The 115343-nt window shown below is 61.6% G+C and carries 90 protein-coding genes and 2 pseudogenes (1 of these 92 running past the window's edge); 39 read left to right on the forward strand and 53 right to left on the reverse strand.

The window, feature by feature from the left end; genetic code table 11:
* Positions 1-89: 89 nt before the first annotated feature.
* From ACQRBV_RS03445 to ACQRBV_RS03470, 6 genes and pseudogenes are all read right to left on the reverse strand, one after another.
* A complete protein-coding gene (locus ACQRBV_RS03445) occupies positions 90-1487 on the reverse strand; it encodes a sigma-54-dependent transcriptional regulator (protein WP_060754438.1) in 1398 nt (465 codons plus the stop codon).
* Entirely contained in the window at positions 1477-3255 is a 1779-nt protein-coding gene (locus ACQRBV_RS03450; RefSeq protein ID WP_090366493.1) for a sensor histidine kinase, read from the reverse strand. The genes ACQRBV_RS03445 and ACQRBV_RS03450 overlap by 11 nt, the downstream gene beginning before the upstream one ends.
* Positions 3255-3386: pseudogene (locus tag ACQRBV_RS03455) on the reverse strand (GNAT family N-acetyltransferase); the annotation flags it as partial. The gene ACQRBV_RS03450 and the pseudogene ACQRBV_RS03455, both read right to left, overlap by 1 nt.
* 111 nt (positions 3387-3497) lie before the next feature.
* A complete protein-coding gene (locus tag ACQRBV_RS03460; protein WP_090366494.1) occupies positions 3498-4364 on the reverse strand; it encodes an alpha/beta hydrolase in 867 nt (288 codons plus the stop codon).
* Positions 4361-5755: an aspartate aminotransferase family protein gene (locus ACQRBV_RS03465; RefSeq protein ID WP_411985540.1), complete on the reverse strand. Its 1395-nt coding sequence runs from the start codon at positions 5753-5755 to the stop codon at positions 4361-4363. Before ACQRBV_RS03465 ends, ACQRBV_RS03460 begins: the two co-directional genes overlap by 4 nt.
* Positions 5748-6446: an MtnX-like HAD-IB family phosphatase gene (locus ACQRBV_RS03470; protein ID WP_411985539.1), complete on the reverse strand. Its 699-nt coding sequence runs from the start codon at positions 6444-6446 to the stop codon at positions 5748-5750. The genes ACQRBV_RS03465 and ACQRBV_RS03470 overlap by 8 nt, the downstream gene beginning before the upstream one ends.
* A 226-nt stretch (positions 6447-6672) precedes the next feature.
* On the opposite strand from ACQRBV_RS03470, the gene ACQRBV_RS03475 reads away from it, so the two are divergent.
* Positions 6673-7443 (forward strand): MipA/OmpV family protein, encoded by a 771-nt coding sequence (locus ACQRBV_RS03475; protein WP_411985538.1) that lies wholly within the window; start codon positions 6673-6675, stop codon positions 7441-7443.
* Positions 7444-7446: 3 nt separating this feature from the next.
* Here the strand turns inward: ACQRBV_RS03475 and ACQRBV_RS03480 are convergent, their stop codons facing one another.
* Entirely contained in the window at positions 7447-8100 is a 654-nt protein-coding gene (locus tag ACQRBV_RS03480) for a DsbA family oxidoreductase (RefSeq protein WP_411985537.1), read from the reverse strand.
* Between the two features lie 67 nt (positions 8101-8167).
* A complete protein-coding gene (locus ACQRBV_RS03485) occupies positions 8168-9187 on the reverse strand; it encodes an alpha/beta fold hydrolase (RefSeq protein WP_090366498.1) in 1020 nt (339 codons plus the stop codon).
* Between the two features lie 199 nt (positions 9188-9386).
* On the opposite strand from ACQRBV_RS03485, the gene ACQRBV_RS03490 reads away from it, so the two are divergent.
* Together ACQRBV_RS03490 and metR are read left to right on the forward strand one after the other, a co-directional pair.
* A complete protein-coding gene (locus tag ACQRBV_RS03490) occupies positions 9387-14993 on the forward strand; it encodes a dermonecrotic toxin domain-containing protein (protein WP_411985536.1) in 5607 nt (1868 codons plus the stop codon).
* 91 nt (positions 14994-15084) lie between these two features.
* Positions 15085-16002: a transcriptional regulator MetR gene (metR, locus tag ACQRBV_RS03495; protein ID WP_411985535.1), complete on the forward strand. Its 918-nt coding sequence runs from the start codon at positions 15085-15087 to the stop codon at positions 16000-16002.
* 26 nt (positions 16003-16028) lie between these two features.
* On the opposite strand, the gene ACQRBV_RS03500 is transcribed toward metR, so the two are convergent.
* Genes ACQRBV_RS03500 through ACQRBV_RS03510 form a run of 3 tightly spaced genes read right to left on the reverse strand, consistent with a single transcriptional unit; the run spans position 16029 to position 18252 of the window.
* On the reverse strand, positions 16029-16535 hold the full coding sequence (locus ACQRBV_RS03500; RefSeq protein WP_060754447.1) for a GNAT family N-acetyltransferase: 507 nt from the start codon (positions 16533-16535) through the stop codon (positions 16029-16031).
* Positions 16532-16942 (reverse strand): NUDIX hydrolase, encoded by a 411-nt coding sequence (locus ACQRBV_RS03505; protein WP_060754448.1) that lies wholly within the window; start codon positions 16940-16942, stop codon positions 16532-16534. Before ACQRBV_RS03505 ends, ACQRBV_RS03500 begins: the two co-directional genes overlap by 4 nt.
* Positions 16942-18252: an HD domain-containing phosphohydrolase gene (locus tag ACQRBV_RS03510; protein WP_060754449.1), complete on the reverse strand. Its 1311-nt coding sequence runs from the start codon at positions 18250-18252 to the stop codon at positions 16942-16944. The genes ACQRBV_RS03505 and ACQRBV_RS03510 overlap by 1 nt, the downstream gene beginning before the upstream one ends.
* A gap of 253 nt (positions 18253-18505) precedes the next feature.
* Between ACQRBV_RS03510 and ACQRBV_RS03515 the strand changes: the two genes are divergently transcribed.
* The 8 genes and pseudogenes from ACQRBV_RS03515 (at position 18506) to ACQRBV_RS03550 (ending at position 34265) form a co-directional block, all read left to right on the forward strand.
* On the forward strand, positions 18506-20380 hold the full coding sequence (locus tag ACQRBV_RS03515; protein ID WP_411985534.1) for a putative bifunctional diguanylate cyclase/phosphodiesterase: 1875 nt from the start codon (positions 18506-18508) through the stop codon (positions 20378-20380).
* A gap of 57 nt (positions 20381-20437) precedes the next feature.
* Positions 20438-21364, forward strand: coding sequence for a cytochrome-c peroxidase (locus ACQRBV_RS03520; protein WP_411985542.1), 927 nt, complete (start codon positions 20438-20440; stop codon positions 21362-21364).
* Positions 21361-23175 (forward strand): DAHL domain-containing protein, encoded by a 1815-nt coding sequence (locus tag ACQRBV_RS03525; RefSeq protein WP_104995629.1) that lies wholly within the window; start codon positions 21361-21363, stop codon positions 23173-23175. Before ACQRBV_RS03520 ends, ACQRBV_RS03525 begins: the two co-directional genes overlap by 4 nt.
* Positions 23172-24551 carry an ATP-binding protein gene (locus ACQRBV_RS03530; RefSeq protein WP_090366506.1) on the forward strand — a complete coding sequence of 460 codons (1380 nt, stop codon included), beginning with the start codon at positions 23172-23174 and terminating at the stop codon, positions 24549-24551. The genes ACQRBV_RS03525 and ACQRBV_RS03530 overlap by 4 nt, the downstream gene beginning before the upstream one ends.
* A 54-nt stretch (positions 24552-24605) precedes the next feature.
* Positions 24606-24792: pseudogene (locus ACQRBV_RS03535) on the forward strand (hypothetical protein); the annotation flags it as partial.
* The gene (locus tag ACQRBV_RS03540; protein WP_198760405.1) at positions 24789-26408 is read left to right on the forward strand and encodes an FMN-binding glutamate synthase family protein; all 1620 of its coding nucleotides are present in this window, start codon (positions 24789-24791) and stop codon (positions 26406-26408) included. The pseudogene ACQRBV_RS03535 and the gene ACQRBV_RS03540, both read left to right, overlap by 4 nt.
* 165 nt (positions 26409-26573) lie before the next feature.
* Positions 26574-27704, forward strand: a complete 1131-nt coding sequence (locus ACQRBV_RS03545) for an OpgC family protein (protein WP_090366509.1) — start codon at positions 26574-26576, stop codon at positions 27702-27704.
* 108 nt (positions 27705-27812) lie between these two features.
* The gene (locus tag ACQRBV_RS03550) at positions 27813-34265 is read left to right on the forward strand and encodes an NEL-type E3 ubiquitin ligase domain-containing protein (RefSeq protein ID WP_411985533.1); all 6453 of its coding nucleotides are present in this window, start codon (positions 27813-27815) and stop codon (positions 34263-34265) included.
* A 29-nt stretch (positions 34266-34294) separates the two neighbouring features.
* On the opposite strand, the gene ACQRBV_RS03555 is transcribed toward ACQRBV_RS03550, so the two are convergent.
* Complete coding sequence (locus tag ACQRBV_RS03555) at positions 34295-35713, reverse strand: amino acid permease (RefSeq protein WP_411985532.1); 1419 nt, start codon at positions 35711-35713, stop codon at positions 34295-34297.
* A gap of 383 nt (positions 35714-36096) precedes the next feature.
* Between ACQRBV_RS03555 and ACQRBV_RS03560 the strand changes: the two genes are divergently transcribed.
* Positions 36097-39276, forward strand: a complete 3180-nt coding sequence (locus tag ACQRBV_RS03560) for a transglycosylase domain-containing protein (RefSeq protein WP_411985531.1) — start codon at positions 36097-36099, stop codon at positions 39274-39276.
* On the opposite strand, the gene ACQRBV_RS03565 is transcribed toward ACQRBV_RS03560, so the two are convergent.
* The 5 genes from ACQRBV_RS03565 to ACQRBV_RS03585 form a co-directional block, all read right to left on the reverse strand.
* Positions 39234-40454 carry a hypothetical protein gene (locus ACQRBV_RS03565; protein WP_411985530.1) on the reverse strand — a complete coding sequence of 407 codons (1221 nt, stop codon included), beginning with the start codon at positions 40452-40454 and terminating at the stop codon, positions 39234-39236. The genes ACQRBV_RS03560 and ACQRBV_RS03565 overlap by 43 nt on opposite strands.
* A 10-nt stretch (positions 40455-40464) precedes the next feature.
* On the reverse strand, positions 40465-40953 hold the full coding sequence (locus tag ACQRBV_RS03570) for a CS1 type fimbrial major subunit (protein ID WP_411985529.1): 489 nt from the start codon (positions 40951-40953) through the stop codon (positions 40465-40467).
* A 19-nt stretch (positions 40954-40972) separates the two neighbouring features.
* Positions 40973-41713: a molecular chaperone gene (locus tag ACQRBV_RS03575; RefSeq protein WP_411985528.1), complete on the reverse strand. Its 741-nt coding sequence runs from the start codon at positions 41711-41713 to the stop codon at positions 40973-40975.
* Positions 41714-41740: 27 nt separating this feature from the next.
* Positions 41741-44263, reverse strand: a complete 2523-nt coding sequence (locus ACQRBV_RS03580) for a TcfC E-set like domain-containing protein (RefSeq protein WP_411985527.1) — start codon at positions 44261-44263, stop codon at positions 41741-41743.
* Positions 44264-44382: 119 nt separating this feature from the next.
* The gene (locus ACQRBV_RS03585; protein WP_411985526.1) at positions 44383-44883 is read right to left on the reverse strand and encodes a CS1 type fimbrial major subunit; all 501 of its coding nucleotides are present in this window, start codon (positions 44881-44883) and stop codon (positions 44383-44385) included.
* A 452-nt stretch (positions 44884-45335) separates the two neighbouring features.
* On the opposite strand from ACQRBV_RS03585, the gene ACQRBV_RS03590 reads away from it, so the two are divergent.
* A complete protein-coding gene (locus ACQRBV_RS03590) occupies positions 45336-45878 on the forward strand; it encodes a PadR family transcriptional regulator (protein WP_060754463.1) in 543 nt (180 codons plus the stop codon).
* Positions 45875-46642 (forward strand): siderophore-interacting protein, encoded by a 768-nt coding sequence (locus ACQRBV_RS03595; RefSeq protein ID WP_161548192.1) that lies wholly within the window; start codon positions 45875-45877, stop codon positions 46640-46642. Before ACQRBV_RS03590 ends, ACQRBV_RS03595 begins: the two co-directional genes overlap by 4 nt.
* Position 46643: 1 nt before the next feature.
* Here ACQRBV_RS03595 and ACQRBV_RS03600 read toward each other — a convergent pair whose 3' ends face one another.
* Positions 46644-47267: a Pr6Pr family membrane protein gene (locus tag ACQRBV_RS03600; RefSeq protein WP_411985525.1), complete on the reverse strand. Its 624-nt coding sequence runs from the start codon at positions 47265-47267 to the stop codon at positions 46644-46646.
* Positions 47268-47271: 4 nt separating this feature from the next.
* Positions 47272-47505, reverse strand: coding sequence for a VF530 family DNA-binding protein (locus tag ACQRBV_RS03605; protein WP_060754466.1), 234 nt, complete (start codon positions 47503-47505; stop codon positions 47272-47274).
* Positions 47506-47719: 214 nt separating this feature from the next.
* On the opposite strand from ACQRBV_RS03605, the gene ACQRBV_RS03610 reads away from it, so the two are divergent.
* Positions 47720-49738 carry a TonB-dependent receptor gene (locus tag ACQRBV_RS03610; protein WP_411985524.1) on the forward strand — a complete coding sequence of 673 codons (2019 nt, stop codon included), beginning with the start codon at positions 47720-47722 and terminating at the stop codon, positions 49736-49738.
* Between the two features lie 438 nt (positions 49739-50176).
* Complete coding sequence (locus ACQRBV_RS03615) at positions 50177-52594, forward strand: glucose/quinate/shikimate family membrane-bound PQQ-dependent dehydrogenase (RefSeq protein WP_411985523.1); 2418 nt, start codon at positions 50177-50179, stop codon at positions 52592-52594.
* Positions 52595-52672: 78 nt separating this feature from the next.
* Here ACQRBV_RS03615 and ACQRBV_RS03620 read toward each other — a convergent pair whose 3' ends face one another.
* The 9 genes from ACQRBV_RS03620 to ACQRBV_RS03660 form a co-directional block, all read right to left on the reverse strand.
* A complete protein-coding gene (locus ACQRBV_RS03620; protein ID WP_411985522.1) occupies positions 52673-55027 on the reverse strand; it encodes a putative bifunctional diguanylate cyclase/phosphodiesterase in 2355 nt (784 codons plus the stop codon).
* A 207-nt stretch (positions 55028-55234) separates the two neighbouring features.
* On the reverse strand, positions 55235-56410 hold the full coding sequence (locus ACQRBV_RS03625) for an ABC transporter substrate-binding protein (RefSeq protein WP_060754470.1): 1176 nt from the start codon (positions 56408-56410) through the stop codon (positions 55235-55237).
* Positions 56407-57381: a CobW family GTP-binding protein gene (locus ACQRBV_RS03630; RefSeq protein ID WP_104995613.1), complete on the reverse strand. Its 975-nt coding sequence runs from the start codon at positions 57379-57381 to the stop codon at positions 56407-56409. The genes ACQRBV_RS03625 and ACQRBV_RS03630 overlap by 4 nt, the downstream gene beginning before the upstream one ends.
* Positions 57378-57674, reverse strand: coding sequence for a hypothetical protein (locus tag ACQRBV_RS03635; RefSeq protein WP_060754472.1), 297 nt, complete (start codon positions 57672-57674; stop codon positions 57378-57380). Before ACQRBV_RS03635 ends, ACQRBV_RS03630 begins: the two co-directional genes overlap by 4 nt.
* A 13-nt stretch (positions 57675-57687) precedes the next feature.
* Positions 57688-58437: an SDR family NAD(P)-dependent oxidoreductase gene (locus tag ACQRBV_RS03640; protein WP_411985521.1), complete on the reverse strand. Its 750-nt coding sequence runs from the start codon at positions 58435-58437 to the stop codon at positions 57688-57690.
* A gap of 43 nt (positions 58438-58480) precedes the next feature.
* Positions 58481-59242: an SDR family NAD(P)-dependent oxidoreductase gene (locus ACQRBV_RS03645; RefSeq protein WP_411985520.1), complete on the reverse strand. Its 762-nt coding sequence runs from the start codon at positions 59240-59242 to the stop codon at positions 58481-58483.
* A gap of 10 nt (positions 59243-59252) precedes the next feature.
* Positions 59253-60593 carry an MFS transporter gene (locus tag ACQRBV_RS03650; RefSeq protein ID WP_411985519.1) on the reverse strand — a complete coding sequence of 447 codons (1341 nt, stop codon included), beginning with the start codon at positions 60591-60593 and terminating at the stop codon, positions 59253-59255.
* 43 nt (positions 60594-60636) lie between these two features.
* Positions 60637-61515, reverse strand: a complete 879-nt coding sequence (locus ACQRBV_RS03655; protein WP_010212857.1) for a polysaccharide deacetylase family protein — start codon at positions 61513-61515, stop codon at positions 60637-60639.
* Positions 61516-61526: 11 nt separating this feature from the next.
* Positions 61527-62858 carry an amidase gene (locus ACQRBV_RS03660; RefSeq protein ID WP_411985518.1) on the reverse strand — a complete coding sequence of 444 codons (1332 nt, stop codon included), beginning with the start codon at positions 62856-62858 and terminating at the stop codon, positions 61527-61529.
* A gap of 337 nt (positions 62859-63195) precedes the next feature.
* Here ACQRBV_RS03660 and ACQRBV_RS03665 point away from each other — a divergent pair, with 337 nt between their 5' ends.
* The 6 genes from ACQRBV_RS03665 (at position 63196) to cmoB (ending at position 69885) form a co-directional block, all read left to right on the forward strand.
* Entirely contained in the window at positions 63196-64185 is a 990-nt protein-coding gene (locus tag ACQRBV_RS03665) for a GntR family transcriptional regulator (RefSeq protein ID WP_411985517.1), read from the forward strand.
* Positions 64186-64303: 118 nt separating this feature from the next.
* Positions 64304-66724, forward strand: a complete 2421-nt coding sequence (gene lon, locus ACQRBV_RS03670; protein ID WP_090366551.1) for an endopeptidase La — start codon at positions 64304-64306, stop codon at positions 66722-66724.
* Between the two features lie 380 nt (positions 66725-67104).
* Complete coding sequence (locus ACQRBV_RS03675; protein ID WP_090366553.1) at positions 67105-67494, forward strand: protease inhibitor I42 family protein; 390 nt, start codon at positions 67105-67107, stop codon at positions 67492-67494.
* A 1-nt stretch (position 67495) separates the two neighbouring features.
* Complete coding sequence (locus ACQRBV_RS03680; RefSeq protein ID WP_411985516.1) at positions 67496-68152, forward strand: lysoplasmalogenase; 657 nt, start codon at positions 67496-67498, stop codon at positions 68150-68152.
* 36 nt (positions 68153-68188) lie between these two features.
* Positions 68189-68932, forward strand: a complete 744-nt coding sequence (gene cmoA / locus ACQRBV_RS03685) for a carboxy-S-adenosyl-L-methionine synthase CmoA (protein WP_244697634.1) — start codon at positions 68189-68191, stop codon at positions 68930-68932.
* Positions 68929-69885, forward strand: a complete 957-nt coding sequence (gene cmoB / locus ACQRBV_RS03690; protein ID WP_060754483.1) for a tRNA 5-methoxyuridine(34)/uridine 5-oxyacetic acid(34) synthase CmoB — start codon at positions 68929-68931, stop codon at positions 69883-69885. Before cmoA ends, cmoB begins: the two co-directional genes overlap by 4 nt.
* A gap of 145 nt (positions 69886-70030) precedes the next feature.
* On the opposite strand, the gene tadA is transcribed toward cmoB, so the two are convergent.
* The 10 genes from tadA to lptF all read right to left on the reverse strand — a co-directional run bounded on the left by tadA (position 70031) and on the right by lptF (position 80430).
* Positions 70031-70528: a tRNA adenosine(34) deaminase TadA gene (gene tadA, locus ACQRBV_RS03695; RefSeq protein ID WP_411985515.1), complete on the reverse strand. Its 498-nt coding sequence runs from the start codon at positions 70526-70528 to the stop codon at positions 70031-70033.
* Positions 70528-71904, reverse strand: a complete 1377-nt coding sequence (locus tag ACQRBV_RS03700) for a multicopper oxidase family protein (RefSeq protein WP_411985514.1) — start codon at positions 71902-71904, stop codon at positions 70528-70530. Before ACQRBV_RS03700 ends, tadA begins: the two co-directional genes overlap by 1 nt.
* 116 nt (positions 71905-72020) lie before the next feature.
* A complete protein-coding gene (pdxJ, locus tag ACQRBV_RS03705) occupies positions 72021-72764 on the reverse strand; it encodes a pyridoxine 5'-phosphate synthase (protein WP_060754485.1) in 744 nt (247 codons plus the stop codon).
* 51 nt (positions 72765-72815) lie between these two features.
* Positions 72816-73499, reverse strand: coding sequence for a DNA repair protein RecO (gene recO, locus ACQRBV_RS03710; RefSeq protein WP_411985513.1), 684 nt, complete (start codon positions 73497-73499; stop codon positions 72816-72818).
* A 192-nt stretch (positions 73500-73691) separates the two neighbouring features.
* Positions 73692-74594, reverse strand: a complete 903-nt coding sequence (gene era / locus ACQRBV_RS03715) for a GTPase Era (RefSeq protein WP_411985512.1) — start codon at positions 74592-74594, stop codon at positions 73692-73694.
* Positions 74587-75276: a ribonuclease III gene (gene rnc, locus ACQRBV_RS03720; RefSeq protein ID WP_033902449.1), complete on the reverse strand. Its 690-nt coding sequence runs from the start codon at positions 75274-75276 to the stop codon at positions 74587-74589. The genes era and rnc overlap by 8 nt, the downstream gene beginning before the upstream one ends.
* A gap of 152 nt (positions 75277-75428) precedes the next feature.
* The gene (lepB, locus tag ACQRBV_RS03725) at positions 75429-76283 is read right to left on the reverse strand and encodes a signal peptidase I (protein ID WP_060754982.1); all 855 of its coding nucleotides are present in this window, start codon (positions 76281-76283) and stop codon (positions 75429-75431) included.
* A gap of 5 nt (positions 76284-76288) precedes the next feature.
* On the reverse strand, positions 76289-78088 hold the full coding sequence (gene lepA / locus ACQRBV_RS03730; RefSeq protein ID WP_090366560.1) for a translation elongation factor 4: 1800 nt from the start codon (positions 78086-78088) through the stop codon (positions 76289-76291).
* 151 nt (positions 78089-78239) lie between these two features.
* On the reverse strand, positions 78240-79319 hold the full coding sequence (gene lptG, locus ACQRBV_RS03735; RefSeq protein WP_411985511.1) for an LPS export ABC transporter permease LptG: 1080 nt from the start codon (positions 79317-79319) through the stop codon (positions 78240-78242).
* Positions 79312-80430, reverse strand: coding sequence for an LPS export ABC transporter permease LptF (gene lptF / locus ACQRBV_RS03740; RefSeq protein ID WP_090366562.1), 1119 nt, complete (start codon positions 80428-80430; stop codon positions 79312-79314). The genes lptG and lptF overlap by 8 nt, the downstream gene beginning before the upstream one ends.
* Positions 80431-80713: 283 nt before the next feature.
* Here lptF and ACQRBV_RS03745 point away from each other — a divergent pair, with 283 nt between their 5' ends.
* The 5 genes from ACQRBV_RS03745 (at position 80714) to rlmF (ending at position 87439) form a co-directional block, all read left to right on the forward strand.
* Positions 80714-82204 carry a leucyl aminopeptidase gene (locus ACQRBV_RS03745; protein WP_060754986.1) on the forward strand — a complete coding sequence of 497 codons (1491 nt, stop codon included), beginning with the start codon at positions 80714-80716 and terminating at the stop codon, positions 82202-82204.
* A 159-nt stretch (positions 82205-82363) separates the two neighbouring features.
* Positions 82364-82792 carry a DNA polymerase III subunit chi gene (locus ACQRBV_RS03750; RefSeq protein ID WP_060754987.1) on the forward strand — a complete coding sequence of 143 codons (429 nt, stop codon included), beginning with the start codon at positions 82364-82366 and terminating at the stop codon, positions 82790-82792.
* Between the two features lie 7 nt (positions 82793-82799).
* Positions 82800-83183 (forward strand): hypothetical protein, encoded by a 384-nt coding sequence (locus tag ACQRBV_RS03755; RefSeq protein ID WP_060754988.1) that lies wholly within the window; start codon positions 82800-82802, stop codon positions 83181-83183.
* Positions 83184-83395: 212 nt separating this feature from the next.
* A complete protein-coding gene (locus ACQRBV_RS03760) occupies positions 83396-86242 on the forward strand; it encodes a valine--tRNA ligase (protein ID WP_060754989.1) in 2847 nt (948 codons plus the stop codon).
* 177 nt (positions 86243-86419) lie between these two features.
* The gene (gene rlmF, locus ACQRBV_RS03765) at positions 86420-87439 is read left to right on the forward strand and encodes a 23S rRNA (adenine(1618)-N(6))-methyltransferase RlmF (RefSeq protein ID WP_161548206.1); all 1020 of its coding nucleotides are present in this window, start codon (positions 86420-86422) and stop codon (positions 87437-87439) included.
* A gap of 201 nt (positions 87440-87640) precedes the next feature.
* Here the strand turns inward: rlmF and ACQRBV_RS03770 are convergent, their stop codons facing one another.
* The gene (locus ACQRBV_RS03770) at positions 87641-87922 is read right to left on the reverse strand and encodes an HU family DNA-binding protein (protein WP_003188840.1); all 282 of its coding nucleotides are present in this window, start codon (positions 87920-87922) and stop codon (positions 87641-87643) included.
* Positions 87923-88320: 398 nt separating this feature from the next.
* Here ACQRBV_RS03770 and yejK point away from each other — a divergent pair, with 398 nt between their 5' ends.
* Together yejK and ACQRBV_RS03780 are read left to right on the forward strand one after the other, a co-directional pair.
* Positions 88321-89325: a nucleoid-associated protein YejK gene (gene yejK, locus ACQRBV_RS03775; protein WP_090366571.1), complete on the forward strand. Its 1005-nt coding sequence runs from the start codon at positions 88321-88323 to the stop codon at positions 89323-89325.
* Positions 89325-89675, forward strand: a complete 351-nt coding sequence (locus ACQRBV_RS03780; RefSeq protein ID WP_411985510.1) for a glutaredoxin family protein — start codon at positions 89325-89327, stop codon at positions 89673-89675. The genes yejK and ACQRBV_RS03780 overlap by 1 nt, the downstream gene beginning before the upstream one ends.
* 151 nt (positions 89676-89826) lie before the next feature.
* On the opposite strand, the gene ACQRBV_RS03785 is transcribed toward ACQRBV_RS03780, so the two are convergent.
* On the reverse strand, positions 89827-90804 hold the full coding sequence (locus ACQRBV_RS03785; protein WP_411985509.1) for a FecR family protein: 978 nt from the start codon (positions 90802-90804) through the stop codon (positions 89827-89829).
* Positions 90801-91379: an RNA polymerase sigma factor gene (locus ACQRBV_RS03790; protein ID WP_161548208.1), complete on the reverse strand. Its 579-nt coding sequence runs from the start codon at positions 91377-91379 to the stop codon at positions 90801-90803. Before ACQRBV_RS03790 ends, ACQRBV_RS03785 begins: the two co-directional genes overlap by 4 nt.
* A gap of 289 nt (positions 91380-91668) precedes the next feature.
* Here ACQRBV_RS03790 and ACQRBV_RS03795 point away from each other — a divergent pair, with 289 nt between their 5' ends.
* The 3 genes from ACQRBV_RS03795 to fecA all read left to right on the forward strand — a co-directional run bounded on the left by ACQRBV_RS03795 (position 91669) and on the right by fecA (position 95523).
* A complete protein-coding gene (locus ACQRBV_RS03795) occupies positions 91669-92157 on the forward strand; it encodes a sigma-70 family RNA polymerase sigma factor (protein WP_161548209.1) in 489 nt (162 codons plus the stop codon).
* Positions 92154-93095, forward strand: a complete 942-nt coding sequence (locus ACQRBV_RS03800; protein WP_090366578.1) for a FecR domain-containing protein — start codon at positions 92154-92156, stop codon at positions 93093-93095. The genes ACQRBV_RS03795 and ACQRBV_RS03800 overlap by 4 nt, the downstream gene beginning before the upstream one ends.
* 91 nt (positions 93096-93186) lie before the next feature.
* Positions 93187-95523: a TonB-dependent Fe(3+) dicitrate receptor FecA gene (fecA, locus tag ACQRBV_RS03805; protein ID WP_411985508.1), complete on the forward strand. Its 2337-nt coding sequence runs from the start codon at positions 93187-93189 to the stop codon at positions 95521-95523.
* Here fecA and ACQRBV_RS03810 read toward each other — a convergent pair.
* Positions 95520-96392 (reverse strand): LysR family transcriptional regulator, encoded by an 873-nt coding sequence (locus tag ACQRBV_RS03810; RefSeq protein WP_060754998.1) that lies wholly within the window; start codon positions 96390-96392, stop codon positions 95520-95522. The two genes, fecA and ACQRBV_RS03810, sit on opposite strands and share 4 nt — an antisense overlap.
* A gap of 104 nt (positions 96393-96496) precedes the next feature.
* Here ACQRBV_RS03810 and ACQRBV_RS03815 point away from each other — a divergent pair, with 104 nt between their 5' ends.
* Entirely contained in the window at positions 96497-98005 is a 1509-nt protein-coding gene (locus ACQRBV_RS03815) for an MFS transporter (protein ID WP_090366581.1), read from the forward strand.
* Positions 98006-98056: 51 nt separating this feature from the next.
* Here the strand turns inward: ACQRBV_RS03815 and ACQRBV_RS03820 are convergent, their stop codons facing one another.
* Entirely contained in the window at positions 98057-98467 is a 411-nt protein-coding gene (locus ACQRBV_RS03820; protein ID WP_060755000.1) for an HPF/RaiA family ribosome-associated protein, read from the reverse strand.
* A 212-nt stretch (positions 98468-98679) separates the two neighbouring features.
* A complete protein-coding gene (locus tag ACQRBV_RS03825; protein WP_060755001.1) occupies positions 98680-99627 on the reverse strand; it encodes a LysR substrate-binding domain-containing protein in 948 nt (315 codons plus the stop codon).
* A gap of 136 nt (positions 99628-99763) precedes the next feature.
* Here ACQRBV_RS03825 and ACQRBV_RS03830 point away from each other — a divergent pair, with 136 nt between their 5' ends.
* The 3 genes from ACQRBV_RS03830 (at position 99764) to ACQRBV_RS03840 (ending at position 103106) form a co-directional block, all read left to right on the forward strand.
* On the forward strand, positions 99764-101140 hold the full coding sequence (locus tag ACQRBV_RS03830) for an L-serine ammonia-lyase (RefSeq protein WP_411985507.1): 1377 nt from the start codon (positions 99764-99766) through the stop codon (positions 101138-101140).
* Positions 101141-101201: 61 nt separating this feature from the next.
* Positions 101202-102488, forward strand: a complete 1287-nt coding sequence (locus ACQRBV_RS03835; RefSeq protein WP_090366585.1) for a serine/threonine transporter — start codon at positions 101202-101204, stop codon at positions 102486-102488.
* 300 nt (positions 102489-102788) lie between these two features.
* Positions 102789-103106: a DUF3509 domain-containing protein gene (locus ACQRBV_RS03840; protein WP_090366587.1), complete on the forward strand. Its 318-nt coding sequence runs from the start codon at positions 102789-102791 to the stop codon at positions 103104-103106.
* Here the strand turns inward: ACQRBV_RS03840 and ACQRBV_RS03845 are convergent.
* Positions 103103-103591 carry a phosphate-starvation-inducible protein PsiE gene (locus tag ACQRBV_RS03845; protein WP_060755005.1) on the reverse strand — a complete coding sequence of 163 codons (489 nt, stop codon included), beginning with the start codon at positions 103589-103591 and terminating at the stop codon, positions 103103-103105. The two genes, ACQRBV_RS03840 and ACQRBV_RS03845, sit on opposite strands and share 4 nt — an antisense overlap.
* A 247-nt stretch (positions 103592-103838) precedes the next feature.
* Between ACQRBV_RS03845 and ACQRBV_RS03850 the strand changes: the two genes are divergently transcribed.
* Positions 103839-104099 carry a YebG family protein gene (locus ACQRBV_RS03850; RefSeq protein ID WP_161548215.1) on the forward strand — a complete coding sequence of 87 codons (261 nt, stop codon included), beginning with the start codon at positions 103839-103841 and terminating at the stop codon, positions 104097-104099.
* Between the two features lie 55 nt (positions 104100-104154).
* Here ACQRBV_RS03850 and ACQRBV_RS03855 read toward each other — a convergent pair whose 3' ends face one another.
* Positions 104155-105174, reverse strand: a complete 1020-nt coding sequence (locus ACQRBV_RS03855) for a Leu/Phe/Val dehydrogenase (protein ID WP_060753834.1) — start codon at positions 105172-105174, stop codon at positions 104155-104157.
* A 187-nt stretch (positions 105175-105361) separates the two neighbouring features.
* Between ACQRBV_RS03855 and ACQRBV_RS03860 the strand changes: the two genes are divergently transcribed.
* The gene (locus tag ACQRBV_RS03860; protein WP_411985506.1) at positions 105362-106165 is read left to right on the forward strand and encodes a SirB1 family protein; all 804 of its coding nucleotides are present in this window, start codon (positions 105362-105364) and stop codon (positions 106163-106165) included.
* On the opposite strand, the gene ACQRBV_RS03865 is transcribed toward ACQRBV_RS03860, so the two are convergent.
* The 4 genes from ACQRBV_RS03865 to hmgA form a co-directional block, all read right to left on the reverse strand.
* The gene (locus ACQRBV_RS03865; RefSeq protein WP_198760459.1) at positions 106162-107529 is read right to left on the reverse strand and encodes an MFS transporter; all 1368 of its coding nucleotides are present in this window, start codon (positions 107527-107529) and stop codon (positions 106162-106164) included. The two genes, ACQRBV_RS03860 and ACQRBV_RS03865, sit on opposite strands and share 4 nt — an antisense overlap.
* A 75-nt stretch (positions 107530-107604) precedes the next feature.
* Positions 107605-108249: a maleylacetoacetate isomerase gene (gene maiA, locus ACQRBV_RS03870; protein WP_244384255.1), complete on the reverse strand. Its 645-nt coding sequence runs from the start codon at positions 108247-108249 to the stop codon at positions 107605-107607.
* A gap of 12 nt (positions 108250-108261) precedes the next feature.
* Positions 108262-109548, reverse strand: coding sequence for a fumarylacetoacetase (gene fahA, locus ACQRBV_RS03875; protein WP_411985505.1), 1287 nt, complete (start codon positions 109546-109548; stop codon positions 108262-108264).
* Between the two features lie 3 nt (positions 109549-109551).
* Complete coding sequence (hmgA, locus tag ACQRBV_RS03880) at positions 109552-110835, reverse strand: homogentisate 1,2-dioxygenase (RefSeq protein ID WP_060753839.1); 1284 nt, start codon at positions 110833-110835, stop codon at positions 109552-109554.
* Positions 110836-110954: 119 nt separating this feature from the next.
* On the opposite strand from hmgA, the gene ACQRBV_RS03885 reads away from it, so the two are divergent.
* Positions 110955-111734 carry an IclR family transcriptional regulator gene (locus tag ACQRBV_RS03885; protein ID WP_090366600.1) on the forward strand — a complete coding sequence of 260 codons (780 nt, stop codon included), beginning with the start codon at positions 110955-110957 and terminating at the stop codon, positions 111732-111734.
* A 1-nt stretch (position 111735) separates the two neighbouring features.
* On the opposite strand, the gene dacB is transcribed toward ACQRBV_RS03885, so the two are convergent.
* The 3 genes in view from dacB to ACQRBV_RS03900 are tightly spaced (at most 54 nt apart) and all read right to left on the reverse strand, a layout consistent with a single transcriptional unit that may run on beyond the window.
* Positions 111736-113193: a D-alanyl-D-alanine carboxypeptidase/D-alanyl-D-alanine endopeptidase gene (dacB, locus tag ACQRBV_RS03890; RefSeq protein ID WP_411985504.1), complete on the reverse strand. Its 1458-nt coding sequence runs from the start codon at positions 113191-113193 to the stop codon at positions 111736-111738.
* Positions 113194-113247: 54 nt separating this feature from the next.
* Entirely contained in the window at positions 113248-114288 is a 1041-nt protein-coding gene (locus ACQRBV_RS03895; RefSeq protein ID WP_411985503.1) for a YncE family protein, read from the reverse strand.
* On the reverse strand, positions 114288-115343 hold the 3' end of the coding sequence (locus ACQRBV_RS03900) for a TonB-dependent siderophore receptor (RefSeq protein ID WP_411985502.1). 1359 nt of this gene lie beyond the right edge of the window; the window shows 1056 of its 2415 coding nt (coding positions 1360-2415); the start codon falls outside the window, past its right edge — the gene reads right to left on this strand; its stop codon occupies positions 114288-114290. Before ACQRBV_RS03900 ends, ACQRBV_RS03895 begins: the two co-directional genes overlap by 1 nt.

Genomic DNA, 115343 nt, shown 5'->3' on the forward strand with positions numbered 1-115343 from the left:
ACCCTCATCGGGAGCAAGCCCCCTCCCACAAGTTATTCATCGTTCTATCGCTTAACTGACTGGCAAGCCCGCTCACTACAGGTCTGCTTTCAGCGGATGATCTTTTCCACCTGGATGCCCAGTTTTTTCAGGCGATACCAGAAGCTTCTTTCAGAAATCCCGATCTTCGCCGCCGCCGCTGCCTGCACCCCGTTGCTCTCTTGCAATGCCGCCAGGATGTAGGCTTTCTCCACCTCCGCCAGCGCCGCATCCAGGTCCTGAGGCACACCCAGGCCCTCGCTGAGCACCGCCGTCACGCCACCCTCGGTGGGCTTGGAGGCGAACAGGTAAGCCGGCAAGTCGATATCTTCAATCACCGGTTTGGCCGCCACGATGGTCGCGCGCTCCACGCAGTTTTGCAGTTCACGGATATTGCCCGGCCAGTTGTAGGCCGCCATGGCCTGCAATGCCTCCGGGCTGAAGCCGGTGATGCGTTTGCCGGCGGTGGCGCTCAGGGTCTCGGCGAAGTGCCGGGCCAGGGGCACGATGTCTTCGGCACGGTCACGCAGGGGCGGCAGCGGAATCGGGAACACGTTGAGGCGGTAGTAAAGGTCTTCGCGGAATTCTTTGTTGGCCACCGCATCCAGCAGGTTTTTGTTGGTCGCGGCGATCACTCGTACGTCGACCTTGCGCTCGCGTGGATCACCCACCGGCTCGATCACCCGCTCCTGCAATGCACGCAGGATCTTGGCCTGCAGGGCCAGGGGCATATCGCCGACTTCGTCCAGGAACAACGTGCCTTTGTCGGCCTGCTGGAAGCGCCCGACCCGGTCACTGACCGCGCCGGTGAAAGCGCCCTTGCGATGGCCGAACATCTCGCTTTCCAGCAAGCCTTCGGGGATCGCCGCGCAGTTGACCGCCACGAACGGTTTGTCGGCCCGGCTGCCATGCTTGTGAATGGCGCGAGCGACCATTTCCTTGCCGGTGCCGCTTTCGCCGGTCAGCAGGATGGTTGCATTGCTGTCGCGTACCGAGTCGATCGCGTGCAGCACCTGGCGAAAGGCCGGGCTTTCGCCCACCAGGCTGTCGAATTGGGCATGGTGATCCAGCTCGGCACGCAGCCGCGCGTTATCGCGCAGGATGTCGCGAAACTGCAAAGCCTTGGCCACGGTGATGTCCAGCTCGTCGATGTCGAAGGGCTTGGCGATGTAGTCATAGGCGCCATTGCGCATCGACTGCACGGCATTTTTCACCGTGCTGTAGGCCGTCATCACGATCACCGGCAGGTCCGGAAAACGCACCTTGATCTCGGCCAGCAATGCCGGCCCGTCCATGCCCGGCATGCGCCAGTCACTGATCACCAGGTCAATGTCTTCCTGCTCCAGCACTTTGAGCGCATGCAGGCCGTTGCTCGCGGTGAACACCTGGATGCCATTCTGGCTCAAGGCAGACGACAACAAATCACACAGCTTCGGCTCGTCGTCGACTACCAATACGTTATGCGTCATGACCTTCCTCATCGTCGCCATCGTCTTCACCCTGTGCCGGAATGTACAGGCTGAAGGTGGCGCCGGCATCTTTCTCACTGGCGCATTCAATGCTGCCGTCGTGACTTTCCATGATCGAATAGACTTTAGCCAGCCCCAGGCCCGTGCCGGAAGCCTTGGTGGTGACGAATGGCGTGAAGATACGCTCCATCATATCCGCCGGAATGCCCGGGCCGGTGTCGGCAATGCTGATCACCGTGTAGCCGTTCGTGCTGGCGATACCCAGCGTCAGGCGCCCGCCTTCAGGCATTTCGTCGACGGCATTGAGAATCAGGTTGAGGCACGCCTGCTTGATCTGCTTGGCATCCGCATAAAGCGTCGCGCCGGGGGCCTGGTCGATAATTTGTGCATCGATATTGTGGGTGGCCAATTCGGGGCCGCAGAAACCGAGGATTTCTTCGACCACCGGGCGTGCCGCCTGCAACACACGCAACGGTGGGTTGGGTTTGGCGAAGTCGAGAAACTCGGTGATCAGTTCATTGATGCGGCTGACTTCGCTGATCACGTATTCCAGATGGCGCTTGTCGGTCTCCGCCAAGTCCGCACGGCGGTGCAACAGCTGGGTGGCGGTCTTGATGATACCCAGCGGGTTGCGGATTTCGTGAGCCAGGCCCATGGCGACTTCGCCCAGGGCGTGCAACCGGTCTCGACGGCGCAGTTGCGCTTCCAGGTGGTGCAGCTCGCCCAGGCGTTCGGTCATGTGGTTGAAGGTGCTGCTCAACTGCGCCAATTCGTCGCCGCCACTGACCAGCACCCGGTGCTCATAATTGCCGGAGATCACCGCGTTTACCCCCAGGGACAAGTCCCGCAGCGGCTTGGTCAGGCGCCGTGACACCAGCACCCCGGCGCCGAGGGACAGCGCCGAGCTGAGCAGGAAAATCAGCAAGAACAGGTTGCTCTGGTTCACCAGCCCCACCAGGCTGGTGTGGCGCAGCAGCCCACTGAAGATCACGCCTTGCAGGTCGCCGGCGTCGTTGAAGATCGGCCAGTACAAACCACTGTAATTGTTGGTGAACTGTTCGCTCGGTTGTTTGGTGGCGCGCATGGCCGTTTCGACATTCTTCGGGATGCGCGACGGGTGATTATCAAAACGCTGGGTCGAGAATATCTCGGAAAAACCCGAAGGGTTGGCCAGGTACAGGCGCAGGTCGAGGGAGTGGACATCCGCCACACTGGTGAGGAAGCTGCTATCCAGATAGGTAGCGACCAGGAGCAGGTAGTCCTCCCCATCCTGCGTGGTTTCGAACGTGGAGACCACCATGCCCGTCGTCACGCCGGCCACCTGCACCGTCTGCAAGACGGCATTGCTGGTCAGGTTGATCTGCTTGACCACATCGTCAGCCGCCGTGGTGAACACCACCTTGTGATCGCTGGCGCGGATCAGCGCAACTACGTCGATATCAGTGGCGTTGGCAATGTCGGCGGTCAGCCGGTCGTGCTTGGCGGCTTGCTTGCTTGACGGCGGGCTGGTGTAGCGCAGGAACAGCTTGGCCATGCGCGCGTTGTCATGAAGGATGTTGCCGACCTCGTCCTTGACGATCTTGGTCGACTCTTGCAGCCAGATGCGCACGTTGCTGTCGAAGATCTGTGACAGTGTGGTTGCCGCCAGTTCGGCCGCAATCATGGTCGGAATAACGCTGACCAACCAAAACGCCAGCACCAGCTTGCGCTGGACGCTCCAGCGCGAGATGGCAAAGGGGCGGGCTTTCGGGCGGGTCTTGGTGATCATCAGGTTTCGCTTATCACAGCAGCCATGGCAGGGTCGGAACGATCCGGTCGAAGAAACATTTTCGCGAAATTGAACAGCCCGTTCACCCGCCGATTACGCTGGCGCAAGAACAGGCTGTTGTACTCAAGCTCGCTCGTTTACCCAGACACAGACCGCGCGTTCTTCAAGCCGTTCCAGACACTGCGCTGGATGGCTCGAACGCCCAAGCTGGCTTGGGCGATGATCACGTCGAGTGCTCAGGTTCATGCCCGCTGTCGGTAATCCACGGGCGCTTGGACAGCGGCGGCATGTTGCTCGACAAACTCGGCACTCAACTCGATCACCCGGCGGTATTGCAGGTCGACGGTGATCATGTGATAGCAGTTGTCCAGCAGGATCTTGGTCACGGGACCACCCAGATGGCGCTCCACGTAATCGGCGTTCCAGCGGCTGGTGATGTCGTCCTCGATGGAGTGCAGCACCAACGCCGGGACCTTGATCTCAGGCATGCGTTTCTTGACCACGGCGTTCATGCGGTGCAACTCGCGCACCGTGATGCCCTCCATGGTCAGCAAACCGGCTTCGCTGCTCTCCCCCTCCTTCATCTGCCGTTCGACGATCGAGCGCAGGCGCTCGTTCTTGATGCCATACGGCGGCTTCTCTTCAAAGCGGCAGACGTGCACGCCGAATGGAATCTTCATTAACAACGGCGTCAGGAACGCCAATTTGTTAATGCTCCAGCCGTCGTACTTCAAGGTGGTGGAATACATCAGCAACCCGGCCACTTGTCCTGGGTGCTCGGCGGCCACATACATCGACATCACCGCGCCCATGGACAAGCCACCGACAAACACCTGCTCGTGGCGCTGCTTGACCTGCGCAAAGGTCTTGCGCACGCCTTCATACCAGTCCAGCCAGCCGGTCGCCTGCAAGTCGCTGTTATCGCCGCAGTGCCCAGCCAGGGTGGGCACGTACACCGTGCAGTTGCCCACCTTGGCCAGCCCCTTGGCGACTTGGCGCAGTTCCGTCGGGGTGCCGGTCAGGCCGTGGATCAACAGAATCCCGACCGGACCTTCACCCAACACGAAGCCGGCGTCACCTTCACCGAGGTCGACTCCGATGTTGTTCACCGCTTGGTCGCTCGCGCCAGCAGTTGCTCCAGGAGTTTCAGGCCCAGGTCGATTTCCGGGTAGCTGATTTCCAGGGACGGTGCCAGGGTGATCACGTTTTTGTAGTAGCCGCCCACGTCGAGAATCAAGCCCAGTTTCTGGCCGTCAACGATCATGTCGCCCTTCATGCCTTCTTCGACCATGTAGTCCAGGGTCGCCTTGTCTGGCGTGAAGCCGTCCGCTGCGCAGATTTCGCAGCGCAGGGCCAGGCCCAGGCCATCGACGTCGCCGATGATCGGGAAACGTTTCTGCAGGTCTTGCAGACCTTCCAGGAAGTATTTGCCCTTGGCCATGACCATGGCGCCGTAGTCGACTTCGCTGGTCATCTTGAACATTTCCAGACCTACCGCCGTACCCAGTGGGTTGGAGGCGAAGGTGGAGTGGGTCGAACCTGGTGGGAAGATCTTCGGGTTGATCAATTCTTCACGAGCCCAGATGCCGCCCAGCGGGTTCAGGCCGTTGGTCAGCGCCTTACCGAAGACGATCACGTCCGGCTGCACGTCGAAGTGCTCGATCGACCACAGTTTGCCGGTACGGTAGAAGCCCATCTGGATTTCATCGGACACCATCAGGATGCCGTGCTGATCCAGGACTTGCTTGAGTTCGCGGTAGAAGTTCATTGGCGGGATCACGTAGCCGCCGGTGCCCTGGATCGGCTCGACGTAGAACGCTGCGTATTCGCTGGAACCGACTTTAGGGTCCCAAACGCCGTTGTATTCGGTCTCGAACAGACGGGCGAATTGCTGCACGCAGTGGCTGCCGTATTCTTCCTTGGTCATGCCTTTAGGGCCGCGGAAGTGGTACGGGAACGGGATGAACTGCGCACGCTCGCCGAAGTGGCCGTAGCGGCGACGGTAGCGGTAGCTCGAAGTGATCGACGACGCGCCGAGGGTACGACCGTGGTAGCCGCCTTCGAAGGCGAACATCAGGCTCTTGCCGTTGCTGGCGTTACGCACGACTTTCAGGGAGTCTTCGATGGACTGCGAACCGCCGACGTTGAAGTGCACGCGACCGTCGAGGCCGAATTTCTTCTTGGCGTCGACTGCGATCATTTCCGACAGTTCGATCTTGCCTTTGTGCAGGTACTGGCTGGCGATTTGCGGCAGGGTATCGATCTGCTGTTTCAGCGCGTTATTCAGGCGTGGGTTGGCGTAGCCGAAGTTTACGGCCGAGTACCACATTTGCAGGTCGAGATACGCCTGGTCTTCGGTATCCCACACGTAGGAGCCTTCGCAACGGCTGAAAATGCGCGGTGGCTCGATGTAGTGAACGGTGTCGCCGTAAGAGCAATACTTGGCTTCTTTATCCAGAAGAACCTGGTCTTCGGCGGTAGCGATACGGATATCAGACATGGTGGAAGAGTTCCTGATTTTCAGCGGTAAAGGTGGTGGCGTTGGCGGCGATGCCCATCGGCAGTTTGGCCAGCAGCGCAGGCAGTTCGGCAAAAGTGTCGAAGCGCACGTGAGGGATATGGTTGGCTTCGCAGTATTTGGCCAGGCTGCCTTTGGCGAAGACGAAGTCGGCGGTGGAAGCCACACACATGTCGGACTTGCCGTCGCCGATCACCAGCACGCGTTTGTTGCGTGGGGTGGATTTGCACTTGCAGTTGCCGGCCGCGGCACGGCAGGCATCGCTGGAATACGGGAAGTCGATGCGCCAGCTGTTCTGATCGACCTGGCGCAGACGGTTGGCGAGGATCGGCAGCAGGGTCACGTAGTTGCGCGACAAAATGCGCGCGATGCCCTGTTCGATGCCATCGCTGACCACCTCGATGGTGGCGCCCAGGCCCATGACGTAATCGACGAAGTCCGGGAAGTCCGGATCGATTTCGACGCTGTCAAAATACGCCAGCAGTTCTGCCGGGGTCGCTTTGATCAGCGCCAGTTGGCGGCTCAGGCATTCGCGGGAACCGATATGTCCATCCAGCCATTCCTGCTCGATGGTTTCCCACTCGGGGCCGGCGAAGCGTTGGAGGACGTTGTCGATGACATCGGTGGGGGTGATGGTCCCGTCGAAGTCACACACGATATGCCACTGGATCATTGCGTTTACCTTGATGGAGCGCGCTGTATGCGCTTGCCCAAGAGGTATAGCAGAGAGCGTGCCAACTGGCTGAACGCCAGCGGGGCTGGGCTTTTGGCCAAGATGTGTGGTGATATGTGTCGAGCAAGCTACAATTTTTGTAGCTTGCTACAAACAAGATGAGTGCTTGCGCGCAGGGCTACCTTCGCGCGTGAATGCGCGCCAGTTCAGGTAAGGAATCCGCTCCATGCTCAAAGTCACTTGCGCGGTACTCACAGGTCTGTTCGGTCTGCTGGACGTTTCCAGCGCCGCCTGGGCCGCCGGTCTCACCGGCCAGGTGGGTGCCGGCTTCAGCTATCAGCCCCGCGACCCCACAGCCAGCAGCTACGAAGTCAAACCGGTCCCCGAACTCGACCTGGACTGGGGCAACGTGAGCCTGGCGACAGACGACGGCCTGACCTGGAGCGTACTCAATACCAACGGTTTTACCGCCGGCCCCTACATCAATTACCTGCCGGGCCGGACCGCCAACGGCTCACTGCGCGGCTTGCGTGATGTGCCGGACATGGCCGAAGTCGGCGGGTTCGTACAATACGCCCCGGCCGATTTCTGGCGCGTCTACACCCAGGTCGGCCAGGCCGTCGGCGGCGCACACAGTCGAACCGGCATGCTGGGCAAACTCGGCGGTGAACTGGGTTACCCGATGGGCGGCGACATCATCGGCAGCACGGGCCTGATGGCCTACTTTGCCGACGCCCGCCAGACCCAGGCGTTCTTTGGCGTCGACGCCAATGAATCCGCCGCCTCAGGTATCCGGGCCTACAACGCCAGCGCCGGCTTCCAGAACCTGACGCTGACCCAGAGTTTCGAGTTCCCGCTGACCTCCCATTGGTCGTGGCTGACCAGCGCCAGCTGGACGCGCCTGGTCGGTTCGGCGGCCAACAGCAGCATCGTCAAGAAAACCGGCGACGTGAACCAGGGCCAGGTGCAGACGGCGATCAGCTACAAGTTTGACTGAAGCTCAGCCTTTGGCTTCGCTGATAATCTGACGAATCGCGCCCACAAAGGCTTCCGCCGGCTGGCCGCCGCTGACCGCGTACTGGTCGTTGAACACGATGGTCGGCACCGAGCTCACGCCACGGGACACCCACAGTTCTTCCTGCTCGCGCACTTCGGCGGCGTACTCGTCGCTAGCCAGGATCTGGGCCGCACGCTGGATGTCCAGGCCGACGCTCTCGGCGATGATCGCCAGGGTCGCGTGGTCGGATGGGTCCTGGCCATCGCTGAAATACGCCTTGAACAGCGCTTCCTTGAGGTTGTACTGCAAGCCTTCGAGCCCCGCCCAATGCAGCAGGCGGTGGGCGTCGAAGGTGTTGTAGATACGGCTCTGGCCGTCGGTGCGGAAAGCGAAGCCCAGGGCAGCGCCCATGTCGCGGATGCGTTCGCGGTTGGCCTGGGACTGCTCGGCGGAGGAGCCATATTTCTCGGTGATGTGCTCAACGATGTTTTGCCCGCCGGCGGGCATGTTCGGGTTGAGTTCGAATGGCTGGAAATGAATCTCGGCCTGTACCTCGCTACCCAGTTGGTCGAGGGCTTCGGTCAAGCCGCGCAGACCAATGATGCACCAGGGGCAAGACACGTCGCTGACGAAATCGATTTTCAGGGGAGTACTCATGGCAGGCAACCTCGCAGGCGTTTTTGTCGGCACTGACGCGCCGTAAAGGTTGCACCATACACCAAGTTCACAGCACCTTCGAAGACTCACCCAGGTCAATCTGCGCCCAATGCGCAACGTCTTCGCGATGGGCTTGCAGGTAGGGCAGCACCGCCGTCAGCAACGGTGCCTTGAACGCTTCCTGGAATCGATGGGCCATGCCCGGAATCAGTTTCAGTTGGCTGCCCTGGATATGCGCGGCCAGGTGCACGCCGTGCATCACCGGCAACAAGGGATCGGCGGTGCCATGCACCACCAGTGTCGGGACCCGCAGCTGGTTGAGCAACGGCACGCGGCTGGGCTCGGCGAGGATTGCCATGATCTGGCGCTTCACACCCTCGGGGTTGAAGGCACGGTCATAGGACAGTGCCGCCTGATGCAGTAATACCTGACGATCATCTTTCACCTGCGGGCTGCCCAGGGCCGCGAGCAGGTCCGCCTGCTGCTCCAGCGCCACCTCGCGATTGGGCGCGCTGCGCCGCGACAACAATTGCACCAGCGCCGCACTCGGCGCCGGCAGGCCCTCGGCGCCGGAGCTGGTCATCACCAACGTCAGGCTTTCCACCCGCTGCGGCGCCATCGCCGCCAGGTGCTGGGCGATCATGCCGCCCATGCTCACGCCCAGCACGTGGAATTGCCGGATCTGCAAGGCATCCATCAAACCCAGCGCATCATCGGCCATATCCGTCAGCGTGTAAGGCGTCGCTACCGGCAGGCCGAGCTTGTAGCGCAGCACTTCGAAGGTCAGGTTGGCGCTGGCCGGGGCCTGGCGCCAGGTGGACAGGCCGACGTCACGGTTGTCGTAGCGAATCACCCGGAACCCCTGCTCACACAGGGCCACCACCACTTCATCCGGCCAATGGATCAACTGCCCGCCCAGCCCCATCACCAGCAGCAACGCAGGATCCGACGCCCGCCCGATACTTTGGTAGGCGATGCTGACTGTTTCCAGGTCGACCGTTTGGGTCGGGACATTGACATCACATCGAGAAGCCGCAAAAGACGGCAGGCCGAACAAGAGAGCGGCCAGTAGAAAAAACACGCGCATGAAAAACACCGAAACGCAGAACCCCAGTAGAGCGCGAGTCTGATGAAGTTTGTTCAAGCGCGCTGCCACACTTCCATGACAGTTTGATGAAGAGTGCCCAGCGGTCAGGTCTACACATGTAGCGCCAACTCGCCGGGGCAGGTGCGTTCAATGGGCGGATGCCGGAAGCCATCGGCCTTTTGCCCAAGGAACCCCCATTATGCCCGACCTGTCTGCGCCAGCACTCGCTGACCTGCCACTGCCGACTTTTACCCCTTCACATACGACCCTGGCGTTGAACCAGGACGAGAACCTGCTGCTGCGCGCCGAACAACGCTTGCGTGATTGCCGCAGGGACATGCTCGAACTGATGAGCCACGCGCCGACACTGCGAGCGACCATCCATGAGACGCTCCAGCAACACCTGGGCCTGGACGGCGCCCAGGTAGGGCTGCAAATCCCATCCGAGGGCGAGCACGCGGCCGGCCGCTGTTCCCTGACCGACGCTTGCGCGTTTCTCCTCAAGTACCCGGCCACTGACACCGCGACACTGAGTGACGTGCAGGTATTACACCTGCCCGCCAACCATCCACTGGCCAAGCTGACGACGCCGCAACTGCTGGAGCAGGTCCGCCGCCTGGATATCCGCGCCGCCCTCACCCAGGCCTGGAACCGCTATTGGGCGGGCCGGGCACCGCAGACCCCGGTCAGCCGACGCCAACGTGCTGCACAGTTGTATCGCGAGCATTTCGAGGCGACGGGCTTGTGGCTCAAGGCTCAGGACATTGAGCGGGCGACCCCGCTCACACCGCTGTTCGTACTGCTTGAGTCGTCGGACGACACGCCGTCAGTGAACGAGCAGAAAATATTCACCGAACAGCTGATGCTCAAACATTCCGACGCCAGCCTGCGTGCACTGCCCGGCGCCTGGGTGGTCACACTGGATGGGGAACAACCCGTCAGCCAGCTTTTATATGTGCCGTTTCACCAACCGGCCTGGCAGGTCTTCAGCCAACGTGCGGGGATGGAGCGTTGGCTGCTGGAGCACCAGCGCGAACTGTTCGGTACTGAAGCCCCCCTGGCGACCCTCCACTACCGGCTCCAGACACAGCCCTTGGCCAACGGCATCGAGCAATGGCTGGCCTGGCTGGTCGACGCGCAATGGCAGAGCCTGGGCAGCGCGCCGCAGCACCCGGTTTTCCGCGATGGAGCCCCCCTGGCGCTGTTGCACAGTGACGAACTGGACTTGCTGCGACGCACCCGCCCGCTGTTCTCGGCGGCAGCGCCCAGGCAAGTGCCGTCGGCCGAAGAAATCGAGCTGGATTCACCGCCACCCTTTGGTTGGCTGGGCGCCGACCTTGACCCCAGCCACCGCCGGGCGATGATCCGGCAACAACGCCTGGCCCTGGAAACCCTGCAAGGCGATGAACCTCGCATGAACGCCTTCAAGCAAGCCCTCGCCGAACTCACTGCCCAGCAATTCGCGGCAGACGCCGCCGCTGTGGCGATGCTGGAAAGGCGGCCGTTGGATACCACGACCCTCAACACTCAGTACACAGCGCTATATGCCGCCAGGCGCGAAGGCTTGAGAGCCGAGGCCAGGCTGCAACGCAGCCTCGAGCAAATCAACCCACACGAACTGACCCGCCTGGAAACGGTGCTCGACCAGCCGCTGCGCGCCGCGCGCAACGAGGACGCGTGCGTGGCCGCGCTATGGCTGTCGATCACCCGCCAGAACAACGCCACGACCACCGTCACCACCACCGAACTCAAAGGCCCGCTGGTCTTCACCTGTGCGCTTGCGCTGACCGACCCACCTGACACTCTTCATAGCCTGTTGCTGTACTGGCCCGGCACCGGCGGCGGCTTGCAGCGGTTCGACTCGTGCCAGGCCCTGGCCGCATCGGTATTACGCCTGATGCCCGAGGAACAGGCGCTTTCCATGCAGCTCAAGGAGCTGACCGTCGACCCGCTCGACTACAGCCTCAACCTGCAACACGTCGCGTTCGAGGAGCAGGCCGCGCAGATACGTTCGGATCATCCGGCACCACCCCACGGCCGCCGACGTGCGGCTGAACTGGAAAAACTGCACCTGCAGACACTTCACAGCCTGCGCGTGCCGCTGCACGAAGCCCGGGACCTGGCCTGCTTGCAGGTGCTCGAACAAGACAACAGCGCCCATCTGGCCGAACAACTCCCCGATTGGCTGCGCAGCCTTACCGCGCAACAACGTGCAAGCCTCAAACCGTTGATGCAGGCTTACCTGCCGGCGATCGAACAGGCACAACAATTATTCGACCAGTCCCTGCCCGCGCGTGGCGACTTTGTGCGGCGACACATCGATGCGCGCCTGCGCAAGGACTTCGCCCTTGAGCAAGGGTTTTCCATCGCCGTGGAACTGCCGGACTCTGTCCAACAGCAGCGCGACATCATCCCCGGCGGCAATATCGGCGGCACACCGACACGCCTGGTGGATGTTCCCAGTCGCGCACGCAGCAGCCTGACCCTGGAACAGCTGGCATTGAGCAACATTGACAGCACGTTGAGCCTGCGCCTGGGTTTTATGCGCGCAATCGTGACCAGCGACGCCGCCGAGGAAGTCCGTGCCTTGCAGGCCGGACTCAGCGCCGACTACCTGAGCAAGATGGTGCGGGACCTCAACCTGGCGAAGAAATATGAAGACCATATCTACGCCACGTTCAGAGGGCACCCGGATGAATCGACCTTTGAACAGCAGTACCGCCGTGAAGTGCTGATCAAACCCTGGCGCCTGCTGTTGCAGCTGCAAGGGCGCTACGCCGTGCTGCAAAACCAGCTGACGGAAACGGACCTGCAACTGCTCGACATCGCCATCGATGCCGACACCGCCACGGCCTGGGACTCAGGGTCACGGCGCATCCGCCTGCTGCCGGCCCACCTCGCGACGGGAGGGCGTGATACCCGTGACGAGCAGCCGATCACCTTGTCGGGCATCACCTTCATTCACGACGCAGCGAGCGGCTTGACCTTGTTGTACCTGCCCGACGCACCTGACGAACGTTTTTTCCGTCGCTACGACAGCCTGGATCAGGCGCGCAAGGGCCTGTTCGATCTGTGCCGGCTGGACAAGATGGTGCAGTACGTCGCCGGCCGTGCGATCAAGGGCGATGTCCGCGCGCATATCCAGCGGATCGACCAGGCCCAGCAAAAACACTTTACGGCCATGATCGGCGCGGGCGAACGTTGGCCGGTCACCACCTCACTGTCGGCGCATCTATTGGATGCGCACATGGGGCGGCTGATCGAGGCCAATCGCAATGATGCCCGCTCCAACGAAGACCTTGCGCTGGAACGCTATGCGCTGCAAAGCGGGTACCTGTTCAACGGGGTCAAGATCGCCTTGGGGTTCGTGCCTTTCGTGGGTACGGCGGTGTCGCTGGTGGATGGTGTCACCCAACTGGCCGGTGCCGTCGACGCGTTCCGCCAAGGGGAAACGCATGCCGGCATTGAACAGCTGGCGTCAGTGTTCGAATGCCTGTTGTTCGCGGCCATGGATATTGTGCCGATGGCCGCCGTGCCGTCGGTACGGGCCGATGCGGCGCGCCGGTTGATGCGCTTGCGACAATCGGCCCATGCCGGCGTCAGCAGCGGCGCCTGGCGCTCCCTGGCATCGCAAAGCCGGGCAAGCATCCTGACGCGGTTCGACGGTTATGCGTATGAAAAACCGCTTTCACTGGCGGGCCTGCAACCGGGCAAACAGGGCATTTATCGCCAGGTCTATCGCCACCCCGCAGGTGACTTCATCCTCAACCACGGCCAGATCTTCCAGGTGGAGTTCGACAAGGCTTATCAAACCCTGCGACTGAGTGGCACGCGTAAAAAGTCCTATAAGCAGCCCATCAGGCTGGACGAAAACGGCCAATGGGATACCCATGGCGCGCTCTACGGCACCTTGGTGGATGGCGGGCTGCCGGGGGGCGGCAATGTGCTGGGCGCCGTGGCCGACCGCCTCGACCCGCTGTGGCCGGCGATGATTCGCCAATGGCTGCCACGCTGGTGGACCGACCATGCCTTGCGCCAGCAGCGCAGGCTGATATCGCGGATCGGCACGGCGCTGCAGTCGATAAACGCCAGCGGCGCAGAGGTCAATCGGTTGCTGCCGCGCTACCACGCGGATGACCTGTCTGTGATCCCGGAGCTTGAACGCGCCATGGACAATCTCACGGCGCAGGCTCAGAAAATGGATGAAGAGTTGGTGTCCATCTCACGCTACCTGCGAGGGAACCGCAGCCAGATGTTGAGGAAGGCCCGCGGCGATGTGGCCGATGATGTATGCCTGTGCACACAACTGCAGGTGAGGGTGTCCCTGCAACAAGTCCTGAAATACTCCGACGAAGCCGCCGCCCTCAACACTCGTCTTCAGGCCATGCCCTTTGACCAGGTGACCGGCAGGCAAACCCTCCGGGAACAGATCCGCAACCTGGATATCCAGGCATTTGACTGCTACCAGCGAACCGACGCAGCGGTTGAACTGATGAACCGATGGCTGCCCCTGGGCCCCGGAATCAATCGAAAAACCCTGGTCACGACTGCCGAGGTCATCAACCGCCGTTATTCCGAACTTGAACGCGCACGCTTCAAGACCGAGGCCCTGACCGAGCTCATCGCGCATCGCAAACCCGGGCACGACATCGCCTGGCATTACCTGCAGGGGCCGCTGAATAACGCCGAGAACGCCTTGATACAGGCGCTGTACCTGCAACGTCATCTGCTCGAGGCAAGCCCCAACCCCAGCCAGCGCAACCGCATCTTGCAGCACTGCATCAGCACCTACGACACCTATCAGCGCCAGTTGAACAGTTGGACGGCCGGTGTACCGCAGCTGTTTGATGACACCTATGTCGCGCAGATGCACCAACAGCTCAGCGCCCTGCGCGCACGCGCCGAAAAAGCCCTGACCACCGTCACGCCCAAAACCACGGGCGCACCCGGCAAACGCGTGTTCGAGACCGACGACAACCTGCTGCTGATTGGTGACGCCGATAAAACCTCAGCCCCGCAAAAACCGCGCTACACCCTCACGGGTAAACGGGGCGAGGAGCATGTCTGGGAACAAGGCAGCGACGGCAAATTCCGCCGCGTCGATGCAGCGAGCCCGACGGCATGGCAACCCACCCCCCGTGACCTGAACGCCTTGACCCAGGACGCCAAGAATCGTTTGCAGAACCTTGCCGCCCACCAGGCCCGAGTCGACGGCTACAGACGCCAGAAAATGCTCCCGGCGGACCTTGAGTTCATGATGACCAGCGAGGCAGATACCCTCGAGCTGCAAGCCCGTCACCTCGCAGAGTTGGCGGGAGATGCGGCATTGGTCCGGCAACTGCGCCAGAAGGCCACCGACCTGCGCGAGCAAGGCCGGCGGCTGCGGATCAACCAGTCCATCGCCAGCCAGACACCGACCGAGGGCTACCTGGACTATCTGCTCAGTCAGCAGTTGGATGACAAACCGATTGTCGACATCCGCAAGACCGGCGCCCTGGAGGACCTGGGACGGCGCCAGGATGGCCGGCCGGATTTCATGCAGGAATTTGAAATCCGCGATATACGCCAGGCCACGCCCAAGCCGCTGTGGTACGCGCACTTTCACTACGAGTCGGCAACGCCCAAGCAACTCGATGTCTTTGTCAAAGGCCACCTCAAATTGCCTGCTCAGCGTCGCCTCGGGCTGAAATGGCAACAGACTCAAGCCCGCGACGGGGCAACGGGCGACGTGGCGATCTGGCGGGGAGACATTAATAAACCACTGGCAAGGCAGCATTTCCAGACGGCGTGGGATGGATTGCTCTAGTCGCCGCCGCGCACCGACTTGTCCGCAACGGGAACATGAGACAAACTCAACTTAATTAATGTGTTGGCAAGTTTTACTCATGGAGGCCCTGGTGCTGGAAATTCGTCACCTCAAGACCCTGCACGCTTTGCGCGAAGCCGACAGCCTGGTGGAAGCCGCCGAGCGCCTGCACCTGACGCAATCGGCACTGTCCCACCAGTTCAAGGAACTGGAAGAACGCCTGGGCATGCCACTGTTCGTGCGCAAGACCAAGCCGCTGCGTTTCACCAGCGCCGGCCTGCGCCTGCTGCAATTGGCCGACGCCACCCTGCCCTTGCTGCGCGGTGCCGAGCGCGATATCGCACGGTTGGCCGGCGGCACCGCCGGGCGTCTGCACATGGCGATCGAGTGCCATAGCTGCTTCCAGTGGCTGATGCCGACCACCGACCAGTTCCGCGACGCCTGGCCGGAAGTCGAGCTGGACCTGGCCTCGGGTTTCGCCTTCGCCCCGCTGCCGGCCCTGGCCCGTGGCGATCTGGACCTGGTGGTGACCTCAGACCCGCTGGAACTGCCGGGCATCACTTATGTACCACTGTTCACCTACGAAGCCATGCTGGCGGTCGCCAACCAGCATGCGTTGGCGAACAAGTCCTATATCGTGCCGCAAGACCTGCTCAGCGAAACCCTGATCACCTACCCGGTGGAGCGTGACCGTCTGGATATCTTCACGCGTTTCCTGGAACCGGCCGACGTCGAACCGGCCCAGGTGCGCACCTCGGAATTGACGGTGATGATGATGCAGTTGGTGGCCAGCGGCCGTGGCGTCTGCGGCATGCCTCATTGGGCGCTGCATGAGTACAGCTCGCGGGGTTACGTGAAGGCCAAGCGCCTGGGCGAGAAAGGTTTGTTTGCGACGCTGTATGCCGGGATTCGCGCCGACATGCTGGATGCGCCGTATATGCGCGACTTCTTGCTGACGGCCAAGGACACATCGTTTTCGACGCTGGATGGGGTCAGCGCCGTTCGATAAACGACGCGGAGCAGCACCGTGGCTGATCACTGACCTTTCAATTCACGCCACATGTGGATTTTGTCGAAATACTCGATGCCCACCCGCACCGCCAACGGCTCCAGGCCGTATTGGATAAACCCGCACCGCTGGTACAACGCCAAGGCTGCATCGTTGCCGGCGGTGACGGTCAGTTGAATCACTTTGAGGCCGGGCTGGCGGCGTGCGTCATCGAGCGCCGCTTCCACCAATTGACGGCCAAGCCCCTGCTGCTGATGCGCCGCGCTCACGTACATACCGAACAGGGTCACTTTGTGCCGAGCCTTCTCGCGGGGTTCAAAGGCCAGGCCGACAATCCCGGCCAGCTCATCACCGTCGAACCCACCCAGCAACCGATCCAGCGGGCTGGAAAGGCGCTTTTCCCACCAGCTCGACGGCATCGCTGCACGCTCGGCCACGCTGGAGGTGAACGCCTGTGGATAGGCGCCGTAGGCCTCCAGCATCAACTCGCGATACGCGGTGGCGTCGCCGGCCACCAGCGGGCGAATCTTCATGCCGTCAGCGACTGGCGATAGAACGGCAGGATCAGGTCACGCGTCAACGGCGCCAAGTGCAGGCCGCCGTCGCCCATGGGGTCGATCCAGCGCACCTCCTCGATTTCCGCCGCGGGCACCACCGCCACGTCGATGTGTACCTGGAACAACTCGGCGTGCACGGTAAAACCGGGCTCATTGGCGGCCGGGGCCGAGAAGTGGCCGAGGTAAAGGGCCTGGCTGGGGTCGATGTGCAAGTTGAGTTCTTCATGCAGCTCGCGCGCCAGGGCCTGGGCCGGTTGTTCCCCGGCGTCGATCTTGCCGCCCGGTTGCATGAATGCCTGGGTGCCGCGCTTACGCACCAGCAAGGTCTGGCCGTCGCGGCCGATCAGGAGGGCGGCGGCAATACGAATGGTTGAAAGGCTCATTAAAGAATGGGGGTCTCTTCGGGTAGTTTGATAAATACGCTGTATTTGGCGCCTTCCATCGCTTCGAACGCGATCAGCTTTTCCACCAGCGGCAGGTTCAACACCTTGCCGGCGTTGAGCAGCAGCATGCCGTTATCGGCATTGAGGTTGCGCGCCAGGACCATGCCGGCTTCCAGGTCTCGGGTGGAAAGGACTTTGACGCTGGGGTCGCCCAGGGTCACATCGCTCAAAAAAGTGGCGCAGGCTTTGACGAAGTCTTCGACCAGTGCCGGATCGTACAGGCGCCCGGCATACTTGCGGATATACAGCAGCGCTTCGTCGCTGTTCAGATACCGCTCAAGGATCAAGCCCTTTTGCAGTTCGATGAAGTCCACCGCCAGCTTCAACAGGCGTGAGCCGAACGGAATCGCCTCCTCCTTGAGATGGTCGGGAAAACCCGTACCGTCCCAGCGTTCCTGGTGATGCCGAATGAGCCGCGCCGCATCCTTCATCGGCTCCAGGGTCATCAACAGCGACTCGCTTTGCGTCGGGTACGCGCGATACAACTCACGGTCGGTGCTGTGCAGCCTGTCCGACGGCGCAACCATCATGCCGTCGGTCCAGCTCAGCTTGCCGATGTTGTACAACGCGGCGGCCATCGTCAGGTCGCGGGTACTGGCTTCATCCATCGACTGGGCGGCGCAATACACCCGAATCAGCTCGATCAAGGCGCGGTTGGTCTGCTTGTCCTTGGGCAGGCGCAAGTTGGCCAGCAGCGAGAACACCTCAGTGCCCGTCACGTAGCTGCGCTTGAGCTCTTCGTAGGCCAGGTCAAGCATGTCGGCGGTCTGTTGCAACTCGGAGGTGCGCGCCGCCACGCGTTTTTCCAGTGTGCTGTTAAGCACCTTGAGCTGTTCATTCTGCTGCTGGGTCAAGCGCTCCAGGCGCTGGTGCTCAAGGCACTGATTGAGGACCAACTGCAATTCGTCGTCATTCCAGGGCTTGCTGATGTAGCGGTGAATCTGGCCCTCGTTGATCGCCTTGATGATGGTTGCCACATCGGCATAACCCGTCAACAAAATGCGGCTGGTGGCGGGATACAAACGATGCACTTCGGCCAGGAGCTGCGCGCCGTCCATTCCGGGCATGCGCGCATCGCTCATCACCAGGTCGACGTGCCGCCCGGCCAGAATCTCCAGCGCCTGGGCACCACCGCCGGCCAGCAGTATTTCGTAGGGCTGAGTACGCAACAGGCGGCGCAAACTGTTGAGGATCGATTCTTCGTCGTCGACCAGCAAAACGACGGATTTCGTAGCGAGCTGTTCATCCATGGTGACTCTGCCTTCAAATAAAACAAAGTTGAGCTAAATTGAACCCTCGTGTCATACCTTGCGCCTTCGCTTGTAGGCAAGGTGGACTCACGCTGCAGGTCATCGCGCGGCAAACGCGTTAATTTGACGCCAACTGGCCGTCGATATCAAGCGAGCTCGACTATGCTGTCAGAGCAACTCGCCCCCCACTCAGAGGTGAAGCCAAGGAAGGAGCCGTTATGCAATCGAGCCTTTTGCCTGTGCGGAGCGCGCCATGAACATCGACCCGGGACGGGCCAACCGTCGCATCCTGATCGTCGATGACACCGCCTCGATCCACGAGGACTTTCGCAAGATCCTCTGCGCCGAAGCAGAGGGCGAAAAGTCCCTGGACAGCCTCGAAGCAACGCTTTTCGGCACCTCCGCGCCCGTGCGCCAGGCGTTTGTGCTGGACTCGGCCTATCAGGGCCAGGAAGCCCTTGAGCTGGTGAACAGAGCCCTGGCACAGCAATCCCCCTACGCCATGGCGTTTATCGATATGCGCATGCCTCCGGGCTGGGATGGCTTGCAAACCATCGAACAGCTATGGAACGTCGATCCCAAGCTGCAAATCGCACTGTGTACTGCCTATTCCGATTATTCCTTCGAGGCCATCGAAGCGCGGCTGAAGTACAACGACCAATTGCTGATCCTGAAAAAACCCTTTGATCACCTGGAAATCCGCCAGATGGCCAGTGCCCTCACCTGGAAATGGCAACTGGCCCAGGATGTCGCCCTGAAGATGATCGACCTGGAGCGCACCATCGAGGAACGGGTGCAGGAATTGCTCAAGGTCTCGCGCCTGTTGCAATACGACACGCTCACCGACCTGCCCAACAGCACATTGCTGGGGGACCGTCTGTCCCAGGCGATTGCCCTGGGCCGACGGCACGAGACCCAGCTGGCGGTGGTCTTTATCGGCCTGGACCGTTTCAAACGCGTCAACAATGCCTGGGGCTACCCGGTGGGCGATGAAGTGCTGCAACAGGTCAGCCAAAGCCTGCTGGAGGCCGTGCGGGAATCGGACTCGGTGTTCCGTTATGGTTCTGACCAGTTCGTGGTCCTGCTCAACGATGTCCAGAATCTCCAGCAAACCCAGCATATCGCGCAAAAATTTCTCAATGCCATCAGCGTGACCCGCCATGTGGCCGGGCATGACCTGAGCGTCACCGCCAGCCTGGGCATCAGCACTTACCCCAATGACAGCGGCTCGGCGGTGGAGTTGATCAAGCACGCTGAAACCGCCATGCACAACAGCAAGGAACTGGGGCCGAACGACTTCCGTTTTTACACTGAAGATATGAACCTGCGCGCGCAACGCCAACAGGGCCTGGAAAGCGCGATCCGCCAGGCATTGGAGCGTGATGAATTTGTATTGCATTACCAACCGAAGCTGGATTTGAAGTCCGGGCACATCGTTGGCGCCGAAGCATTGATCCGCTGGTTCCAGCCACGCTCCGGCTGGGTCAGCCCCGCCGAATTCATTCCGGTGGCCGAAGACTGCGGGCTGATCGTGCCCCTGACGAAATGGGTACTGCGTCGCGCCTGCGAGCAGGCTCAAGCCTGGAACGCCCTGGGCCTGAACCCGCTGAGTATCTCGGTGAATATCTCCTCGATCGACTTCCGCCAGCGCGACTTCGTTGAGAACCTGGCCGCCATTCTCAAGCAGACCGGGCTGCCCCCGGCCCAGCTGGAACTGGAGATCACGGAAAGTGTGTTGATGCAGAGCGTCGACACCACCGTCATCACGTTGAACCGGATCAAAGCCATGGGTGTCCGTCTGGCCCTGGACGACTTCGGCACGGGCTATTCCAGCCTCAGCTACCTGCGGCGCTTCCCCATCGATGTGTTGAAAATCGACCAGTCATTCATTCGCGGCCTGATTGTGAACAATCAGGATGCGCAGTTGATCAGCGCGATCATCGGCATGGGTAAAAGCCTGGATTTGAACATTATCGCCGAAGGGGTAGAGTCCCTCGAACAGCTGAAATTCCTCCAAGCCGAGCGATGCGAGGAAGGCCAGGGTTTCCTGTTCAGCAAGGCAGTGCCTGCGCAGGACTTCATCTTGTTGCTGCAGGCGGGCAAAGCCAGCCTGATGCCCGATCATTAGTCGTTTGCAAGGAGTGCGCGATTGAAAGCAGTGTCAACCTGCGGGCTTGTCCTGGCGATGTGGCTGGGCCTAGGCGCGCCGCTGATGGCCGCGCCGCTGGACGAAGCGCTCAAACCGCTGCCGCCGGTGCCCACCCTGGATCCGGCCAAAGTCGAGCTGGGCCGCCAACTGTTCAATGAGCCACGCCTGTCGGTGAATAACACATTGTCCTGCGCCAGCTGCCATCGCCTGGAAACCGGAGGGGCCGACAACAAGGCATTCTCCCTGGGCTTCGATGGCAAGCCGCTCGGTATCAACACGCCGACCGTGTTCAACGCCAGCCTGAACTTCAAACAGTTCTGGAATGGCCGGGTAGACACCCTGGAAGCCCAAGCCGAACACGTGGTCATCAACCCGATGGAAATGGGCAGCGACTGGAAAACCGTGGTGCAGAACCTGGCCGCCATGCCCCTCTACGCGTCTGCATTTTCCAAGGCCTACCCGGATGGCATCACCGCCGCCAACGTGCAAGACGCCCTGGCGACTTATGAACGTACGCTGCTCACCCCCAACTCACGGTTCGATCAATACCTGCAGGGCAACACCGAGATTTTGACGATCCAGGAAAAGTATGGTTACCAGCGCTTCAAGGATTACGGCTGCATCGCCTGTCACCAGGGCGTGAACATCGGCGGCAATATGTTCCAGAAGTTCGGCGTGATGGGCGATTACTTCAAGGCCCGCGGCAACCCGCTCGAATCGGACCTGGGCCGTTACCTGGTGACCCAGGATGAAGAAGACCGTCACGTGTTCAAGGTGCCCAGCCTGCGCAATGTCGCGGTCACTGCGCCGTACTTCCACGACGGCTCGGCCAAGACCCTGGAGGACGCGGTGGATGTCATGTTCAAGTACCAACTGGGGCGCACCCCTTCCCAGGACGACAAAGACCTGATCATCCAGTTTCTCAAGACCCTGACCGGCCAATGGGAGGGTAAGCCACTATGACCCTGTCTCGCAGCCATACCAGCACCCTGCTGCTCACCCTGATGACCTTGGTTCTGGCCTCGATCCTGGTGTTTCTGTACCTCAAGTCAACCCGCGACCAGACCGCCACTTACACCCAGTCCCGGGACCTGATCCGGCAACTGCAGCAACTCAATGCCCAGTGGGACAGTGAGGTGCTCAAGGCCAGGATCTCCATTACCCGTAACTACGACCCGCTGGTCTCGCCTTTGCTGGAAATGACCCGGATATGGGCCGATCTGAAAAACCGAGAGTCTTACCACGACAGTGCCGACCTGGCTGGCTGGCAAGCCAGCCAGCAAGCCTACGAAGCCGCCCTCCAGGAAAAAGCCCGGCTGGTGGACCAGTTCAAATCCCACAACGCGGTGCTGCGCAATTCCCTCGCGTTCCTGCCGACCGCCGAAGACGACATCCAGGCCCAATTCAACCGCGTTGAAGATGAAAGCAAGCTGCATGTACAAAGCGTGGCCACCGACACCTACGACCTGCTGCTCAGCAGCCTGGAGTTCGCCCAGGTCACCAGCGATGAGCGGGCGGCGGATATTCTGGTGGGCCTGGGCAAACTGGCGATCAACAAGGAAACCCTGCCCAGTGAGTTTCGGGCGCCAGTCGACATCCTGAGTAATCATATTGAGTTGATCCTGCGCGAGCAGCCGCTGGTCAATGGCCTGCTTGAGCGCATTGCCGCGGTCCCGGTGGCCGAAAGCCTGGAGAACCTGAGCACCCATCTCGACCAGGACCAGCAGGCGTCCGATTGGGTGGACCATCAGTACCATCGCTACCTGCTGATCTTCTCGACCCTGCTGGTGGTGATGCTGCTCTACTTGGCGGTGCGCCTGTTACGCAGTTTCGCCGAGGTCAACCGGGTCAACCGCGCCTTGCAGGCGGCCAACGAAACCTTGGAGCAACGCGTGGAACGGCGCACCCAACAGCTCAAGGATGCCCAGAGCGAGTTGATGGACAGCGCCCGCCAGGCCGGCATGGCCGAGATCGCCACCAACGTGCTGCACAACGTCGGCAACGTGCTCAACAGCGTGAATATCTCCGCCGACCTGGTCGCACGCAAACTGCGCAGCAGCAAAGCCCAGGGCTTGGGCAAAGCCATGCAGTTGATCAATGAGCACCCGCACGACCTGGGCACCTTCCTGAGCGAAGACGAAAAAGGCAAGTTGCTGCCCAACTACTTGAACCAACTGGTGGACGCCATTGCCGTTGAACAGCAAGGCATGGCTGAAGAACTGGCGCAACTGAGCAAAAGTGTCGATCACATCAAGGACATCGTTTCCACGCAGCAATCCTATGCCGGTGTCGCAACCCCGCTGGAGCCGGTCCAGATCAGTACCTTGATGGAAGATGCCTTGCGCATGAACGCCGGCGCACTGAGCCGTCACCACGTCACGGTGGTCAAGGAGTTCGCGCCGGTACCGGAGGTGATGGGCGACAAACACCGGCTGCTGCTGATCATGGTCAACCTGATCAGCAACGCCAAGTACGCCATGTCCAACCTCAGCGACCGGCCACGGCAGATGACCCTCGCGGTCCGGACGCAGGGTGACGACATGCTGGAGATCAGTGTAAAAGATGAAGGCGAAGGTATACCGGCCGAAAACATGACGCGCATCTTCACCCACGGTTTCACGACCCGTAAGGAAGGCCATGGTTTCGGCCTGCACAGTTGCGCGCTGGCCGCCGTTGAGATGAACGGCCAACTCAGTGCCCACAGCGATGGGCCAGGCCAAGGCGCGGTCTTTACCCTGAAAATCCCTCTTACTCCTGCCGGAAGCCCCGCATGAACCAGCCTCCCAACCGGCGCATCCTGTTGATTGATGACACGCCGTCGATTCACGAAGACTTCCGTAAAATCCTGATGCCGCAGGATGACTCCAACCAGGCGCTGGATGACATGGAATCAGCGTTGTTTGGCGACACGAGTAAACCCAAGACGCAGGCATTCGAGCTGCATTCGGCCTATGGCGGCGAAGAGGGCCTGGCGCTGCTGACAACGGCCATGGCCGAACAACGGCCCTACGCATTGGCCTTCGTCGACATGCGCATGCCCCAGGGCTGGGACGGGGCAAAGACCATCGAAGAACTCTGGAAAGTCGCTCCCGACCTGCAAGTGGTGGTCTGCACGGCCTATTCGGATTACTCCTGGGACACGCTGCTGGAGCGCCTGCACGCCCATGACCGCTTGCTGATCCTGAAAAAGCCCTTCGACAATATCGAAGTCCAGCAGATGGCCAATACCCTGGCCAACAAATGGGACATGGCCCGACGCGCCTCGCTGCAAACCGCCCATCTGGAACAGTTGGTGGAGCAACGCACCCAGGCGCTGCAAGTGGAAATCGCCGAGCGCAAGCTCCTCGAAAGCCAGCTGGTGCAGTCCGAGAAACTCGCGTCGCTGGGGCAACTCGCAGCCGGTGTGGCGCATGAGATCAACAACCCGGTGGGCTTTATCTCCTCCAACCTCAGCACGCTCGACAGCTATTTCAACCAGCTGCAACAGATGCTGGACGCCTACCACCATGCCGAAAGCCAGCTGGCGCCGGGGGAAACACTGGATCGGCTCAAGGCTTTACGCACCGAACTGGAGCTGGATTTTCTCAAGGAAGATGTCCCCATCCTCATCCGTGAATCCAAGGATGGCATTGGCCGCGTGGTACAGATCGTCAAAGACCTGAAAAACTTTTCCCGGGTGGATAACGACCAGACCTGGCAATTCGCCAACCTGCAGCACGGCATCGACTCCACGCTGAACATCGTCGCCAGCGAACTCAAATACAAGGCCGATGTGGTCAAGCATTACGCGCCCTTGCCGGAGATCGAATGCCTGGCCTCGCAACTCAACCAAGTGGTGATGAACCTGGTCATCAACGCGGCGCAGGCTATGGGGCCGGAGCGCGGCACGATCACCATCAGCAATGGGGTGGAAGGCGAAAACGTGTGGCTGGAAGTGGCGGACAACGGCTGTGGAATAGCCCCGGAAACCGTGCAGAAGATTTTCGATCCGTTCTTCACCACCAAGCCGGTGGGCGAAGGCACCGGGTTGGGACTGTCACTGTCCTATGGCATCGTCAAGAAACACCGGGGCGATATTTCCGTCAGCAGCGAAGTGGGCAAGGGGACGAAGTTTCGCGTGGTACTGCCGATCCGGCAGACGGCGGCATAGGACGCGCCACGATGACGGTGCTTCTCCTGGCTGAGGGGCATCAGGGCCTGCTATTTGATGCCCAGCGGTTGCTCCAGCAACGAGATCGCTCGTAAGCTTCAAGGCTCTGTAAACCGTGAAAGTCCATAAGAAATACCCGTACAGCACGCAGGGGAGACGATCCCAGTCGCAGCTGTCGTCGATTTTTCTTCAGGCGCAAAACGCCTGGCCGATGAGTCCGAACCCAAGGAACCCCGTATGAGCCTGTCGTTACTAAGCCGTTACGCCTTCTTTGCCGTGTGCGTCATTTTCACCCTCGCCAGCCTCCCCTTTATCGAACACGAATGGTTGTGGCCGATTACCGTGGTCACCGGCCTATTGAGCCTGATCGGTATTTTCGACCTGCTGCAAAGCCCCCACGCCGTGCGCCGCAACTACCCGATCCTGGGCAATATTCGTTATCTGGTGGAAACCATCCGCCCGGAAATACGCCAGTACCTGCTGGAGTCCGACAGCGACGCCCTGCCCTTCTCCCGGGCCCAGCGTTCGCTGGTGTACTCGCGCGCCAAGAATGAAACCGCCGACAAACCCTTCGGCACGCTGATCGATGTGTACCAGTCGGGCTTTGAATTCATCGGCCACTCCATGCGCCCGGCTCCGCTGAGCGACCCCAGCACCTTCCGCGTGATGGTCGGCGGCCCTCAGTGCACGCAGCCTTACTCGGCGTCGGTGTTCAATATCTCGGCGATGAGTTTCGGCTCCCTGAGCGCCAACGCGATCCGTGCCCTCAACCAGGGCGCCAAGCTCGGCAATTTTGCCCATGACACCGGTGAAGGCAGCATCAGCCCCTATCACCGTGAGAATGGCGGCGACCTGACCTGGGAACTGGGCAGCGGCTACTTCGGCTGCCGCACCAGCGACGGCCGCTTCGACCCGGAACGCTTCGCCGTGCAGGCGCAGAACCCGCAAGTGCGCATGATCGAAATCAAGATGAGCCAGGGCGCCAAGCCCGGCCATGGTGGAATCCTGCCCAAGCACAAGGTGACCAAGGAAATTGCCGAGACACGCGGCATCATGATGGGCGAGGACTGCGTCTCCCCGTCACGCCACAGCGCATTCTCCACGCCCATCGAAATGATGCACTTCATCGCCCAACTGCGTGAGCTCTCCGGTGGCAAACCCGTGGGCTTCAAGTTCTGCCTCGGCCACCCGTGGGAATTCATGGGCATTGCCAAGGCCATGCTGGAAACCGGCATTCTCCCGGACTTCATCGTGGTCGACGGCAAGGAAGGCGGCACCGGCGCCGCGCCCGTGGAATTCACCGACCATATCGGCGTGCCGCTGCGTGAAGGCCTGTTGTTCGTGCATAACACCCTGGTGGGCCTGAACCTGCGCGACAAGATCAAGCTCGGTGCCAGCGGCAAGATCGTCAGCGCATTCGACATCGCCAGCGTGCTGGCCATCGGCGCCGATTGGGCCAACTCGGCGCGAGGCTTCATGTTCGCGATTGGCTGCATCCAGTCGCAAAGCTGCCACACCAACAAATGCCCGACCGGCGTCGCCACCCAGGATCCGCTGCGCCAACGGGCACTGGTGGTGCCGGACAAGGCCCAGCGCGTATTCAACTTCCACCGCAGCACGCTCAAGGCACTGGCGGAAATGCTCGCGGCGGCGGGTCTCGAACACCCGTCGCAACTGTCGGCCAAACACCTGGTGCGACGCATGTCAGCGACGGAGATCAAGCTGTTCTCACAGCTGCATGTATTTCTCAAGCCTGGTGAGCTGCTGACGGGTGAAGTGAACGGCGAGTTCTATTCACGTATGTGGCAGATGGCGCGGGCGGATAGTTTTGAGCCCAATGAAGTCGAGGCTGCGTGATATCCCCAAGGCCTGCCCGACATCGGGCAGGCTTTACATTCAGTAATAACCAGCCTTTGCAATCACTTACAAATACCGCCACCCTGCGCCCGCCCGACGTGCGGCGTACGACAACACGCGCGCTCGCCTGTCTTCATTAAACCTATTGTTCAAGAGCCAGCCGCCATGCTGAACGGACGCGACCCGCGCATCGATTTTTTTCGGGGCCTGGCGTTGATCTTCATTTTCTGGGATCACGTCCCCCACAACCCACTCGGCCAGATCACCTTGCGCAACATCGGTTTCAGCGATGCGGCGGAGGTGTTTGTGTTCCTCGCCGGCTACGCCGCCGTATTGGCCTACGGCAAGATCCTGCAACGTGATGGCTATTGGTTCGCCTCGCTGAAAATCCTGCGCCGAGCCTGGGTGCTGTACGTGGTGCATATTTTCTTGTTGGCCATGCTGATGGGCATCGTGTTCTTCGCCAACAGCCATGTGGAGACCCGCGACCTGGTCCAGGAGATGGGCCTGACGCACTTCATCACCCATCCGCAACAGGCACTGACCGACGAGCTGCTGCTGCGTTTCAAGCCCAACCTGATGGACCCGTTGCCGCTCTACATCGTGCTGCTGGCCGGCCTGCCGCTGGTATTGCCGTTGATGCTGCGCCGGACTTGGGCCGTAGTGGCGCTGTCCGCCACGGTGTACCTGCTGGCGCCCTGGATGGGCTGGAACCTGCGGGCGATTGCCGATGGCGTGTGGTATTTCAACCCGGTGACCTGGCAGTTCCTGTTTGTACTGGGCGGCGCGGCGGCGATCTACAGCCAGAGGCTTGAGCCCACTCAACCGCGACCGTTGTTGCAGCAACCCGTGTTTGTGCTGGCGGCGCTCTACGTGCTATTGGCCGGGGTTCTGACGTTGTCCTGGCGCTGGCCTCAGGTGCACGACGCCTGGGTGCCCGCTGCCCTCAGCGACCTGATCTACCCCATCAGCAAGACCGACCTGTCACCCGTGCGCCTGGTGCATTTCCTGGCCCTGGCCTACGTGACCGCCAAGTTGCTCCCGACCACCGGCTGGACGCGCAACTGGCCGGCCGAACAGGTGTGCCGCATGGGCCGTTACTCGCTCGAAGTGTTTTGCCTCGGTGTGTTGCTCGCGCCGTTGGCAGACATGCTTAACGCACTCATGGGCGACACCCTGCTCATGCAATTACTCACCGCCATCACCGGCATGCTGCTGATGGGAGGCTTGGCCGCCTGGATGGAGTTCAACAAACGCCTGGACCAGCGGCCGTTCGTCCACACGCTCGCACGGTAGCCGCGCCAATCGCCCCGTGCCGTTCACGCAAGCTATATAGGTAGCGCCAGCGAACGGTACGGGGATGCTTCCATTTGCCCTCCACTTAACAGTGAAAGGAAATGGTCGATGCCTACCCATCCACCGCTCAATGAATTGTCGGGCGAGCTGCAAACCAGCGAATCCTGGGCTCGCCAAGAGACCCTGGAAATGCTCCGCGAAACCTTCGCACGCTCCATGAGCAGCCTGAGCCATGAGCAACAACGCGACTACGTCAAGCTGCAACGCGAAGCCCACAAGGCCCTGCTGGCCGTGGACGCGCAAAACGCCAAGCTGATCAGCGACTTCAAGGCCAGCGGCTTGGCCCAATTGCGCAGCCGCATCGGCGGCCAGGACCCCGAAAAGGCCTACCTGCACACCCGCTACCTGGAAGAGTTGCAAGCCCCCCTGCCCTGGGAACCGCGCACCAGTGCCATGAACGATGGGCGAGGCGCACGCCGTTTTCGCCGGGCCTACGATACGTGGAAATACCGTGCCCACCATTCCAGCCTGTCGTTGTGGGATGCGGCCTGTCTCAACTTCGACTTCACCACCAGTCATTCGCCCAAGGCGGGGCAAACCTTTGTCGATGCATCGTCGCTCAGTGGCGTGGACGACCCGGATCTGACCGTCGAAAAATTCATCCAGATCAGCCGCGACCTCGACCTCGGCGGCCAACTGCAAACCACCCTTAACGACGCCCTGCGCAAAGGCGGAAAACTTCAGACTCTGCTGCTGGCCAGTGCGCGTGCCAGCCTGGCGTTCGAAGCCCTGGAGGCGTATCGCAACCGGGCCAGTACCGGCGTGACCCGTGAGCTCTACGATAAGCTTAGCCAGGCCATCGACGGCAGCGGCCCCGCGCTTGAATTCGAGACGTTCAGCGTCCGCACCGGCAAAACCATTGCACTGCCCTTGCTGATGATCCGAGTAGCCAGCCTGGGCGTCGTCTCCTACTTTCCGTTCCGCCCCGACGGTGCCTTGCGCTATCACGTGGACGCCAACAGCGCCAACCAGACATTTGTGCAGCAACTCAAAGACAGCCACCGCAAGGGCGACCTGGGCTGGTTTGCAAGGCAACTGCCCACCCCCGAACTGCGCGGGTTCCAGAAGTTACTCAAGGATGAACCGCGCCCGCCGGGCCTGAACCCGTTGGCGGGGTTCCTGTATGACACCTTTCATCGCCTGTTTCCCGAACGTACTCTCGACAGCCTGCGTTTTAGCGCCGACCCCAAGCAAAACCGCAAACACACCCTGGTCGAAGCCCTGACCCAGCGCCAGGTGAAACGCTACCGGGCTAACCTTTCAACCCTCGCCACCGCCCGCTCGGAGCGCGACCTGCAAGCGGTGATCGACGGTGCAGCGGCGATCGCCGATGAAATTCTGCAACTGCTGCTGACCCCCGTGCCAGGTGGCGTCAGCGGGTTGAACCGGGTCATGCAGGCGGTAGTGTTCGGCAGCTTGGGCTACAGCCTGATCACCGGCATCAACGAAGCGGCCAAAGGCGAAGCCAGTCAGTTCGCGGCGGCGCTGAGCGATGTGGCCGACCTTGCGGTCAACGGCTTGTTGATCACCACCGCCGGGCGTGTGCACCGGCAACGCCTGGAGCAGTTGATCCAGCGATTGGGCCAGCCACGCAAAGTCATGCGCAGCGACAGTACCTATGAACTGTGGACACCGGATATTCGCCCTTACGCGGTGCCGGACCAGAACCTGCTCGACGGCCAGCGCATCAGCCCACAAGGCACTTACACGATCAAGGGTCACCAGTACGCCTGGCTCGAGCAAAACGGGCAACGGCAGGTGGTGGAGGTCGACTACGACGCCCGGGCCATGCGCTGGAAAATCAAGCACGGCGATGGCACCGCCTACGCCCCGACGATTGTCTTCGAGCCGGCGCAACAGGTCTGGGTGCTGGACCTGCAAGATGCCCATACCCTCTCGGACCGCCAATTGACCGAGCGCATGCTGCCCAACGGCACCCATGCGCTCACCGATGCCGATATGCACACGCTGCTGCGCAGTACGGCCACCACGCGCGCCATTCTGGACCGCGTGTGGTCGGGCAGCCCTGCCCCCATCACCCTGACTGAAGGGGTACGTCGCCTGCAGGCGGACCAGTTGATCAACCAACTGATCAACCACTTTCACCGGCGCGGACATTGGCCGCCGCATGCCAACAGCCTGGTACTGAGCCTGTTGACTCAACTGCCGGATTGGCCGGCGCAGGTGCTGATCGACGTGTACGACCCGTACGGCACGCCGCTCGAAAGCTACGCCAAAAGCGACCCACCGCCGGCCACATCACAGCGCATTACCCTCACGCGCCGCGATGACGGCACCTACAGCGCCTTGGGCGACACCGGCAGCGGCGCCGTGACCCAGGAGCCCTTGTTTGAATTGATCCTGCGCGCGCAACCCGCCGCCTCGGTACTGGGCAAAGAAGGCAGCCCCAACCTCACCGAAGCCCAGCGCATCGCCCGGATACGCCTGCAAATCAGTGAACTGGCGCAAGCGCGGCGAATCGACCTGTTCAGCGCCCTGACACGCTACTCAGGCTTTGCCCGCCATGAAATCGCAGCCACCGATACCGCCAGGGTGTTTGTTCCGGTCAGGGCCGCGCGGCCGCGGGTGGAAGTCACCCCGGTGTTGAAAAAACTGCGTGACCTGTACCCCCCCTTGAGCTCGGCCAACCTTGATCAACTGCTGCGCGACCAGCGCTTCAGCAGTACCGAGCGGGCGCAGTTCCTGCAGGATGGCACGCTGCCCCATGTGCTGCGTGAACACCTGGAAAACCATCGCACGGCCCTGCGCATCGACGCCGTGATCGATGGTTTGTATCACGCCAGGGCTTTCGATGCGGACACCGATCTATGGGCACGGGAGTTTGCCTCCAGCCTGATCCGCAACACCCTCAAGCGGCACTTCGTAATCACCGAGATCGACGACAAGCCGTATGCCAACAGTGGCCCGGATGACACCACCGTGGAGTTGCGGCACCACGGCGACGGCCATTACCAGGCCTATGACATGCGCAATGCGGGCCTGATCCCGGTATCGCCGAGCGTCGACAGCTTCTACCTGGCCATCGGCTCAGTGCTGCAACCCCACGAACGGCTGAAACTGGGCATGACCTCAGACACCGATGCCCAGGGTTTGCGCAACACCCTTGGCGACCTGATGAGCGCCCAACGCAGCCCCGAAGGCTATATCACCCTGCTCGATCAGTCGTTGGGCCAGTACGCGCAAAGCGTAGTGCTGCCCGCCAACCTGTTACCCGACGCCCTGGGCCTTTACGAACTCGACGGGCAACAGCTGTTGCCCCTGTATGGCTCGCTATACCCGGTGACCTATGACCACAACCGGCTCAAATGGCGGCTCAAGCACCCGCAAAAAGTCGGTGTCGACACGCCCCGCCTGGAGCACAATCGCCGCGGCGCGTGGCGGTTTTCCAGCGAAAACCCACTGTCCTGGGACGACCACCACCTGCTCTATCGCCTCGGCAGCGAGGACTTCAACGTCGACCAAGCCACCGCGCAACACATCCTCAAGCTCACCGACACCCCGTCGCGGGCCTTGCGTGAAGTGCACAGCGCCGGCCTGGCTCCCCCTCCGTTGCTGACCGATACCAGCAAGCGCTTTCGCATCGAGCGCGAGATCCTGCACTTCATCCGCGCCATGACCACCTACACGGCCAGCCGCAGTGCACGGGCTTCGCTGCAATTGCTGTTGGTCAGCGCCTTGCCCGGATGGCCGCGCAGCCATGCCTTGGAAGTGGTCGACAGCCACGGCAAGGTGCTCGGACAGTACCCGAGCCAACTCAACCCCGACGCCGAGAAGATCCGCATCAGCGAGACCGACAGCCACGGCCCCGAGCCGCTGAAAAATATCGTATTGAACACCGCCTTGATCGAGGCACTGCTCGGCGAACTGCCCGCGACCCAGCAGGAACGGTTGTTCAAACTGGCGAAGAAAATCGCCGAGCATGCTCATCAGGAACGCGCTCAGCTATTCGATATCCTCTACCGCCAGAGCGAACAGAGCGGCACGCGCCTGGAAAAGCGCTTGCAGAACCATCATCCGGCACTCCCCATCAGCGCGGCCAAGGCGATTCTGGAGCATGCCAGCCGCCAGGAACTCAAGCAGTTGCACGATCACGACGAGGTCGGCCTGCGCCTGGCAGAACAGGCGCGTCTGACCGCCCATGATGTGCGCCTGAACCGCGCCTTCGAAGGTTTGTACCTCACGACCCTGGCCAACCCCGACAGCGCAAAGATCATCCTGCATTTGCTCAAGAGCGTCCCCGGCTGGCCAGCGGCCCTGCGCCTGGATATCCACGCAGGTACGCCTAAAGGGCGCTTGCTGGAGCATGCCGGGATCCTCGACGGCAATGATCGTCGGGTGCTGGTGAAGATGGACAATGGCTATCGGGCCTACGACGGCATGGGCCAGGCGCTGGGAGAAACCACCGACCTGCTCGGGGGCGTCGCCGACCTGCTGTCCGAAACTGAGCGCCAAGCCCTGGGCATTGACGACAGCGGTGACTTGACCCCATTGCGGCACCGCCTCGCTGACCTCGCGCTGGGCCAACGCGTGGCGATCAAGGCCCTGCTCGATCTGCCGCATATTCCGTACTGGCTGCAGCCGCCGATGGCGGTCAACAGTTCATTCACGGCCTACCCGTTTACCTTGAGCGACCTATGGCCGTTCCATGCCCGCCAGCCGGTGGATCTGGTCAGCAAGGTTCGCGAGATCTACACCAGTTTCAGCGTGGCCAAAGCCAACGCCCTGATTGATGCTCTGGGCATGAGCGAACCCGCCGCGTTGCTCGAACTGGAGCGGCGCAAGGCCGAATACCAGGCCTTGGATTACGGCCTCACCCGCTGGGCGGAATCGCCCCACGCCAACGACGACCCCGCCACCGACCCCTTGGGCATGAACCTCGGCCAGCGGCGCTACCTGGTCGAACAGATCCGCAGCGCGTGGCGTCAGGAAACCCGCGTACTGTATGCCGACGGCCTGCTCGACGTGCACGTGCTCAAGCTGCAACTGGGCGACAACGACTTGCCCGACACCGATTTTCTCCTGGGCACCCAGGGCTTTGCGCATATCGATTACCTGCATATCGCCGGCGATACCTTCCCGGCCACCGGTAATGCGTTTCTGAGCAAGTTCGCCAACCTCAAGTATCTGAAAATCGACTGCATGCTCACGGAGCTGCCCGCCAGCATCACCGCCATGACCCAGTTGGAACAGTTGTTCCTGGCGGACAACAACATCGTGCTGACCGACGAATCCCGGCAACGCCTGGGCACCCTGACCCGCCTGGAAGAACTGCACCTGGATAACAACCCATTGGGCCTGCCACCGGATATCAGCAGCATGCCGAGGCTGACGGTTCTGTCACTGCGCAATACCGGCCTCACTCAATGGCCAATAGGTGCCGAAACCCGCGACGACCTGGGTGCGTTGATGCTTCAGGAAAACCGTATTACCACGCTTCCCGACGCGTTGTTCAACACCAGCATGGCCCACACCAATCGCAATACGGTGTTGCACGACAACCCCTTGGACGCCGACACGCTGGCCCGGATAAACGACTACTACGCCCAGACCGGCGTCAGGCTGGGCGGCCCCTTGCCAGGCATCCAGCATCAACAGAACGTGCCGGCAGACTTGAATGATTGGCTCACCGGCATCCCTGCTGCCGAACATGCGGCCTGCAAGAAACTGTGGAGCCTGTTGAAGAGCAACGAGGACGCGAGCTCCGATGACGCATTTCGCGTACTGAAGGACCTGACCCAGTCTTATGCTTATGTAAAGAACGAAACCTCGAAAAAAGCCCTGACCCAACGGGTGTGGCACCTGCTGAACGCCATGGGCGATTCCACCGAGTTACGTAACGACGTATTCCTCAACACCTACCTGGCAGGCACCTGTGGTGATGGGGCGATCCTGGCCTTTATCGATATGGAGATCCGCCACCTGCGCTACATGGCCAAGGCGCAACCGAACATTGCCATGGCCGAACGCGAACTGCTGGCTTTGGCGCAAAGCCTGTTCTACCTGCGCACACTCGACCAGTTCGCCGAGGACCATCTGAAATCACTGCGCGAGGCCCAGGTCGATCCTGACGATGCCGAGGTGAAGCTGTATTTGCGCATGAGCCTGGCAAAGGAGTTCAACCTGCCGGTGCATCAGGAAGAGTTGTTGTATTCGGCACGGGAGTGGGTCAAGTCCAGGGATATTGCCAATGCCCGGCAGAAGCTGCGGGACATCAGCAAGACCGACGCGCCGCAAACCTCTTTATTGCAGGAAGACTTCTGGCTCGAATACCTCGCCCGCAGCTACCCGGAGCCTTTCAGCACCATTGACACCATCACCCGGCACCAGGTGAATGCGTTGAACCAGGCAGTGGAGGACAAACGCTCCGACACCTACCTGGACCGACGCCAGTCGATTACCGACCAGGAAACTGCCGAACGTGAACGCCTGATCCGTCAATTGACCCAGGCGGCACAACTGGCCAACCAGAGACGCAGCTAACGCCAGGGGAGCGAACTCGCTCCCCCGCACTAAACGGAGCGTGGCACACCCTCACTCGCGTCGGTCGGCTGCAACTTGAAGGCATAGAACACAAGCGTCAGCAGCACCAGGAACACCGGCCCCACATACAGCGCCACGCGGGTGTCCGGGAAGTACGCCATCAACCCCACGACCAACACCAGGAACGCCAGCGCCAGGTACGAACTGACCGGGTACAACCACATGCGGTATTTCAACCCGGCCAGTTCTGCGGCGCTCAAGCTTTTACGGAATTTAAGCTGGGCCAGCAGGATCATCAGCCAGGTCCAGATCGCGCCGAAGGTGGCGATGGAGGTGACCCAGACAAAGACTTTCTCCGGCACCAGGTAGTTGAGCAACACCCCCAGCAGCAGCGCGAAGATCGACAACAGCAAGGCGCGACGCGGCACACCGTTGTTCGAGGTCTTGGCGAAGGTCGCCGGGGCCTGGCCGTTCTGCGCCAGGCTGTAAAGCATGCGCCCGGTGCTGAAGATACCGCCATTGCACGACGACAGGGCCGCGGTGATCACCACAAAGTTGATGATGCCGGCGGCGGTCTTGATACCCAGGCGCTCGAAGGTCATCACGAACGGGCTGCCTTGGGTACCGATCGCATTCCACGGGTAGATCGACAGAATCACAAACAGCGCCCCCACATAGAACAGCAGGATGCGCCAGAACACCGAGCCGATTGCGCTGGGGATGGTCTTCTGCGGGTTCTTCGCTTCACCGGCGGTCAGGCCGATCATCTCCACGCCCAGGTAGGCGAACATGACCATTTGCAAGGACATCAGGACGCCCTGCACGCCATTGGGCATAAAACCGCCGTGGGCCCACAGGTTGGAAATACCCAGCGCCACGCCATCGTTGCCGAAGCCGAACGCAATGATGCCGACGCCGCCGATGACCATCGCAATGATCGTGACGATCTTGATCAGGGCAAACCAGAACTCGAACTCACCGAACGCCTTGACCGCGATCAGATTGATGGTGCCCATGCTGATCAGCGCCGCCAAGGCCCAGATCCAGCGCGGCGTATCGGGGAACCACACGCCCATGTACACCGCGACCGCCGTGATTTCCGCAACACAGGTCACCAGCCACAGGAACCAGTAGTTCCAGCCGGTCAGGAAGCCCGCCAGCGGGCCGAGATAATCCTGTGCATAACGGCTGAACGAACCGGCGACAGGGTTGTGCACGGCCATCTCGCCGAGCGCACGCATGATCACCAGGATCGCCAGGCCGCCGATGATGTACGACAGCATGATCGCCGGACCGGCCATTTCAATGGCCTTGGCCGAACCCAGGAACAGACCGACGCCGATGCAGGCGCCGAGTGCCATCAAGCGAATATGTCGCTCACCGAGTTCGCGTTTGAGCGGGCCGCCTTGAGCGGTCTCGCCATGGGGCAGGGGGTTGCCGACTGGCATAGGGATACAACCTCATCTTGTTATTGGATAGCCCGTCGCGTTTCACACGCCGTTGCCGGTGAGGCCAGGCGGAAATCGAAACCGGGGCCGTCTCATGAACAGCCCCGCCTTGCAGGGCAAGACGATGGGCCGTGCAGTATAAAAAGCCTCGACCAGTGCCTTTCACTGTAAAAGCCAGTCAATTTAGTGGAAGCGCCCACAATAATGCAATTTCACAGGCGCATATGACCTATACCCGGCGACTAATCGCCGCAGCTGCAGTCGTTCACTCAAGGGCGGATTCAGAAGCTTCCCACGCAAAAAACACAATTTCCTCACATCAAGCCCACACCGTCTAAGCTTCAAACAAGTCCGATCAATCTGCGTGAATGGATCAATCGACTATGGGCGCACTGTGGCAAACCGAATCGACCAAGGCTGCGAAACTACAAGGCAGTTCGGAACCAGCGCCTTTACCCCAAAATAAACCCAGGCCCCGCTACGGGCGCCGGCTGTTCTGGCTGATCGTGCTGATGGCGTTGGTGGCCCTGGGCTTTGCCGCTGCCAGAGAGATGCGCACTTCACGCCTGCAAGCCGAGCAATTGAGCAGGCTGGCCAACCAACTGACCTACCGACTGGCCGACGGTCCCAGTGATGCCATCGTGTACCCAGGCCCCGGACCGTTTGATCGACGCCTGGGCTACAGCGACCTCGACGACTTCCTGGCCCGCTTGCTCAAACGCGGTTACGTCGTGCAATCCCAAACGCGCTTCTCCCCCCAATTGATGGATTACACCCGCCAGGGGCTGTTCGTGCCCTACGCGGAAAAAATCCAGGCCGGTTTGTCGCTCACCGATTGCCAGGCGCTGCCGCTGTACCAATACACCTACCCGCAACAGCTCTACGCCAGCTTCGCCGGCATTCCGCCGCTGGTAGTCAACAGCCTGCTGTTTATCGAAAACCGCGACCTGCTCGACCCCGCCGCCCCACAGGCCAACCCCGCCGTCGACTGGCCGCGCTTTGCCAAGGCGGCCTGGTCGCAAGTGGCCAAGACCCTGCACCTGCCCGGCCAGAGTGCCGGCGGCAGTACCCTGGCGACCCAGTTGGAAAAGTACCGGCACTCCCCGGACGGCCTGACACTTTCCGGCGCGGAGAAACTGCGGCAGATGTTTTCCGCCGGCGTACGGGCTTACCAGGCGGGACCTGACACCGCGATCGCACGGCAGAATATCGTGCGCGACTACCTCAACAGCGTGCCGTTGTCGGCCGTGCCGGGGCACGGTGAGGTGCACGGCCTGGCCGAAGGTTTGCGGGTGTGGTTCGGCGCCGATTTCAACCAGGTCAACCAGGCGCTGGTGGGCAATGACCTGCAAGCAAAAGCGCTGGCATTGCGCGAGGTGCTGGCGCTGATCATCGCCCAGCGCCGCCCTTCACATTACCTGGTCAAGGGGCGTGACGAACTGGCGCAACTCACCGACAGCCATCTGCGATTGCTGGCCCAGAACGGCGTGATCGACGCGCCACTGCTCAACGCGGCCCTTGGCGCCACGCTCAGCTATCGCGACTGGGTGCAACAACCCACGGTGCAACCGATTGAAACCAACAAGGGCATCAGCGTCGCGCGCAGCCGGGTTGCCGCGTTGCTCAATCGCCCGCTGTACGACCTCGACCGCCTGGACCTGTCGGCGACCAGTACCTTGCAAGGCACCCTGCAGACCCAGGTCAGCGATTACCTCAAGCACCTGGCCGACCCTGACTACGCACGCCAGCTCGGCCTGCTCGGCGAGCGCCTGCTGACCGCCGCCAGCACGCCTCAAGTCCGCTACAGCTTTACCCTGTTCGAGCTGACCCCGGACGGTTCGCGGGTCAGGGTACAGACCGATAACACCGACCAGCCTTTCGATATCAATGAAGGCAGCAAGCTGGAGTTGGGCTCCACGGCCAAGCTGCGGGTGCTCACCACCTACTTGCAAATCGTCAGTGAGCTGCATGATCAATACGCGGCGCAATCCCCCGCCGCGTTGAAAAAAGTGCCGATCAACGATCAGGACCGCCTCAGCCGGTGGGCCATCGACTACCTGATCCAGACCCCGGACAAAAGCCTGGAAAAAATGCTCGACGCCGCCCTTGACCGCACCTACTCGGCCAACCCGGCAGAAGGTTTTTTCACCGGGGGCGGCCTGCATCACTTCCACAACTTTCGCAGCCAGGACAACGGCCGCAGCCCCACCCTGCGCGACGCCTTGCGCGAATCGATCAACCTGCCGTTCATTCGCCTGATGCGCGATATCGTGCGCTATACCACCTACGCAGGCCCCAACAACAGCGCGCAGTTGCTCAAGGACGACAACGACCCTCGGCGCCAGGAATACCTGGCCAGATTCGCCGACCGCGAAGGCACCGCGTTCCTGCTCAGGTTCTGGAAGAAGTACCAGAAAAAAGACACCCAGGCCCGCCTCGATACGTTCCTCGACAGTGTCCGTGCGACGCCGATCCGCCTGGCGGCGGTGCATCGTTACCTGCTGCCCGAAGCGAGCCAGGAAAGCTTCAACCGCTTCGTGCGCTCGCACCTGGCCGGCAGCAAGGACGCCGGCAAGCTCAGTGACGAGCGCCTGGCCAAGCTCTATCAGGACTACCGCCCCGGCAGCTATGACTTGCCCGACCAAGGCTTCATCGCCAAGGTCCATCCACTGGACCTGTGGCTGCTCGGCTACCTGCTCAACCATCCCGACGCGACCTTCGGCGAGGCCGTGAAAGCCAGCCAGTTCGAACGCCAGGAAGTCTACAGCTGGCTGTTCAAGAGCCGCCATCAAAGCGCCCGCGACAGCCGCATTCGCACCATGCTGGAGATCGAGGCGTTTCTCGATATCCATCAGCGCTGGCAGGCGGTCGGCTATCCCTTCGATCACTTGGTGCCCTCCTTGGCAACCGCCATCGGCAGCTCCGGTGACCGACCTGCGGCGCTGGCGGAACTGATGGGCATCATCCTCAACGACGGCGTGCGCTCCAAGGTGCTGCGCATCGACAGCCTGCACTTTGGCGCCGACACGCCCTATGAAACCCGCCTGATCAACGACCCCGCGCCCGGCAAGCGGGTCATGCCGGTGGCTGTGGCGCAAGCCCTGCGCGGCGCGCTGTCCCAGGTGGTGGATGCGGGGACGGCAAAACGTGTCTCCGGCAGTTTCAAACTGGCCGACGGCACCCCGCTTGCCATGGGCGGCAAGACCGGTACCGGCGACAACCGCATCGAAGCCATCGGCGCCGGCGGCCGGGTGATCAGCTCCAAGTCGATCAACCGCACCGCGACCTTTGTGTTCTACCTGGGCAACAGCCATTTCGGCACGCTGACCGCCTTCGTCCCTGGCCGCTCGGCGGAACACTTCACCTTCACTTCGGCCTTGCCGGTGCAAGTGCTCAAAGGCATGGCGCCGATCCTGATGCCGTACCTGCAACCGGGTAGCCATACCCAATGCGTGCCGGCCGCAGAAAATCGCCAGGCCATAGGCGAAGCCGGCGCAAGGCCCTGGGGCTCGGCAAGCGCTTACAATCCCGAGTCCCACACGACGGTGGCCGTGCCTGAGTAGGCGCTGCCCCCCCCGTGATCGAGCATCTGCGACACGCTGTCGGCCTTGATCTCAAAGTGCAGGGTGCTGGGCTTTCGGGCGATATACCGGGTCGGCTGGAACAACTGGGTGCCCACACCGTCCAGGCGCAAGGGCAGCCGGTTGACCGGGCGCCCGACGCTGTCGTTCAACCCGACGGGCAAGGTGACGGCGACGTCCAGCGGGACTTGATGGCCGGCGGCGTTGCGCATACTGCAGGTATTACCCATGGGCTCGCCGCATTCCAGGGTCATCTTGAATGGCGAGCTGGCCCACAGGTTGACAGTCTGGTCACGGAACAGGCGCGTGGGTTTGCGTCCGTTTTTCAACCACGCCTGCCAGCCCTCCTGGGGTTCGAGTTGCACACGGTTGCCACCCGGCGGCACCTCGACCTTGAGGTGGTGATCGACGTTAAGGGTGAAGTTAAAAGTGAAGAGCGTGTCGTTGGGTATCATCACATCGCCAAAATCAAAGTCGCCGTTCGGGCCGACTGTGTAGGTCAGGCTCCCGGTATATACCCCGGATGCCATCGTCATCGGGTTCGGCGTTCTCAGGGCATAGGCGTATTCGGTCATTCGATACATGAACAGCGTGACATCCGTACCTGGAGCGCGGTTACAGACACCGGCATTTTCAGGCACCAACCAGAAAAACAGGAAATAGGCGGACGAAGGTGACAACCAATTGATTCCCTCACAGGGTGACGGTGCGTAGTACCACTGGCGATACCAGTCCAACTTACCCTCCTGGGTCCATGCGTAGGTGTCAGGTCGGGTATCAGCGCGATGTCCAATCCCGGCGATACGCATCTGTACGACTTCGGCGACACCGGTGTCCTGATGCGTGACCTGCACGTCGCGCCATTCAGACGGCAACTTCCACATCGCGCCTTGACGCGGGTTTACATGGTTGGCCAGGATCGGCGCTATGGAAGTCGCGGTCAGATCATTGGTGCGGATGGTAAAAATGCCCATGGCCTTGCAGCGTGCAGGGATATGCCAGGCACAGATACCGCTTTGCTCAGTGGTATTGACGAACTCTTTGAGCGTGGGGTTGGATGGGTCAGGCCGAAACACAGCGGTAATGTCTTGGGTCAATGCTTGCGCGGCCAGCGGTAACAGCAACGCCAGCGCACACACGGCGCGGATAATCAACTTCATCAAAGAAACCTCATGAGCCCGGCGCAGTAGCATCGAACACCACCCGCACCGTGCCGTAGTAATTGCCGGGAAGGTAGTCGTCGGCGGGTTTGATCGCGACGATTTCCAGCGGGACGCGCCTGCCGGGCTTGGCTTCAGCGGTGGACACCACTTCGCTGCGGTCCAGGCTCAATTCCTGCCGGTTGAAACTCACACGCAGGTCGATACGGTCGCTGCCGTTGTACAGGAATGGCTGTTCCTCAAGCCGTGCACCAATGGCACCGCCGATATTTTTCACATCGAACTGCGCACGCAGCGGACTCAATTGCGACGACACCGGGTTGTAGTCCAGGCGTTGCTCACGGTGGAACAACTGCGGGTCGACCGGCAGCACATAAAAGTCCGGCGTGGGAATTTCGACAAAAACCTCGAAAGTCTCCCGCTCGAGCGCCGCCCGGTTGGGAGTGGCAGTCAGCAGGCTGACGATGGAGACAGCGGCGCACATCAGTAACTTGAGCATTTTTTGCCTCGGCACGGGATCAACCCTTGATCTCAACGGTTTTCTTCGCGGAGCCTTCGATCAGGTTGAAGCGGTATTCGCGCCCCGCTTCCTTGTCGAAGCTGAAACTGCGACCGGCCATGATGTGGTGCTTGACGGTGGGCCGGCAGTCACGCGGGTCGTCGACCCGGCAGTCCTTGAATTCATCCACCACCACGACGCTGTTGCCGTTGTTGTGCAGGGCGTAGCGCCTGGGGGCGTTATCGGCCTGGGTGTCGAAACGCGTGTTTTTCGGGCGCACGAAAAACACCGTGCCGTAGCCTGCAAGCACCCGCACACCGGCGGCGAGGTTGTCTTTGTATTCGGCGCGCTCTTCATCGGTAAGGGCGAATTCATCTTCGCTCTGTGGCACTACGGGCACGAAGCGCACGCGGAAATATCGCTCCTTGTCGCGGTTGCCCATGAACAGCAAGCGCGTGCCCTGGGTACCGTTGGCCGGCACGATCAGGCGCGCCGGGCTGGCCATCAGGCCGTCACGGGCGGTGCCGCCGGCGTGGTCCTGCAACGGCACTTCCCGGTAGCTGCCATCGGCGGCGTAGATCATCTCGAGAATGTTGACCTTGACGAAAGCCGTGGAGGTGCCGCCGTTGAACACGCGCTTCATATAGGTACTTTTTTCCGCATCCAGGTAGTCGTAGACCACCCCGACATTGATCTGCGGGCCGGCGTGGCTGCCCAGCGAAAACAGCGTGGCGCCTAACAGCATGCAAAAACGTTTCATTGCTTGAACCTCAACGGATAAAGGGTTTCAGCCGGCGGTTTGCGTGCCATGCACCACATCGGCCAGGGTGTCCGGCGTACAACTGAGGTCGCCGATCATCAGCACGTCGCCTTCGCGGCGGGCGGTGCCTGGGTCCACGCGGAACTGGCAGAGCAATTGATTGGCAAAGCTCACTTGCAGGGTGGGTGTACCGGCGTGCATTTCCAGGGAGAAGAACCCGTCCACTTCGCTGACCCCACGGCTGGCATGGTTGATCACGTGATGGCCCTTGAGCGGTTTACCCTGGGCATCGAGCAACCGTCCGAGCACGGTGACGGTTTGCATGACACTGATCTTGCGATAGTCCACCCCGCCCTTGTTCAAGTGGTAGTTGCTGCGCGCCGGCTGGATAGCGGCGGCCGGCGGGTGGTTGCCTTCGAAGTCAAAACTCAGGGTGCTGCTCTTGTAAGCCGTGATCGGCACAAAGTTGCGCCCGGGGCGCAAGGTGGCGCTGCCACCGGCCAGGTCATCGGCGCGCAGGGTGATGTCGTCGAGGTCGGTCTCGACATCCACGATCATCCCGGCCCCTCCGGTGTGGTACTGGCTGCTGAGCACCATGTTTTGCGCGCCTACGGCAACGGTGCTATTGAGGTTCAGGCCGCCGCTGAGCTTGTCGTTGAACGAGGAGCGCTGCAAGAATGCGTCGCCGTAGAGCGCTTCGGTCTGGAAGCTGCTGCGACCGGACAAGCCGACGCCATAGGTGTCCGCCGTCGCCGTGGCCGAGACGCTCTGCAGGAAGTGATCATCCAGACTGCGCTGGTAGGTCAGCGAGCCATTGTTGTCGCGGCCGCCATCGCGCGCAGTGCGTGTGCCGAGGCTGGCCGACCATTGCTCGCCTGGGCCGCCAAGGGCGAGGCTGACGCTGATGTCGACACCCCGGTTACGCTTGTCGCCGGTACTGGCCGTGGCCGGGCGATCGAACACCGAAACACGCCAACTGGCATCGCTGCCCAACACCGTACCGCGCTGGTTCCAGCCCAGGTCCAGGCCGAGACCTTCGATGTTGCCCTGGCTGTAGGAGAGCCGGGAGTTGATCGAACTCTTGTTGCTCAGGCGATGGTTGATCGACAACGACGAATTGCTGGCCTGCCCGACGAAGGTGCTGCGCGGCCGCACACGCGTGCCATCGGGCAAGGTTTCATAGGTGCGGCGCGTGTCGAGCCAGCTGCGGTTGTGGCTGGCCACGAGGCTGCCATGGCCGTAGCTGTACAGGCCCTGGATATCCAGGCCGGTGCCGTGATCCTGGGTCTGGTAGACATTGGCATATACGCTGGTGGCGTTGGCCAGGGTCCAGTCGACCGACACGCCATTTTGCAGCTTCTCGCGCACCTTGCGCGTCGACAAACCCAGGATGACCCGGGGATGGGCCAGGTAGTTGGCGCTGGCACCATAGGTCATGAAGCCGCTGGCCTGTTCGTCCCAGTTGCTCAGCAGTTTGCTCTCGCGCCCGAGGAAGCTGCTGTAACGCCAGCGCTCGTCGGCGTTGCGCCAGTTGTTGGGTTTGTAGACCAGTTCCTGGGTGGTGGAGGTGGTGCGGCCGTCTTCGACCAGGCGCACTTCCACCTCGTAGATACCCCCGGGGAGTGGCCGAGTATCGAGGGTCTGCAACCCGGCTGCCACGGCCTGGCTGTTAAGCAGCAAGCCGTTGCGGTAGATCTCCACCGAAGCCTGGCGGCTGGCGGTGACATAGATCGGGTACACGCTGGGCTTGGGGTTGTTGATCAGCAGGCTGTCGGAGCTGCCATACATCACGCCCACGGCAGTGTCGGGATTGGCGCCGAACGCACGTATCTGTCGGGTCAGACCGTCGGAGCCTGGAGTGAAATAACCCAGGCGCAGGAATTGGCCTTGCAGTTCGCGCTGGCTATAAAGCTCGTGTACAGCGTGGTAAAGGGTGGTGTCGGTGCCGCCGAGGCGTGACAACTGTAGGTTCAACGCCTGGGTCCAGTTGCCCACGCTGGAGCTGGCCTCCAGGCCATAGCGCCCACCGAGTTGCTCCTCGGCGCCACCGTTGAGGTTGAGTTGATTATTCAGGATCAGGCCCACGCTGCCTGTTTCAGGCTGATCGTAATACCGTTTGACTTCGGTACTACGCTCGACGTTTTCGGTAAGGATCGAGACCAACGAATTTTCAATACTGTAGTGCACCGCCAACAATTGCGACGGGCAACTTCGCTCACAACTTCCCAGGGGCATGCCCTGTTGCAGCAGTTGCTGCCACTTATCACGCTCACTGGCTGAAAACTGACTGTCGGCAACATCGCCGAACGCCAGTAACGTGATGCGATCATCCCGACCCAGCACGATCATCGCCTCGCCGAGAAACTGTTGATCGAGTTCGACGCGCACGGCCAGCGGCACATCGAAGAAGTGTTGCTCGAAATCGCTGGGCAACTCCTTGGACTGCAGCAACAGGCTGCGCGGCGTGGTGCCAGGCGCTGAGGGCGCTGCCAGCGCGCTGGCGCACAGCGATAGCGCCAGGGCGCCCGCGATAGGCGTCATCGGAAACATGCACGGAATACTCACTTTTACGGACAGCCGGGGCTGTCAAACGGGGCGGCGGCCAGGACAGGCCACCGCTCCTTCATCAACGCCTGGCGTTCAACCAGGCGCTCCACGACACGACGGCGTTACAGTGCCGGCGCGCGCGGCACAGCGTCGAAGATCACGGTGTAGTTGGCGGTGTACAGGCCGTTCTGGTTGTCCGCCGGTTTGGCCGGAGTAATCACCAGGTCAGCCTGGGTGCCTGGGGTGGATTGCGGGTCATCCACCACTTCTTGCGGTGAGGCGGTCAGCACGACGCCGTTGAAGGTGTTGGTCAGCGCAATACTGTTGCTGCCGTTGTACAGCCCGGCTGCCGTAGGGCCACCTTCAATGTAGGCGTGCACGGAGCCATCGGTATGTTTGACGCTGAAGGTTGCACGTAGCGAGCTCAGCTCACCGCTGACGGGGTTGTAGCTCATGACTTCGTCTTTACCGAAGTTGGGATCCAGCGGCTGGGCGTGGAACTGCTTGGTGGGAATGTCCGCCTTGATCTGGATGGAAGTGCGCGCATCATCCGCGGCAAACGCCAGGGACGAACCCAGTACAGCGGCAACCAGTGGCGAGGCAATGGCGATTTTTTTCAACATGACTGAATACCTGTTTTCTAACTTAAAGGAGTTGGCGTTACAGAACGCGCTTTAGCGTTTCCAATAACGTGCATTGACAACTTCGCAAGTTTCAACGCGACACAAGTATCCCGTGAGTTTTCCAACACGTAAGCAGGTGATTTCCTCGTATCGGGTAGCCCGACAACGATCAAGTCAATAGGAAAAACATAGCACTTTGCCAAAACTTATTAATTAGCTGTAAGAAGAAGACTACGCACAATTAAACGAAAGCTTTTATTAGTGGATCATTCCGTCAGAACAATATTACAACCCGTCATTTATACAACTAAAAAAGTTCTTTCCGGATATGAATTCACGGTGCTGCCACGCGTAAACGCAGCGACAGCGACAGGTAGCCATTCGTCCGAAAGGCTTGTGCTCATCTTAAGATATATCTTACGTTATATCTAACCAAGACGGAGAGCCAGCACATGAGAGAGCATCATCCCCACCACCCCCATCATCACGACGGCTTCGAAAAACGCCCAGGACGCGAACGCGGCGGCCGAGGCCCTCGGGTATTTGCACCCGGCGATCTGAAATTGCTGCTGCCGGCGCTGATCGCTGAGCAGCCGTGCCATGGCTACGACCTGATCCGCCAGATAGAAAGCCTGTTCGATGGCACCTACAGCCCCAGCCCTGGTGTGATTTACCCGACCCTGACCTTTCTGGAAGAGAGCGAACTGATCACCGGCGACACCGAAGGCGGAAAAAAACGCTACACAATCACCGACGCCGGTCGTCTCTTCTTAAGCGAGCAAGCCGTTGCCCTGGAGGGTGTACGCATGCGTCTGGACGTCAGCAAACGTTCGCTTCGTGGTCACGACCGCCCGCCGGAAATCCACGAAGCGGTACACAACCTGCGCCATGCCTTGCATTCGCACCACGGGCGCTGGAGCCCGGAAGAAATCGTTCGTGTCGCGGCGCTGCTCAATGGCACCGCTCAAGCCATTGCCGACGGGAAAGCTCAATGAATACTCAAGCCATCCATCGCGTTACCCATGAAATCAAACGTCGCCGCCTGCAAGTATTGAGGGTGGTGGATATCACCCCGCGCATGCGCCGCATCACCTTGGGCGGCCCCGAACTGGCGGGTTTTGTCAGCCTGGGCAGTGACGATCACATCAAGCTGCTGTTCCCACAGAACGCCGCCGAACAGGCAGCACTGGAGAGCCCGACCTTCACGATCAAGGGCGACGGCCCGCAGCCCGCCATGCGCGACTACACGCCACGGCGCTTCGACCTGAGCATCGGCGAGCTGGACATCGACTTTGTCCTGCATGGTGACGGCCCTGCCTCGACGTGGGCAGAGCAGGCGCAGGTCGGCCAGCACCTCTATATCGGTGGGCCTCGGGGCTCGATGATCGTGCCGGATATGTTCGACAGTTACCTGTTGATCGGCGATGAAACCGCCCTGCCCGCCATCGCCCGCCGCCTGGAAGAACTGCCGGCCGGGCGCCAGGTATTGGCGGTGATCGAGATCGCCAACGCGGCGGAACGGCAACCCCTCGAAAGTGCTGCCGACGTGAAAGTGATCTGGGTGATCCGTGGCCAGGATGACCTGCTGGAAACCGTACGCACGCTGACGCTGCCGAGTGGTTCGCTGTACAGCTTCGTGGCGACCGAAAGCAAACTGTCGCGCCAGGTGCGTCGTGTATTGCTGGACACGCACCGGGTCAATGAAGAATTCCTCAAGGCCGTAGGCTACTGGCGTGCCGACGGTAGCGACGAGGAGTGAATCAGGCGTGGGGCTTGATGAGTCTGTCCAGCCCCACCACCGCCAGCGCGATCGCGACAAACCCCGCCAGAATCCCCCCGGCATTCGCAAACACTTGTGGATAACCCAGGGTGCCGACATCGATGAACGGGTACTGATACTGCCCGAGCAAATCGCCCCGCAGCAGCACATAGCCGAAGTACACCAGTGGGTAGATCACCCAGGCGCCGATATGCCCGAGGCGCAAATGGCCCTTGGGCACGCACCGCCACCAATAGATCAAAAACAGCACGGGCATCACGTCATGCAGCAGTTCATCGGCGATGAATTGAAAGCCTGCAGGGCTCCACAAATGCCGCAGCAACAGGTTGTAGGCCAGGCTGACCACGATGATGCTCACAGCAATCCCACTGCTGACCGTAGGCGCCAGGAAAAACCGCCTGGCCGCTGAATCCCGGTTGACCAGCGCATAGCTCAGCACCACGACCACCAGGGTATTGGTCAGTACCGTGAAGAAACTGAAAAAGTTGATCAACCCGCCCAACAGGCTGGCATCGGTGAGCCAGCGCGAATAGAAAATCAGGTACTGCTGAATCGCCAACCCGACCCAACCGGCCAGTGCCGCCGTGGCCACAAAGCGCTTCATGGGATCAATCCAGCGGGCGTTTGGTGCGCATCAGCTTCACGTACAACCCTTCGACTTTCTCCCGCGCCCATGGGGTTTTGCGCAGGAACGTCAGGCTCGACTTGATACTCGGATCGCTCTTGAAGCAGCGGATATCGATGCGTTCGGCCAGGCCTGCCCAATCGTAATGTGCCACCAGGGTGGTGAGGATATGTTGCAGAGTCACACCGTGGAGCGGGTCATTGCTTGTCGCGGTCATGCCAGGCCTTTTTGCAAAAAGAGAAAACACAGCCGCGCACCTTAGCCGACGAGGCGTACAGGTGGAAGCACTGCATTGAATATAGCCCCCGGAGAAAAGTTCCCGCTATTCAGCCGAAAAAGAGATGTTATATTGTAACTACAAATATCAAATGTAATGATCTCGATACCGTCTTGAACCTGCTCTTTTTCGCTGTTTTGCCAAGGAATGTCCGATGTCCCTCTTCCCTCTCTGGCGCTTGACCCCGCTCGCCGCCGCCTTGTTGATCTGCTCCGAAACCCACGCCCTGGAGCTGCGACCTCAAGTCATCACCGCCAACCCGCTGGGCAGCGAGCAACTCGCTTCGCCCACCACCGTGCTCGCAGGCGACGACCTGACCCTGCAACAAAAAGGCAGCCTGGGCGAAACCCTCAACAAGCAACCCGGTGTGTCGTCTTCGTACTTTGGCCCCGGCGCCAGCCGACCGATCATTCGTGGCCAGGATGGCGACCGCATTCGCATCCTGCGCAATGGCGTGGGCGCGCTGGATGCCTCGTCCCTGTCCTATGACCACGCCGTACCGCTGGACCCGATCAACGTTGATCGCATCGAGATCGTGCGCGGCCCGGCGGCGCTGCTGTACGGCGGCAGTGCCATCGGGGGCGTGGTCAACACGTTCGACAACCGCATCCCCACCGAGGCCATCGAAGGCATCCACGGTGCCGGTGAATTGCGCTACGGCGGCGCCGACACCACCCGCAGCAGCGCGGGCAAGCTGGAGGCCGGGAATGGCACCTTCGCCTTGCATCTGGATGCCAATGCGCGGGAATTCAACGACCTGAAAATCCCGGGTTATGCACGCAGCCGTCACGCCCCTGAAAGTGAAGACGGCCCTGGCAAAGAGGGCCGCCTGGGCAACAGCAGCGGGCGTCAGGACGGCGGTGCGCTGGGGGGGGCCTACACTTGGGACGACGGTTATGCCGGCCTGTCCTACAGCAACTACGACAGCAACTACGGCTCACCCGCCGAGCAGGACGTGCGTATCCGCATGAAGCAGGATCATTACGCCTTTGCCTCCGAGTTGCGCAACCTGCAAGGCCCGTTCAGTTCGGTGAAGGTCGACGCGGGGTATACCGACTACCAGCACCGGGAGATTGAAGGCGGCGAGACCGGCACCACCTTCAAGAACAAGGGCTATGAAGCGCGGGTCGAGGGCCGTCACCTGCCTATCGGTCCGTTCGAGGGTGTGGTCGGTGCCCAGGTGAGTCGCAACGAGTTCTCGGCCCTCGGCGAAGAAGCCTTCGTGCCACAGACCGATACCAACGCCGGCGCGCTGTTCATCCTCGAAGAAATGCAAGCCACCGAGCGCCTGAAACTCAGCCTTGGAGGGCGCCTGGAACACACGCACATCGACCCGGATGCCAAAGGCAACGCGCGTTTCGCCAATGCCGACCACTCCAATGACTTCAACGCGGGCAGCCTGTCATCAGGCGCGGTATATAGCCTCACGCCGGTGTGGTCCCTGGCCGCCACGCTGGGCTACACCGAGCGCGCCCCGACATTCTACGAGCTGTACGCCAACGGCGCCCATGTCGCCACCGGCACTTACGAAGTGGGCGATGCCAACCTGTCGAAAGAAAAAGCCGTGTCCAGCGACCTGGCCCTGCGTTTTGACAACGGTACCCACAAGGGCAGCTTTGGCGTGTTCTACAGCCGCTTCTCCAACTACATCGGTTTGCTGGGCAGCGGTCGCACGCTGAACGATGAAGGTGAAGAAGACGCCGGCGGGATCCCTGAGTACAAATACTCCGGCGTACGCGCACGTTTCGCCGGCTTCGAAGCCCAGGATCACTGGAAGTTGGGCGAAGGTGCCTACGGCAAATTCGCGCTGGAACTGTCGGGCGATTACACCCGCGCCACCAACCTGGACACCGGCGAAGCCTTGCCACGCATCGCGCCGCTGCGTTTGAACAGCGGTTTGCTGTGGGAGCTGGACCGCTGGCAGGCACACATCGATGTGGAACATGCAGCGGGTCAAGGGCGTGTGCCGGCTAACGAAAGCGGCACCGACGGCTACACCACCTTGGGCGCCAGCGCGGGTTACCGCTTCAATGTGGGCGGCAGCGAGTGGCTGGCGTTTGTGAACGGCGAAAACCTGACCAACCAGACCGTTCGCTACGCCAGCTCGATTCTGCGTGATATCGCACCGGCTCCAGGGCGCAGTGTGCAATTGGGCATCCGCACCACCTTCTAAAACCACAGCCAAACCCTGTGGGAGGGGGCTTGCTCCCGATGACGCAGTTCCAGTCGCTGTAGCCAATGACTGAACCACCGCCATCAGCAGCCCCCTTTTTTCATCCTGTTTTTGCAGCGACATTTAGTCACTGTTACCAAAACTGAAACGATGCATCTTGCGATTCGTGCTTTCTCTTGTTTCGCCGCCGCATTATCCTTGCCCGCAATAAACTGAAACGTTTCACGCCTGCGGTCGACCCCATCTTGCCGAATTTTTTCCTTTTTAAAGACAGCGCTGTCTTACCCCGACCTGCGCCTGGGAATAAATCACCCGCCTGTGGATAACCCCGCTGCACCCCAGAAAAACCAAAAACAACGATGAACCAAGCCCGCGCTGAATCGTCATCTACAGTGAAGCACGGGGTTACATAATTCCAACGTAACGGAGAAACACACTATGAGCACTGATGGTGCCTCAAGCCCAAGCCGCCTGCTGCCCAGGCTGCTAGGCGTCTTGCTGCTGATCATGGGCCTGGCCTTGCTGGCCGGTGGCGTCAAGCTGAGCATGCTCGGCGGGTCGCTGTACTACCTGCTGGCCGGTATCGGCATCGCCCTGACCGGCGTGTTGCTGCTGGCTACTCGCCGTGCTGCGCTGGGCCTGTACGCACTGGTGCTGTTCGCCAGCACCGTGTGGGCGCTCTGGGAAGTCGGCCTGGACTGGTGGCAATTGGTGCCGCGCCTGGCGCTGTTGTTCGCCTTGGGCATCGTCATGTTGCTCCCGTGGTTCCGTCGCCCGCTGCTGCGCGGCCAAGCGGCGCCGCTGGGCACTGGGGCACTGAGCGTGGCCGTGGTATTGGCCGGTGCAACGGCGCTGGCCAGCCAATTCACCAACCCGGGTGAAATGGTCAAGACCGGCCAACTGGACCGTGACGCCGCACCTGGCATGGCCAGCGCAGCGCCGAGCCAGGCCGACGGTGAATGGAACTCCTATGGCCGTTCGGCCTTCGGTGATCGTTACTCGCCACTGGCCCAGATCACCCCGGAAAACGCGCACAAGCTGGTGCCGGCCTGGACTTACCGTACCGGTGACATCCCCGGCCCTGGCGACCCCGGTGAAACCACCGCGGAAAACACCCCGCTGAAAGTCAATGGCATGCTCTATGTGTGCACCCCGCACAGCCAGGTGATTGCCCTGGACCCGGACACCGGCAAGGAAATCTGGCGTTTCGACCCGAAGCTGAGCACCGAAGGTGCGGCAAACTTCAAGGGTTGGGCGCACATGACCTGCCGTGGCGTGTCGTATCACGATGACGCCGTGTACGCTTCCGAGCAGAGCCCTACCGGCAGCGCGAGCCCAGCGCCGGTCAGCGCCGTATGCCCGAAACGCATTTTCGTGCCGACTGCCGACACCCGCCTGATCGCCCTGAACGCCGACACCGGCAAGATGTGCGAAGACTTCGGTGACAAAGGCCAGGTCGACCTGCGTGCCAACATCGGCAGCTTCGCTCCAGGCGGTTACTACTCCACTTCGCCTCCGGCCGTGACCAAGAACCTGGTCGTGATCGGCGGTCACGTGACCGACAACGTCTCCACCGACGAGCCAAGCGGTGTGATCCGCGCGTTCGACGTACACACCGGCAAGCTGGTGTGGAACTGGGACAGCGGCAACCCGGACGACACCACCCCGTTGGCCGAAGGCAAAACCTACACCCGCAACTCGCCGAACATGTGGTCCATGTTCAGCGTCGATGAAAAGCTCGGCATGTTGTACCTGCCGATGGGCAACCAGATGCCCGACCAGTATGGCGGCGACCGTACCCCGGCCTCTGAGAAATACAGCGCCGGCCTGACCGCACTGGATATCGACACCGGCCACGTGAAGTGGACCTTCCAGTTCACTCACCATGACCTGTGGGACATGGACGTGGGCGGCCAGCCAAGCCTGATCGACATCAAGACCGCCGACGGCGTCAAGCAAGCGGTGATGGCATCGACCAAGCAAGGCAGCATCTACGTGCTGGACCGCAGCAACGGCCAACCGGTAGTGCCGATCAATGAAATCCCTGTACCGCAAGGCGCAGTGGCCGGCGATCACACCTCCCCGACTCAACCGAAGTCCGACCTGAACTTCATGCCACCGCCGCTCAAAGAGCGCGACATGTGGGGTGTGACGCCGTTTGACCAACTGATCTGCCGGATCGATTTCAAGTCGATGCGCTACGACGGCCCATTCACGCCGCCATCGCTGCAAGGCTCGATCGTATACCCCGGTAACTTCGGTGTGTTCGACTGGGGTGGTATCTCCGTCGACCCGGTCCGCCAGATTGCATTCGTGAACCCGAGCTACATGGCGTTCAAATCGAAACTGATCCCGGCTGCCGACATCGCCAAGCAAGGCCCACGCGTCAGCGAAACCGAAGGCGTGCAGCCGAACAAAGGCGCACCGTATGGCGTGATTCTCGAAGCGCTGCTGTCGCCGATGGGCCTGCCGTGCCAGGCTCCGGCCTGGGGTTACGTGGCAGCGGTCGACCTGACCACCCACCAAACCATCTGGATGCATAAAAACGGCACCGTGCGTGACAGCTCGCCGGTTCCGGTCCCACTGACCATGGGCGTGCCAAGCCTGGGTGGTACGTTCACCACCGCCGGTGGCGTAGCGTTCCTCAGCGGTACCCTGGACCAGTACCTGCGTGCCTATGACGTGAAAAACGGCAAGCAACTGTGGGAAGGCCGCCTGCCTGCAGGCGCGCAAACCACACCGATGACCTACACCGGCAAGGACGGCAAGCAATACGTGCTGGTCATGGCCGGCGGTCACGGCTCCCTGGGCACCAAGCAGGGTGACTATGTGATGGCGTTCAAACTGCCGGACTAAGCAATCCCGGTAGCCTGTGAGAGGGGGCTTGCTCCCGATGGCGGTCTTTCAGCTGAATCTTTTTTGGCTGGCACATCGCTATCGGGAGCAAGCCCCCTCCCACATCGGGCCGCAACGCCGCATCCACATCTCGAACGCCATGGCATTCAACGGCCGGCCGATCAGGTAGCCCTGGGCGGTGTCGCACTTCCATTGCTTGAGCAATTTCAGGCTGGGCTCGAATTCCACGCCCTCGGCGACCACCTTGAGCCCCAGGTTGTGGCTCATCTCGATGGTCGAGCGCACGATCACACCGTCACCGGTGGTGCTGTCGAGGTTGCGCACAAACGATTGGTCGATCTTCAATTCCTGCACCGGCAGGCGCTGCAATTGCGCCAGCGACGAATAACCCGTGCCGAAATCATCCACCGACAAGCTGATGCCGCAACCACGCAGCTGTTCCAGCACGCTGAGCGCCTGCTGCGGGTTATGCATGATCGCGCTTTCGGTGATTTCAAAGATCAGCCGCTCGGCCGCCACCTCGTATTGCATCAGCAAGGCGGTGACGCGGATGGCCAGGTCATCATCGGCCAGATCATCCACGGAAATATTCACCGACACCTGCATAGGCAAGCCCCGTTGCCCCCACTCGGCGATTTGCCGCACTGCCTCTTCGATCACCCACAGGGTCAGGGCGCCCATGCTGCCGGTGCGCTCGGCCAAGGGGATGAACTCGCTGGGCGACACCAGGCCCAGAGTCGGATGCTGCCAGCGTAACAGCGCTTCCGCCTGGCGCACGTGGCCCTGGTTGAGGTCGAGCTTGGGCTGGTAGCACAGGAACAATTCGCCCTCGATCACCGCACGGCGCAGATCGCGGATCAGGGTGATCTGGCGCTGGTGGGCCAAGTCGCGGTCCTGCTGGTAGATCTGCAAGTAGCCCGGCGAGGCCGCCGCGTCATGCCGGGCGATGGCGGCGCGGCTGATCAACTCGTCCACCTGCTGGCCGTCGGCGGGGTAAGCGGCGATGCCGATACTGACCTCATGGCGCACTTCGTCATGGCCGATGCGCTGGGGCTCGGTGAGCAGCCCATACAGGTGGTCGGCACGGGCCACGGCGCGGTCGATCTCGGTGTTTTCCAACAGCAGCAGAAACTCGCTGCCGGCAATGCGCGCGGCCGTGTCGCTGGCCAGCAGGCTCATGGACAAGCAGCGGCTGGCTTCGCGCAGCATGTCCTCGACACCTTCAGGGCCGAAGCCTTCGTTGATCACCCGGTAGTTTTCAATGCCGATATATAACAACACCACCGGGCGTCGGGCGCTGATCGCACTGCCCAGGCGCTCCATGGCCAGGGCGCGATTGGGCAGACCGGTGAGCGGGTCGTGCAGGGCATTGTGGGCCAACTGCCGCTCACGCACGGCGATACCGCTTTGCATCGCATTGAAGGCCCGGGCCAGCAAGCCGAACTCGTCGTGGCTGCGAACCCGTACGGCGGTGCGATAGTCACCGGCCCCAATCCGCCCGGCCGCCGCTACCAACGCATCAAGTGGCCGCGATACGCGGCGCGCCAGCAACAGCGCGGCCGCCAGTGCTACCAGCAGCACGGCCAGGGCAATCCCGAGAAATTGCCGGTCCAGCGGCGCAAAGGATTCCAGGGCGTGGTCCAGCGGGCTTTGCAGCAAGACGCGCACCTCATCGCCATCACCGGTATTGGCCAGCGGCAGAACCTGGCTGAGTACACGCTTGCCATGAAACACGCCGACCTGCGCTTCGGGGTTCAAGTGCACGTCACGCAGCCGTTCGATGATGCTGGCCTGGTACTCGTAGGGCTGAGTGGTGAACAGGCGGCCGACCTGGCCGTCCTGCACGCTGAGGAAGGACACCTCCAGGTTGCTCATGGAGCGCAGCTCATTGGCGAACAACGTGTCCATGGGAAAGCCCATGATCACTCGGGCGATGGGCTGCGGGTCGAGGACCACATCCTGCACCAGCAAGTAAGGCTGCCCGTCCATTGCCACGATCAGCATCTGCAGCCCGCTGCGTCGCGCCTGACGCAAGGCATGGTCATAGGGAAACGGCTGACCGCGGGTGAGTATCGGCAAGGTACTGACCATGACCTGCCCCTCCAGGTCCAGCACGAACACCTCGCTGGAACTGATACCGCCGCCATGCCGACGCAACTCGGCCAGGATGGGTTCACTGCGACCGGCGGCCACGGCTTGCATGAACGGGCCATCAGCGGTGAGCCAGTCCAGCCCGGATTGCAACCGACGCCCGCGCAGGTCCAGCAGGCGCTCGAACACTTGGCGGCCGGTTTCCAACTGCACCTCGGCCTGGTTCTCCACGGCGCGAGTGGTGGCGGCCTGTACGGCAAAGTAAGTGGCCGCAACGACCACCAGCAGCAATAGCGCCAACACCCCGGCAATGCGGGTCTGAAAAGTGTGACGCCACTTCATCGCAGTGCCCTCGGGCAGTATTCGCCGCTCTCTGCCAAGCCGTCCCTGTGTCATGCGCCTCCCTGGCGACTGCTGATCTGGCGTCAAAAAAACGTCCATTCTGATCGAATGTTGTGTTTTAGCAGATTAGCTGGGACCTGGGATAAGTACACCCAATAGAAGCTGGAACTTGCTTGTCATTTTATTGGCGACCGAGGACTGTGCGGATTAAGCGCTCCGCGCGCGCATGAAGTCCCCCCAGCGGCGCACCAGGTAGTTGTGCTCATCCATTACCGAATTCCACACCGCGACATGCCCCATGCGCTGTTCATAAGAACCGCCATCGCGCACCTCGCCCACATCGATCAGGGGCAAGCCATCGCTGCCCGGCAATTCTTCCCGCGCAGGCTTGCCGGCATACCAGTAGTCCCATTCGGCGCAGGTCAAATGATCACGGCTGCGCGCCGGGTTACCGATGTAGTAGCCCTGTCGAGCCATCACCGCCCCAGGCCAGCCGGACAGCCACCAATTGAGGTAGGCATAGGCCGCATCCAACACCGGGCCCCGGGCATGACGGGACAGCGACAAGCCGCCGAACCAGGCGCGATAGCCTTCGCGGGGCACGGCCAGGCGGTATTTCACGCCGGCACGGTGCAGGCGCATCAAGGTCGGCGACCACAGGCTCTGGATATCGATACTCGGGCTGAGCATCAATTGCGCCGCCTCTTCATCATCCGACCAGAATGCGGCGAAATGCCCCTCCTTCTGCTTGCGCACCAGGATATCGGCGAGCACATCGATCTCTTCGATGCTCATGTTGCCGATGTCCTTGAACTGCGCCAGCCCTGCGCCCTGCACTGCCAGCGCCGCGTCGAGGGCTCCGATGGCGGCATCGCTTTGCAGCGCGGTGCGCGCACGCCACGCCGGGTCGAGCAGCCAGCCCCAGCTTTCATTGCCGTGGCTGAAACCCTCGGGCAAGCGTTCGGGACGGTAGGCGAAGCTGTCGGCGTTATGGGTCAGCGGCAACATGCTGATGCGCTCGGTCACCGTGCTGCCAAGGCTGCCGTCGTGCTGCACGAACAGGCGCTCGCTCGGCACGCTGCCACTGCCCAGGCGGTCATTGGCCGATAGACGACCGCGCTTGGGCAGGTCGTTGATCTCATGCCACAGCGCAATCCGCCGGGTATCGATGGGCTGGATCGCCCGCGCCGGCCACACGAAGTCGACGTTGTGGAACCACTGGTCGTACAGGTCGTAGCTGTCGGGCTGCATCACCGCGATGCGCTGGGCCTGTTCGACATCGTGCACCTGGTACACCAGGCGAATGCCCAGCTCCTGTTCGGCACGCACCCGCAAGCATTCGAGCAGCGTCACCGAAGTGCCGAGGACACGTAGGGTGATCATGCCGCGAACCGCCGTGAAAACACCTCAAAGGAGTGACGCAACCGCGCCGGGTCGAGCCCACGCAGGATAAAGACCAGGCGCGATTGCCGATCGCTGCCCGGCCACGCAGGCAAATGGACCGGTGCATGCAGGCAGTGCTGCACGCCATGGATGACGATAGGGGCCGAGCTTGCGTTCACGTTGAGCAGTCCTTTGACGCGAAGGATTCGTTCGCCATGGCATCTTAACAGCATCGATAACCAGACCCCGAAACCGACCCAGTCCAGCGGTTGCTCGAACGTCAGGCAACACACCTGCGCCGCACCGTGGGAGGCGGAGGTGGTTTGATGCAACTGCCAGCGATTGACCTCCACAACCGGTTCAGCGCTGCGCAAGCCCTCACCGAGCAGCAATTGGTCGCCGCTGTGAATGTCCTGGGTCGTGAGGATCGGCGTACCGGCGTTGAGTGCCTGCAAATGCGTGCGCAAAGGAGCACAGTCGCCCGCCACGTCGGTTTTGCTCAGCAGCAGCCGATCCGCCGCCGCGACCTGGGCCAGCCATTCGGGGTGCAAGCGCTCCTGCAGCGCGGCGTGGCTGGCGTCCACCAGGGTGACCACCAAGCCAATATGGAAACGCCCGCGCAGTTGCACGTCGTTATTGAGCGTGGCGAGGATCGGCGCCGGGTCAGCCAGGCCGGTGGTTTCCAGGATCACCCGTTTGAACGCGGGGATTTCACCGCGCTCGCGGCGTTGCCACAGGCCGAGCAAGGCGTCTTTCAACTCGCCGCGAATCGAACAGCAGACACAGCCACTGGGCAGCAGCACGGTGTCCGGCGCGACCTCCTCCACCAACAGATGATCAATGCCGACATCGCCGAATTCATTGATCAGCAACGCCGTGTCGCCCAGGCTTTCACCCTGCAGCAGACGCTTGAGCAAGGTGGTTTTGCCGCTGCCGAGGAAGCCGGTGATAACGTTGAGGGCGATACTCATGATGACTCCAGAGACTCCAGCAAGCGTGGATCAAGCGGGTCCAACGGTCGGCCGAGCATGTCTTCAGCCGCCTGCCACAATGCATCCAGGCCACTGGCCAAGGCTTGTTTGCCGGTGGCGCCCAGCAGCAGGTAAGAGGCGCCCTGGAAGTCCTCGACCTTGAGCCGAAACACCGCCAGCACCTGATTGATCGCGGCGATCCGGCGCAGGCGCTCACGGCGCCGGGGCAGTTCATCGCCGAGGGGATCGCTCCAGTGCAGGTCTTCGCCGAGCAAGCCGCAGAGCCCACACATCGCTACACCCCGCTCATGGCATGATGTCGCCGGAGTTCGGGCCCAGGGTCTGGCCGACGAACAAGTTGCCGCCCGGCTCGCTGGCGAGCAGCACGGCGGTAGGTGCCACCTCATCGGCCAAACCGAAGCGCCCCAGAGGCAACTCAGCGGCCTTGGCGCGTTTCCAGGTGTCGCTGATACCGCCCACCAAGGGCGTTTCGATCGGGCCGGGGGCGATGGCGTTGACCAGCACATTGTCCTTGGCCACTTCCAGCGCCAGGGACTTGGTAAAGCCGATCACCCCAGCCTTGGCCGCTGCGTAATGGGTCAATTCGGCGCCGCCCTTGATCCCCAGTTGCGAGGCCACATTGATAATCCGCCCCCAGCGCTGCGCGAGCATATGCGGCAAGGCACGCTGGCTGGCGACGAACACACTGGTGAGGTCGACGCGCAGCATGTCGTTCCACATTTCAAGGGTGAGGTCGACGCAGCGCGCCTGGGTGAGCATGCCGGCGTTGTTCACCAGAATATCGATGCCACCGAAATGCTCGACGCAACGGTCGACACTGGCCTGTGCGCCGTCGACGCAGCCGACATCGGCCAGGCATTCGACGACCTCGGCGCCGAGGTTGCGGCAGGTGATCGCGGTTTCGGCCAGGCTTGCGGCATTGCGGTCGGCCAGCAAGAGGCGCGCACCTTCCGCGGCGTAGGCCCGGGCGATGGCGGCACCGATACCGCTGCCGGCGCCGGTGATCACGGCGCGGCGGTTGGTCAGTTGAGGCATGTCAAATCTCCTGAAGCAAACACAGATCCCATGTGGACAGCTGTCAATCGGGCCAGCGCACGGTCAGGCCGCCGTCGATAATGATGCTTTGCCCAGTCAGGTAACTCGAGGCATCACTGGTCAGGAATTGCACCAGCGCCGCCACTTCATCGGCCCGCCCGACCCGACCCAGCGGGATTGCCCGCGCAGCTTTTGCCAGACCTTCCGGGCCAAGGGAGTTCTGCGCATCCAACGACTGCGGCGTCTCGATCAATCCGGGGATCACCGCATTGCAACGAATTCCCCTGGCCGCCAACTCCACCGCCAGCGAACGGCAAAGCCCCGGTACGCCCGCCTTCGCCGCCGCGTAGTGACTGTGCTCCTGCCAGCCATACACGCCGCCGGCAATCGATGAAATCGCCACCAGTGCGCCGCCCTCGCCCATGTACCGGGCCGCCGCACGAAAGGTACGCATCACGCCGGTCAGGTCGACATTGAGCATCTCGTTCCACAACTCATCGGTCATCTCCAACAGCGGCGCACGGCGCAGCAAGCCGGCATTGGCCACGGCGTAATCCAACCGCCCGAAATGCTCCACGGCCTGCGCCGCGAGCGCGTCCACCGAGGCGCTATCACCTACATCGAGCGGCCACATCACGCACTCGCCGCCCGCCGCTTCCACCCAGCGAACCGTGGTCTGCGGGTCATGTGGATCAGCCGGGTAATACCCGCCCGCCACCGCGACGCCGCTGCGCGCATAGGCCACGGCGAGGGCTTGGCCGATGCCGCTGGCGGCACCGGTGACCAAGGCAACTTTACGCCTCATCGCACACTCCTTATTGAACGGTTTCCGGGCGCACATGGCGCGCGGCAAACATCAGGGCACCGGACAAAAAGCACGGCAGTGCGCCGAACCACAGCGCGGCGGTTTGCCAGTCACTGCCGGCGGACAACACCTGGGTCGCGCCAAACCCGGCGACCACCGCGCCAATCGGCCCCATCGCATGGATGATCGCGCCGCCGGTGGCGCGGATGCTGGTGGGAAAGCTCTCGCTGATAAAGAACAGCGCCGCCGAGTAAGGCCCGATCAGGAAGAACAGCCCCAGGCTGTACAGCCCCACTACCATCGGCATGTTGCTCGGCCCGAACAGCATCCCGGCAAACGACAGCCCACCGAGCATCCAGCCCAGGCCGATGACATTGCGACGGCCGATCTTGTCGCCCATCCAGCCGTGGCTGAGGTAACCGCAGTAACCCACCAGGTTGGACAGCACCAGGATGATCAGCGAGTTCTCAAACGAGATGTGGTGCACGCTGACGATCACCGACGTGCCGAGCACGCTGAACACCTGGATCGCCGCCCAGTTGAGCAACAGCGCGGCGCCGATCACCAAGGTGGCGCGCCGCGCCGGGCCACGGAACGCCGCCTTGAGGCCGGCGTTGCTGTGTTCGTCGTAATCCACGCCGTAGGTCACGGCGACGTTCTGCGCTTCGCTCACTGCGCCGTTTTTACGCAGTTCGCTGATGCGTTGGTGGATCTGGAATTGCGGGCTTTCCTTGAGCTTGCGCGCCAGGATCGCGATCACGACGGCCGGGATCGCGGCGAAGATGAAACAGCCCTGCCAACCAATGACCGGCAGCAACAACGCAGTCAACCCGGCGGCGATCAACGCGCCCACCGGCCAGCCGCCTTGTACCAGGCTGTAGATGAAGCCACGGCGCTTGGTCAGCCGCGGATCTTGCGAGGCGCCGTACAGCTCACTCAGGTAAGTGGCGTTGACGGTTTCCTCGGCATAGCCCAGCCCGCCCAACGAACGGATCAAAATCAATGGCGACTTGCCCCAAGCCCCGCCGATGGCTGTCAACGCCGAACACAGCGCAGACCCGGCCACGGTGAAAATGATGCCTTTGCGCCGCCCCAATTTATCGACGACAGGGCCGATGGCAAAGGCGACGACCGCCGTGCCCACCGCCACCCAAGTCGCAATCTGTGCTTGCTCCACTTCATTCCAGCCGAAATGCCGGCCGATCTCCGGCAGCAAGGTGCCAAACAGAATGAAGTCGTACACCGCAAACACCCAGGCGAAAAACGCGATCCAGGTCGCGAAGCGCACTTCCTGGGACTTCAGTTGCCGGGGTTTCCAGCCAGTCAGGTCAAGCTTGTTGTAGATGGACATGAATCGCGCCTCGGAAAGTGGGGGTCGAACGCATCCTGTAGGGTCAGGTACGCGGTTGGCGGCGGATAAAGTCGTCGGCGATTTCATCGAAGGTGACGAAGCGCACGCCGGCATGGCTCTGGATGTGCTCGATCAAACGCTCAAGCATCAACAACACTTGCGGGCGACCGGACACGTCGGGGTGGATGGTCATGGTGAACACGGCGTGCTCGTGTTCGCGGTAGACCCAGTCGAACTGGTCGCGCCACATTTCTTCCAGGTGGCGCGGGTTGACGAAGCCGTGGCTGTTGGGGGCTTTCTTGATGAACATCATCGGCGGCAGGTCGTCGAGGTACCAGTTGGCCGGGATCTCCACCAGATCGGTTTCTTCGCCGCGCACCAGGGGTTTCATCCAGGTGTCGGGGTGTTGGCTGTAGTCGATCTTGGTCCAGCTGTCGCCCTTGCGCACGTAGTAGGGGTGGAAGTCGTTGTGCATCAGGCTGTGGTCGTACTTGATGCCTTTTTTCAACAGCAACTCGTTGGTGACCTTGCTGAATTCCCACCAGGGTGCGACGTAGCCAGTGGGGCGTTTGCCGGTGACTTGGGTGATCAGTTCGATGGACTTGTCCAGGACGATTTCTTCCTGCTCGGCGGTCATCGCGATGGGGTTTTCATGGCTGTAGCCGTGTACGCCGATTTCATGGCCGGCGTCGGCCACGGCCTTCATCTGCTCGGGAAAGGTTTCCATCGAGTGCCCGGGGATAAACCAGGTGGTGCGCAAACCGTAGCGCTCGAACAATTTGAGCAGGCGCGGCGCACCGACCTCTCCCGCGAACAGGCCACGGGAGATGTCATCCGGCGAATCTTCGCCGCCATAGGAACCGAGCCAGCCGGCGACGGCGTCAACGTCGACGCCAAATGCACAAAGGATGTCTTTAGCCATGGTGTGTCTCCTTAAATAGTCAGTACGGATTCGACGGACAACGCGGCCCGTAACAAGCGTGCGTCTTCGCCCATCGGCGCGCTGAGCAGCAGCCCGGTGGGCAAGCCCTGGGCGTCGCGACCGCTGGGCAGGGTGACGCCGGGCATATCCAGCAAGCTGCCGGGCATGGTCAGGCGCAGGGTGGCGAGGTTGGTCTGCACGAACAGCGCGTCGTCGGCCTCCAGCGGTGCCAGCGCGGGAGCCACATGGGCAACGGTGGGCGTGATCAGGATGGCGCCGTCGAGGTCGTCGCTCAGTTGCTGCTGCAACTGCCGACGTGCATCGAGCAGGTGGATCAGTTGGCTGGCCGGCAACGCGCGCGCAGCTTCGAGGCGGCGGCGTACGCGGGGGTCGAGTTGCTCGGCATCGGCGCTGTCGAGCAAGGCTTGATGCAGGGCGAACGCTTCGAATGAGCCGAGCCAGCCGTGGTCCCGGATCAGGTCCAGCGTGGCCTGAAACGCGATGCACGGGCGCACGCTGATCAACGCCCCTGCGGTTTTCAATTGATCCGTCGAACGCAGCAGGTTATTGCGCACGGCGGGCTCAATGCCGTCCAGTGCGCCCTGCTCCAGTACAAAACGCTGGCCCTTGAGGCTGCGCGGAGTGTGCAACTGCGTACGCCCGTTGAGCAGGTCATCGATGGCAAGCGCGTCGCGCACGCTGCGGGTCAACGGGCCGAGGCTGTCGAGGGTGCGGGCCAGCGGGAACACGCCGTCGCGGCTGTAGCGACGGCTGCTGGCGCGGTAACCCACCAGCCCATTGAAGGCCGCGGGAATGCGGATGGACCCTGCGGTGTCGGTGCCCATGGCGATCGGCACGATCCCGGCGGCGACGGCCACCGCCGAACCTGAAGACGAGCCGCCAGGAATGCGCGGCCGGTCGGTGCCATGGGGATTGTACGGCGTGCCGAAATGCGGGTTCAGGCCCAGGCCGGAATAGGCCAGCTCGCTGAGGTTGGTCTTGCCCACGCTGACCATCCCGGCACGGCACAGCAGCCCCACGCTCGGGGCATCGAGCAAGGCGGCCGGTGCCGTGCGACGGTAGGCGGCGCCGGCGGTGGTGACGCTGCCGGCCACGTCGAACAGATCCTTCCAGGCCAGGGGCACGCCATCGAATACGCTCAAGGGTTGGCCGGCGCGCCAGCGAGCGGCGGCAGCTTCGGCCTCGCGGCGGGCACGTTCGGCGGTCAGGCCGATAAACACGCTGGGGGCCATGCTCGCATGGACCAGCACCTGTTCGAGCACTTCTACCGGATCGCTGCGGCCGCTGGCGAAAGCCTCAGCCATTGAAGTGGCGTCTGACATAGTGACGACTCTCTATAAAACGTACTTATTAATAAAATGTACATTTTACAAAGGCAGATTCCGTGCCAGTCTTAACGGGTGACTTGTGTATGCCAGTCTGGTTTATCTCTAATAGCCACGGGATAGAGGGGCCGGGATCCGATAAAAAACTCAAAGGAGACCGCCGGGACAACCCGCGACTCGAATAATGTATCTTTTATCAATAAGTACATTTTGGTGCAGAAAAGTAACATTCCTGCCGTAACGGCCCCAGAAAAGTGCCTTTGCCGGGGTACAGAGTGACAGGCGCAACTGTGAGAGAATCCCCGGCCACCGTCCTACCTGACCAGAGAACGCGATGAAAGCAGTGTCCGCCTCGGCCTCCCGCTACGCGATGATTCATCAAGTGTTGCGCGACGCGATCGTCAGCGGTACCGCCCGCCATGGGCTGGTCCTGCTGGAAGCGCCACTGGCCGAATTGTTCGGCACCAGTCGCGTACCGGTGCGCAAGGCGCTGGACCTGCTGCACGCCGAAGGCTTGATCTGCCGCTTCAACGGTCGCGGCTACCTGATCAACCCCGAAGGCCTGGCCATGGAGCCCCTGCGCCTGCCCTTGAGCCATGCGCACCTGGGGCTCAATGGCGAAGTGGAGCTGGTGGACACTCGGCCACTGGGCGAGCGCATCGTCGAGGAAATCGGTGCGGCGCTCTCCACGTGCATCGCCTTCGGCCATTACCGCCTGGACGAACAAGCCGCCGCCGACCACTACGGCGTCAGCCGAGCCGTGGTGCGTGAAGCGCTGATGCGCCTGCGCGACCGTGGCTTGGTCGAGAAGGATCCCTACTCGCAATGGCTGGCGGGGCCTTTGACCGCACGCGAAGTTACCGAAGACTACGAACTGCGCGCCTGCCTGGAGCCCGAAGCACTGCGCCAGAGCGCCCCTCACCTTGATCGCGAGCGGCTTGAAACGATGCTGCAGCGCGTGCTGGACGCCCAGGACAACCCCCACTGCAGCCTGGAAGCCATCGAACAGATCGAAGAGGATTTGCACCAGCACTGCCTGGCCGGTCTGCAAAACCGCAAGATTGCCGCGCTGATCCGCCAGGGCCAGAGCCCGATGATCATCAGTCGGATTTTTTACCGTTTACTGGGCATTGGTGCCGACCCTGCGATGTTGGCCGAACACCGGTTGATTCTGGAATTGCTGCTGCACGGCGCGTTTGATGCGGCGGCACTGAACCTGCGTGAACATCTGCAACGCGCACGCCAGCGGATGTTGCAGCGTTTGAAAGTGTTGTCGGTGCTGCCCGAGCAGCCATTGCCCGCGTACCTGCACAAAATCAGCTGACACCATCGGCCGAGTTACCGCAGGAATTTCATGCAATTTGTTGCTAAGTGCTCGCGGCCATTGAAACCACCACGGTCCCGCCCCATCTAACCTGCATACTTACTGATGCAGGTGCCCCATGAGCGACCAGCAAGCATTCCCTGATTACGATATCAACGACTACGCCGACCCCGAAAACGCAGAAACGCCGTCTTCCAACACCGGCCTGGCCCTGCCTGGGCAGAACCTGCCGGACAAGGTCTACATCATCCCGATCCACAACCGCCCGTTCTTCCCGGCGCAAGTGTTGCCGGTGATCGTCAATGAAGAGCCGTGGGCCGAAACCCTGGAGCTGGTGAGCAAATCCGACCACCATTCCCTGGCCCTGTTCTTCATGGACACGCCGCCCGAAGATCCCCGTCACTTCGATACCTCCAGCCTGCCGCTGTACGGCACCCTGGTGAAGGTGCACCACGCCAGCCGCGAGAACGGCAAGCTGCAATTCGTGGCCCAGGGCCTGACCCGTGTGCGCATCAAGACCTGGCTCAAGCACCACCGCCCACCGTACCTGGTGGAAGTCGAATACCCGCATCAGCCCAGCGAGCCGACCGACGAGGTCAAGGCCTATGGCATGGCGCTGATCAATGCGATCAAGGAACTGCTGCCGCTCAACCCGCTGTACAGCGAAGAGTTGAAAAACTACCTCAACCGCTTCAGCCCCAACGACCCGTCACCGCTCACCGACTTCGCCGCCGCGCTGACCTCGGCCACCGGTAATGAGTTGCAGGAAGTGCTGGACTGCGTCCCCATGCTCAAACGCATGGAAAAAGTGCTGCCGATGCTGCGCAAAGAGGTAGAAGTCGCGCGCCTGCAAAAAGAACTTTCAGCCGAAGTGAACCGCAAGATCGGCGAGCACCAGCGCGAGTTCTTCCTCAAGGAACAGCTCAAAGTCATCCAGCAAGAGCTGGGCCTGACCAAGGATGACCGCAGTGCGGACGTCGAGCAGTTCGAGCAGCGCCTGGAGGGCAAAGTGCTGCCGACCCAGGCACAGAAACGCATCAGCGAAGAAATGAACAAGCTGTCGATCCTGGAAACCGGCTCGCCCGAATACGCGGTCACGCGCAACTATCTGGACTGGGCGACCTCGGTGCCGTGGGGCGTGTATGGCGAGGACAAGCTCGACCTCAAACATGCACGCAAGGTGCTGGACAAGCACCACGCCGGCCTGGATGACATCAAGAGCCGCATCCTCGAATTTCTCGCGGTGGGTGCCTATAAAGGCGAGGTCGCCGGCTCCATCGTGCTGCTGGTGGGCCCGCCGGGCGTGGGCAAGACCAGCGTGGGTAAATCCATCGCCGAGTCCCTGGGTCGGCCGTTCTACCGTTTCAGCGTCGGCGGCATGCGCGACGAAGCCGAGATCAAGGGCCACCGCCGTACCTACATCGGCGCCCTGCCGGGCAAGCTGGTGCAGGCACTGAAAGATGTGGAAGTGATGAACCCGGTGATCATGCTCGACGAGATCGACAAGATGGGCCAGAGCTTCCAGGGCGATCCGGCTTCGGCCCTGCTGGAAACCCTCGACCCGGAACAGAACGTCGAATTTCTCGACCACTACCTGGACCTGCGCCTGGACCTGTCCAAGGTGCTGTTCGTGTGCACCGCCAACACCCTGGACTCGATCCCCGGCCCATTGCTGGACCGGATGGAAGTGATCCGCCTGTCGGGCTATATCACCGAAGAAAAAGTCGCCATCGCCAAGCGCCACCTGTGGCCCAAGCAGTTGGAAAAGGCCGGCGTGGCGAAAACCAGCCTGACCATCAGCGACGGCGCCCTGCGCGCGTTGATCGACGGTTATGCGCGAGAGGCCGGGGTGCGCCAGTTGGAGAAGCAATTGGGCAAGCTGGTGCGCAAGGCGGTGGTCAAGCTGCTGGATGAGCCGGACTCGGTGATCAAGATCGGCAACAAGGACCTGGAAAGTGCCTTGGGTATGCCGGTGTTCCGTAACGAGCAAGTGCTGTCCGGCACCGGCGTAATCACGGGGCTGGCCTGGACCAGCATGGGCGGCGCGACCCTGCCGATCGAGGCGACGCGCATTCACACGCTCAATCGCGGTTTCAAGCTCACCGGGCAGTTGGGCGAAGTGATGAAGGAGTCCGCCGAAATCGCCTACAGCTACATCAGTTCGAACCTGAAGTCGTTTGGCGGTGACCCGAAGTTCTTCGACGAAGCCTTCGTGCACCTGCACGTACCGGAAGGCGCCACGCCGAAAGATGGTCCCAGTGCGGGCGTGACGATGGCCAGTGCACTGCTGTCGCTGGCGCGTAACCAGCCGCCGAAAAAAGGCGTGGCCATGACCGGTGAACTGACGTTGACCGGGCACGTGCTGCCGATTGGCGGGGTGCGCGAGAAGGTGATAGCGGCGAGGCGCCAGAAGATTCATGAGCTGATCTTGCCGGAGCCCAATCGCGGGAGCTTTGAAGAGCTGCCGGAGTATTTGAAGGAAGGCATGACGGTGCACTTTGCCAAGCGCTTCGCAGACGTGGCCAAAGTCCTCTTCTGACCCCGTAGTGAGCGGGCTTGCCCCGCGCTGGGGGGCGAAGCCGCCCCAATAAAAACGCCGCATTTCTGCCTGGGAGAATGCGGCGTCTGGTTTTGGGGCGGCTTCGCCCCCCCAGCGCGGACAAGCCCTAATGCCAGTCAGTTAAGTATTAACGCGGTCACTGTGGGAGGGGGCTTGCTCCCGATGGACTGCGTAGCAGGCCCATTTTTGAGGCCGCTGCGCGGCCTATCGGGAGCAAGCCCCCTCCCACAATTTATTCATCGCCCACTTTATCGCTTAACTGACTGGCATTAGGGCAAGCCCGCTCACTACAGCAGCTTGTCACACCTTGTCTCATCTTCGGTTATGCTCGCCGTTCGTCGTAAATGAACGGAGGCTCCATGACCGCTGCCCGCCTGCTACTCCCCCTGAGCTTTGCTCTGCTCGCCGCGTGTGCCAGTGCGCCGAAGCAAAACGTCACCGTGGACAGCCAAAGCGCCTGCCCGCTCCAGCTTAAATCCGGGCAAAACCTGATCCTCACCCTACCCAGCAACCCCACCACCGGTTACCGCTGGGCCATCCAGGACTCCGCCGGCGGCGTGCTGCGCGCCCTGAGCCCGGAGGTCTACAGCAGCGCGGAATCCGGCGTGATCGGCGGCGGCGGCCAATCCACCTGGCGCTTCCAGGCGTTTGCCGCAGGCCAGGGCCGTTTGCGCCTGACCTCCCAGCAGCCTTGGGAGCCGGAAGCCGAACCCACTGAGACCTTCGACTGCGCCATTACGGTGAACTGATATGCCCTGGCTGATCCTTGCGTTGATGGGTGCCGGCACCTTTATCTACGGCCTGAGCACTCACGCGGCACTGTTGTGCCTGCTGGTCAAACCCATGCCGGTGCTTGCGCTGCTGGGTTGGCTGCATGATGCGCCGCCCACCGACTATCGACGCTGGATCAGCCTGGGGCTGATTTTTTCCCTGGTAGGCGATGTATTGCTCGCCTGGCCGGGCGACCTGTTTATCTTTGGCCTGGGTGCATTTCTATTCGCCCACCTGGCGTATCTCAAAGCGTATTTCAGCGACTGCCGCCGCTTGGCGCTGCTGCCATTGATACTGGCGCTGGGGGTGGGCGCCGTGCTGTTGAGCATCCTGATCGCCCACGGCCTGGGTGATTTGCTGATACCGGTAGTGATTTACGCAACGGTGATCAGCGCCATGCTCTGGCGTGCACTGGCACGACTGGGCAGCGAAGTGCCAAAACGCTCGGCACTGCTGGCGGCTGCGGGAGCGCTGTCATTTGTGTTTTCCGATACGCTGATCGGCATCAATCGGTTCGTCATGTCGTTCGACGCGGCGCCCTATCTATTGATCGTCACTTACTGGCTCGGCCAGTGGGGCATCACCGCCTCGGCTTTCCATCAGACAACCCGCGCACACGCGGGCCAACTTGGCTAAAATGCCGGCCTTTTCCACATCAATGCCGGAACAACCGTGAGCAAAGAACCCGATCGCCTATTCGCCCAGCCCCTGCCCCAGGTGCCGGACTTCGCCTTTAACGAGGACGTGGTGCGGGTGTTCCCGGACATGATCAAACGCTCGGTGCCGGGCTACCCGACCATCGTCGAGAACCTCGGCGTGCTCGCGGCGCAGTTTGCCCAACCCAACAGCGTGCTCTACGACCTGGGCGCGTCCCTCGGGGCGGTGACCCAGGCCCTGCGCCGCCATGTGCGCACTGACGGCTGCCGGGTGATCGCGGTGGATAACTCGGTGGCGATGGTCGAGCGCTGCCGCGAATACCTCAATGGCCAGGACTCGATGTTCCAGGAGCTGTTGCCGGTTGAAGTCATCGAGGGCGATATCCTCGCGCTGCAGTTCCAGCCGGCCTCGGTGGTGGCGTTGAACTTCACCCTGCAATTTATCGACCCCGCCGAACGCCTGGGCCTGCTGACGCGCATCCGCCAGTCGCTGCTGCCGGGCGGTGCGTTGATCCTGTCGGAAAAGCTGCGCTTCAATGATCCTGAAGAGCATGCGTTGCTCACCGACTTGCACATCGCGTTCAAGCGCGCCAACGGCTACAGCGAACTGGAAATTGCCCAGAAGCGCAGCGCCATCGAAAACGTCATGAAGCCCGACAGCCTCGAAGAACACCGCGAACGCCTGCTGGCCGCCGGGTTCTCGAAAGTCGTGCCGTGGTTCCAGTGTCTTAACTTTGCCTCGTTGATTGCCTTGCCATGATTGATCTGTCCCCCCTCGCCCGCCACTTGGTCGGCACTCCCCTGGCCGTGTGGGCCCAGGGCCTGCAAGCGCAACTCGATAGCAAGATGGAAAAGGGTCATGGCGACCTGGAGCGTTGGCAGAGTGCGTTGGACGCGCTGCCGCAGATCCAGCCCAGCGAAGTCGACCTGATCAATGGGCTGACACTCGACACCGACTGCGACGATGCCACCCGCGCACAGATGCGCACCGCGTTGATGGGCCTGAGCCCGTGGCGCAAGGGGCCGTTCCATCTGTTCGGCGTGCATGTGGACACCGAATGGCGCTCGGACTGGAAGTGGTCGCGGGTGGCGCCGCACCTGAATTTGAAAGGCAAACGCATCCTCGATGTCGGCTGCGGTAACGGCTACTACATGTGGCGCATGCTCGGTGCCGGGGCTGACAGCGTGATCGGCGTGGACCCCAACTGGCTGTTCTTCTGCCAGTTCCAGGCGGTGCAGCGTTACTTGTCCGAGCCCAAAGCCTGGCACCTGCCCTTCCCGTTCGAAGATCTGCCGGCAAATCTGGAAGGCTTCGATACGGTATTTTCCATGGGCGTGTTTTATCACCGCCGCTCGCCGATCGAGCATTTGCTGGCGCTGAAAGACACCCTGGTCAAAGGCGGCGAATTGGTCCTGGAAACCCTGGTGGTGGAAGGCGACCAACAGCAAGTGCTGGTGCCGGAAGATCGCTACGCGCAGATGCGTAACGTGTGGTTCCTGCCGTCGGTACCGGCGTTGATGCTGTGGCTGCGACGGGCCGGGTTCAGTGAGGTGCGCTGTGTGGACGTCAGCGTAACGACGGTGGAGGAACAGCGTGGCACGGAGTGGATGAAGTATCAGTCGTTGAGTGATTTCCTCGACCCCGATGATCACAGCAAGACCATCGAAGGGCTGCCGGCGCCGATGCGGGCGGTGATCATCGCCAAGAAATAACGGTGATCACTCACTGAAGCAATAGAGATCAAATTGTGGGAGGGGGCTTGCTCCCGATAGCGGTGCATCAGTCACAAATACACTGACTGACAGGCCGCCATCGGGAGCAAGCCCCCCCCCCACATTTTTTAATCCTCAGGGTTGTTTAGAGAGATGGCTTGGCTCGGCGGGCCTTGAAGAATTCGCTCAGCACCGTGCCACATTCCTCGGCCAGTACGCCCCCTTCAAACAACACCCGATGGTTGAGAAAACCCTGGGTGAAAAACTGCCCCTGGCTCTGCACAATCCCGGCCTTGGGCTCCAGCGCGCCATACACCACCCGCGCAATGCGTGAGTGCACGATCAGGCCGGCACACATGCTGCACGGCTCCAGGGTCACATACAGCGTGCTGCCGACCAGCCGATAGTTGCTGATCGCCTGCGCGGCGGCGCGGATGGCGACCATTTCGGCGTGGGCACTGGGGTCGTTGCCGCTGATGGGGCAGTTGAAACCGCGGCCGATGATTTCACCGTCCTGCACCAGCACCGCGCCTACCGGCACTTCCCCCAATGCAGCGCCTTGAGCGGCGAGGGCCAGGGCTTCGCGCATGAAGTCCTGGTCGCGGCTGCGATCGATAATGGCTGCGGGACGGATCTGGCGCATTACGCCACCTCGATGGCGGCCATCAGGCCGGTTTCCATGTGGTCGATCACGTGGCAGTGGAACATCCACACCCCCGGGTTATCCGCCACCAACGCCACGCGGGCACGCTCATTCTTGCCCAGCAGGTAGGTGTCGGTGAAGTACGGGATCACCTTGTGGCGGTTTGAAGCGATCACCTTGAAGCTCATGCCATGCAGGTGGATCGGGTGCTGGTACTGGGTCATGTTCTTCAATTCGAAAATGTAGCTCTTGCCCTTTTCCAACTTGGCAATCGGGCGGTCGGCGCAGGTCTTGTCGGTGATATCCCAAGCCTTGCCGTTGATCTGCCACAGGCTCGGCGGTTTACCGTCGTCCACCGACACGGTGCCCACCCATTCGAAATTGAAGTTGAGTTTCTCGGCGTTGGCCAGGTCCGGCTCGCTGATCGGGTTGGCCGGCAAAGCTGGAGGCCATTCGGTGGGTGCATCGGTGTTGGCCACCGAGCGGAAGGTACCGAGGCGCACCGGGCCGTTGCGCAGGGAGAGTTCTTCACCCGCCGGCGGCGCCTTGATCGCCAGGCAAATCCGCATGCCAGGGCCCAGCCAGTACTCCTTGCCCAGTGGGCGCGGCTCGACGGGGTTGCCGTCCAGGGCGTAGATCTGCGCTTCGGCGTCGGGAATATTGAGGCGATAGGTCAGGGTGTTATCCAGGTTGAGCAAGCGCACACGGGTAATCTGCCCGGCCGGCAAATCGATCACCGCCTGGGAGACGCCATTGATGGTCGACAAACGCCCGGCAGTACCGCCACGCGCCGCCTCACGCGGTACGCTGAAAGCAACAAAGGCGCCCTCCTCGTCCACGTGCCAGCTTTTCAGGCTCAGGGTGCGTTCGTGCTTGAAGCCTGTAGGCTCGCGCTCTTCGATGATCAACGGCCCGACCAGGCCACGGCCGAGCTCTTCGCTGCTGTTCACGTGGGGGTGATACCAGTAGCTACCGGCATCGGGCACGCGGAATTTGTAGTCGAAGTATTCACCCGGCAACACCGGCAGCTGTGACACGTACGGCACACCGTCCATTTCCAGCGGCAGGCGAATGCCATGCCAGTGGATCGTGGTAGCGACCGGCAGGTGGTTGATGAAGCGCACGCGCAGCCATTCGCCCTGGCGCACGCGCAACTCGGTCCCCGGCGCCGAAGGGCCGAACGCCCAGGCTTGGGTCTTGTGTCCCGGCACCAGTTCCACGTCCAGGGGCGCAGCGATCAACTCGTAGTCATGCCCCGCTTCAGCCTCGGCGACTTTCCCCAGCCAGTAGCGATAGGCACCACCGGCCCCCACGCCCACTACGGCAAGGCCGGCGAGGCCACCCAGGATTTGTCGACGGGAAAAGGATCGGGACACAACAACCTCACGTATCTGCCGCAGGACCAAGCCCTGCAAAGGGCAGATACGATACACCGGCGGGGTCTAAACAGTAAGACTTCTCATGTGGGAGCAAGCCGCTCCCACACTGGATCTCAAGCCTTGGCGGCGGCCAGGATCAGCGCCTTCATCTCGGCCACGGCGCCTTTGAAACCGACGAACAGCGCATGGGCCACCAACGCGTGACCAATGTTCAACTCGTTGATGCCCTTGATCGCCGCCACGGCTTCGACGTTGTGGTAGTGCAGGCCATGGCCCGCATTGACGATCAGGCCGGCCTTGAGGCCGCAGCTCACGCCATCAATGATGCGTTGCAGTTCCTCAGCCACTTCGGTTGGCGTGGTGGCATCGGCGTAACGGCCGGTATGCAGTTCGATCGCCGGCGCGCCGACACGACGCGAGGCTTCGATCTGGCGCTCGTCGGCGTCGATGAACAGCGAGACTTCGCTGCCGATCTTCGACAGGCGCTCCACGGCCGCCTTGATCCGGGCTTCCTGGCCGGCGACGTCGAGACCGCCTTCGGTGGTCAGTTCCTGGCGAGTTTCCGGCACCAGGCAGATGTGCGCCGGGCGGATGCGTTCGGCGAACTGCATCATTTCTTCGGTGACGCCCATTTCGAAGTTCATGCGGGTTTGCAGCACATCCTTGAGCACCAGCACGTCACGCTCCTGGATATGGCGGCGGTCTTCGCGCAGGTGCACGGTGATGCCGTCGGCGCCCGCTTCTTCAGCGTCCAGCGCGGCCTTGACCGGGTCAGGGTAACGGGTGCCCCGGGCCTGGCGCAGAGTGGCGACGTGGTCGATGTTGACGCCAAGAAGAATGCGGTTGCTGGTGGTCACGGAAGCGCTCCTGAAAAGGGAAAGAAACGCTGCACAGCATACACGGGGTTGTCAGGGCTTTCGAAACAACTCGCGACTGACCAGTGGCCGCCCCCCCAGATGCACGGCCAGGGCCTGGCGCATCAGGCGCTTGGCGGCGGACAAGGCTCCCGGGGCGCTCCAATCGGCTTCGCTCATGGCCAGCAACTCAGTGCCCTGAAACAGGCCGGGTTGCAGCAGGTACACGCGCTCAAGGCCGGCGTCGACTTGCAGGCGGTACATGCCATCAGCGGCGATCGGTGCTCCGTGCAGGTCGTTGGCGAGCTCGAAGCCGTAGCCCAGATCATCCAGCAACCGCCATTCGAAGGCGCGCAGCAGCGGTTCCAGGGGGCGGCCTTCGGCGAGGGCCAACAGCGTGGCGGCGTAGTGATCGAAAACGGCCGGGTGCGGGTCTTCGGCGGGCAGCAGGCGGATCAGCAGTTCGTTGAGGTAGAGGCCGCTGAACAGCGCTTCGCCATTGAGCCAGGCCGAGGTGCCCAGGCTTTCCATGCGGCCGACGTTTTTCAGCTCGCCCTTGCCGCGAAATTCCACATCCAGGGCCACGAACGGCCGCGCCAATGTACCCGCCTTACCCCGTGCGCTACGCAACACCGCACGCAGGCGGCCTTGCGGGGTGAGGAAGTCCACCAGGGCACTGGTCTCGCGGTAGGCGCGGCTGTGCAGGACGTAGGCGGGTTGGCTGGTGGATTGGGGCATGAGACGGGGAATCTCTAAAGAAGGAGAGGCTTCTGTGGCGAGGGAGCTTGCTCCCGCTGGGCTGCGAAGCAGCCCCTTATAGCAGCCACCGAGTCATACCTGAATAAACTCGTCGACCTTGTTGGGGCCGCTTCGCGGCCCAGCGGGAGCAAGCTCCCTCGCCACAGCAAGCCCGCCAATCACTGCGCCCCCTTAAAGGTCGCCGTAACCCAGGGAGCGCAGTGCGCGCTCATCATCGGACCAACCACCTTTCACCTTCACCCACAGGTTGAGCATGATCTTGGAGTCAAACAGCAACTCCATGTCCTTGCGCGCTTCGGTGCCGATGCGCTTGATGCGCTCGCCCTTGTCGCCAATGATGATTTTCTTCTGGCCGTCACGCTCGACGAGGATCAGCGCATGGATATGCAGGATCTTGCCCTGCTGCTTGAACTCTTCGATTTCCACGGTGATCTGGTACGGCAGCTCGGCGCCCATCTGGCGCATGATTTTCTCGCGCACCAGTTCGGCGGCGAGGAAACGGCTGCTGCGGTCGGTGATCTGGTCTTCCGGGAAGAAGTGCTCGTTCTCCGGCAGGTGCTCGGCGATCACACGCTCCAGCGCATCGAGATTGTGCCCGTGCTGGGCCGAAATCGGGATGATCTGGGCGTTCGGCAGTTGTTCCTGCAGCCAGCTCAGGTGCGGCATCAGCTCGGCTTTGTCTTCGATGCGGTCGGTCTTGTTCAGGGCGACGATCAACGGGCCGGTGACATACTGCACGCGCTCCAGAACCATCTGGTCTTCGTCGGTCCACTTGGTGCGGTCAACCACGAAGATCACCACGTCGACGTCTTTCAACGCGGCCGAAGCCGTCTTGTTCATGTAGCGGTTGAGGGCTTTCTCGCCGCCTTTGTGCATACCAGGGGTGTCGACGTAGACCGCTTGCACGTTGCCTTCGGTCTTGATGCCCAGCATGTTGTGGCGGGTAGTCTGCGGCTTGCGCGAGGTGATCGCGAGCTTCTGGCCCAGGATGTGGTTCAGCAACGTGGATTTGCCCACGTTCGGGCGTCCAACGATGGCGACATAGCCACAGCGTGTTGCGGTTGAATCAGTCATGGCCATTCTCCACGCCCAGGGCAATCAGTGCTGCAGCGGCCGCTACCTGTTCGGCAATACGACGGCTCACACCCTGGCCTCGGCTTTTTTCGTTCAGTAAGGTGATTTCACATTCCACGAAGAATACGCGGCAATGGGGCTCACCCTGGATGTCCACCACTTCGTAGCGTGGCAGTTCGCAACCGCGCGACTGCAGGAATTCCTGCAGGCGGGTCTTGGGGTCTTTGTTGGTATCGACCAGCGTCAGGCTCTCGATCTCGGAGGTCAGCCAGGCAGTGACGCGCTCCTTCGCCGCTTCCATGCCGGCATCGAGGTAGATCGCACCGATCAGCGCCTCAAGGGCATCGGCCAGGATCGACTCGCGGCGGAAACCACCGCTTTTCAACTCACCGGAACCCAGGCGCAGGTATTCGCCCAGGCCAAAACCACGGGCCAGTACCGCCAGGGTTTCGCCTTTCACCAACCGTGCACGCAGGCGTGACAGCTGGCCTTCGCGGGCTTGAGGGAAACGCTCGAACAGCGCCTCACCGGCAACGAAATTGAGGATGGCATCACCGAGGAATTCCAGGCGCTCGTTATTACGCCCTGCAAAGCTGCGGTGTGTGAGGGCAAGGACCATCAATTCCTGGTCCTTGAAGGTGTAACCGAGCTGGCGCTCGAGACGACTTAGAGAAACGGTCACGGTTTATCCATATCTAGTTGGTGGCACCGGCGGCCATCGACGATTGACGCAGTGTTCAAATTCAAATCCTGATTGGTGTCGCATGAAGCCGGGCCAATGATTGTCCCAACCCCAGAAAAGCATTCGGCGCTGTGTGAACAGCGCCGTCTGTATTACTTGATCAGCCCGACCCGCGAGAAGTTCGGCAGGTGGCTGAGCTTGGGTTCCGGCCAACTCATCCAGACCGCAAAGGCCTTGCCGACAATGTTCTCGTCGGGAACCATGCCCAGCAGGTCCTTGGGAATGCTGGGGTCATCCCAGTAGCGGCTGTCGTTGGAGTTGTCCCGGTTGTCACCCATCATGAAGTAGTGACCGGCCGGCACTTTCCACTGGCCATCAGGCATTGCGCGGTAGCGGCTCATTTCCTTGCGGATTTCGTGCTCTACCGTACCGAGTTTTTCCTGGTACAGCTCGGCGCTGCCCAGGGTGTTCGGCTCGGTGCCCAGCAGCTTCTCGGCCACCGATTCACCGTTGACGAACAGACGCTTGTCGCTGGTGTAGCGGATCACGTCGCCCGGCAGGCCCACGACACGCTTGATGTAGTTGACGTTCGGGTCGCTTGGGTAGCGGAACACCATCACATCGCCGCGCTGCGGGTCACCCACCGGGATGACTTTCTTGTCGATCACCGGCAAGCGAATCCCGTAGGAGAACTTGTTCACCAGGATGAAGTCGCCCACGTCCAGGGTAGGTTTCATCGACCCCGACGGGATCTGAAACGGCTCCACCAGGAACGAGCGCAACACCAGCACGATGAACAGTACCGGGAAGAACGACTTGCCGTATTCAACCAGCAGGGGCTCTTTGTTCAGCTTTTCGACCACCACCGCATCGGGCTGGCTGACGCTGCCCTGATAGGAGGCGATAGCCGCCCGCCGACGCGGGGCGAAGAACACCAGATCGAGCAACGCCAGGAGACCGCAAACGGCAACGGCGATGACCAGCAACAGCGGGAAATTTAGCGACATAGGACCTAACTATCCAACCTGAGCACCGCAAGGAAGGCTTCTTGTGGAACTTCCACGTTACCTACTTGCTTCATGCGTTTTTTACCGGCCTTTTGCTTCTCAAGCAGCTTGCGCTTACGGCTTACGTCACCGCCGTAGCATTTGGCCAGTACGTTCTTTCTGAGAGCCTTGACGGAGGTCCGCGCAATGATCTGCCCGCCGATGGCGGCCTGGATCGCGACGTCGAACATCTGGCGCGGTATCAGTTCTTTCATCTTCTCGGTCAACTGCCGACCTTTGTAATGCGCGTTGTCCTTGTGCACGATCAACGCCAGTGCATCTACCTTGTCGCCGTTGATCAGCACATCCAGTTTCACCAGATTAGCCGATTGGTAACGATCGAAATGGTAATCCAGCGAAGCATAGCCGCGACTGGTGGACTTGAGGCGGTCGAAGAAGTCCAGAACCACTTCGTTCATCGGCATATCGTAGGTCACTTGCACCTGCGTACCGAGGAACAGCATGTCGCGCTGGACGCCACGCTTCTCGATGCACAAGGTGATGACGTTGCCCAAGTGCTCCTGCGGAACCAGGATATTGGCCCGCACGATAGGCTCGCGCATGTCTTCGATCGCCGACAGATCCGGGAGCTTGGACGGGTTATCGACGTAAATCGTTTCACCGGTTTTCAGCAACAGTTCAAAAATAACCGTTGGCGCGGTGGTGATCAGGTCCAGGTCGTATTCGCGCTCAAGGCGCTCCTGGATGATTTCCATGTGCAGCATGCCCAGGAACCCGCAACGGAAGCCGAAGCCCAGGGCGTCGGAGCTTTCCGGGGTGTACTGCAACGACGAGTCGTTGAGGGTCAGTTTTTGCAGGGCTTCGCGGAAATCTTCGAAGTCGTCAGAACTGACCGGGAACAGGCCGGCGTAGACCTGTGGCTGAATGCGCTTGAAGCCCGGCAGTACGTCGACGTCCGGCGTGCTGCTCAAGGTCAGGGTGTCGCCCACTGGCGCACCATGAATGTCCTTGATACCGGCGATGATGAAACCTACTTCACCGGCTTTCAGATCAGCGGTCGCGGTGTGTTTCGGGTTGAATACACCGACGCTGTCCACCAGGTGGATCTTGCCGGTGGATTTGACCAGGATCTTGTCGCCCTTCTTCACGCGGCCGTGGCGCACGCGGACCAGGGAAACAACGCCCAGGTAGTTGTCGAACCAGGAGTCGATGATCAACGCTTGCAGCGGGTCTTCGATGTTGCCGGTCGGGGCGGGAATGGTGTGCACCAGGCGCTCGAGCACTTCGTCGACACCCAGGCCGGTCTTGGCGCTGCAGGTGACGGCGTCGGTGGCATCGATGCCGATGATCTTCTCGATCTCTTCCTTGACGCGCTCAGGCTCGGCCTGGGGCAAGTCGATCTTGTTCAGCACGGGCATCACTTCCAGGCCCTGCTCGATCGCGGTGTAGCAGTTGGCAACCGACTGCGCTTCAACGCCCTGGCCGGCGTCAACCACCAGCAAGGCACCTTCGCAGGCCGCCAGGGAACGGCTGACTTCGTAGGTGAAATCGACGTGGCCTGGGGTGTCGATGAAGTTCAGCTGGTAGGTAATGCCGTCTTTGGCCTTGTAGTACAAAGTAACGCTGTGGGCCTTGATGGTGATCCCGCGCTCGCGCTCGAGGTCCATGGAATCCAGTACCTGGGCTTCCATTTCACGCTCGGCGAGGCCGCCGCACATCTGGATGAATCGATCGGCCAGCGTCGACTTGCCATGGTCAATGTGGGCGATGATGGAGAAATTGCGGATATGACTCAAATCACTCACGGGTCAACACTCAAAAAGGCTGCAGGCAGATTGCCCGCTGAAAAATAGCCGGGAATTGTACCTGATGCTCAGGCCAGACGTCATCTTTGCTGACCAGAACAAAAATGCCCCGATCTCTCGACCGGGGCATTTTTTGTTCATAAGCGCAGTATCAACCGGCCCGCCGCAGCAGCCACAACCCGGCCACGGCGCAGATCGCCGTCGGCACCAGTACCGCAAACAGCGGAGAAAAACCGAACACCAGGCTCGATGGGCCAAGCAGATCCTGGGCGATACGGAACGTGAAGCCCACCAGCACGCCGGTAAATACCCGCTGGCCGAGGGTCACGGAACGCAGCGGACCGAAGATGAAGGAAATCGCCATCAAGACCAGCGCAGCGGTGACCACCGGTTGCAGCACCTTGACCCAGAACGCCAGCCAGTAACGGCCGTTATTCAGGCCCTGGTCCTTGAGGTAGTGGATATAGCTCCACAAACCGGAGATCGGCAGGGCTTCCGGGACCATCACCACGGTATTGAGCAGTTCCGGCTTCAGGGCGATGTCCCATGGCTCGGCGGCCACGTTGATCACTTCGGTGCTGGCCTTGGTGCCTTGGCCCACATTGCGGAAATAGGTGGTGGTGACATCACTCAACTCCCACTTCTCGGCACTGTACTGCGCACGCTTGGCAAAGCTGGAAGTCAGCATGTGCCGCTCTTTGTCGAAGGTATAGCGGGTTACCCCGATCAACAGGCCGCCCGGCTGCACAGCGTTGATATGGATGAACTCGTCTCCCTGGCGGTGCCACAGACCGTGCTTGGCGCTTTGCGCATCCCCCGAACCCTGGGCCAGGGCGCGGTTGGCCTGGGCCGTGGCTTCGGCAGGCGGCGCTACGTATTCACCGACGAGCACGCTGCAGGCCATCAGCAGGAGCATGGGCTTCATCACCGCCCAGACGATACGCCCGATGGACACACCGGCGGCACGCATGATGGTCAGTTCGCTGCTGCTGGCCAGGCTGCCGAGGCCGATCAGGCAGCCGATCAGCGCCGCCATCGGCATCATGTCGTAGACACGACGAGGCGCGGTCAATGCGACGAAGCTCAATACGTCCGTGACGGTATAGGTGTCAGTGACGTTGCCGACTTCGTCGATGAAAGCGAACAACGAGGCCAGGCCAAGGATGATGCCCAACACCGCCAGGATGGCGATCAGTACGCTGCTACCTATATAGCGATCAAGCTTAGCCACGGGCCAACTCCTTCAGGCCACGACGGCTCTTCATTTTCAAACGGATAGGTTCCCAGTAGAGCAGCCCCAGGCCGATCGCCAGGAATATCCCATGCACCCACCACAGGCCCAGGGCCGGCGACAACCTGCCCTTCTCCAGGGAGCCACGGGCGGAAATCAGGATGGTCAGGTAGGCCATGTACAGCAGGATCGCCGGCAGCAGCTTGAGGAAACGGCCCTGGCGCGGGTTGACCCGGGACAGCGGCACGGCCATCAAGGTCACGATGAACACCAGCAGCGGCAGGGAAATCCGCCATTGCAACTCGGCGATGGAGCGCAGTTCCTGGCTGCCGAACAACGAGGCAGTCGGGAGCGCGTCGCGGTCGGTTACCTCTTCACTGATTTCAGGCTTGGCCAGCATCACACCATAAGTGTCGTACTTGATCGCCCGATAGTCCGCGAGGCCAGGGCTGCCGTCATAACGATAGCCATTTTCCAGGATCAGGTAGCGGCTGCCGTCAGGGCGTACTTCCTGGCGCCCGCTATTGGCCACCAGAATCGAAATGCCGCGGTCTTTCTGGTTCTGGCCGAAGTTTTTCTGGGAAATGAACACACCACCGAGGTTGGAGCGGTCATCGGTCATGGTTTCGGTATAGGTCACCCGCGTGCCGTCGTTGAGCGCCTGGAAGCGCCCGGGCTCCAGGGTGTCGAACTCGGTCATCGCATCCTGTTTGTTCAGCAGCAGCTGGAACTGCATGGCGCCCTGGGGCGCCAGACTCATGCTCAACCATGCCACCACCAAGGCAACGCCGGCGGCCGGCACCATGGTCATGGCCAGCAGACGCTGCTGGCTCATGCCGGTGGCCGAAAGCACGGTCATTTCACTTTCGAGGTACAACCGGCCATAGGCCAGCAGAATGCCCAGGAACAGGCCAAGCGGCAGGATCAACTGCAGGAAGCCCGGCAGGCGAAAGCCCATGATCAGGAACAGCGAGCCCGGGTCCAGAGCCCCGGAAGCGGCCTGGGCCAGGAATTTGACGAAACGACCACTCATGGTGATGACCAGCAATACCGCACTTACGGCACTCAGGGTCAACAGGACTTCGCGGGACAGATAACGGAAGACGATCAAACCAGACACTCCAGGGTTGTCAGGCTAAGGCGGCCAAACAAGCAAGCATAACGAGTCGACCCGTTTGCACGGGCCGGCTAAAAAGATTGCGCATTATCCTGTGATTGACCGCGCCTGTCACGGAGCTTACTCATGCGCGTGCACAAAGCATGTGGCAAGGGTTGTCAGGTTCCGTCGGCGAGGTTCAAACTGCGGCCTTTGCCGCTGGCGGTTTACCAAGCCGCCAGGCGTTAAAGCCTGCGTACAAACCTCAGGCTCACAGACCTTGATAAGGGACCCGAAAATGGAATTGGTTGTAAAAAGCGTTAGCCCCGAAACGTTGAAAACCGCCACCCTCGTGGTCGCTGTCGGCGAAGGCCGCAAACTCGGCACCGCCGCCAAGCAGCTGGACGAATTGAGCGGTGGCGCCATCAGCGCCGTGCTCAAGCGCGGCGACCTGGCCGGCAAAGTCGGCCAGAGCCTGCTGCTGCAAAGCCTGCCCAACCTCAAAGCCGAGCGCGTCTTGCTGGTTGGCGTGGGCAAGGACGCCGAACTGGGCGACCGTCCGTTCCGCAAGATCATCAGCGGCATCCTCAGCACCCTCAAGGGCCTGGGCGGTAGCGAAGCGACGGTGGCACTCGATGAAATCGTCGTAAAAGGCCGCGACAGCTACGGCAAGACGCGCCTGCTGGCCGAAACCCTGGTCGACGGCGGTTACATCTTCGACCAGTTCAAGAGCCAGAAAGCCGAACCCCGCGCCCTGAAAAAAATCACCCTGCTGACCATCAAGGCCGCCCAGGCTGAAGTCCAGCGCGCCGTGACCCACGCCCAGGCCATCGCCAATGGCATGTCGTTCACCCGCGACCTCGGCAACCTGCCGCCGAACATCTGCCATCCGACCTTCCTCGGCGAACAGGCCAAGGCGCTGGGTAAAGAGTTCAAGGGCTTGAAAGTCGAAGTGCTCGACGAGAAGAAGATCAAGGAACTGGGCATGGGCTCGTTCTATGCCGTGGGCCAGGGCAGCGACCAGCCGCCACGCCTGATCGTGATGCAATACAACGGCGGCAAGAAGTCCGAGAAGCCTTACGCCCTGGTGGGTAAAGGCATCACCTTCGACACCGGCGGCATCAGCCTCAAGCCGGGCCTGGGCATGGATGAGATGAAGTACGACATGGGCGGCGCCGCCAGCGTCTTCGGTACCCTGCGTGCCGTGCTGGAGCTGAAACTGCCGATCAACCTGGTGTGCATCCTGGCCTGTGCCGAGAACATGCCGAGCGGCGGCGCTTCGCGTCCAGGCGACATCGTCACCACCCTGAGCGGCCAGACCGTCGAAATCCTCAACACCGACGCCGAAGGCCGCCTGGTGCTGTGCGATGCCCTCACCTACGCCGAACGCTTCAAGCCGCAGGCCGTGATCGACATCGCCACCCTCACCGGTGCCTGCGTCGTCGCCCTGGGTTCCCACACCTCGGGCCTGTTGGGCAACAACGACGAGCTGATCGAGCAACTGCTCAGCGCCGGTAAAGCCGCCGACGACCGCGCCTGGCAATTGCCGCTGTTCGATGAGTACCAGGAACAGCTGGATAGCCCGTTTGCCGATATCGCCAACATCGGCGGCCCGAAAGCCGGCACCATCACCGCGGCCTGCTTCCTGTCGCGCTTCGCCAAGAACTTCAACTGGGCGCACCTGGACATCGCCGGCACGGCCTGGACCAGCGGCGGCAAGGACAAGGGCGCCACTGGTCGTCCGGTTCCACTGCTGACCCAGTACCTGCTGGATCGCGCCAAGGCCTAACCCTGTAGGAGCGAGAATGTCGTGGCGAGGGAGCTTGCTCCCGCTGGACTGCGCAGCAGTCCCCAGCTTTTCTGGGGCCGCTTCGCGCCCCGGCGCAAGCAAGCTTGCTCGCCACAATACGCTCGCTTTTATCCCGGTTGAGGCCGTTCAGGAACCGCAATGACCCAAGTCGACTTCTATATATTGCCCAGCGCCGACCCGCTCGCGCGCCTGGACTTTGCCTGCAAACTCACCGAAAAGGCCTGGCGCATGGGCCATCGCATCTACCTGCACTGCAGCGATGCCGCCCAACGTGACGAGCTCGATGCCCGCCTGTGGCGCTTCAAGGGTGAAAGCTTCGTGCCTCACGGCCCCGCCGAATCCGAACCCGACGGCCTGGTCGTCCTGGGATTGGGCGACAGCTGCGGCGATCACCATGACCTGCTGGTCAACCTCGACCTGAAAGTACCGCCCTTTGCCAAGGCGTTCGCCCGCGTGGCGGAAGTGGTGGTGGAAGATCCGGCTATTCGTCAGGCCGCGCGGGAGAGTTTCCGTTTCTACCGCGAACAGGGCTATCCTCTGCAAGATCACCGGCTACAACGACTTTGAGTAAATGATGGACACTTCCAACCCTTTAAAAAAAGACGACCACCTGCTGGACGACCTGGAGTCGATCCGCAAGTTGCTGGGTGATGATGACTTGCAACCGCCGCTGCTGACCGAGACGGTCGAAGGCGAGGTACAGATTCCGCTGCTGTTCGACATGGTCGGCGGCAAACCCGTCGCACCGGAACCGGTTGCGCAGGCGCCCGCCGTCGAGCCGGCCCCCGCCGAAAAAGGCCAAGACGCCCTGCTGCTGCACCTGGACAACGAACTGCGCGCCGCCGCGCAACTGATCATGCAGGACGTGATCGACGACTTTGCCCCGCACATCGAAACCGAGATCAAGCGCCGGCTGGATGCGCGGATGGAGCGGTTGCTCAGCCAGTATCAGTCTTAAATCAAACAAAGATCCTCTGTGGGAGGGGGCTTGCTCCCGATAGCGGGGTATCAGCTACCCCTGAACTGGCTGGTCCACTGCTATCGGGGGCAAGGCCGCTCCCACATTTGCCCCCCATACACCTCAAGCCCGTCTTCGCCTCGCCCTGCGCCCTATCCCCCGTTATACTTGCCGGCTTTCCTGAATTAATGCCAACTAGGGTCCCGCCGCGCATGGATAAGACCTACCAGCCGCACGCCATCGAAACTTCCTGGTACAACACCTGGGAATCCGAGAATTATTTCGCCCCGCAAGGCGCGGGCGATTCCTACACCATCATGATTCCGCCACCGAACGTCACTGGCAGCCTGCACATGGGCCATGGCTTCAACAATGCGATCATGGATGCGTTGATCCGTTTCCGCCGTATGCAGGGTCGCGACACTCTGTGGCAGCCGGGCACCGACCACGCCGGTATCGCCACCCAGATGCTGGTGGAACGCCAACTCGAGGCCACCGGCCAGAACCGTCACGACCTGGGCCGCGAGAAATTCCTCGAGAAAGTCTGGGAATGGAAAGACCAGTCCGGCGGCAATATCAGCCGTCAGATCCGTCGCCTCGGCTCGTCCGTAGACTGGAGTCGCGAACGCTTCACCATGGACGATGGCCTGTCGGAAGCGGTGAAGGAAGCCTTTGTGCGCCTGCATGAAGACGGCCTGATCTACCGCGGCAAGCGCCTGGTCAACTGGGACACCAAGCTGCACACGGCGATCTCCGACCTCGAAGTGGAAAACCACGACGAGAAAGGTTTCCTGTGGAACCTCAAGTATCCGCTGGCCGATGGCGCCAAGACTGCTGAAGGCAACGATTACCTGATCGTCGCGACCACCCGTCCGGAAACCATGCTTGGCGACGCCGCCGTGGCCGTCAACCCGAACGATGAGCGCTACCAGGCGCTGATCGGCAAGTTCGTCGAACTGCCGCTGGTCGGCCGTCGCATCCCGATTATCGCGGACGACTACTGCGACCCCGAGTTCGGCACCGGCTGCGTGAAAATCACCCCGGCCCATGACTTCAATGACTACGAAGTCGGCAAGCGCCACAACCTGCCGCTGCTGAACATCTTCGACAAAAATGCCGCCGTGTTGCCGGCCTGCCAGGTCTTCAACCTGGACGGTACGCTGAACGACAGCATTGACGGCAAGATCCCGGCTGAATACGTCGGCCTCGACCGTTTCGAAGCACGCAAGCAGATCGTCGCCGCCTTCGACGCCGCCGGCCTGTTGGTCAGCGTTGACGACCACGGCCTGAAAGTGCCGAAGGGCGACCGCTCCGGCACCGTGATCGAGCCGTGGCTGACCGACCAGTGGTACGTGTCCACCAAACCGCTGGCAGAACCTGCGATCGCCGCCGTGGAAGATGGCCGCATCCAGTTCGTGCCCAAGCAGTACGAAAACATGTACTTCTCGTGGATGCGCGACATCCAGGACTGGTGCATCAGCCGTCAACTGTGGTGGGGCCACCGCATTCCGGCCTGGTACGACGAATCGGGCAAGGTCTATGTAGGCCGCGATGAAGCCGAAGTGCGTGCCAAGCACAACCTCGGTGCCGACATTGCGCTGCAACAGGACAACGACGTACTGGACACCTGGTTCAGTTCGGGCCTGTGGACCTTCTCTACCCTGGGCTGGCCGCAGCAGACCGAATTCCTCAAGAAATTCCACTCCACCGACGTGCTGGTCACCGGTTTTGACATCATTTTCTTCTGGGTCGCCCGGATGATCATGCTGACCATGCACCTGGTGAAGAACGAAGATGGCACGCCGCAGGTACCGTTCAAGACCGTGTACGTACACGGGCTGGTGCGTGATGGCCAGGGCCAGAAGATGTCCAAGTCCAAGGGCAACGTGCTCGACCCGCTGGACATCATCGACGGCATCGACCTGGAAACCCTGGTGCAGAAACGCACCTCGGGCCTGATGCAGCCGAAGCTGGCGAAGAAGATCGAGAAGCAGACCCGCGACGAGTTTGCCGACGGCATCGCCAGCTACGGCACCGATGCCCTGCGCTTCACCTTCTGCTCGCTGGCGTCCACCGGTCGCGACATCAAGTTCGACATGGGCCGCGTCGAAGGCTATCGCAACTTCTGCAACAAGATCTGGAACGCGGCGCGCTACGTGCTGGATAAAGGCGAAGACTGCGGCCAGAACGGCGAAGCTTACGAGCTGAGCCTGGCCGACCGCTGGATCATCTCGCAGTTGCAGCGCACCGAAGCCGAAGTCACCCGCCAACTCGACCAGTTCCGTTTCGACCTGGCCGCACAGGCCTTGTACGAGTTCATCTGGAACCAGTATTGCGACTGGTACCTGGAACTGTCCAAGCCCGTGCTGTGGGACGAGAACGCGCCGATCGAACGCCAGCGTGGCACCCGTCGCACCCTGGTGCGCGTGCTGGAAGTGGCGCTGCGCCTGGCGCATCCGTTCATGCCGTTCATCACCGAAGAAATCTGGCAGCGCCTGGCGCCGCTGGCCGGTATCGAAGGCAAGACCATCATGCTGCAACCTTGGCCGGTGGCCAACGAAGCGCGCATCGATGAGGCGGCCGAAAGCGATATCGAATGGCTCAAGACCCTGATGCTCGGCACGCGCAACATCCGCGCCGAGATGAACATCGGGCCGGGCAAGCCACTGGCGGTGTTCGTCAAGAACGCCAGCGCCGAAGACCAGCGCCGTCTCAACGAGAACGATGCACTGCTCAAGAAGCTGGCGAAGCTGGAGTCCATCACTGTCTTGGCTGATGGCGCCGAAGCACCGCTGTCCGCCACCGCATTGGTGGGCGACATGGAAGTGCTGGTGCCGATGGCCGGCCTGATCGACAAAGGCGCCGAACTGGCGCGCCTGGACAAGGAAATCGCCCGCCTGCAAGGCGAAGTGCAGCGGGTGGGCGGCAAGTTGTCCAACGCGGCTTTTGTCGACAAGGCGCCGGCTGAAGTGATCGACAAAGAGCGCGCCAAGCTCGCCGAGGCTGAACAGGCCCTGGGCAAGCTGGCGGAGCAGCATGCGCGGATTTCCAGCCTGTAAGGCGGAACCTGTGTGAAAAAGGAGACCTTCGGGTCTCTTTTTTTTGCCTGGAACTCCCCAATTCCAGGCTGGCAATACAATCAAGGTGGAAGGGGACCTGCCCTCTCCCACATTTGCCCGAGATCACCTCGGGATGTGTGACAATGCTCGCCACTTTGAGCCAACACCAGAATCATCATGACCGCCCCCAGTACGCCAAAACCTCCGCGCAAGAAGCCTAAAACCGCAGCCACGGCCAAACCCGTCGTGCCGCGCAAAGAGGCCACTCTGCACCCGCGCAACCGTCACACAGGCCGTTACGACTTCCCGGCGCTGATCAAGATCACGCCGGAACTGGCGAAGTTCGTGATCATCAACCCGTACGGCAAGGAAAGCATCGACTTCGCTAGCCCGGAGGCGGTGCGGGTCTTCAACCGGGCGCTGCTCAAGGCCTTCTATGGTATCCAGCACTGGGACATCCCTGCCGACTACCTGTGCCCACCGGTGCCTGGGCGCGCCGACTACGTGCACTTCCTCGCCGACCTGCTGGCCAGCACCAATGACGGCAAGATCCCGCGCGGTTCTATCGTCAAGGTGCTGGACGTCGGCATGGGCGCCAACTGCGTCTACCCCCTGATTGGCTACATGGAGTACCGCTGGAACTTCCTGGGCTCGGACGTCGACCCTGTCGCCGTGGCCGCAGCCAAGGCCATCGTGCAGTCCAACGACCTGGGCAAAGTCATTCAACTGCGCCAGCAACCCAATCCCAAGCAGATCCTGCTGGGCTTGCTGGAACCGGGCGAGCGCTTTGACCTGACGATGTGCAACCCACCGTTCCATGGGTCCATGGAGGAAGCCACCAAGGGCAGCGAACGCAAGTGGCGTGCCTTGGGCAAGGCGGATCCCAAGCGCAAGTTGCCGGTATTGAATTTCGGTGGCCAATCGGCCGAGTTGTGGTGTGAAGGCGGTGAAGCACGCTTTGTGACGCAGTTGATTGCCGAGAGCGCGCATTTTGCCCACAAGGTGTTGTGGTTCAGCACCCTGGTGTCAAAAGCGTCGAACCTGCCCGCAATCGAGACGGCACTGAAAAAAGCCGGCGCGCTGGAAAGCCAGGTGGTGGAGATGTCCCAGGGGCAGAAACAAAGCCGTTTCGTCGCCTGGACCTTCCAGACCAAGAACGAACAACTGATCTGGCGCCAACGCTGGGTCCGCAACTGACCCCTGTAGTGAGCGGGCTTGCCCGCGCTGGGCTCGAAGCAGCCCCATACCAGACACTGCATTTCTTCAGCCTGACCACAATTGCCGGTTTTAGGGCGGCTTCGCCACCCAGCGCGGGCAAGCCCGCTCACTACAAGGCAAATCGCAGGCAATAAAAAACCGTGCCCGGATCGCTCCGGAGCACGGTTTTTTTGCTGCGTCTTACTTGTTAACAGCGTCGGTCAGGCCTTTGGCCACAACCAGCTTGATAACTTTCTTGGCAGCGATTTCGATGGCAGCGCCAGTCGAAGGGTTACGGCCAGTACGGGCAGGACGCTCGGTCACTTTCAGTTTGCCAACGCCTGGCAGAGTGATTTCGCCGCCGTTTTCCAGCTGATCAGCAACAACTTGGCTCAGTTGGTCCAGCAGAGCGCGCACGGTAGTTTTCGGTGCGTCTACTGCTTCAGCCAGGTCAGCGATCAGTTGGTCTTTAGTAATAGCCATTGTGGTGTTCCTTCCCTATCAAATTCATATGGATTGCAGAGTGCAGTGTCAGCCATCGAGCCCGACCGTCTAGGCCTGGCACCCCAGGCTTAATAACCGCGGAGATCGGGGTTATAGATGCTTGAAACGGGGATTGGTTCGACCTGACAGATGCTGAATGCACGCTTAACGCCGAGACTTGGCGTAAGACGGGGCAAAACTAGCACAGAGACGGGGAAATATCCGCCTCTACCTAGCCATTTGGTCAGCTTTATCGCTCTAAACCGTGAAAAAAAGGCATATGCCCCGTCAGAGAGCATCCAAAATAGCCTTCCAGGCGTGTCTTGACCAATGGGTGCGGTACACTGGGCGACTTTTCGGGGAGGCCACCGGCTCCCCTTCAACCAGCCGAGAAGCCTATGCCGATCCGTCATTGCATCGTCCACCTGATCGACAAAAAACCCGACGGCACACCCGCAGTTCTTCACGCCCGCGATACGGAGCTGTCCGAATCCGCCGCCATCGAGAATATGCTTGCCGACCTCAACGAGAGCTACAACGCCAAACAAGGCAAGGCCTGGGGGTTCTTCCATGCCGAGTCCGGCGCGCACCCGTTCAGCGGCTGGTTGAAGGAATATTTCGACGGTGCCCAGGATTTCACCCGTTTCAGCCGGATGGCGGTCGAGCACCTGCAAAAGCTGATGGAGGAGTCCAACCTCTCCACCGGCGGCCACGTGCTGTTTGCGCACTACCAGCAAGGCATGACCGATTACCTGGCCATTGCCCTGCTGCACCACAGTGAAGGTGTGGCGGTGACCGACGAGCTGGACGTGACCCCATCGCGCCACCTCGACCTTGGCCAGTTGCACCTGGCAGCGCGGATCAATGTGTCCGAGTGGCAGAACAACAAGCAATCCAAGCAGTACATCTCGTTTATCAAGGGCAAGAACGGCAAGAAGGTCTCGGAGTACTTCCGCGACTTCATCGGTTGCCAGGAAGGCGTCGACGGGCCGGGCGAGACCCGCACCCTGCTCAAGGCCTTCAGCGACTTCGTCGAAAGCGAAGACCTGCCGGACGAATCCGCCCGCGAGAAAACCAAGACCCTGGTGGATTACGCCAGCAGCCAGGCCAAGCTCGGCGAACCCATGGGCCTGGAAGAACTGTCGGGCTTGATCGATGAAGATCGGCCAAAAGCGTTCTACGACCATATCCGCAACAAGGACTACGGCCTGTCTCCGGAAATCCCGGCGGATAAACGCACCCTCAACCAGTTCCGCCGTTTCACCGGCCGCGCCGAAGGCTTGTCCATCAGTTTCGAGGCGCACCTGCTGGGCGACAAGATCGAGTACGACGAAGCCGCCGGCACCTTGATCATCAAGGGCCTGCCAACCCAACTGACCGACCAGCTCAAGCGCCGCAACTGATGCTCGGCGGGGTGTTCAAGAAAGTCTTGCTGGTGTTGCTGGTGGTGGTAGTGATCCAGAACTGGGGCAAGATCGAGCGGGTGTTCAACCCCTCGCAGGTGGTTTCGGAGTCGATACGCGCCTCGGCGCGCGTGGTGCTCTACTCCACCGAGTGGTGTGGCTACTGCAAGCAGACCCGCCGCTTCCTGGACCAGAAAGGCATCCCCTACCAGGCCTTCGACATCGAGAAGGACGCCCAGGCGCGCAAGGCATATGAGGCGTTGGGAGGTGGCGGAATTCCGTTTGTGGACGTGAACGGCACGTTGATCCGTGACTACAACCCGGACGCGATCATGGCCGCGCTGAAGTAATCCACTCGACAAAACACCGCAGAACTCCATGTGGGAGGGGGCTTGCTCCCGATTGCAGTGTGTCAGCGCCAGCTGTTCTGGCTGATTCACCGCCATCGGGAGCAAGCCCCCTCCCACATGGGGTTCTGCGGCGCTTTTATCTTAGGTGTGACTAGCGCAAGACAATCATCCGGCCAAGAATCTCGTGCTGCTCAAACCCCAGCACCGCCTGCAAGGCATTCAACACGGCTTGCGGGTCTTTGCTCGGAAAGCTGCCACTCACACGTTTGCCGGCCATCTCGTCGTTGAGCAACAGAATGCGCCCGGGGTAGTAACGCCCCAGATCCTTGACCACATCGGCCAAGGGCGCCTTGTAGTAGTTGAGCCAACCGTCACGCCAGGCCAGGCGTGATTCGCTGTCGACCGGGTGCATAGGTTCGGCGACACCGTCGGCGTAGGCCACTTGCTGGCCTGCCGTCAGAATTTGTTGCTGGCCCTGCCTGGAAGGCGTCACTGCAACCCGCCCGGAAAGCACCGTCACCTGGGCACCCGCCGGTTGCAGGCGCACCTCGAACTGCGTGCCCAGCACCCGCGCTTCACCGCTGTCGGCGCCCACTACAAAGGGTTGGCCGGTGTGAGTCACGCTGAAAAAACCGGCGCCGCGACGCAATTGGATATGGCGCTCGCCCTGGCTGAAATCCACGGCAATGGCACTGTCGGCATCCAGGGTCACTTGGGATTGATCGGCCAGGGTGACGGTCCTCACCTCACCGGGCGCCGTCACATAGTCGGCGCCCAAGTCATCGACCCAGCGCGACGGCTGCCAGCCTGCGCCCATGCACACCATCAACAGAAGGCTCGCAGCTATCGCCAGTGCACCGGACCAGCGCACCACCCGTGAGCGCTTGGGGGTGTTCATCGCATTGAGGTAGCCCTGCAAGACCAGCGCCTCTTCATCCGCCAGTTGACGTGCCGGCACTTCACTCAGCTCCCACAGCACCTGCGCCTGGGAGTAAGCCTCGACGTGCGCCGGGTCGGCGCGCAACCACCGGCTGAAGGTCGCCTGGTCGCCACTGCTGGGCTGGTCGTGCAACAGGCTCAACCAGTCGAGCGCGGCCTGCTCCTGAGCGGGTGTGGGGGTGACGTTCACGGTGCTTTCCCTGGCGTGCGTGGAGGCGGCGGTTCACGAAGGCTGGCCTTGCAGGCTTCGAGGGCACGCATCATATGTTTTTCCACGGCACTTTGGGACAAGCCCATGGCCTGGGCGATCTGCGCATACTTGCGGCCATGGATGCGGTTAAGCAGAAAAATCTGCCGGGTGCGCTCCGGCAAACTGCGCAAAGCGGCTTCGACATGGCGCAAATCATTGCCCGCTTCGAGTGCCGCCTGGGGTTCACAGCCTCGGTAGTCCTGCTGCTCCGGCAACCAGCCTTCGCTGCTGCGCACCCGCGCACTTTCGCTGCGTAGATGGTCGATGGCAATGTTGCCCGCGCAGCGCAACAGGTAGGTGCTGAGTTCTTCGACTTGCACCAGCGGCCGGCGCCAGAAACGCAGGAACAGGTCCTGCACCAGGTCGGCCGCCGTGGCACGGCAACCCACGCGGCGGCTGACCAACGCTTCCATCTGCGAGCGCTGGGACAAGAACACCTGCAGGAAATGCGCACGCCCACTGGCCGCATCGGCGTGCGGGTGGTCCTGGGATTCCGGTGGGGTGCCGACCCTCATGGCAGCATCCGCCAACACAGCACCGCCAACAGAATCACGGGCGCCACTACGACACGCGACGTCGCGGCCAGTCGGTAGGAAGCGGACAGTGAGGTTGTGCTGTGCATGCGGGAGGCGCCAGGATCATCAATGCGCGATATTAATGATAAATATTCTCATAAGCAAAAGAGAACGGATGAATCACCTGCGTCCTTTATTGAGCTGCAGGATTGCCCAACGTTGTCACGCAACCTACAATGCGAACAATTCTTGTTCTCTGACGCACACCAATGTTCGTGGAGTGATCGCGTTGCAGCCGTCCAACACCGTCGAAGTCCTGTACCACGACCATCACCACTGGCTCACCGGCTGGTTGCGACGCAAGCTCGGCTGCCCTGAAAGTGCCGCGGACCTGGCGCAAGACACCTTTATCCGGGTGCTGACCGCACGGGAAACCCCAACCCTGATCGAACCCCGCGCCTTCCTCACCACCGTGGCCAAGCGTGTCCTGTTCAATTACTACCGTCGCCAGGACTTGGAACGCGCCTACCTCGACGCCTTGGCGCAACTGCCCGAGCACGTCGCGCCTTCGGAAGAAGAACGCGCCATCATCCTGCAAACCCTGCTCGAGCTGGACCAACTGCTCAACGGCCTGCCGCTTCAAGTCAAACGCGCCTTCCTGCTGGCCCAGCTCAACGGCCTGACCTACGCGCAAATCGGCGCGGAACTGGGCATCTCGATTGCCACCGTCAAACGCCACCTGAATAAAGCAGCCATGCGTTGCTACTTTGCCCTATGAACTTCTCGACCCACGTCGCCGAGCAGGCCGTGCACTGGCTGATGGAAATGCAGCAAGGTGGCCTCAACCCGCGCCAGCATGCGGCCTGGCAACAGTGGCTGGCGGCCCACAGCGAGCATCAGCGCGCCTGGGAGCATATGCAACGCGTTAACCAGCGCCTGCGCGGCATGCCTTCGCCCCTGGCCCATGCGGCGTTGAACGCGCCGAAGTCCAACAGCCGGCGCCAGGCGCTGAAGTTGCTGCTGATCCTCGGCGCGGGGTCGGCGGCGGCCTGGGGCCTGCGCCAGCAACACATTCTGCCGCCACTGAGTGCCGACTATCGCAGCCCCGTAGGCCAGCGTCGCAAAGTGCAGTTGGCCGACGGCAGCCAGTTGCAGCTCAACACCGGCAGCGCGGTGGATGTGCACATGGATGGCCGGCAGCGCTCGATCCGCCTGCTCGACGGCGAAATGCTGCTGACGGCCCGGGCGGGTCATTCGCCCCTGCGTGTGCTGACCGGCCAGGGCCTGCTCAGCAGCCAGGCGGCGCGCTTGAATGTGCGCCAGTTCAACGACCACACCCAACTGGCGGTACTCGACGGCCACGTCGAGGTCATGCCCGACCACTACAGCGGCCTGCCACTGATCGTCGAAGCCCGCCGCCAGGTGAATTTCACTCGCAAAGGCTGGGACACCCCGCGCCCCGTCGACGCCAACAGCGGCGCCTGGGCCGATGGCATGCTGATGGCTGCGCATATGCGCCTGGAAGATTTCCTCACCGAGCTGGGACGCTACCGCCGCGGTCAGCTCAATTGCGACCCGCAGGTGGCCAACCTGTTGCTGTCCGGCAGTTATCCGCTGGACGACAGCGAACGCATTCTCGATCTGCTGGAAGTCAGCCTGCCGGTCAAGGTTCGCCGCTTCACGCGTTACTGGGTGAGCGTGCAGGCACGCGCCTGAAAATATTTTCGACAACCGTGAGCCGTTTTCCAGCCCTCGCGTGACAGAGAAGGAAAGCCACCTTGATCCTTCCTTCTCAGGACCGCCCTTTATGCTCCAGCAACCCACCCCTCTCGCCCGCGCCCTGCGCCAACTCCTGCTCGGCGCCAGCCTCAGTTTCGCCGTGCTGCCCCAGGTGATGGCGGCCGATGCCAAGCCCTATCACATCGCACCGGCTTCGCTGGAAGCGGCCCTGAACCAATTCGGGCGAGAAGCGGGTGTGCTGATTTCCTTCGGCTCCGAGCTGACGGCCGGCATGCAAAGCCGGGGTCTATCCGGCAACTACGGCGCCGCCGACGGCTTGCAAAAACTGCTGGAAGGCACCGGCCTGCAAGCCCGCGCCGAGGGCAACAATGCCTATAGCCTGCAACCGGCCAACGCCCCCACGACGGTCGAACTGCAAACCTCCAATGTCGTCGGCGACTGGCTCGGCGATGCGCAGCAAACCAACGTGTTCGAACACCCCGGCGCCCGTGACGTGATCCGCCGCGAAGCATTCGAACGCCAGGGCGCCACCCAGGCCCGTGACGTGCTCAACCGCATCCCCGGCGTCAACGCTCCGGAAAACAACGGCACCGGCAGCCATGACATGGCGCTGAACTTCGGTATTCGCGGCCTCAACCCACGGCTGGCCTCGCGCTCCACGGTGTTGATGGATGGCATTCCGGTGCCCTTCGCACCGTATGGCCAACCCCAGCTGTCATTCGCCCCGATCAGCATGGGCAACATGGATGCAGTGGACGTGGTACGCGGTGGCGGCGCCGTGCGTTATGGCCCGCAAAACGTCGGCGGCATCGTCAACTTCGTGACCCGCGCCATCCCGGATGCACCGACGGTCAAAGGTGGCTTGCAGACCGAGACCAGCCCGTCTTCCAGCCACGATGGCTTCAAGACCAGCGGCAACCTGCTGGCCGGCGGCACGGCCGACAACGGCCTGGGCGGCGCGATTCTGTATTCCGGCACCCGTGGCGGCGACTGGCGCGAAAACAGCAACACGCGCATCGACGACCTGATCCTCAAGGGCAATTACCAACTCGACGACGCCAACAGCTTCAATACCATGGCTCAGTACTACGAAGGCCAGGCCGATATGCCCGGCGGCTTGAACGTAAAGGACTACAAGGCGGACCCGTACCAGTCCACCCGCCCCTACGACAAATTCTGGGGCCGCCGTACGATGTTCAACGCCGGTTATCGCTACCAGGAAGACCGCCGCGAGTTCACCGCCAACACGTTCTTCACCACCACCTTGCGTAACGGCTACCTGGACCAGGGCAACTTCCTTTCACTGTCACCCCGCGAATACTGGGTACGCGGCCTGGAAACCCGCTTCGCCCAGGGCTTTGACCTCGGCCCCAGCCGCCATGAGGTCGGCATCGGCTACCGCTACATCAGCGAAGCCGGTCACGAAATGCGCTATCGCACGCCGATCACCGCCAACCAGCAAATGCCCGATACCAACAGCCGCAACGACCGCGACACCCGTGGCGCCACCGAGGCCAATGCGTTGTTCGTTGATGACCGCATCGACATCGGCAAGTGGACCATCACGCCGGGCGTGCGCTACGAGATGATCGAGTCCCAGCAAACCAATAACCTGACCAACGTCAAATACAAGGGCGACTACAACACCGCACTGCCGGCGTTGAACGTGCTCTACCACCTCACCGAAGACTGGAACCTCTACGCCAACACCGAAGGCTCGTTCGGCAGCGTGCAATACAGCCAGATGCCCAACCGCGTAGCCAGTGGCGAAGTGAAGCCGGAAAAAGCCCGTACCTGGGAACTGGGTACCCGTTATGACAATGGCAACCTGCGTGCGGAAATCGGCGCGTTCCTGATCAACTTCGACAACCAGTACGACAGTAACCAGACCAACGACACTGTGGTCGCCCGGGGCGAAACGCGCCATCAGGGCATCGAATCGAGCATCAACTACGCCCTCGATGCGTTGAGCCCGGCGCTCACAGGCTTTGATGTCTACGCCACCTACGCCTACGTCGACGCGACCATCCGCGAAGACGGCCCGAACAAAGGCAACCGCGTACCGTTTTCGTCCAAGCACAAAGGCACCCTGGGCGTGGGTTACACCGAAGGCCCCTGGAAGCTCAACCTGGACAGCAGCTACCAGAGCAGCCAGTTCGCCGATAACGCCAATACCCGGGCGGAAAGTGCCGACGGCGCCAACGGACGCATCCCCGGCTACATGCTGTTCAGCAGCCGCGCGGCGTATGACTTCGGCCCGCAGTTGTCAGACCTGAACGTGGCGGTCGGTGTGAAAAACATCTTCAACAAGCAGTACTACACCCGTTCGTTCGACGACAACAACAAGGGCAAATACGTCGGCGAGCCGCGCACGGTCTACGTGCAAACCTCCATCGCGTTCTAACTGCCCGCCAGGCAGCTGGGGGTGCCCGCCACCAAGGCGTCGATGGCGCAGCGCACCTTGGCGGGCATATGCGCAGCCGTCGGCCAGATCACATGGATCGGCGCAGGCTGGGCGCGGTGGTTCGGCAACACTGCTTCCAACTGCCCACGCAGCACGTAATGCGCAATCAACCAGCTCGGCAACCAGGCCAGGCCGACGCCCGCAATCGCGGCATCGGCCACGGCCTGGAGGTCGTCGAGCATCAACATCGATGCCACCCCAGCGCGAAAGGACGTATTGCAACGGTAGGCAATGCCTCGGTGACCGGCGAGGTCATCAATACAGTCAATCGGCCCGACACGCTGCAAGTACGCCGGCGAAGCGGCCAACCCGACCGACTGCTCACCCAGGCGGCGCGCGCTCAGACGGTCGGTGTCCGGTAACGGGCCGATGCGCACGGCGACGTCGAAACCTTCCTGCACCAGGTCCGTGAGCCGGTCAGAGAATGAAATCTCGATCTCCAATTGCGGGTAAAGGTCCATCAAGCCCCACAAGGCAGGCGCCGCATAATGGTGGCCGAACGCCAATGGCAAGCTTGCGCGTAGACGCCCACGCGGCTGTTGTCGGCCGCTTTCGAGCACCGACTCGGCAGCTTCCAGTTCGGCCAGTGCACGCAGGCAATGCTCGTGATAGGCCTGCCCATCTTCCGTCAGACGCTGGCGACGCGTGGAGCGCTGCAACAGGCACGTGCCCAAGCGCGCCTCCAGCCGCGCCAGGCCCTTGCCCACGGCAGAGCGCGTGAGGTTCAGACGTTCGGCGGCTTCGGTCAGGCTGCCGCTCTCGACGATTTGCAGAAACAGTTCAACGCCGTCGAAACGTGGAGTGGCCATGGTTTATTGTCGCTCCTGAATCCCCTATCCAGGGAAAACTTATCACGAATAAAGAATCCTGTTCCCGCGAGAATAAACCCTCATTCAATCCAAAGGAATTGCCCATGCCGCCCGCCGCCGCTGTATCGGCCGTCAGCGCCCCACGGACCGCCAGAGATGGCCTCGCCCTTACCGCTGTGTGCCTCGTTGCACTGATGTTCGGCCTGGAAATCTCCAGCGTGCCGGTCATCCTGCCCACTCTCGAACAACAATTGGGCACAGGCTTCCAGGATGCCCAATGGATCATGAACGCCTACACCCTGGCCTGTACCAGCGTGCTGATGGCAGCGGGCACCCTGGCCGATCGCTTTGGCCGACGGCGCATGCTGGTGCTGTGCTTGTGGCTGTTCGGCCTGGCTTCGCTGGCCTGTGGGCTGGCCGATACGGCGCCCATGCTGATCGCGGCGCGTTTTGTCCAGGGTGTGGGAGCCGGCGCCATGATGATTTGTCAGTTCGCCATTCTTTCGCACCAGTTCCGGGAGCCGGCGGCGCGTGCGCGGGCCTTCGCGGTATGGGGCGTGATTGCGGGCCTGGGCCTGGGCTTCGGGCCCATGGTGGGGGCCTTGATCCTGGCGATCGCGGATTGGCGCTGGGTGTTCCTGGTGCATGTGCCGCTGACCCTGCTGACCCTGGTGCTGCTGCGGGTCAGCGTGCAGGAATCGCGGGACCCGGCGGGTCATCGCCTGGACATCGCCGGCATGCTCACCTTGACGCTGTCGGTATTTGCGCTGGTGTACTTCATCACCCAAGGCAGCGAGCACGGCTTCGGCGCACCGGCCATGCTCGCTTGGGCTGGTCTGTCGTTGATCGGGTTGCTGTTGTTCGTAGTCATCGAGCGGCGCAGCGAGCATCCGATGTTCGACTTCTCGGTGTTCCGCATCCAGCGTTTCAACGGCGCGTTGATGGGCTCGGTCGGGATGAATTTCAGCTTCTGGCCGTTCATGATCTACTTGCCGCTCTATTTCCAGGCGGGCCTGGGCTACGACACCCTGACCACCGGCGGCGCCCTGCTGGCCTATACGCTGCCGACCTTGCTGGTCCCGCCGCTGGCTGAACGCCTGGCGCTACGCTATGGCGCGGAGCGGATCATCCCCGTGGGCCTGGGTTTGATGAGCGCCGGGTTTATCGCCATGGCCCTGGTCAACGGTACCGAGCAACCGAGTATCGTGCTGGTGCTGTGCAGTTGTGTCATCGCGGGCACGGGTTTGGCGCTGACCAATTCGCCGACCACCAACACCACCACCGGCTCGGTCTCGGCCGACCGTGCCGGCATGGCGTCGGGTATCGATCTCAGTGCACGGCTGATTACCCTGGCGCTCAATATCGCGCTGATGGGGCTGGTGTTGCTGCTCGGGATCAGTCATCAACTGGCCAGCTTGCTGCCCGAATCCACAGCAGCAGACTGGCCGGCGATCAGCCAGCATCTTGCCGCGGGCAAGCTGGACGTGCCGGGGCTGACCGTGACGGACGCCCAGGCGGCGCTGCGCCATGGCGCCGGTTGGGCGATGCTCTTCGCCGGTATCGGTGCTGGCGGCCTGGCACTCTTGAGCCGGTATTTTTTCCGCAGCCGTTAAACGAAAACGGGCCTGCATCTGCAGGCCCGTTTGGCTAGGGAGAAAGAGCGGTCAGCTGTTAATCGCTGCCTGCAAGTTTTCTTCGAACTCTGCTTCGAGCGCACCCTCGTCGACTTTGTTGGCCGGCAGACTTTTCCCGGCAGCGCGTGGCTTGCCTTGCAGTTTGCCGAACAGGTGCTCCAACGCATGTTCAAGCTTGATGGCTGCACCATCGATCGCCTGCTCCAGCGTATCGGCTTTATCGCAGACCGAGATCGGTTGATGCCCCTTTGGCCGGGCTTCCAGCCGGCAACTCAAGTCATGGGGGCCGGGCTTGTCGCCGTTCTCATCGCGCAGGTAAACCTCAACGCGGGTCAGGTGTTCTTCATAACGATCAAGCGTGCTCTCAATGGTCGTACGTACCCACTCCTCCAGTCGGATGCTGCTTTCAATATGGTTATCGCTATTGACTTGGATTTGCATAGTTCTTCCCTTATTTCAGCTAGCTCGCGGGAGGTCACAACTGCAACACCGATGCGGTGAAACCATGACCTCTTGATGACACAATTGAGCAGTCAGCGAAACATTTCAACCCCTTTGCAAAGATAAATCCCACATTACAAATTAAGTCTGACTACGAGCAAAAACGCTGTTAGGGTGGGGAGTTAGTTAAATCTTCCTACACCTTGCGAACCTCACAATTGCCCCTCTCCCAACGGGTGCAATCCGCGAAAAACCTCGGCCTCCTCCACCAGCCAATCATGCACCGCACGCACGCCCGGATGGCTCAACGCACCCGGCGCATACAGCAGCACGTAGCGTTTGTGGTTGGGCACGGCGACACCGAAGGGCACGATCAAGGTGCCGCGCTCCAGCTCGTCATTGAGCAACGTGCGCCGCGCAATCGCCACGCCCATGCCCGCGATGGCGGCTTCGATGGTCAGGTGGTTACGGTTGAAGGTGTGCCCACGTCGCACATCGGCGAGGTGGTAGCCGATGGCATTCAGGTAAAACTCCCACTCGGCGTATTCATAACTCCCACGCCAGGCCGTGATGTCGTGCAACAACGGGAAGTGCGCCAGATCCGCCGGTCCGTGTAACGGCGGACGGCCGCGCAACAGGCTCGGCGCGCACACCGGGAATATCTGCTCGTCCAGCAGGGCTGTGGATAACAAGCCTGGATAGCTGCCGTCGTTGAGGTCGATCGCCAAGTCAAAGTCGCCCTCGTGCAAGGCAATGCTGCTGTCTTCGGCGACCATGCGCAGTTGAATATCCGGGAAGCGTTGCTGTAAACGCGGCAGACGTGGGGTCAGCCACTTGCCCAGAAATGATGGAATCGAACGCAGGCGCAAGGTGCCGCTGATCATACCCGCGTCCAAGCGCTGCAACTCGGCATCGATGCTGCCGTAAGCCTCCCCGACCGTCGTCGCCAACCGCTGGCCCTCGGCACTGAGTTCAACCCCACGCGCCCGGCGATGGAACAGTCGAAAACCCAAGCGCTCCTCCAACTGCCGGATCTGCTGGCTCACCGCCCCCGGCGTGATGTGCAGTTCTTCAGCGCAACGGGTGAACGACAGATGCCGTGCCGCACAGGAAAACACGTGCAACCAGACGTAGGTCTGACCATGGAGGGGGCGGGTCATAGCGTTTAGTCCTGCTAAAGGGTTTCTTAGGATAATTCGTTGGTCAGTGCCGATCTAGAGGATCAGTATCGCGCCAATTGCGCTCGGCCTACAAAAATGGCAGCGATTCCTACTCCATTGCTTGTAAGGCTTTAGCATGGCTATCAGTGTTTTCGATCTATTCAAAGTCGGTATCGGCCCTTCCAGCTCTCACACCGTCGGCCCCATGCGGGCAGCGGCAAGCTTCGCCCAGGCACTGGTCGACCAACAGTTACTGAGCGCCACGCGCCGGGTCGAAGTGCGCCTGTACGGCTCGCTGTCCGCCACCGGCGTGGGCCACGCCACCGACCGCGCCTGTGTCATGGGCCTGATGGGCGAATGGCCCGACCAGGTCGACCCGACCTCGATCAACGCGCGCATCCAACAGTTGCGCGAGTCCGGCCGGCTGCTGCTCGCCGGCACCCAGGACATTGCCTTCAATTGGCACTCCGATCTCCTGCTGCTGGACGAAAGCCTGCCTTATCACCCCAATGCCATGTCGCTGCACGCCTACGGTGAAACCGGCCTGCTGAGCGAGCAAACCTATTATTCGGTGGGCGGCGGCTTCATCATCGACGCGGCTGAAGCGGCTTCGGGCACTGCACCGACCAGCGATGTGCAATTGCCCTACGACTTTTCCAGCGCGGTCGAACTGCTGGCCCTGTGCAACAAGCACGGCCTGCGGGTTTCGGAACTGATTATGGCCAATGAACGGGCGTGGCGCAGCGACGAAGCCATCCGCAGCGGCCTGCTGCATATCTGGTCGGTAATGCGCGAATGCGTAGAACAGGGCCTGCGCGACGAAGGCATTTTGCCGGGTGGCCTGGATGTGCCGCGTCGCGCCGCGAAATTGCACCGCAACCTGCTGGAAATCGGCAAACCGAATGTCATCACCTCGACCCTGTCCGCGATGGAATGGGTCAACCTGTTCGCCCTCGCCGTCAACGAAGAAAACGCCGCCGGCGGGCGCATGGTCACGGCGCCGACCAATGGCGCGGCGGGGATCATCCCGGCGGTGTTGCATTACTACATGAAGTTCAATGCCAACGCGTCTGACGACGATGTGGTCAATTTCTTCCTGGCCGCCGCCGCTGTCGGCATTCTGTGCAAGAAAAACGCCTCGATCTCGGGCGCCGAAGTCGGCTGCCAGGGCGAAGTCGGCTCAGCCTGCGCCATGGCCGCCGCCGGGTTGGCCGAGATCCTCGGCGCCACCCCCGAGCAACTGGAAAACGCCGCCGAAATCGGCCTGGAGCATAACCTGGGCCTGACCTGCGACCCGGTCGGTGGCCTGGTGCAAGTCCCCTGTATCGAGCGCAACGCCATCGCTGCCGTGAAGGCGATCAACGCCACGCAAATGGCCCTGCGCGGCGACGGCAAACACTTCATCTCCCTCGACCGGGTGATCCGCACCATGCGCGATACCGGTGCCGATATGCATGACAAATACAAAGAAACTTCACGGGGCGGCCTGGCGGTCAGCTGGGTGGAGTGCTGATCGGAGCACTGCTACCCGCCCCAACGTGAGCCCGCGCAAAAATAATAACGAGGCAATATCGATGACCGATGTACGTACACCTGCCGTAGAAAACCCTGCCGTAGAAACAACCGTGACCAGCGGCTGGACGCAACACGACACCACCTGGATGCTCGGCCTTTACGGCACCGCCATCGGCGCGGGCACCTTGTTCCTGCCGATCAACGCGGGCGTCGGCGGCTTCTGGCCGCTGATCGTGCTGGCGCTGCTGGCTTTCCCGATGACCTTCTTCGCCCACCGTGGGCTGACGCGCTTTGTGTTGTCGGGCAAATCCGGCGACATCACCGAAGTTGTCGAAGAACATTTCGGCGTCGGCGCGGGCAAGCTGATCACCCTGCTGTATTTCTTTGCGATTTTCCCGATTTTGCTGGTGTACAGCGTGGCGCTGACCAACACCCTTGGCAGCTTCATGGAGCACCAGTTGCACATGACGCCACCACCGCGGGCAGTCCTGTCACTGGTGCTGATCCTCGGCCTGATGGCCATTGTGCGCTGCGGCCAAGGCGTGATCGTCAAAGCCATGAGCGTGCTGGTGTACCCCTTTGTCGCCGCGCTGTTGCTGCTCGCGTTCAGCCTGATCCCCAACTGGAACGGCGCGTTTTTCGCCTCGGCCGGGGATGGCATGCCAATGCCGCTGTTCTTCAAGACCCTGTGGCTGGCGATTCCGGTGATGGTGTTTTCCTTCAACCACTCACCGATCATTTCCGCGTTTGCCGTCGATCAAAAGCGCGTCTATGGCGCCCAGGCCGAGCGCAAAAGCGGCGGGATCCTCGCCACCGCCCACGGCATGATGGTGCTGACAGTGATGTTCTTCTGCTTCAGCTGCGTGCTGGCTCTGTCGCCGGCCGACCTGGCGGCCGCCAAGGCGCAGAACATTTCGATCCTGTCGTACCTGGCCAACCATTTCCAAACGCCGGTCATCGCCTACGCCGCGCCGTTGATTGCGCTGGTGGCGATCACCAAATCCTTCCTGGGCCACTACATCGGTGCCAGTGAAGGCTTCCAGGGCCTGATCGTCAAATCCTTGCGCGGGCGTAACCGTTCGATGTCGTCCAAGGCGCTGGAACGTTGCACCGCAGTGTTCATGGTACTGACCTGCTGGGCCGTGGCGACCTTCAACCCCAGCATCCTGGGCATGATCGAAACCATGGGTGGACCGATCATTGCCTGCCTGTTGTTCCTGATGCCGATGTACGCGATCCGCCGCGTGCCCTCTCTGCGCCAGTATTCGGGCCAGTTGTCGAATGGGTTTGTGGTGGTGATCGGGTTGATTGCGCTTTCGGCGATCGTTTTCTCGGTACTGCCCTGAAACAGGTCACCGCTCTCAAAGACACCCCGAGATGACTGTGGGAGGGGGCTTGCTCCCGATGAGCGGTGTGTCAGCCAATAAATACTCGGCTGAATGACCGCCATCGGGAGCAAGCCCCCTCCCACACAAGGACCGCATTGTTTGTCAGATCGCTGTACGGCACGCCCTTTGCTGTACAGCTCATGAGGTAAACGGATTTTGTAAAACCTCAGCGACGGAGTGGCCGGTGGTCAGGCAACGCGAACTATTCCCGACACCGGTCGTCAATGACTGCATGTTCCTATCAGGCGGTAACGCACCATGGACAATCCTTTTCAGATCATCACGGACACTTTCAGCCCCGATTACCGCGTCAACCTGAGCATCCAACGGCTCGACGGCAGCATCATGCTCACCCTCTCGAACGAAACGGGCGTGGTGGCCAAACGCATGATCAGTGCCGAACAACGCAACGATCCGCAGCGGCTCAAGCGGCTGGTGCAAAGCATTCAATTCGGCATTGCCATAGAGCAGGGCCATAGTGCCATGGAGATCCTGGCGATGATGACGGACGGTGACAGCCACAAACTCCTGCAGCGCCCGCCCGCCCGTCCCCTGCCCTTCAGCGTCGGGCTCTAGAGTTCGCCCTTCTCGGTTTCCTGGCTCGCCTCGCCTTTGCGACGCGGGCCTTCAACCTTCACCGACGGGAATGCCGACGAGGCATATCGAACGACCATGATCGAAAACGCCAACAGCAGAATACCGCCGCACAGGTAGATGATGCCGATGTCCGGCGGGTTGTGGTGCGATACGTTGGAGATCAACAGGCGCGTCAGCGCAGTGATCGCCACGTAGATCAGGAAGCGCACCGGCATGTGGTTGGTCTTGAAATAGATCCCGACCATCGCGCCCAATTCCAGGTAGATGAACAGCAGCAAGATGTCATCGATCTTGATATGCCCGTTCTCCAACATCCCGAGAAACTCCATCACCGCCGCCCACGCGGTCACCGCACCAATGGCAAACAACGCCAGGTAATGGAATGTCTCGACAAACAGGTTGCCCAGGGATTCGGCCAGCCCATGGACGTTCTGGCGCAGCCTTTCAGCCCAGTTGATTTTCACGATGATGCTTCCTTAGGTCGGCTCGACCGGATAATGCGAGTTGAACGTGACGGTTGTTCTGCATGCAGAAAAAAGGCCAGCGGCAGCTATAAGATGATGGCGGGGTGATATGAGGCACTGCAAACCTGGCTTTTCGGGCTACATTAAAAAACTGCTACCCAAACCCCACGGTTTGGCTTAACCTTTAGCTGTATATAAATACAGTAGTCGCAATAGACAACTATCGTGAAGGCATGTGAGGTGGTGAATGGCCGTCGAAGTGGTATACCGCAGCAGCCGAGATCTGGAGCGTTTGTTCATGGATAAAGCCGAAGCTGACCGTCATGACAAGATGCTTGAACTCGCTGAGTTGCTCGCAGAAGTGTTGCAAAAAGCCGTGCCGTCCCTGAGCGAGCAGCAAGTGGAAGAAGCCGGGATCTACATGGCGAAGAACCGCGATGTGTTTGCCAAGGCGTTCAAGAGCCAGCCGGATGCACTGGCCGAGTTGCTGAACCCTGCAACGGAATGAAGTCCGAATTGAACAGGCCCTGAGTCACTGGCTCAGGGCCTTTTTAATGCCTGGGCTATTTATACAGCAGACGCTCGGCCAGCTCATCGGCAACCCGTGCCGGGGAACGTTTTTCGGCTTGGGCGTGGGCGAAGATTTCGGTCAGGCGCCTGCCTATGTTTGACAGATGGGCCGTGATATCCGCCAACTCGGCGCCGTGGTGCTTGAGAGCGACGTAGATCAGGCCGCCGGAGTTGATCACGTAGTCGGGGGCGTAGAGGATGCCTCGCCCTTCCAGTTGGTCGGCGATCTCCAGGTTGGTCAGTTGCGCGCTGGCGGAACCGGCCACAGCGGCGCAACGCAGTTGGCCAACCGTATGGCGATTGAACACCGCGCCGACGCCGCAGGGCGCGAGAATATCGCAAGGGGTGCTGAGCAAGGCATCGTTGGCGATGGGGTGCGCGCCAAGTTGTTCCATGGCCAGTTGGACCTTGCCATGATCGATGTCGCTGACCAACAGCTCGGCACCGGCCGCGTGCAGTTGCTCGGCCAGGGCATACCCCACATTGCCCAGCCCCTGCACCGCCACGCGCAAGCCTTCGAGGTTATCGCTGCCCAGGCGGGCCATGGCGGTGGTGCGGATACCGGTAAACACTCCCATGGCCGCGTGCGGCGCGGGGTCGCCGGCGGCGGTGGTGCTGGTGACGAAGCGCGTGTGCTGGGCAATGCAGTCCATATCGGCAACCGAGGTGCCGCTGTCGATGGCGGTAATGAAGCGGCCGTCGAGTTTTTCGATGCAGCGGCCAAAGGCTTCGAACAAGGCGGCGCGGCTTTCCACGTGCACGGGGCGGATGATCACCGCCGTACCGCCGCCTACCGGCAGGCCGGCCAGGGCGGCTTTGTAGCTCATGCCTTGGGCCAGGCGCGCGGCATCCGCCACGGCACTTTGATCGTCGGGGTACGTCAGGTAACGACAGCCGCCCAAGGCCGGCCCCAGGCGACTGTTGTGGATGGCGATGATCGCCTTCAGACCGGTCACCGGGTCGACGCTCAGGTGCAGCGATTCAAGGCGGGTGCTGTGCATGAGCGCAAACATCAATGAGCTCCCGAATCACTTCTGGTAGTGGCCCAAGTATAGGCTTGCGGTAGAAAAATGCTGGACTGCACTGGAATAAGGCTCACGGTTTTGCAGGCCCTAAGACATAAGACGGTAGGATATTTCTCAAGACGCTGGACGAAAATTCACAGCAAGGCTAAAACGAGGGCATCCGCCGGAGAAAGCAATGAATCCCCGCCAAGCCTTTTTCGCCTGCCTGGACCGCTCTCCCCCCGCGCTGTTTGAAGCGGCGTTGTGGATTGCCGCCGAGCACGATCCCGCCGTGCAGCCGTTGCTCATCCTGCAAGACGTCACCGTGCTGCAACAACAGGTCGCGCTGGGCATGCCCATGTTGCCCGCTGACGAACTGGGTCAACCCCTGTTGCGGCGCTTGAACGACCTGGGATTCGCCCAGGACGAATTCACCCCGCTGCGCCCCGCCGCCGCCCTGCTGGACAAGGTACTGCAACGCAAGCGCGGGCAACCCTTGGCCATGGCGCTGATCGCACTGGAAATCGCGCGACGCCTGGACATCCCCTTGGTGGGCGTGAATTTCCCGGGGCATTTTCTGTTGCGGGTGCCCGGCGCCGACCATCTGCTGGACCCCTGTGGCGGTCGGCGTCTGTACCCCAATGACTGCCGCGAACTGCTGCAACGCCAATATGGGCCGAATCTCAAGTTGCAGGCCGAACACCTGAACACCGCTGAACCCCGCTGGATCCTGCAACGGCTGTCACGCAACCTGCGCCAGCTGCACCTCTCCAATGATGCCCCGCTCGACGCCTTGATCGATGCCGAGCGCGTTCTGGAACTGGGCAATGCCAGCGCCGCCGACTACCTGGCCCGGGCCAGCCTGTATCAGCGCCTGGACTGCCCGAATGCCGAGCGCTTTGACCTGGAACATGCCCTGCTGCTCAGCGAAGACCCGATTCAGCGCCTGCGCCTGACCGAGCGGCTGGGGCATCTGCCGCCCAACACGGTGGTGCATTAAGCCCGCGGCGCCTTGAGGATATCCGTCTGCAACGGGCTCTTGGGCACGCTGACGACAGGCGAACGTACCTGAATGATCAGCAACGCAGCGATCACCGCCGGAATCGCGCAGAAGAAGAAAATCTGCTGCACCGGAATATGCATCGCCAACAGCAGGCTGCCGAACAGCGGCCCCAGGATCGAGCCGAATCGTCCCACCCCCAAGGCCCAGCCGGTGCCGGTAGCGCGCACATGGGCCGGGTAGAAGTTGCTGGCGAAGGCATTGAGCGTCAGTTGGCCGCCGATGATGCAGAAACCGGCGGCGAACACGCAGGCCACCAGGTAACGCGGGTTGGCATGGTTCAGCCCCAACAGGACGGTGCACAGCGCAGCCGCCGCCAATACGCCGGACAACAGCCGCACCTTGCTTTTCAGGCGGTCGGCGAACCAGGCCATGCCGATGGCACCCAGGGTGCCGGCAAACAGGAACATCGACGTCACCAGATTGGCTTCTTTCAAGGCCAGGCCACTTTCCAGCAGCAGCGACGGCAGCCAACTGATCATGAAGTACAAGAGGATCAAGCTGACAAAAAAGGTCGCCCAGAGCAGCAGGGTCGGGCGCGCATAGCCGTTGCGGAACAACTCCAGCACCGTCAGCTTGCTCCCCTCCTCCCGCTGGCTTTCGGCCGCGCTGGCCAGTGGCGGCTGCCAGCCGGGCAGCATGCGCGCCGTGACCTTTTGCAAGCGCGCATAGGGCGGTGCGTCACGCAACAGGCGCGGCAGGGATTCGGGCAGCAGCCACACCAGGAAGGGGAACAGCAGCAACGGCGTGACGCCGCCCGCCAGGAAAACCGCCTGCCAGCCAAAGCCTTCGATAAACCCCGCCGCAACGAACCCACCCGCCGCGCCGCCGAACGAAAAACCGCACGCGGCCAACGTCACCATCAAGGTGCGCAAACGGGGTGGGGAGTATTCCGACATCAACGCCATGGCACTCGGCATCGCACCGCCCATGCCAATCCCGCAGATAAAGCGCGCGGCCATCAGCGTCGTCAGGGAGTTGGCAAACACCATCAACACCGTGAGGCTGGCGTAGATCAGCACGCAACCCAGCAGGATGCGCCGCACGCCAAACCGGTCGGCCAGCGGCGTCACCAGCAGCGAGCCCAACGTCAGGCCCAACAGGTTGGCACTGAATACCGGGCCGAACGCAGCTTTTTCCAAGCCCCAATCCTTGGCCAACGCCGGTACCACGTAACCCAGCACCTGAGCGTCGTAGCCGTCGGTCACCAGCAACAGCGCCAGTAGCAGGAGGATCAACCACTGATAGTTCGACACCGGACGGGCATCGAGTGCCGCACGAAAGCTGGCAATCTGATTGTGCATCGCAAGGTCCCTTTATTTTTTATGTGGGCAACTTCGATCCAATGTGGAAGGGGGCAAGCCCCCTCCCACATTCATTCAGGGTGTATCAGGGGTATCCGGCTGATTAGCCGGATGTGCTTGCACAAACGCCGGATGCCGGGCCGCCAAGGCTGCCACCCGCCCGATACGCGGGTACGCGGCCAAAGGCACCTTGAAACGTTCCGCCGCGTACAACTGGGGAATCAGGAACGCATCCGCCATCCCCGGCTGCTCGCCAAAGCAAAAGCCTTTATCGCCAATCAGTTGCTCCACCGCGCCCAGGCCCTGGCTGATCCAATGGCCGATCCATTCCAGCAACTGTGCCTCATCATGCCCCCACTTTCGCAACAGGTTCTGGGTGCTGGAGTTGTGCAATGGGTGGATATCGCAGGCGATGATCGAGGCAACCGCCCGCTCATGGGCACGGGCGGCCAGGTCTTTGGAGAGCAGCGGCACCTGTGGATAACGTTCCTCCAGATACTCGATGATCGCCTGCGACTGGATCAGTAACGCCCCGTCATCAGTACGCAACGCAGGCACGCGGCCTTGCGGGTTGATCGCCAGGTATTCGGGCTGGCGGTTGGCGCCGCCCGCCGGAACCAGCAGGTTGACCGGCACGGCGCTGAAATCCAGCCCCTTGAGCGCCAGCGCGATACGCACCCGATACGACGCGGTAGAGCGGTAGTAGGTATAGAGATCCATCGCCCGTCCCTCTCAGTGCGCCGCGACCACGGTGCCACGGCACTCGCCGAAGCCAATGGGAGCAAACCCTTCACGGCTGCAACGGGCACGCAGGATGATTTCGTCGCCGTCCTCAAGGAACTTGCGCACCTCGCCACTCGGCAGTTCAATCGGTTTTTTTCCGCCTTCGGTGATTTCCAGCAGGCTGCCGAACTGCCCCGGCTGCGGCCCGGACAAGGTGCCCGAGCCGAACAGATCTCCGGCCTGCAACTGGCAGCCGTTGCTGCTGTGGTGGGCAACCATTTGGGCTGCGGTCCAGTACATGTGCTGGGTGTTGCTCAGCGTCAGGCGATGAGCCGGCAGGTTCTGCTCACGCATCGAAGCGGTGGTCAGCAGGACTTCCAGTTCGATATCCAGGGCACCTGCGTTCTGGTCACGCTTGTCCAGCAGGTAAGACAGCGGCTGCGGGTCACCTTCGGGACGCGGCGCTTGCGCCTTGCGGAACGGCTCCAGCGCTTCAGCCGTAACCACCCAGGGCGAGATGCTGGTGATAAAGCTCTTGGACAGGAACGGCCCCAGCGGCTGGTACTCCCAAGCCTGGATATCCCGCGCCGACCAGTCGTTGAGCAGGCAGAAACCGGCGATATGCTCGGCCGCGTCGCCAATGGCAATCGCGTCGCCCATGGCGTTGCCCGGGCCGATCCAGATGCCCAGCTCCAATTCGTAGTCCAGGCGTGCGCACGGGCCGAAGCTCGGCTCGGTCTGGCCGGCCGGCAGCGTCTGGCCCTTGGGGCGACGGACGTCGGTGCCCGATGGGCGAATGGTCGAGGCGCGCCCGTGGTAACCGATCGGCACGTACTTGTAGTTCGGCAGCAAGGGGTTGTCGGGGCGGAAGAGTTTGCCGACGTTCTGCGCGTGTTCGATGCCGACGTAGAAGTCGGTGTAGTCGCTGATTTTCGCCGGCACGTGCATCTGGCAATCGGCGGCGCGGTGCAGCACCTGCGCCTCGCGGGTTTGCAGTTGGCTGCCTTCGGCCAGCAGTTCCAGCAGGCGTTCGCGCAGGGCCACACGCGGGCCACGGCCGAGTTCGAAAAAGGCATTCAACTGACCGCCGGCGGTGGCTTCCACGGCGCGGCGAGCCTCACCCTCGAACGCGTCCAAGGCGGCAAACAGGTCAAGGATTGAGTCACCAATCGCCACGCCGCTGCGCGGTGCCGAGCCCTTGATGCTGAACACCCCCAGCGGCAGGTTTTGCAGGGGAAAATCGCGGTGACCGTTGGCGGAGGCCACCCAGCTGCGGGTTAGCGTTGGATGAGTCATGGGTTATCTCCGGTTCGGGTTGAAGGTGGCGGGCAACGAGGCCCAGCACGCGTCATAAGTGTTTTGCAGTTGTGGGCATTCAAGGGCGAACTGTGTGGGACGCAGCACTTGGCTGGTCTCGAACATGAAGGCCATGGTGTTATCGATTTTGTGCGGTGCCAGCTCCACATTGATAGCTTTGGTGCAGGTCTCGCCATCCGGCCCATGGGCACTCATGCAGCTGTGCAACGACGCACCGCCGGGCAGGAAGCCTTCGGCCTTGGCGTCGTAGGCGCCTTGGATCAGGCCCATGTATTCGTTCATCAGGTTGCGGTGGAACCACGGCGGACGGAAGGTGTTCTCGGCCACCATCCAGCGCGGTGGGAAGATCACGAAGTCGAGGTTGGCCAGGCCGTGGGTGCTGGTGGGGGAGGTCAACACCGTGAAAATCGACGGGTCCGGGTGATCGAAACTGACAGTGCCGATCGTGTTGAAGCGACGCAGGTCATATTTGTACGGCACATTGTTGCCGTGCCAGGCGACCACGTTCAGCGGCGAATGATCCAGCTCGCAGGCCCACAGTTCACCGAGGAACTTCTGCACCAGGGTGGTCGGTTGCTTGAGGTCTTCGTAGTGCGCGACCGGCGTGAGGAAGTCGCGTGGGTTGGCCAGGCCATTGCTGCCGATAGGGCCCAGGTCCGGCAGGCGCAGCGGTGCGCCATGGTTCTCGGCGACGTAGCCGCGCGCCTCGGCGTCCAGCAGCTCGATACGGAATTTCAGGCCGCGTGGCAGCACGACGATTTCCAACGGCTCCACGTCCAGCACGCCCAGCTCGGTGGCGACGCGCAAGCGCCCTTGCTCGGGCACGATCAACAGTTCGCCGTCGGCATTGAAGAACACGCGCTCCATGGAGCGGTTGGCACAGTAGTGGTAGATGCTGATGCCCGAGGGTTTTTCCGACCCCGAGTTGGCAACCATGCCCACGAGCCCATCGACAAAATCCGTCGGTTCGCTGGGAACATCCAGCGGATTCCAGCGCAGGCGGTTCGGTGTCACCGCACCCAGAGGCCCACCGGCCAATTGCCGATCCAACTTAACAAACGCCGGATGATTGGCCGATGGCTGAATGCGATACAGCCAGGTACGGCGCGCTTCACTGCGGGCCATGGTGAAGGCGGTGCCGGAGAACAGTTCGGTGTACAGCCCATAAGGCGCTTTCTGCGGGGAGTTCTGGCCGACGGGTAGCGCACCAGGCAGGGCCTCGCTGGCGAATTCATTGCCGAAGCCCGATTGGTATTCGAGGTTCATGGAACATCCTCTGTACGGAATTGTTTTTATCGTAATTCACTTACGCATAACGTAATTTGATCACTATCGACCGTCAAGCTATAAAGACGCCCATTCATCTCTCGGATTCTTGCCCTTCCATGGATACCCCCCGCGACACCGGAAAACAGAAAGTCCGCTCGGCTGAAGTGGGCACCGATATCCTCAAGGCCCTGGCCGAACTCTCGCCGGCCACCTCGTTGTCGCGCCTGGCCGAACACGTGCAAATGCCCGCGAGCAAGGTGCATCGTTATTTGCAGGCGCTGATCGCCTCAGGTTTTGCCGAACAGAACCCCGCCACCAACCACTATGGCCTGGGTCGCGAGGCGTTGCGCGTGGGCCTGGCTGCGTTGGGCAGCATGGACGTGTTGAAAGTCGGCGCGATGCCCCTGGCGGAACTGCGCGATGAATTGAATGAAACCTGCTTTCTCGCAGTGTGGGGCAATCAAGGCGCAACGGTGGTGCATATCGAGCCTGCGGTGCGCGCCGTCACGGTGGTGACGCAGTTGGGTTCGGTATTACCGCTGCTCAGTTCGTCCACCGGCCTGGTGTTCAGCGCTTATTTGCCGTCGCGGGAAACCGTGGAGTTGCGCGAGCGTGAGATTCAGGCCGGAACCGCCCATGCCCTGGCCGACGATAAGGCCTACGCCGCCGTGTGCGAACAGATTCGCAGCCGTGGCCTGCATTTTGTGCACGGTTTGCTGATGCCTGGGGTCGATGCGTTGTCGGCACCGGTCTTCAACGCGGTCGGGCAAGTGGCGGCGGTGATGACCGTAGTCGGCCCCACCTCCTTGTTCCACGCCGATGAAAATGGCCCGGCGGCGCAGCAGTTGCTGGCAGCGACCCGGGCCGTAAGCTGGCGCATGGGCTATCAGCCCTGAATCAATCGTCCCAGCGTGACAGTGCCTCGACCACACGGTTTTCCACGCCTTTGACCTGGGCGCCGGCCACCACATAGTTGTTGCTGATCATGGAGAACACCAACCGCCGTCCGTGGGTATCGGTGAGGTAGCCGCTCAGGGACGAAACGCCGCCCATGGAGCCGGTCTTGGCATGCAGGTTGTTTTCCGCGAGCGTACCCTTCAGGCGATAACGCAGGCTGCCGCCGGTCATGCGCTCGGTATTGCCGGCGACCGGCAACGCGTTGTACCAGGCGTTGAACCACGGCTGCTTGCTCGCGGCCAATAGCACGTCCGTGAGGTTTTGCGACGACACCAGGTTACGCCGCGACAGGCCCGACCCATCGACCTGGCTCAGCGTCGTGGTATCCAGGCCCTGACGCTTGAGAAACCCGGCCACCGCCACCGCGCCCGCCGCCGCCGTGCCACTGTTGGCGGTCTTGCGCCCCATGGCCTTGAGCAAGGCTTCGGACATGTTGTTGTTCGAGAGTTTGAGCAACGGCGTGATCAGCTCCTGCAGCGGCGCCGATTGGTGCTCGGCCAGCACGGTCGCCGTGGCCGGGCTCGCAGCGCCCATCACCCGACGCCCCGAAACGCGGATGCCCTGCTGTGCCAGCGCCTGCTCGAACAGGTTGGCGACCAACTGCGTGGGCTCCCACACACTGACCAATTGCTCGCTCTGCCTGCCCGGCGCGACCGCACCGCTGAGCTGCAAAAGGTTGGTGCCATGCCGGCGATTGATCCCGTAAGTGTTGCCCGGCCCGCTGACGGCACGGTTGCTCAGTTGCAGGTAATCGGTGGGCGGGTAGATCTCGACCGTGACAGGCTGGCCAACGCGCACCGGGGCCTTGGCCGTGACCAGGACACTGCCCGCATCGAAATCGCTATTGGGTGATACGGTCAGTGCTGAAATCTGCGCACCGTAGTAGGTGGTTTCATCATCATGGGACCAGTCGACCCCCAATCGCTCGGCGTCGAACCAGGTGTCGTCGAACACCAGGTCGCCCTGCACCTGGCGAATGCCCTGGCTGGCCAATTGCGCCGCCAGCGCCTGGTAGTCGGCAAACTGCAGGGTCGGGTCGCCGAGGCCGCGCAGGTATAGGTTGCCGCTGAGACGATCGCCTTGGCGCGTGCCATTGCTGAGCAATTGTGTGGCAAAACGGTATTGCGGCCCCAGCACGTCCATGGCCGCAGCAGTGGTCAGCAGCTTGAGGTTGGAAGCCGGCACCAACCGCGTGCGTGGGTTGTACTGGTAGAGCGTGGCGCCACTTTTGGCATCCCGCACCATCAGGGAAACGCTTGCGCCGTGCAGCGCCGGGTCGGCCAGCAGTTGGTCCAGGCCCTGCCCGCCCGCCGTCTTCGAAGGCGTGGCGCAACCACTGAGCAACAACCCAAAGCCCAGCGCCATCGCGCCGGCGTGTATCCATCGTCCCCACTGCATAAAACTGGCATTCCTGAAACTACGAGAGTGCGCAGCTTGGTTAATTCACAGCCCTCAATCAAGTGCCAGGGTGGTGATGGAGAACGTACCGGCCTGAAACTGCGGGTCGGGCTTGGGTTCGGCAGTGCTCGGCGCAGGCTGGTTGAAGTCCATGGCCGGCAGGTAAACCCGCTGGCGTTGCGCGTCGAAGGCCATGTTATAGGCCATCGGCACGGTGCTGACGGTGGCCGACAAGGCGTAATGATCGGCATCACTTTGCTCGATCACCATGACGTTCGCGTCCACGCCGCTGGGGATCAGCAAACGACGATGTTGCGCATCGTAGGCCACGGCATTGACGTCACGCCCAATCGGCAGCCTGGCCTTGACCTCGCCGCTTTCACGGTCCGCAACGATCAGCATCGGCGAGTCGCCTCGACACGCCACAAACAAGCGCTGGCGCTCGACATCCTGGGCCAGCGCGCTCGGCTTGGGGCAATCGCTGAATTGCCAGGTATCGAGCACGGCAAAGGTATCGGCCGCATAGCGCGCGACCTTGCCTTCATCACGCATCGGCAAGAAGAAACTGCCATCGCCCTTGAGCAACAGCGGGTCGATCTTCTTCACCGCCAGTTCATGGGCGCCGGTAATGCGTTCCTGCTGGGGGTCGAACTCGAACAGCGTCGAACGATCCGCCCGACGCCCGCTGACGATAATCACCTTGCCGGTGGACGGCTCGTACACCGCGCTGTTGAGGTTGCTTTGCGCAACGGCGATACGCTTGAGCGGCTTGAGTGTGGATAACTGCACCACACTCAAGCTGCCGTCAGTGTTGAGCACAAACACGCGGTCCAACCCAGGCACGAACACCACACCGTTGGCGCCATCGGACTGCAGCACGGTCTTGACCGTACGCTGGTGCTGGACATCAAACACGGTCAACCCGTTTTCGCGGCGGGCCAGGAACAGATAGGGACGCGTCGGATCAAGGCCGACGAACCCCCAACTGTGCCCGGAGCCAGGCAACGTCACTCGGTGTTCGCGGTGGATGGCGCCGCTGTCCGCCGCTGCGGTGGTGCTGATGAACAGGGCCAGTAGCCAGGCGACCTTGTTCATCAGAACGTCACCGTGCTGGAAACCGACACCTGCCGCGCATCGCCAATCGAAACGAACTGCGTGTTCACCGAAGAGGTGTAGTAGGTACGGTCGAACAGGTTCTTCACGTTGAGCTGGAACTTGACCTTTTGCCCATCGATTTTGGTGTCATAGGTGGCAAACGCGTCGGCCACGGTGTAGCTCGGCAGTTCGAAGCTATTGGCGGCGTCCCCCGCCCGCTCGCCGACATAGCGCGCCCCGGCACCGACCCGCAACTGATCACCGCCCAGGAGGCTGCCGAAGTCATACACCGCCGACAGCGAGGCGGTGTTCTTCGCCACGTTTTGCAGGTCGTTACCTTTGTATTTGCTGTCCTCGACCACCACCGCATCGGTATAGGCGTAACTGCCGATCAAGCTCCAGTTGTCGGTCAATTGCCCGCTGGCGTCCAGTTCCAGGCCACGCGAGCGTACCTTGCCGGCGACGCTGTACACCGAGGTCAGGCCATCGCCCACCTGCACCAGCACGTTGCGTTTTTCGATGTTGAACAACGCCGCGCTCGCGGTGATGCGCCCCGGCATATCGAACTTGGTCCCCAGTTCCCAGGCTTTGGATTGTTCCGGTTCCAGGCTGCCGTCCAGCACCGTTTTGTTGGCCAGCGGCGCAATGGTGGAGTTGGGTTTGAACGACTCGGTGTAGCTGCCATAGAACGACAACTGGTCGGTGTATCGGTACACCAGGCCGGCACGGGGTACCCACTTCTGGCCGTTGCCATCGGTGTTGGCGGTAAAGGGCACGCCTTTGCCGGCGTACTGGTCGTACATCTGGTAGCGCGCGCCGCCTACCAGAATCCACTGGTCGGTGAGGTGGATGGCGTCCTGGAAGAACAGCGAATCGCTGCGCAGCAGGTCGGTCTGGTTACTGTCCGGGGCGCTGACGGTGGTGCCGGCCACTTCGTTGCCGTACACGGGGTTGTTGTAGTTGAAGACCCCACGCGGCGCCTGGCGGATCAGGTCGGCGCGGTAGATCTTGCGGTACTCATCGTCCAGGCCGAACACCAGGTCATGCTGCATGCC

It is taken from the genome of Pseudomonas sp. R11F, assembly GCF_050312575.1.
GTDB lineage: Bacteria > Pseudomonadota > Gammaproteobacteria > Pseudomonadales > Pseudomonadaceae > Aquipseudomonas > Aquipseudomonas palleroniana.

Excerpts from the sequence above, each read along its gene's own strand:
- ACQRBV_RS03545 (WP_090366509.1), top strand. The coding sequence starts at position 26,574 with ATGCTGAACGGACGCGACCCGCGCATCGATTTTTTTCGGGGCCTGGCG.
- ACQRBV_RS03840 (WP_090366587.1), top strand. The coding sequence starts at position 102,789 with ATGGACAATCCTTTTCAGATCATCACGGACACTTTCAGCCCCGATTAC.
- fecA (WP_411985508.1), top strand. The coding sequence starts at position 93,187 with ATGCTCCAGCAACCCACCCCTCTCGCCCGCGCCCTGCGCCAACTCCTG.
- yejK (WP_090366571.1), top strand. The coding sequence starts at position 88,321 with ATGCCGATCCGTCATTGCATCGTCCACCTGATCGACAAAAAACCCGAC.
- ACQRBV_RS03550 (WP_411985533.1), top strand. The coding sequence starts at position 27,813 with ATGCCTACCCATCCACCGCTCAATGAATTGTCGGGCGAGCTGCAAACC.
- era (WP_411985512.1), bottom strand. The coding sequence starts at position 74,594 with ATGACTGATTCAACCGCAACACGCTGTGGCTATGTCGCCATCGTTGGA.
- ACQRBV_RS03600 (WP_411985525.1), bottom strand. The coding sequence starts at position 47,267 with ATGAAGCGCTTTGTGGCCACGGCGGCACTGGCCGGTTGGGTCGGGTTG.
- ACQRBV_RS03590 (WP_060754463.1), top strand. The coding sequence starts at position 45,336 with ATGAGAGAGCATCATCCCCACCACCCCCATCATCACGACGGCTTCGAA.
- ACQRBV_RS03680 (WP_411985516.1), top strand. The coding sequence starts at position 67,496 with ATGCCCTGGCTGATCCTTGCGTTGATGGGTGCCGGCACCTTTATCTAC.
- ACQRBV_RS03630 (WP_104995613.1), bottom strand. The coding sequence starts at position 57,381 with ATGAGTATCGCCCTCAACGTTATCACCGGCTTCCTCGGCAGCGGCAAA.
- ACQRBV_RS03665 (WP_411985517.1), top strand. The coding sequence starts at position 63,196 with ATGAAAGCAGTGTCCGCCTCGGCCTCCCGCTACGCGATGATTCATCAA.
- ACQRBV_RS03480 (WP_411985537.1), bottom strand. The coding sequence starts at position 8,100 with ATGAGTACTCCCCTGAAAATCGATTTCGTCAGCGACGTGTCTTGCCCC.
- ACQRBV_RS03585 (WP_411985526.1), bottom strand. The coding sequence starts at position 44,883 with ATGTTGAAAAAAATCGCCATTGCCTCGCCACTGGTTGCCGCTGTACTG.
- ACQRBV_RS03660 (WP_411985518.1), bottom strand. The coding sequence starts at position 62,858 with ATGTCAGACGCCACTTCAATGGCTGAGGCTTTCGCCAGCGGCCGCAGC.
- ACQRBV_RS03530 (WP_090366506.1), top strand. The coding sequence starts at position 23,172 with ATGAACCAGCCTCCCAACCGGCGCATCCTGTTGATTGATGACACGCCG.
- ACQRBV_RS03860 (WP_411985506.1), top strand. The coding sequence starts at position 105,362 with ATGAATCCCCGCCAAGCCTTTTTCGCCTGCCTGGACCGCTCTCCCCCC.
- ACQRBV_RS03610 (WP_411985524.1), top strand. The coding sequence starts at position 47,720 with ATGTCCCTCTTCCCTCTCTGGCGCTTGACCCCGCTCGCCGCCGCCTTG.
- ACQRBV_RS03865 (WP_198760459.1), bottom strand. The coding sequence starts at position 107,529 with ATGCACAATCAGATTGCCAGCTTTCGTGCGGCACTCGATGCCCGTCCG.
- ACQRBV_RS03520 (WP_411985542.1), top strand. The coding sequence starts at position 20,438 with ATGTGGCTGGGCCTAGGCGCGCCGCTGATGGCCGCGCCGCTGGACGAA.
- ACQRBV_RS03570 (WP_411985529.1), bottom strand. The coding sequence starts at position 40,953 with ATGCTCAAGTTACTGATGTGCGCCGCTGTCTCCATCGTCAGCCTGCTG.
- ACQRBV_RS03470 (WP_411985539.1), bottom strand. The coding sequence starts at position 6,446 with ATGATCCAGTGGCATATCGTGTGTGACTTCGACGGGACCATCACCCCC.
- ACQRBV_RS03745 (WP_060754986.1), top strand. The coding sequence starts at position 80,714 with ATGGAATTGGTTGTAAAAAGCGTTAGCCCCGAAACGTTGAAAACCGCC.
- ACQRBV_RS03755 (WP_060754988.1), top strand. The coding sequence starts at position 82,800 with ATGGACACTTCCAACCCTTTAAAAAAAGACGACCACCTGCTGGACGAC.
- ACQRBV_RS03500 (WP_060754447.1), bottom strand. The coding sequence starts at position 16,535 with ATGAAGATTCGCCCGCTGGTGGCCGGCGACGCCACCGCGTATCGCGAG.
- ACQRBV_RS03615 (WP_411985523.1), top strand. The coding sequence starts at position 50,177 with ATGAGCACTGATGGTGCCTCAAGCCCAAGCCGCCTGCTGCCCAGGCTG.
- ACQRBV_RS03650 (WP_411985519.1), bottom strand. The coding sequence starts at position 60,593 with ATGTCCATCTACAACAAGCTTGACCTGACTGGCTGGAAACCCCGGCAA.
- ACQRBV_RS03675 (WP_090366553.1), top strand. The coding sequence starts at position 67,105 with ATGACCGCTGCCCGCCTGCTACTCCCCCTGAGCTTTGCTCTGCTCGCC.
- ACQRBV_RS03555 (WP_411985532.1), bottom strand. The coding sequence starts at position 35,713 with ATGCCAGTCGGCAACCCCCTGCCCCATGGCGAGACCGCTCAAGGCGGC.
- ACQRBV_RS03445 (WP_060754438.1), bottom strand. The coding sequence starts at position 1,487 with ATGACGCATAACGTATTGGTAGTCGACGACGAGCCGAAGCTGTGTGAT.
- ACQRBV_RS03580 (WP_411985527.1), bottom strand. The coding sequence starts at position 44,263 with ATGTTTCCGATGACGCCTATCGCGGGCGCCCTGGCGCTATCGCTGTGC.
- ACQRBV_RS03810 (WP_060754998.1), bottom strand. The coding sequence starts at position 96,392 with ATGGCCACTCCACGTTTCGACGGCGTTGAACTGTTTCTGCAAATCGTC.
- ACQRBV_RS03835 (WP_090366585.1), top strand. The coding sequence starts at position 101,202 with ATGACCGATGTACGTACACCTGCCGTAGAAAACCCTGCCGTAGAAACA.
- ACQRBV_RS03655 (WP_010212857.1), bottom strand. The coding sequence starts at position 61,515 with ATGGCTAAAGACATCCTTTGTGCATTTGGCGTCGACGTTGACGCCGTC.
- ACQRBV_RS03540 (WP_198760405.1), top strand. The coding sequence starts at position 24,789 with ATGAGCCTGTCGTTACTAAGCCGTTACGCCTTCTTTGCCGTGTGCGTC.
- recO (WP_411985513.1), bottom strand. The coding sequence starts at position 73,499 with ATGCCCCAATCCACCAGCCAACCCGCCTACGTCCTGCACAGCCGCGCC.
- ACQRBV_RS03820 (WP_060755000.1), bottom strand. The coding sequence starts at position 98,467 with ATGCAAATCCAAGTCAATAGCGATAACCATATTGAAAGCAGCATCCGA.
- hmgA (WP_060753839.1), bottom strand. The coding sequence starts at position 110,835 with ATGAACCTCGAATACCAATCGGGCTTCGGCAATGAATTCGCCAGCGAG.
- ACQRBV_RS03850 (WP_161548215.1), top strand. The coding sequence starts at position 103,839 with ATGGCCGTCGAAGTGGTATACCGCAGCAGCCGAGATCTGGAGCGTTTG.
- ACQRBV_RS03645 (WP_411985520.1), bottom strand. The coding sequence starts at position 59,242 with ATGAGGCGTAAAGTTGCCTTGGTCACCGGTGCCGCCAGCGGCATCGGC.
- ACQRBV_RS03885 (WP_090366600.1), top strand. The coding sequence starts at position 110,955 with ATGGATACCCCCCGCGACACCGGAAAACAGAAAGTCCGCTCGGCTGAA.
- lon (WP_090366551.1), top strand. The coding sequence starts at position 64,304 with ATGAGCGACCAGCAAGCATTCCCTGATTACGATATCAACGACTACGCC.
- tadA (WP_411985515.1), bottom strand. The coding sequence starts at position 70,528 with ATGCGCCAGATCCGTCCCGCAGCCATTATCGATCGCAGCCGCGACCAG.
- ACQRBV_RS03825 (WP_060755001.1), bottom strand. The coding sequence starts at position 99,627 with ATGACCCGCCCCCTCCATGGTCAGACCTACGTCTGGTTGCACGTGTTT.
- ACQRBV_RS03895 (WP_411985503.1), bottom strand. The coding sequence starts at position 114,288 with ATGAACAAGGTCGCCTGGCTACTGGCCCTGTTCATCAGCACCACCGCA.
- maiA (WP_244384255.1), bottom strand. The coding sequence starts at position 108,249 with ATGGATCTCTATACCTACTACCGCTCTACCGCGTCGTATCGGGTGCGT.
- ACQRBV_RS03475 (WP_411985538.1), top strand. The coding sequence starts at position 6,673 with ATGCTCAAAGTCACTTGCGCGGTACTCACAGGTCTGTTCGGTCTGCTG.
- ACQRBV_RS03855 (WP_060753834.1), bottom strand. The coding sequence starts at position 105,174 with ATGTTTGCGCTCATGCACAGCACCCGCCTTGAATCGCTGCACCTGAGC.
- dacB (WP_411985504.1), bottom strand. The coding sequence starts at position 113,193 with ATGCAGTGGGGACGATGGATACACGCCGGCGCGATGGCGCTGGGCTTT.
- ACQRBV_RS03490 (WP_411985536.1), top strand. The coding sequence starts at position 9,387 with ATGCCCGACCTGTCTGCGCCAGCACTCGCTGACCTGCCACTGCCGACT.
- ACQRBV_RS03560 (WP_411985531.1), top strand. The coding sequence starts at position 36,097 with ATGGGCGCACTGTGGCAAACCGAATCGACCAAGGCTGCGAAACTACAA.
- ACQRBV_RS03780 (WP_411985510.1), top strand. The coding sequence starts at position 89,325 with ATGCTCGGCGGGGTGTTCAAGAAAGTCTTGCTGGTGTTGCTGGTGGTG.
- ACQRBV_RS03635 (WP_060754472.1), bottom strand. The coding sequence starts at position 57,674 with ATGTGTGGGCTCTGCGGCTTGCTCGGCGAAGACCTGCACTGGAGCGAT.
- rlmF (WP_161548206.1), top strand. The coding sequence starts at position 86,420 with ATGACCGCCCCCAGTACGCCAAAACCTCCGCGCAAGAAGCCTAAAACC.
- ACQRBV_RS03595 (WP_161548192.1), top strand. The coding sequence starts at position 45,875 with ATGAATACTCAAGCCATCCATCGCGTTACCCATGAAATCAAACGTCGC.
- ACQRBV_RS03485 (WP_090366498.1), bottom strand. The coding sequence starts at position 9,187 with ATGCGCGTGTTTTTTCTACTGGCCGCTCTCTTGTTCGGCCTGCCGTCT.
- lepB (WP_060754982.1), bottom strand. The coding sequence starts at position 76,283 with ATGTCGCTAAATTTCCCGCTGTTGCTGGTCATCGCCGTTGCCGTTTGC.
- ACQRBV_RS03515 (WP_411985534.1), top strand. The coding sequence starts at position 18,506 with ATGAACATCGACCCGGGACGGGCCAACCGTCGCATCCTGATCGTCGAT.
- ACQRBV_RS03605 (WP_060754466.1), bottom strand. The coding sequence starts at position 47,505 with ATGACCGCGACAAGCAATGACCCGCTCCACGGTGTGACTCTGCAACAT.
- ACQRBV_RS03620 (WP_411985522.1), bottom strand. The coding sequence starts at position 55,027 with ATGAAGTGGCGTCACACTTTTCAGACCCGCATTGCCGGGGTGTTGGCG.
- ACQRBV_RS03830 (WP_411985507.1), top strand. The coding sequence starts at position 99,764 with ATGGCTATCAGTGTTTTCGATCTATTCAAAGTCGGTATCGGCCCTTCC.
- ACQRBV_RS03790 (WP_161548208.1), bottom strand. The coding sequence starts at position 91,379 with ATGAGGGTCGGCACCCCACCGGAATCCCAGGACCACCCGCACGCCGAT.
- ACQRBV_RS03750 (WP_060754987.1), top strand. The coding sequence starts at position 82,364 with ATGACCCAAGTCGACTTCTATATATTGCCCAGCGCCGACCCGCTCGCG.
- ACQRBV_RS03800 (WP_090366578.1), top strand. The coding sequence starts at position 92,154 with ATGAACTTCTCGACCCACGTCGCCGAGCAGGCCGTGCACTGGCTGATG.
- ACQRBV_RS03760 (WP_060754989.1), top strand. The coding sequence starts at position 83,396 with ATGGATAAGACCTACCAGCCGCACGCCATCGAAACTTCCTGGTACAAC.
- ACQRBV_RS03640 (WP_411985521.1), bottom strand. The coding sequence starts at position 58,437 with ATGCCTCAACTGACCAACCGCCGCGCCGTGATCACCGGCGCCGGCAGC.
- ACQRBV_RS03505 (WP_060754448.1), bottom strand. The coding sequence starts at position 16,942 with ATGAGCCTTTCAACCATTCGTATTGCCGCCGCCCTCCTGATCGGCCGC.
- fahA (WP_411985505.1), bottom strand. The coding sequence starts at position 109,548 with ATGACTCATCCAACGCTAACCCGCAGCTGGGTGGCCTCCGCCAACGGT.
- ACQRBV_RS03770 (WP_003188840.1), bottom strand. The coding sequence starts at position 87,922 with ATGGCTATTACTAAAGACCAACTGATCGCTGACCTGGCTGAAGCAGTA.
- ACQRBV_RS03575 (WP_411985528.1), bottom strand. The coding sequence starts at position 41,713 with ATGAAACGTTTTTGCATGCTGTTAGGCGCCACGCTGTTTTCGCTGGGC.
- ACQRBV_RS03565 (WP_411985530.1), bottom strand. The coding sequence starts at position 40,454 with ATGAAGTTGATTATCCGCGCCGTGTGTGCGCTGGCGTTGCTGTTACCG.
- ACQRBV_RS03465 (WP_411985540.1), bottom strand. The coding sequence starts at position 5,755 with ATGTCTGATATCCGTATCGCTACCGCCGAAGACCAGGTTCTTCTGGAT.
- cmoB (WP_060754483.1), top strand. The coding sequence starts at position 68,929 with ATGATTGATCTGTCCCCCCTCGCCCGCCACTTGGTCGGCACTCCCCTG.
- ACQRBV_RS03815 (WP_090366581.1), top strand. The coding sequence starts at position 96,497 with ATGCCGCCCGCCGCCGCTGTATCGGCCGTCAGCGCCCCACGGACCGCC.
- ACQRBV_RS03510 (WP_060754449.1), bottom strand. The coding sequence starts at position 18,252 with ATGGATGAACAGCTCGCTACGAAATCCGTCGTTTTGCTGGTCGACGAC.
- ACQRBV_RS03525 (WP_104995629.1), top strand. The coding sequence starts at position 21,361 with ATGACCCTGTCTCGCAGCCATACCAGCACCCTGCTGCTCACCCTGATG.
- ACQRBV_RS03450 (WP_090366493.1), bottom strand. The coding sequence starts at position 3,255 with ATGATCACCAAGACCCGCCCGAAAGCCCGCCCCTTTGCCATCTCGCGC.
- ACQRBV_RS03625 (WP_060754470.1), bottom strand. The coding sequence starts at position 56,410 with ATGATCACCCTACGTGTCCTCGGCACTTCGGTGACGCTGCTCGAATGC.